Origin of the sequence: Curtobacterium flaccumfaciens, assembly GCF_004361695.1 — a bacterium.
Taxonomy (GTDB): Bacteria; Actinomycetota; Actinomycetes; order Actinomycetales; family Microbacteriaceae; genus Curtobacterium; species Curtobacterium flaccumfaciens_B.
Window position 1 is genome coordinate 56,749 of sequence record NZ_SNVW01000002.1, and the last position, 115,343, is coordinate 172,091.

The following is a 115,343-nucleotide window of genomic DNA, read 5'->3' on the forward strand; positions in this document are numbered from 1 at the left end:
CGCGCCCTGCAGCACGACGCCCGGGATGATCTGCGTCCGTGCCGGTGCAGCTCCGCCGGAGACGACGTCGAAGCCGCCAGGGGTGAGCGTGCGGACGATCGACTCCTGCATGTGCGCGACGATCTGGCCGCCGGACGACACGACGTGCACGACGGTCGAGCCCTGGTCGGACACGAAGCCCGACAGCGGCACGACCTTCTGCGTGTTCGGCGCGACGACGATGCCGGTGGTGCCGGGTGCGCTGACGGTGCCCGAGTCGTCGTAGATCGACAGGTCGACCGTGGCGTTGACGTCGGTCGGGTTCGACAGGGTCACGAGGCTGGTGCGCCCCGTCTCGGTCGAGCCGCCGACGAGCCACGTGGACTGGCTCGGGTCGTCGCACGACGCGGCCCCGATGCCGACGAGGTCGCCGCTGGAGACGCTCTGGTAGCTGCTGCCCGCGACCTGCGGCGTGGTGTCGCCGGCCGGGGCGGTGAGGAGGCGCGGGTCGCTGCCTCCGGTCGTCGACGCCCCGAGCGACGAACGCTCGACGGTCGACCCGGTGGTGGCGGTCGCGACCGTGGCGGAGCCGACGGTGCTCGCCTTGGTGGCGTCGTTGCCGGCGTCGTCGGACAGGCGGAGCGCGCTGCCGGCGCACACCCGCTCGGCGTCGGCCGGCACGGGGACGACCGTCTTGCCGGCGGGCCGGCCCGGGTCGGACTCGGTGCCGAACGCGTGCGCAGCGGTGACGGCGCCGGCGGCGACGACCACGGCGACCGCGGTGGCGGTGCCCCGGACGACCCAGCGGCGGACGGAGGCGGGGGTGGTGCTCATTCGTCGCGCTCCTCGTCGAAGGTGGTGGCGGGTTCCTCGGCCTCGATGACGTTCGAGGTGGCACGGCGACGGCGGGGCGCGGTCGGCACCGCGAGCAGGGCCGCGGCACCGAAGACCACGCCGAGCACGACGAGGTAGAGCACGTGCGTGGCCTGCGCCGCGGCCGACCCGGTGGAGGTCCGGTCGACGTCGCCCTCGAAGTGGAACAGCTGCCCGCTCGTCGTCTCGCCGATGCTCGTGAAGAGCGCGTTCTGCCCGATCGCTCCCGCCGCACGGTCGTGCACCTCCTGCGCCGCGGAACCGCTCGAGCCGCGGGAGGCGTCGGATGCGTCGGAGGCGTCCGAGACGTCGTCGAGGAGCACGAAGCTCACGCCGAGCTGCCGGAGGGCCGGCTCGGGGTCGTAGCCGCTGCGGCTCGCGAGGTTGCCGGCGAGGGTCGCGAGCTGCGCCCCCGAGCGGCTCAGTGTCAGCGCGGTGGAGTCGAGCGTCGACTGGTCGTCGAGCGTCGACCCCTGGCCGCGCTCGAGCGCCACCGCGAGCGAACCGTCGCTCTGCGGTTCGACCACGAGCGTGCCGACGTCGGGGTTGGCCTGCGCCTCGGCGTTGACGTACGCGCTGAGCACCCGGCCCGTGGTGGGCTGGATGACCGCGTTGCCGAGGTAGAAGGCGGCGAAGGCCGGGGCGACCGCGACGCCCGCCAGCACCGTCGCGACGAGGCCCGTGACCGGTGCGAGCCGGGGCAGCACGTCGATGCCGATGCACGCCGCCGCGACGATGGCGAGCCAGTAGACGGAGAGCCCGCTGCCCGGCCAGATGATCGTGGTGGTCGACCCGACGCCCGTGACGGTCACGTGGGTCGCCGCGAACGCGGTGGCGAAGCCGAGCAGGGCGACGACGAGCGATCCGCCCGCGACGGCCCAGCGGTGGCCGAGCATCGCCCCGATGGCCGCGGCGGCGATCGGGAGCGCGAGGACCGCCATGAGCACCGGCAGGATCGCGGTCAGCGTCGCCAGGCCCGCCGTCGTCGGGAGCCAGCCGCTCCAGTCGGGCACCGGCTGGCCGATGGCGAGCTGGAACGCGGACGGCGCGCGGGTGGTCGAGGGGACGCCGGGGTCGGCGAACACCGCGAGCACGTTCCCGCGTGTGACCTGGGCGATCACGAGGGGCAGGAACAGCACCGCGGCGGGCACCGGGATGAACACCCGGCGGTGCGCCCGGCGCCAGCCCACGACGAGCGAGACCACCCAGGCGACGAGGAGCACCGGCAGCAGCGACGGTGCCGAGGCGGCGACGACGGCGAACAGCAGCGAGGCGCCGGAGGCCCACGCCCAGGAGCGGTGCGCCTCGAGCACGGCGAGGAACAGCCACGGCAGGAGCACGTGCGCGATGACCGCGCCGAGGTGCCCGCTCGTGACGGCGCCGACGAGCGTCGGGGCGATCGTGTAGAGCGCCGCGCCGATCGCGGGCACCCAGGTCCGGGTCGTGACCTTGCGGATCGCGAACCACGAGCCGAGCGCGGCCACCGGGAACGCGACGAGCATCACCAGGACGACCGAGGTCGACGGCGACCAGAAGGTGACGGAGCCGAGGACGGCGACGACCGCGGCGAACGGGTCGGACGGCCCGGTGAACCCGGTACCGATCGAGTGCCAGCCGTAGCCGACGTTCTGCCAGAGCCGGGCGACGTCGGTGCTCAGTGGGAGCAGTCCCCCACCGGTGAGCGCCGGCGAACCGAGCAGCGGGTACAGGGTCACGACGCTGAGGACGGCCGCGGCCAGGACGACCCAGATCCCGCCGTCGCCGAGGAACGAGGCGCGGGCGATCGGGGCGTCCTCGACGCGCGCGAGTTCGACGTCGCGCGAGGTCGTCCGGTGTTCGTGCACCCGGCGCCAGCTGACGCGCAACGGTTCGACCGCCGCCCAGCCGAGCTGCTTCTTCCGGGCGAGGACCGTGCGGGCACGGCCGACCCCGCCGCCGAACGCGACCGCGAACGCCGCCGCGAGCTCGGCGCTGACGGCCGCCGGGTGCTTGGCGACAAGGTGCCCGACGGCACGCCCGATCGCGAACGGCACGAGGGTGAGCCAGTGGATCCAGAGCACCCCGACGGGCGCGTACGTCATCCGTCGGTGCAGCTGCGCCTGCCGGTGCATCCGCACGCGCCGCCCCTCGGAGACGCGCTTGCGGCCGAACTCCTCGATCGGGCCGGCCGTGGTCACGCGGGCCTCCGGGACGACCGCGACGCGGTGGCCGGCCAGGCGCACGCGGACGCAGAAGTCGAGCGCCGCGTCGACGTTCGGCAGCGCCGGGTCGAAGCCGCCGAGTTCGTTCCAGACCGACCGGCGGACGAGCATGCCGCCAGCGGCGACCGCGAGCACGTCGGTGTGCCGGTCGTGCTGGCCCTGGTCGAGTTCGTCCTGCACGAGGACGATGGACCGGCCGAAGCGGGTCATGCTCTCGCCGAACGCGCGGATCACCGACGGGTCGTCGACCGACACCAGCTTCGGCCCCGCGACGACGACCGACGGGGCGATCTCGACGGCGGAGAGCAGGTCGGCGAGGGCGGTCGGCGACGGGGCGTTGTCGTGCCCGAGCAACCAGAGCCACTCGTCGACGGGTTCGTCGCCGGCGCGCGGCGCTTCGCGCTCGCCGCGAGCGACGGCCTCGCCGAAGGGGCGACCGGCGGGCAGGCGGAGGAGTTCGGCGGATCCGCCGAACGACAGGTCGGCGGTCGAGCCGTCGGTCGACCCGACGTCGACGACGACCAGGTTCTCGGGGTGACGGGTCTGGGCGGCGAGGGCGTCCAGGGTCCGGTCGAGGTGGTCCGCCCCGTTGGCGGCGACGAGGATCGCGGTGACCCGGGGCTGAGCGGAACTGGGCTGCATGACGGGCGTCACTCTACGGTCTGGAGGCGCGGTGCCGGTCGCGCAGGTCGGCGCGCCGTGAAGCTGTGGGCGCGCTCACCGCACGGTGCGTGACGGACGGGAGGCGCGCCTCCAGGGCGACTACGCGCGCTTCCGCAGCTTGCGGCGTTCACGCTCGGACAGGCCACCCCAGATGCCGAAGCGCTCGTCGTTCTCGAGTGCGTACTCGAGGCACTGCGACCGGACCTCGCACGAGGTGCAGATCTTCTTGGCCTCGCGCGTCGAGCCGCCCTTCTCGGGGAAGAAGGCCTCGGGGTCGGTCTGCGCGCAGAGCGAGTCGACCTGCCAGGCGAGCGGGTTCTCCTCGTCGTCGGTCTCCGGACGGCGGACACCCGGGACGCCGAGCGCGACGGGGTCGACGTGCCAGTCCTCCGGTACTCCGGCGTGGAAGTCGGAACCGTTCACCCTGATCACCCCTGACGTCTCGATAACGGGACCACAACAATTGCTGTCGTGCCTGTAATTACAGCGGTGTCATTCGCGAGAGTCAAGTCGCGGATCATAGAAGGTGCTGCCGGTTCCGGCGTGTCATGTCCCCCGTACGGGCGTGTCGCGCCCGGTCTGTCCGGGCTTCGGGGGACAGCGGACGCGCGCGATCGCCGCGTCCGGGGGCTCAGCCGATGCGCCGGCGGGCCTCCCACGCGCTCGTGACCATCTCGTCGAGCGTGTGCCGCATCGCCCAGTCGAGGTCTCGCGCCGCGGCCTCGCCGGTGGCGACGATGCGCGCCGGATCGCCGGGGCGACGCGGTGCGACCTCCGGCTCGAAGGCGATGCCGGTGCCCGTCGCCATCGCGTCCATGATCTGCCGGACGCTCACGCCGTCGCCGCTGCCGAGGTTGTAGGCGCGCTCGAGGGTCTCCCCCGCCTCGAGCTTCTGCGCGGCCACGGCGTGCGAGCGCGCGAGGTCGGCGACGTGGATGTAGTCACGCACGCACGTGCCGTCCGGCGTGTCGTAGTCGTCGCCGTTGATCCGCGGGGTGCGGCCGGCGAGCAGCGCCTCGAACACGAGCGGGAAGAGGTTGTGCGGGCTGGCGTCGTACAGGTCCGGCTCCCCGGAGCCGACGACGTTGAAGTAGCGGAGCGACGTCGTGGTGAAGCCGGCGGCGACCTCCATGTCGCGGAGCAGCCACTCGCCGATGAGCTTCGACTCGCCGTACGGCGACTCGGGGGCCTTCGGGGTGTCCTCGACGACGGTCTCGACGTCCGGGGTGCCGTACACGGCGGCGCTCGACGAGAACACGGCCTTCGTCACACCGTTCTCCGCCATCGCGCGGAGGAGGGTCACCATGCCCGTGACGTTCTGCTCGTAGGTGTGGAGCGGACGCTCGACCGAGACCCCGGCGTACTTGAAGCCGGCGACGTGCACGACGCCGGTGACGTGGTGGTCGCGCAGGGTCCGCGCCACGAGGTCCCCGTCGAGGATCGAGCCCTCGACGAAGGGCACGTCCTCGGGCACGAACGCCCGGAACCCGCTGGACAGGTCGTCCAGCGCGACGGTGTCGATGCCCGCTGCACGCAGCGCTCGGACGACGTGGGACCCGATGTACCCGGCACCGCCGGTGACCAGCCAACTCATGCTGGCCACGCTAGCGGAACCGGATCGCCCCGCGCCTCGCCGCGGCGTGCGGCTTCACGCACCCGTCGCGATGAACACCGTCGACGTGACACCGTCGGTCGAGTCGGCCTCGACCGTGACGTCGCCCTCGTCCGGCGTGATGTAGCAGGACTCCCCCTGGCGGAGGAGCGTCGCGGAGGTCGCACCGACCAGGGTGACCACGCCGGCCGTGCAGATCGCGATGGACGGACCCGTCAGTGGGGCGACGCCGCCGGAGCCCAGGCCGACCGGACGCCCGTCGCCGGTGACGCGCAGCAGGGCGAAGCCGACCCCCTCCGGAGCGAACCGGTCGACGCCCGGGCCCGCGGCCTCGGGCTCGAGGACCGGTGCGGGGTAGGCGGTGAAGTCGAGGACGTGGAGGAGCTCCGCCACGTCGACGTGCTTCGGCGTGAGCCCGCCGCGGAGCACGTTGTCCGACGGCGCCATCAGCTCGATGCCGAGGCCGTCGAGGTACGCGTGGATGTTGCCGGCGGGCAGGTACATCGCCTCGCCCGCAGCCAGGGTGACGCGGTGCATGAGGAGGGAGACCACGACGCCCGGGTCGCCGGGGTAGGCCGCGGCGAGGTCCCGCGCGGTCGCGGTGTTCGGCGTCTGCGCGTCGTCGGGCAGTGCGGCGGCGAGGTCGCTCACGGCCTGCACGACCGCCAGGGCCGAGGCGTCGGCGGTCTCGAGCCAGCGCACCGTGTCCTCGAGTCCGTGCTGCAGGTGCACGTGCAGCGGCCCGAGGCGTCCGGTGCCGGCGTCGAGCAGGTCGACCTCGGCGATGGTCTCGTCGACCGGGCGGAAGCCGCTCAGCGCCTCGAACCGCTCGCTCAGCGCCACGACGAGCTCGGGCTTCGGGAACGGGTCCTTGTAGTTCCGCGCCGGGTCGTCGATCGGGATGCCGGCGGCTTCCTCACGCTCGAACCCCTCGCGCGCCTGCTCGGGCGTCGGGTGGGCCTGCAGCGACAGCGGGGCCGCGGCGGCGAGCACCTTGAGGAGGAACGGCAGCCCGGTCCGGTCGGCGCCGAGGGCGGTCTCCGGCTCGGCGGCGATCCAGTCGTGGAGCGTGTCGGCGCCGCCGACCATCGCGGGGTTCACGACGACGCTCGGGCTCCCCGGGTGCGCGCCGAGCCAGAGCTCGGCCTGCGGGGCTCCGGTGACGGTGCGGCCGAGGAGTTCGGGGATGGCGGTGACGGAACCCCAGGCGTAGTCGCGGGGCGTGTTCGTGATGCCGAGGAACATGCGCACGAGCCTATCGGCGCCACCGTAGACTCTCCGCGATGTCCAGCAGCACGGTGGAGATGCCCACACGACGGTCCCTCCGTACCTCGTCCCCGCGGTCGACCGACCCGACCAGGTGGGACATCCAGGGACTCCGCGCGTTCGCGGTGCTCGCCGTCGTGCTCTACCACCTGTGGCCGAACCGGCTGCCCGGCGGCTTCGTCGGCGTCGACGTCTTCTTCGTCATCTCCGGCTTCCTGATCACCGGGCACCTGCTCCGCGAGGTCGTGTCCACCGGCCGGATCGGGCTCGCCGGCTTCTGGTCACGGCGGGCGAAGCGCTTGCTGCCCGGTGCGTTCCTCACCATCCTCGCCACCGGCACCGCGGTCCTGCTCTGGGTGCCGAGCGCGCTCTGGGGGCAGTACGGCCGCGAGCTCATCGCCTCGACGGTCTACGTGCAGAACTGGCAGCTCGCGGCGGACGCGGTGGACTACCTCGCGCAGGGCAACCAGCCGTCGCCGTTCCAGCACTTCTGGTCGCTGTCGGTCGAGGAGCAGTTCTACATCGCACTGCCGCTGCTGCTGCTCGGTGCGCTCTGGCTCGGTCGCCGTGCCCGCCGCGGGCAGGTGTCACCGGTCACGGTGGCGCGGGTGCTGCTCGGCGCGGTCGTCGTGCTGTCGCTGGTGTGGAGCATCGTGCAGACGCAGACCTCCCCCGGCGTCGCCTACTTCTCCACCGCGACCCGCGCGTGGGAGTTCGCACTCGGTGGCCTCGCGGCGACGGTCCCGCTCACGGCGCCGCGCACCACGCCGGCTCGGACGGTGCGCGTCGTCGGTGCCTGGCTCGGCGCGGCCGCGCTCGTGGCGTCGCTGTTCCTCATCACGGCGTCGACGCCCTTCCCAGGGATCGCCGCGGCACTGCCCGTCGCCGGCGCGGGGCTCGTCGTGCTCCTCGGCGGCCACTCCGGCCTGCAGCGCATCGGTCGGTTCGCCCCGATCGGGTTCACCGGGCGGATCTCCTACGCCGTCTACCTCTGGCACTGGCCCGCCGTCGTCATCCTGCCGATCGCCCTGCGCCACGAGCTGAGGGCGAAGGACAAGGTCGCGATCCTGGTCGGCGCGTTCGTCATCGCCTCGATCACCACGCTGCTCATCGAGGAACCGCTCCGGTTCTCGGGCTGGGTGAAGGCCCTGCGCCCGCGCCGTGTCGCCCTCTACGGCGCGCTCGCCACGGTCCTCGTCGCCGCGCTCGGGGCCGCGTCGCTCACCGCGCTGCACGTGCAGCAGGTCCAGGCGGCACAGTTCGCCGACAACCTGCGCCGGGGCGACGTCGCGTGCTTCGGTGCCGCGGCCGACATCGCCGCCGCGAAGCCCTGCGTGAACCCGCGGCTCGCCGACGTCCGGGTGCCGGCGGCGTCGATCGCGGCGACGGACGACTCGAACCGGCCGGCGTGCTGGTCGAACGTGACGGACGACCTCAACATGTGCGAGCTCGGCCCGAAGACCGGGTACACGAAGCACCTCGTCGCGATCGGCGACTCGCACAACAACGTCTTCGTCGACGCCTACGAGAAGATCGCGAAGGAGCGGAACTGGCGCATCGACGTCGCCGGGCACGCCGGGTGCTACCTGACGACGGCGCAGCAGAGCGCGAACAGCCAACAGCTCCAGCAGATCTGCGACCAGTGGAAGCAGAAGGCGCTGCAGTACCTGCGGTCCCAGTCCGACCTCGACGGCCTCATCGTCACGCACTCGAACGGCAACACCCCGGTGATCGCCTCCGGCGGCCGCTCGGCCGCGGACACGGTCGTCGACGGCATGGTGGACGCCTGGAAGGTGGCCGCCGACGAGGGCATCCCGGTGATCGCGATCCGCGACAACCCGAACGCCCGTCGTGACGTCGTCGCGTGCGTCGGCCAGATGTCGGGACCGACCACGACCGCCTGCGACTCCGACCGGGCCGGGGCGCTCAAGGACTTCGACGGCAGCGCGCAGGCCGTCGCGCGGATGGACGGCCGAGCGCGGCTGATCGACTTCACCTCGGAGTACTGCACCGAGCAGACGTGCCCCGCCGTCATCGGTGGCGTGCTCGTCTACCGCGACCGCACACACCTGACGAACACCTTCGCGATGACCCTCGCGCCGCAGCTCGGCACCGGCATCGCCGACGCGTTGCGGGCCGTGTCCCGGTGACACCGGTCGACGTCCGCACGCCCGGTAGCCTGGCCTCGTGACGAACACCTGGCCGATCTCGCGCGGCACCGTACCCGAGCGCGAGGCGTTCGCCTTCGGTGCCACGATGCTGTTCGTGCTCTTCGCCGGAGACGCCGTCCCCAACTCGCTCACCTGGGTGGGCGCCGGGATCCTCTGGGCACTCGTCGCGGTGTGGGGCGTCACCGTCCTGGTCCGTGCTCGGCCGCCGATCACGCGCACACCGCGGTCGCTCTGGTTCTTCCTGGCCTGGTGCCTGGTGTCCGTCCTCTGGTCGCACTGGCCGCAGGCGACGATCCCGAGCATCGTGGTGCAGGTGATCTGCGCCGCGATGGCGTTCACGGTCGCGTCGACACTGACGTGGCGGCGCATCCTCGACGCGCTCAGCCTCGCGTTCCGCTGGGTCCTCATGCTGTCGCTCGTCTTCGAGGCCGTGGTCGCCGTGGTGGTCCGGCACCCGATCGTGCCGGTGTGGACCGACTACGGCGACCGGCACATCCCGGACGCCTTCTACTTCTCGCGCGCCGAGCTCTTCACGGGCGGTCGCATCCAGGGCCTCCCGGGCAACGCGAACCTGCTGGCCATGGTGGCCCTGCTCGCCGCGATCGCCGTGGCCGTGCAGTTCGCCGAGGGGCGGATCAGCCGGAACCGGACGATCGGCTGGCTCGTCGTGGCCGGGCTCGTCCTCGCCCTCACCCGGTCGTCGACCGTCCTCGTCGCGACCCTGGTCGTCGCGGTCGCGCTGGTCGTGGCGCTCTGGATCCGTCGGGTCCCGACCGAGCGGCGGACCCCGCGGTACCTGGTCGTCGTGGTCGGTGCGGTCGTCGCGGCCGTCGTGGCCTTCCTCGCCCGCGGCGCCGTGTCCGAGCTCCTCGGGAAGGGTGCCGACGCCACCGGCCGCGGCGTCATCTGGGAGCGCGTGACCGGGCTCATCGACCAGCACCCCGTCGTCGGCTGGGGCTGGATCGGCTACTGGTGGCCGTCCATCCCGACCCTGGCGGACCTCGCGCACCGGAAGGGCGTGACCTACCTGCAGGCGCACGACGCCTACCTCGACGTGTGGATGCAGACCGGGATCATCGGACTCCTGCTGTTCGCGCTCTACGTCGTCACCACCCTGAACCGCTCGTGGTCGTCGGCGACCCGGATCGGCTACGACGCGTCCCAGTCGCCGCGGCCGTTCGACCCGGTGTCGCTCCTGCCGTTGCTGGTGGTCGTCGCGCTGCTCGTGCAGTCCGTCGCCGAGTCACGCCTGCTCTACCAGGGGAACTGGGTGCTGTTCGCGCTCATCGCGATCAAGTCGCGGATCGTCCTGGTCGGCGACGAGCCGCTCTCGACCGGGGACGGACCGCGCACGCCGCCCGCACGCCGCGAGTTCCGCCAGCCATCCCGGCGCTGACCCCCAGCGCCAACCGTCCCGGCGCTGCCCCCAGCGCCCGCCGTCCCCCCGCTGCCCCCGGCGCCCGCCGTCCCCCCGCTGCCCCTCAGCGCCCGCCGCCCGCGGGCAGCAGCCGCGTGCACGGCACGTCGGCGCCCCACGGCGCGGTCCGCACGTCGGCCGACCGCGCCGGATCGCCCGCGCACGACGCGACCGCCCCCGGGATCTGCTCCGCCCAGACCGGCCCGTCGCTCCGCCGGGTCGGACCGGGCACGACGCCCGCAACCGCCACCACGACGACCAGCGCGACCACGCACCACCCGGTGGCGGCCCCGGTGAGGCGAACCGCGCCTCCAGGCCGGGTGCGACGTCGGACGGCGGACGCCCACCGGGAGGACCCGACGAGGACCCCTGCGGCGACCAGGACCGCCGCGAGCAGCAGGAGTCCCGACGCGGCCGCGTAGCGGAGCGGCCCGACGGCGGCGAGCGCCTCGACGGGGTGCGCCCACCCGCGTGCCGCTCCCCCGTTCGCGATGAGGGCCGCCCACCACGTCCCGAGCGAGGCGAGCCCGAGCGCGACCGTCATCGCGCGGGCGCGCCAGGAGCCGACGACGACGGCCGCCGCGACCACGAGCAGCACGAGCACCGCCGGTGCGACGACGACCGTCCAGCCTTGCGCGAGCACGGCTCGGACGACCGCGCCGACGTCCGGGTCCCAGATGCCGGCGAAGGGCTGCAGCAACCAGCCGGCGGCGACGTCGGAGACTGCGGGTGCGCCGGGTCGCGCCGTCCGCTCGGTCGTGAGCGCCGTGACCACCTGGGCGAGACCGCCGGCGACCGTGACGACCGTCACCGGCAGCGCGCGCGGCCACGCCCGAGCCCCGGAGGGGTCCCGCAGCGGCAGCCAGGCGAGGAGCAGGAGCGGCAGGAACGCCACGGTCTGCAGCTCGGTGAGCACCAGGAACACGGCGAGGAGCGCCACCGCCCCCGACGCCCACCAGGTCCGCGCGCGGTACGCGAACACCCACGGTGCGGCGGCGAGCACGAACCAGTGCAGGTTGGCGGCGTTCCCGCTGATCTCGTGCGGCGCGAGCGGCAGGAGCGCCGGCGACACGGCGAGGAGGGCGCGGACGGGCGCGATCGGCACGACGTCGCGGGCGAGCAGGTACACCGCCGCGCCGAGCACGCCGACGACCAGGCACGCTCCGCCGGACAGGACGAGCGCGTAGTCGGAGACGGGCAGTGCCCAGCCGACGTCGACGAGCAGCCGCGGCAGGAGGTGCAGGTACCCGGCGTACGGGTGCAGCAGCGAGTCGATGGGACCGAGGGCGATCCGCTCCCGGAGGAACAGTCCGCCGTCCTCTGCCCAGACCGTGCCGCGGGTCACGGGTCCGAGTCGCCACCAGGCGACGGCGGCGGTCGCGAGCCCGAGCAGGACCGCCACGCCGAGGCTGCCGAGCAGTCGACGGGTCGCGGGCGTCGGTCGTTCCATGGCGTGGCAACGCTAGCTGGTACATCGCGTATCGGTGATAGTCACGATCGGCGATTCCCCGGCTCCGAGGTGGGTGCGCCAAGATGGACGCGTGACGGACGGACGGCTGACGAAGCGCGCGCTGGCACGCCGCTACCTGTCCGCCTGGATCGGGTTCTCGGCGGGCGGGCGGTTCAGCCAGGCCCTCGCGACCGTGCTCGTCCTGTTCGCCTTCGGCCAGCCCGTGGTCCACGCACTCGTCGGACCCGCGGGCACCTGGGCCGTGCTCGTGACGCTCGTCGTCCTCGCCGGGCTGAGCCTGCTCGGGCAGCGCTACCGCATCGAGTGGCACGGCGTCCTCCCCCTCTCGCTGCTCGCGTTCGTCGGGTACTGCGCGCTGAGCGTCCTCTGGAGCGAGTACTCGTGGGTCGCGCTCCGCGGCCTCGTCGCCACGGTGTGCTTCGCCGGGCTCGGGCTCTACCTCGCGCTCGGCCGCGACCTCGTGCAGGTCATCCGGGCCTCCGGGGACGCCTTCCGCATCCTGCTCGTCACCGCGCTCGGCCTCGAGGTCCTGTCCGGCCTCGTCCTCGACGTCCCCATCCCGACGTTCGGGATCCAGGGCAACATCGCGTACGGCGGTCCGATCCAGGGCATCGGCGGCACCCGGAACTTCATGGGGTTCATCGCCGCGATGGCCCTCGTCACGTTCGTGGTCGAGTTCCTCACCCGGTCGGTGACGATGTGGCGCGCGATCGGGTCCACCGCCCTCGCCGTCATCGCCCTGATGCTCGTGCAGTCCCCCATCACCGGTCTGGCGATGATCGCCCTCGCCGTCACCGCGCTGGCGCTGTGGTCACTGCGACACGCGCGGCCGACCACCCGGCCGGTGGTCAACGGCGTGCTCGGTGGTGCGGTGCTCCTCATGCTCGTCGTCGGCGTCCTCGCCCGGCACCGGATCCTCGCCGAGATCGGCGCGGCCGGCGGGACGGCGACCCGGCTGGACCTCTGGTCGCAGCTCCGCGTGTTCATCGGCCAGTTCCCGATCCAGGGCTGGGGCTGGGTGGGCACCTGGCCGCACGAGGCCGTCGTGCCGTACGTCACGTTCGTCGACCCCGCCGGACACCGGTTCACCTCGGGGCTGAACGCGTTCATCGACGCGTGGCTGCAGATCGGGCTCGCGGGCACGATCCTGCTCGGGGTCACCGCGCTCCTGGCGTTCGCGCGGGCGTGGGTCACGGCGACGACGTTCCCCGGGGTCGCCTACGTGTGGCCGGCCGCGGTGTTGGTGCTGCTCGGCGTCACGAGCACGGCGGAGAGCTACCTGCTGCACGGTGCGGGGCTGATGGTGTTCGTCGCGGTGCTGGTGATCGCCGCGCGGCGGCGGTCGTGGCGGCGGCACCTGCCGCGGTCCTGACGGGCTGCCCCGAGGCGCGGTGCGGCTCCGGCGCGGTGCGGGTCCGGCACGCTGGCCCGGCGCGCGCGGGCCGACGGCCTGGAGGCGCGGTGCGGGTCCGGCGCGCTGGCCCGGGGCGCGCACGCCGACGGCCCGGAGGCACGGTGCGGGCCCGACACGCAGGCCCGGCGCGCGCGGGTCCGGCGCGCGACGGGTGCGGCCCGGCCGGGCGCGCACACGGCGATCAGCGCTGGTCGAGGAGCGTGCAGGGCACGAAGGCGTCCCACTTCGGCTGGCCCGGAGCAGCGCGCAGCGTCATCGTGCCGCCCGGATCGTCCGCGCACGCGGCCCGGTGCTGCTGCACCTGCGTGGACCACGCGGGCACCGTCGTCTGCTCGCGGCGGGACACGACGTCCGTGTTGAGGACGGCCGCGGTCACGACGAGCAGCACGAGCAGCCACCCGAGCGCCGGGAAGAGCACCCGGCCCCGCGCGATGAACACGTCGGCGGCGACCACGATCCCGGCGATGAGGAACGCCGACGCGGCGGCCGCGTACCGGTAGGCGCCGAGCCACTCCCAGTCCTTCGCGGTGAAACCGAGCCAGTTCGTGACGACGTCGTTGACGCCGAGCGCGGCGAACCACACCACCAGGGGTGCGAGCCCGAGCGCGGCCAGCACCCACCGTGCGCCACCGGACGCCCGCACGAACCCGAGCACGAGCACCGCGAACACCAGGACCGCCGGGAGTGCGACGACCCACCAGCCGTGGTCCTGGACGGCCAGGCCGACGGCGTGCACGTCGGCGTCCCAGCTGCCGGCGACGGGCTGCGCCGCGAACCCGGCGAGCAGGTCGACGACACCGCCGACGCGCCCCGCTGCCGCACCGGCGACGGGCGTCCGGGGGTCGAGCACGGTCGTCAGGAGCTGGGCGCCCGCACCGAGCACGCCCGCGACGATCGGCGGGACGGAACGGACGCTCCGGACGTGCCGGAAGAACAGCGGCAGGAACATCGCCGCCTGGATCTCGGTGAGGGTGATCACGAGGGCGATGACCGTGAGGACGGCCGAGGACCACCACGAGCGCGGCTTGTACAGGAACACCCACGGCGCGAGGAACAGCAGGAACCAGTGCAGGTTCGCGGTGTTCCCGGCGATCTCCACGGGGACGAGCGGCGTGAGCGCCGGCACGACCGCGAGGAGCGCGCGCAGGGGGACGCTCCGGACGACGTCACGCGCCAGGACGAACACCGCGGCACCGACGAGCCCGACGACGACGCAGGACATCGCGCTGACCGCGACCGCGTACGACTCGATCGGGAAGAACCGCACCGCCAGGCCCACGACGATGCGCGGGACGAGGTGCAGGTAGCCCTCGTAGGGGTGCAGCAGGGACCCCACGGCGCCGAGCTGGAGGCGCTCGTTGAGGAAGCGCCCGGAGTCCTCGGCCCAGGCGATGCCACGCGTCGTGGCCCCGAGGCGGTGCCAGAGGAGCGCGGTCGCCACGAGTGCCACGACGACGGCACCCACGGCGTTCGTCAGGAGGACCGCGCGGGAGGACCGGCGGACGTCGGGTCGCGTGGTCGTCACCGTCGGCCGCCCGTCACGAGCTGCCGAGCACGCCGGGCGAGGCCCCACTGCGTGACGCGGAGCATGGCCTCGGCGACGATGCCGCGGCTCATCTTCGAGACGCCGTGCTCGCGGTCGCGGAAGGTGATCGGGACCTCGACCACGGCGCCGCCGAGGTCGTGCACGCGGAGCGTCATGTCGATCTGGAAGCAGTAGCCCTTGGAGTCGATCGTGCCGAGGTCCATCCGCGCGATCGCGTCCGACCGGTAGACCCGGAAGCCGGCGGTGACGTCCCGGACGTCGAGGCCGAGCATGACCCGGGCGTAGGCGTTACCGCCGCGACTGAGTACCTCGCGGTGCCACGGCCAGTCGACGACGGAGCCGCCCGCGGTCCAGCGGGACCCGATGGCGAGCATCACGTCGTCGGCGCGGTCGGCCCCGACGACGGCGTCGATCATCGCCGGGAGGCGCTCGGCCGGGTGGGACCCGTCGGCGTCCATCTCGATCAGGAGGTCGTACCCGCGCTCCAGGCCCCAGCGGAACCCCGCGACGTACGCCGTGCCGAGACCGCCCTTGCCGTCGCGGCGGAGCAGGTGCACGCGCTCGTCGGCCGCGGCCATCGCCGCCACGATGTCCCCGGTGCCGTCCGGGCTGCCGTCGTCGACGACGAGCAGGTGGGCGTCCGGCAGGACGGTGTGCAGCCCCGCGGTGATCGGGACGATGTTCTCCGCCTCGTCGTACGTGGGGACGATGACGAGCACGCGCGGTGCAGGGTCGACGCTCATTGCCTTCTTCCGCCACCGGTGGTCGGACCGATGACGGTGGACAAGCCTAGGGGAACGTCCGGTGGTCGGGCTGCGCCTCGCCGCTGTCGGGCGCCGACGGGCGTGGGGACACCGGGTCGTCCGCGGGGGCGCGACGGTCGGCCACGTCCTCGCGGTCCACGGCCTCCTCACGTCCCGCGGCGTCCGCACGCTCGACCGCGTCGTCGCCCTCGTGCTCGCGCTGGTGCTCGTGCTCGTGCTCGTGCTCGTGCTCGTGGACGTCGTGGCGCTCCACGTCGCCCGCGAGCGGCGCCGCGGTGACGACGACCGGCGACCGGAGCGCCGCGAGGGTCATCGCGACGGCGACCGCGAGCAGGACCAGCGCGATGCCGACGACCAGGGCGAACCCCTCACGGCCGAGCGGGGTGACATGGGTCAGCGTCCGCACGCCGTTCCAGGTGACCGCGAAGTGGAACTCCTCGTAGTAGCCGCGGTAGGCGACCGACCAGCCGTACAGGGTCATCAGCGCCGACACGACGACGACCGTGCGCCCGAGCCGACGGCGGTCCTGCTCGACGCGCACGAACCGGCGCCAGGCGACGGCGCTGAGCACCGCGAGCGCCCCGACGAGCACGAAGTAGTAGCGCCCCTGGATCCCGCCGATGGTCGTCGTGCGGAGGTACGTCGACCAGTTGTTCTGCAGGCCGGCCACGAGCGCGATCAGGGGCAGGACGGCGAGGAGCCAGGCGTTCCGCCGCGATCCCCGACGGAACCCCCAGACGAGCACGACACCGATCGCGACGACGCTGAGCGTGGCGATGACGATGGGGCTCGACGGGTACTGCAGCAGCCCGTACTGGCCCCAGAACGAGTTGGTGACGCGGTTCCACTCGGTGTTCACGAACCCACCGAGGTCCGGACCCTGCCCGGGCGGGAACTCCTTCGTCTGGATCGACTGCGGGAGTCCGGCGGGCTGGAGGGTGTGGAAGACGAGCACGTTCCGCACCCACCACCACGAGGTCGCGACGATCGGCACGACGAGCACGACCGCACCACGCAGCCACCGGCTCCACCCGGAACCGGCGACGATCACCGCGATCACGGCGAACGGCACGAGCGGCAACGCGGTCGCCTTGAACGCGACCGCGGCCGAGGCGGCGAGCGCGAGGCCCACGAGGGTGGCGACGCCACGGTCGCCGGTCAGCACGCGGCACACGAGCCACACGACGACCGCGCCGAGGATGATCACCGGGGTGTCGTTCGTGGCCGAGGCGCCGATGAAGCCGACCTGCGGGATGAGCAGGAGCGAGGCGGCGGCCACCAGCGCGGTGCGGGGCGACCGCGTGAGACGGCGGACGGCAGCCCAGACGACGAGCGGCAGCGTGCCGAGGATCGCGACGTTCATGAGCCGCAGCGCGAAGAGGTCGACGTCCCAGCGGAGCTGCATGTAGCCGATGAGGTGCAGCACCCCGGCGGCCATGGCGTACCAGGTCGGCGGGTGCTGGGTCATCTGGTTCGTCGAACCGTTGCCCGGAGCGGCGGCGAGCAGTGCCTCGAGCGTCGGGCGGTCGGTCTGCAGGAAGCCCAAGCCCTCGGCCTGGGCGGCACGCGTGGCCGACAGGAGCCTGAGGTGTGCGGGGTCCGGCCAGCCGTGCCCCATCGCGAGCTGCACCGCCGCGTCCCAGTGCGCGATCTCGTCCGGCGAACCGAACATCGGCTGGAGCGAGGCCCACACGACCAGGACCGCGACGAACGCCAGGACGATCGCGGTGATGGTCAGGCGTTCCCGGCCGGACGAGCGTTCGGGGGCGCGGTCGTATCTGTGCACGGTGAGGAATCCTACGGTGAGACACCCTAGCGGACCGTGACCGACGCGCAGCCGAGCGTGGTGTTCGGCCCGCCGTTCGGGTCGATCCCGTAGGCGCAGACCCGGTGCGCGCCCTTCGCGGCCGCGATGGTCGCGCCGTAGCCGGCCTTCGCCCCGGCGACCGGGTACGCCTTCGCCACGTCGTCGCGTGCCTGGCCGGTCTTCAACGCGGTGCCCGCGGCGTCGACGTAGACGTGCACCGAGATCGGCGCGGCCTTCGTGTCGGGGTCGTACGCCCAGCCGCGCACGGCGACGCCGCCGGCGACCGCCGTGGCGGAGTCGAGCCGGCCGACGGGCGAGCTGCCCACCTGGACGGTCTGGCAGCCGAGCGTCGGGTTGCCCGAGCCCGCGCCGGTGTTGATCGCGTAGACGCACACCTGGTGCGGGCCGGGAGCGGCGGCGATCGTCGCCTTGTACCCGTGGGCGGCGCCGTACGCCGGGTAGACGCTGGCGATGTCGGGCCGCGAGACGTTGGCCGCGACGCGCCGGCCGACCCCGTCGACGTAGACGTCCACGTTGATCGGGGCCGCGGTGTCGCCGTCGATCGCCCAGCCCGTGACCGAGATGCCGCCCGCGACGGCCGTGACGGCGTCCACGCGACCGTCCGGCACCGAGGCCACGGCACGGACCGTGGTGCACGAGGCGAGGAGCTTGTCCCGCCCGTTGCCGACGTTCACGGCGGTGATGCAGACCTTGTGGGCACCGCTGGTGGCCGGGATGGTCGCCTCGTAGCCGTGTGCCGAGCCCGCCGCCGGGTACGCCTTGCCGACGTCCGTCCGCGCCTTGTCGGCCTTCAGCTGCGTGGTCTTGCCGTCGATGGCGACGTTGACCGCGAGGGCGGCCTTCGGCTGGTCGGGGTCGTAGGTCCAGCCGCGGACCTTGATCCCGCCGATGACCGCGCCGACCTGGTCCACGCGGCCGTCCGGAGAGGCCTTCGTGACCGTCACGTTCGTGCAGCCGATGCTCGTGTTCCGGGTGCCGTCCACGCTGATCGAGGCGGCGCACACCTTGTGCGTCCCGGGGCTCGCGGCGATGGTGAGGTCGAAGCCGTGCGCGTCGCCGTAGCCGGGGTACGCCTTGCCGACGTCCGTCCGGGTGGCGTTCGCGGTGTAGCCCGCTCCGGTCGAGTCGACGAAGACATGCACGCGGGTCGAGGCCGCGGTGGTCGGGTCGATCGCCCAGCCGCGCACGTGGACCGCGTCGCCGGCGTCCTGTGCCGAGTCGAGCTTGCCGATCGGCTTCGCGGACGCGGTCGGCGACCCGAACCAGTCGCTGTAGAGCCGCCAGAAGTTGCGGTTGCCGTAGGCAGAGCAGCCGTCACCGGTGCCGTAGAGGTTGTTCAGGGCCGCCTGGTTCGGCGTGTACGGCGTGTAGTAGTAGAGCGCGGCGGTCGCCTTGTTGGAGACGTAGACCGTCTTCGTGCCGCACGACGTCGGCACGTTGTACTGGATCTGCCGGTTGCCGCCCGGGGCGAACCACGTGAAGTAGTTGCTCGTGCCCGCCGGGTTGCCGTACCGCTTCCACTGCCACGACGCCCAGTAGACCTGGTTGCCCACACCGGAGTACGCCGGGTCGCAGCCGCCGTTGGCGGTGTCGGGGCAGGCGTAGCCCATCGCGCGGGCGAGGACGGCGGCCGACGGGTTGCGGGCGACGCCGCCGTTGATGAGCGTCTGCTCCTTCTGGAGCGTGACGATGATCACCTTCGGGCTGATGCTGCAGGCCGCCCCGACGCGCGCGATGATCTGCGCGGCGGTCAGCGACGAGCCGCCGGTGACCGCGCTGCACATTGCGTCCGCGCCGTGGCTGTTGAGCGAGTACCGCCCGACGTTGAGGCAGGACTTCGAGGAGCAGGTGCCGATCTGGGCGTTCAGGAACGACTGGATCTGCGCTTCGGTCATCGAGCGACCGTCGTAGAAGTTCGCGTCCGTGATGATGTTGCCGGCCTGGAACGACGACCCGCTGAGCGCCGACGCGCTGTCCTGGGACGCCGAGGGACCGGCGACCTGCAGGCCGACGAGGACACTCGCGACGGCGAGCACGCTCGTGGCGATGGCGAGGAACTTTTTCACGTCGGGGGGCCTTCCTGGGGGGCGTCGACGGGCGATGTGCACGCGCGATCACCCGGTTCCCGAGCGGCCCGATTCGGCTGATCCTGATCCCAGCCGAGTCACACGTGTCACATCAGGCTACCTCGATCACAGTGGTTACACAGCCCCCGGTCCTTCCCCCGAACGGGAGGCACGGTGCGGGAACGCGGTCGATCGCACCCCCGACAGGTGGCCGGGCCGCGCCGGGGGCGCCTGTGGTCGCGCTCAGTCTCCACCCGTCATCGACGACTCCACCGCGCGACGCGCGGCGGAGGGTACACCGTCTGCGCGCCGGGCGCGACGGGCGTGGCGGAGGACGGCAGGTGCCTCCCGGCCCAGTCGCGACCACTGCGCCCGCGTGAGCTGCGCGGACGACGGACGGAGGACGTCGACCACCGCGCGCACGACGGTCCGGACCACCACGCGCGCCGCGAAGCCGGCGGACGCGTTCCGCACCACGACCGCCAGCCGGTTCCGCATGCTCTGGTACCGCACCAGTGGCGAGTCGCTGCCGGAGCTCGCGGCGTGCCGGTGCACCACCACGGCATCCGGCGCGTGCCGGATCTCCCACCCCGCGAGCCGGAGCCGCCACGAGACGTCGAGGTCCTCGTAGTACATGAAGAGGGACGGGTCGAAGCCGCCGACCTCGGCCAGCGCCTCGCGGCGGAGGAACACGGCGCCGCCGGAGAACCCGAAGAGGGGCGACCGTTCCGGGGCGTCCTGCAGCGGCCGGAGCCAGTCGCGGTCGCGGCCGTTGCCGGAGCGGTCGACGACGACCCCCGTCCCGTTCACGAGCGTCCGGCCCTCCGGGTCGCGGCGCCAGCGTCGTCCGTCGGGTGCCACGAGGTCGTCCGCGGACGGCGAACCGGACGGTGCCGGCACGAAGCCGCCCTCGAGCACGACCGTCGCGGCGACCGCCGCGGTCCGGGGTCCCCCGGCGCGGAGGGCACCGAGCCCGCGGTCCAGGAACCCGTGGTCCGCGACGGCGTCGTTGTTGAGCAGGACGAGCACGTCGCCGGACGCCGCGGCGATCCCCTTCGTGACCCCGCCGGCGAACCCGGCGTTCGTCCGCTCGGCCACGAGCACCACCGACGGCAGGTCCGCGCGGTAGGCCGCGAGGGTGTCGTCGTCGGCCTCGTTCACCACGAGCACGACCTCGACCTCGGCGTCGACGCGCTGCGAGCGGACGGAGGCGACGGCACGACGGGTGAGCTCCGGCTGGTGCCAGTCGACGATGATGACAGAGACGTCCACGGCCCCAGTCTCCCAGGCCGCGCGGGGACCCGGGGCCCGCGGGACCGCCGGGTATAGTGGTGCCGCCCTCCGGCCCGGCGGTCCGAGGGCACCACCGCCAGCCGACGTATGGAGTCTGTTCCGTGTCCACTTTCGCGCCTCGCGTGTCCGTCGTCGTCATCAACTTCCGCGGGACGGATGACACGCTCGAGTGCATCGCCCGGCTCAGCGAGGTCGACTGGCCGGCGGACCGCCTCGAGATCGTGGTCGTCGAGAACGGCTCCGGCGACGACAGCGAGGCCCGACTCCGCGCGGCGCTCGGCGAGCAGGCGAACGTCCGCATCATCGTCTCCGCGGAGAACCTCGGCTTCACCGGCGGCAGCAACCTCGGTGCGCGCGAGGCGACCGGCGACGTGGTCGCGTTCCTCAACAACGACGCCAAGCCCGACGTCAACTGGGTGAAGGAGGGCGTCGCCGGCTTCGCCCCGAGTCCCCGCGTCGCCGCCGTGGCCAGCAAGGTCCTCGACTGGGAGGGCAAGACGATCGACTTCGTCGAGTCCGGGCTCAGCTGGTTCGGCATGGGCTACAAGAACCACATCGCCGAGCTCGACGACGGCCGCTTCGACGAGCCGCAGGATCTGCTCTTCGGCACGGGCTCCGCGCTCTTCGTCCGCCGCGACGTCTTCCTCGAGGTCGGCGGCTTCGATGAGGGCCTGTTCATGTTCTACGACGACGTGGACCTCGGCTGGCGCCTCAACCTGCTCGGCTACCGCGTCCGGTTCGCGCCGCGGTCGGTCGTCTACCACAAGCACCACGGCTCGATGAAGTCGTTCGGCGACCACCGCGAGATGTACCTGCTCGAGCGGAACGCCCTGCACCTGCTCTACAAGAACCTGTCCGACGAGAACCTCGGCACGTTCCTCCCCGCCGCCCTCGCGCTCCTCGCCCGCCGTGCGGTGGCGAAGAGCGGCCGCGACTCGAGCGAGTTCGACATCCGCCGCTTCACCGGCGCCCCCGACGAGTTCGACCCGACGACGCCGATGTCGAAGGAAGCGGTCGCCGGCCTCTACGCGCTCGACCAGTTCGTCGCCGACCTCCCCCGCCTGTCCGAGGACCGCCGCCGCATCCAGGGGCAGCGCGTGAAGACCGACAAGGAGGTCTTCCGGCTCTTCGGGGACGCCTTCAAGCCGCTGTTCGAGGACGGCTACTTCCTCGAGGGCTACCAGGCCATCATCGAGGCGTTCGACGTCGAACAGCCGATGCACCGCACCCGCGTGCTCGTCATCACCGGCGACGCGCTCGGCGAGAAGATGGCCGGCCCCGGCATGCGGGCGTGGAAGATCTCCGAGGCCCTCAGCGAGCACAACGACGTCCGCCTGGTCACCTGGAACGTCGCGAACCGCAAGACCGACCGCTTCGAGGTCTCCCGGGTGCCGCTCCAGCACGAGCGCACCATGAAGGACCACGAAGAGTGGGCCGACGTCATCTTCTTCCAGGGCTACGCGCTCCACCACTTCCAGACCCTGCAGCGCTCGAACAAGATCATGGTCGTCGACCTGTACGACCCGATGCACCTCGAGCAGCTCGAGCAGGCGCGCGACAACGGTGACGTCGGCTGGCGCAACCAGGTGACCTCGACGACCGAGGTGATCAACGCGCAGCTCGAGCGCGGCGACTTCTTCCTCTGCGCGTCGGAGCGCCAGCGGCTGTTCTGGCTCGGCCAGCTCGCCGGCGTCGGCCGGGTGAACCCGGACAACTACCTGGCGGACGACAACCTCAACAAGCTCATCGCCATCGCACCGTTCGGCATGGACTCCACCCCGCCGAAGCACGAGCGCAAGGCGATCCGCGGCGTCACGCCCGGCATCGGCGAGGACGACAAGGTCGTCATCTGGGGCGGCGGCATCTACAACTGGTTCGACACCCCGTCGCTCGTCCGCGCGGTCGCGAAGGTCGCCGAGACCCACGACGACATCCGCCTGTTCTTCCTCGGCGTCGCGCACCCGAACCCGGACGTGCCGGAGATGGCGATCGTGTCCGAGACCCGCCGCATCAGCGACCAGCTCGGGCTCACGAACAAGCATGTCTTCTTCAACGAGCAGTGGGTCGCGCTCGACGACCGCCAGAACTACCTGCTCGAGGCCGACGCCGGCGTGAGCACCCACTTCGCGCACATCGAGACGACGTTCTCGTTCCGCACCCGCATCCTCGACTACATGTGGGCGAACCTGCCCATCGTCACGACCGACGGCGACAGCTTCGGCGACCTCGTCGCGGCCGAGGGCATGGGCGTCGCGGTCAAGGAGCGCGACGTCGACGGCCTCGCCGCGGCGCTCGAGTCGATGCTCTACGACGAGCAGGCCGCACAGGCCGCCCGCGACGCCGTCAGCCGCGTCCGCGAGGACTTCACGTGGGAGCGCGCCCTCGCCCCGCTCGTCGACTTCTGCAAGGACCCGCACGTCGCCGCCGACCGTGCGCACGAGGTGGCCGTGCCGTCCGGCTCGGTCGCCGCCGGTGGCCGTGCCCGCGTCGCGCTGAGCCCGGCCCGGCAGCGCGAGCTCCGCTTCCACCAGATCGCGAACAGCCGCCACGGGCTCTCCCGCGACGTGCGGCTCGCCACCTGGTACCTGCGCGAGAACGGCGTGACCGGACTCCGCGACAAGGTGCAGAACCGGGTGCGCATCATGCGGGAGAGCAAGAACGGGCGCTGACGTCCGGCGGCCGCCCACGGCCGTCGATGTACAGTTGTCCGTCGCCCGAGTCGAACGTGAGGACCCCCTTTGAGCAACATCGTCAGCGAGCGGTTCGAGCGCCTCCGGCACGAACACATGGTCCCGGCAGGCCGCCCGGCCACGGCCGTGATCGGGTCCCTGCGCGAGATCTTCGCGCACCGGCAGCTGCTCGACCTCCTGATCCGTCGTGACCTGAAGTCGCGGTACAAGGACAGCGCGCTCGGGTTCGCCTGGACCCTGATCCGGCCGCTCGTCCAGCTGGCGATCTACTACTTCGTGCTCGGCGAGATCCTCGGCGCGTCCCGGAACATCCCGGAGTTCGCGATCTACGTGTTCTCCGGCCTGACCCTCTACGGCCTGTTCAGCGAGATCGTCGCCGCCGGTACCGCGTCGATCGTCGGGAACGCCGGGTTGATCAAGAAGATCTACCTGCCCCGCGAGATCTACCCGCTGGCCAGCGTCGGCGCCGCGCTGTTCAACTTCGGCGTGCAGCTCATCGTGCTGCTCGCGGCCGCGATCCTGCAGAGCGGCTTCGCCTGGGTCCGCCTCGACCTGCTCTACTTCTTCCCCGCGACGCTCGTGATCCTCATCTGGGCCACGGCCTTCGCACTGCTCCTCGCCGCCGCGAACGTGTACCTGCGCGACATGCAGTACCTCGTCGAGGTCCTCGTGCTGCTGCTGATGTGGGGCTCCCCCATCGTCTACAGCTGGCAGATGGTCGCGACGCGTGCGCCCGAGTGGTTGCTGAGCATCTACACGTCCAACCCGATCACCCTGGCGGTCCTCGGCATCCACCGCGCGTTCTGGACCGCTGGTGCCGACTCCGAGTACCCGTCGCACCTGCTGCTCCGTCTCGTCATCGCCGGCGTCGTGGGCCTCGTCGCGCTGCTGGTCTGCCAGCGGGTGTTCGCCAAGCTGCAGGGCAACTTCGCCCAGGAGATCTGATCCGATGAGCATCGACAACGACATCGCCCAGGAGACCCGGTCCCCGTTCACCGACGCACCCGCCGTCGTCACGGTGAAGAACGTCTCGAAGCGCTTCACGATCCGCAAGGACAACTCCCTCAAGGAGCGCATCGTCACCCTCGGCCGCGCCGGGCGTCGGCACAGCGAGGACTTCTGGGCCCTCAAGGACATCAGCCTCGACATCCCCGCCGGCACCACGATCGGGCTGCTCGGCCCGAACGGCTCCGGCAAGTCGACGCTGCTGAAGACCATCGGCGGCATCCTCGAGCCGACCACCGGGTCGGTCGAGCGACGCGGCCGCCTCGCCGCGCTCATCGAGCTCGGCGCCGGGTTCCACCCCGACCTGACCGGGCGCGAGAACGTCTACCTGAACGCCGCGATCCTCGGCCAGACGCAGGAGGAGACCGAGGCCCGCTTCGAGGACATCCTGCAGTTCTCCGGCATCGGCGACTTCATCGACACCCAGGTGAAGTTCTACTCATCCGGCATGTACGTCCGACTGGCGTTCGCGGTCGCGATCAACACCGACCCCGACGTGCTGCTCGTCGACGAGGTCCTCGCCGTGGGCGACGAGCAGTTCCAGAAGAAGTGCCTCGACAAGATCCGCGAGTTCCAGGCGCAGGGCCGCACCATCATCCTCGTGTCGCACTCCCTCGGCCAGGTGCAGGAACTCTGCGACTCCGCCGTCGTGCTGCACCACGGTGAGGTCAAGTTTCAGGGCTCCGCCCGCCTCGCCGTGAAGAACTTCCGCGAGATCCTCGAGGGCCGCCGCATCGCCGAGGCCGAGGCCGCGCACCCCGAAGAAGACGCCAACCCGGGGAAGGTCGAGCGCGTCGAGCTCGAGATCCCCGGCCGTGCGCCCGGTGCCGAGCACCACCACGGCGACGACCTGGTGATCCGTGCGACGTTCTCGCACAAGGACGTCCTGCCCGAGTGGCGCGCCGGCATCAAGATCGAGAACCACCTCGGCAACCCGGCGTACGGCGTCGACAGCCGCCAGCTGCAGACGCGGCACGACCCGCTCCGCGGCACGGCGACGGTCGAGTGGCACTTGACCGACCTGCGTCTCGGCGGCGGGCAGTACTTCGTCCACGTCTTCCTCGCGAAGCCCAACGGCGAGCACATCGTCATCGAGCGCGAGGCGGCGCGCTTCGTCGTCGTCGACGAGGACACCCAGTCCGGGATCGCCTGGACGAAGGCCACCGAACGCCAGGTCAAGGGCTGACGTGCGGGAACTCCCGGTGCTGATCGACGCCACGTCGGTCCCGCCGAACCGCGGCGGGGTGGCCCGGTACATCTCCGGGCTCCTCACCGGGCTCGCGGACCTCGACGTCCGCGTCGACGTCATCGCGAAGTCCGGCGACCTCGCCTGGCTCCGCGGTCTGGCACCGAGCCACCGGTACCACGCCGCGCCGGGCTGGACCGCGTCGCGTCCGCTGCGCCTGGTGTGGGAGCAGCTCGGCCTGCCGAGGGCCGTGCGGCGGTCGGGGGCGACCATCCTGCACAGCCCGCACTACACGTTCCCGGTGATCCGTGCCTCCCGGACCGTCGTCACCCTGCACGACGCGACGTTCTTCAGCGACCCGGCCGCGCACTCGCGGCTCAAGGTCCGCTTCTTCCGCACCTGGACCCGCCTCGCCCGCCGGTTCGCACGCGCGACGGTGGCGCCGAGCGCCGCGACGGCAGCCGAACTCGACCGCCTCGCCGGTCGTGCCCGCCGGGCGACGGTGGTCGCGCACCTCGGGGTCGACGCCGAGACGTTCCACGCGCCGACCGAGGCCGAGGTCGCGGCGTTCCGGACGACGCACCGGATCGCCGACGGCGAGGACTGGATCGCGTTCCTCGGCACCGTCGAGCCCCGCAAGCGCGTCCCGGCGCTCATCGCCGCGCACCGGGCGCTCACCGAACGCGCCGACGGCGCGACCCCGACCCTGCTCGTCGCCGGCGGCCTCGGCTGGGACGACGACGCCCGCCGCGCCCTCGAAGCTGCCGGCGACCGACCGGGAGCGCCCCTGCGGTACCTCGGCTACCTGCCGATCGAGGAACTCCGCGCGTTCCTCGGTGGCGCCCGCGTCGTCGCCTACCCGAGCATCGCCGAGGGCTTCGGACTGCCCGTGCTCGAGGCGATGGCGTCGCGAGCCGACGTCCTGACGACCGACCGACTCGCGATCCCGGAGATCGGCGGCGACACCGTGACGTACACCGAACCGGACGCGGGCCCGATCGCCGAGGCACTCGAGCGGCTCCTCGCCGACGACCCCGCCGCGCGGGCCGCACGCGCCGACCGCGTCGCGCGCGCCGGGGCCCGGGCCGACGGGTTCACCTGGGCTGCCTGCGCCCGCGCCCACCTCGGGGTGTTCGCATGAGCGCACGCGCCGCGATCGTCACCGTCTCGTACGACTCCGTCGACGTCCTGCCGCCGTTCCTCGCGTCGACCGCCGACGCCAGCGCGGACCCGGTCGAGGTCGTCGTCGCCGACAACCACTCCGCCCAGGAACCCGCGCTCCGGCGGATCACCGAGGAAGCCGGCGCACGCTTCCTCGAACTCGGCGAGAACCGCGGGTACGGCGCCGCCGCGAACCGGGCGGTCGCGACACTCGACCCCGACGTCCGGTGGGTGCTCGTGTCGAACCCCGACGTCGTGCTCGAGCCGCTCGCGCTCGACCGGATGATCGCCACGGCCGCGGCCGATCCCTCCATCGGAGCCGTCGGCCCGCGACTGCTCGAACCCACCGGCGAGGTCTACCCGTCCGCCCGCCTGGTGCCCTCACTCCGCACCGGCCTCGGCCACGCGGCGTTCGCGAACGTGTGGCCCGGCAACCCGTGGACGAAGCGGTACCGCCAGGACGGCGACCACTCCGGCCGTCGCGACGCCGGCTGGCTCTCCGGGGCGTGCGTGCTCCTCCGCCGCGACGTCTTCGACCGACTCGGCGGGTTCGACGAGGGCTACTTCATGTACTTCGAGGACGTCGACCTCGGCTGGCGGATCGGCAGGGCGGGCATGCGGAACGTGTACGAGCCCGCGGCCACCGCCACGCACATCGGCGGGACCGCGACGCAGGGGTCGTCCGAACGCATGCGCAAGGCCCACCACGAGAGTGCGTACCGGTTCCTGGCGCAGAAGTACTCGGCGTGGTGGTTGTGGCCACTGCGGGCCGTGCTCCGTGTCGCCCTCGCCGTGCGCGCCCGCGCGACCCACACCCGCTGAAGCGGTATCGTCGCTCGACCCGCCCCGTCCCCTCCCTCCCCCCGACCGGAAGTGCCCATGATCCTCGCCGTCACGCTGATGGTCCGCGACGAAGCCGACATCCTCCCCGCCTGGCTCGACTACCACGTCGCCCAGGGGTTCGACGTCTTCGTCATCACCGACAACGGCTCCGTGGACGGGACGACGGAGCTCCTGACCGCGTTCGCCGAGCGCGACGACGTCACGGTGGACCTGCGGCACGATCCGGTGCACCGGAAGCAGCAGGGCACCGTCGTGACGGGCATGGCACGCGACGCCGCCACCGTCCACCACGCGGACTGGGTCGTCAACGCCGACGCCGACGAGTTCGTCATCCCGGTGGACCGGTCCCTGACGGTGCGGCAGGTGTTCGAGCGGCTCGACCCCGCGATCGGCGCGTTCACCGTGCCGGTCGTCAACCTCACCGGGCGCCTCGCGAAGTCGGGCGGCGGCGTCGAACGCCTGCACTGGCGCGACGAGCGATCCCTCGACGAGCTCCGCGCCGCCGGCCTCGTCGCACCGCCCACCACGAACGCGGTGCACGTCGGCACGCCCGACGTCACGGTCGTGCAGGGCAACCACCAGGTCAGCGTCGCGAACGGCGCGCCCGTGCCCGACGAGCTGCGGCTCGAGGTCCTGCACCTGCCGTGGCGGTCCTGGAAGCAGTACGAGCACCGGGTCGACGTGAGCGGTCGGGCGTACGAGGCGAACCCCGACCTCACCCCGAGCCCGCGGCACCACGGCATGCGCGACTACCGGCGCCTGCACGAGGGCGTCCTGCAGTCGACGTTCGCGCTCCGCTTCGTCACCGACCCGGAAGCCGCCGACGGTCCCTTCAGCCGCGACGACGGCGTGGCGGAGGTCCTGCGCCGCGCCGCGTCGACCGCGGTCGGCACCGGTTCGGACCCGCTCGTGCCGGTCGCCGAGCTCACCCGCCTGCAGACCCTGGGTCGCGCGATCGTCCGACGCGACCTGCGGATCGAGGAGCTCGAGGACGAGGTCCGGGCCGCCGACGAGACGGCGAACACGCTCCGGTCGGCGGTGCAGTTCGAGCGCGAGCGTGCCGAGGCGGCGATCCGCGAGACGGCCGACCGCGACGCCGAGCTCGCCGCGATGCACGCCCGACGGGTCGTCCGGATCGCGGACGCGGTCGGGGACGTCGCCCGCCGGATCCGCAGCCGGTAGCGCGGAAGCGGGCCGTCAGCGCACCCGCTCCCGCCGCACCGCGTCGAGCAGCACCCGCGCACGCGCCACGAACGCGTGCTCGGCCCCGATGCGCGCGCCCCGGGCGGCACGCTCCGCCGCAGTGGTCGCGTCGCCGGCCCGCAGCGCCTCGCGGAGCTCGTCCACCGACGCGTACGTCCGCACGGCCCCGTGGAACAACTCGTCGACACCGGGAACGGGATCGGTGACGACGAGCGCCCCGGACGCCGCGGCGTCGAACAACCGGTTGGACAGGAAGCCGTCCCGCGCCATGTCGTCCCAGTGGTCGTTGAGGACGACCCGCGCGCTGCGGTACAGCGCCGGCAGCCGGTCGTTCGGCACGAACACGCCGCGGTGCACCCCGTCCGGGAGGAGTCCCTCCCAGCCCTCGCCCCAGACGGCCAGGTCCGCTCCGGCCTCGACCGCGTCGCGCACCACCGGTCGGAACACCTCGCGCGTCTTCCCGACGAACGCCGTGTCCAGGTCCGGGTACTGCGGGTCGGGGTCCCCGGGGTGGAAGCGCGCCGGGTCGGTGGCCTGCAGGAGCGGTGCCGTCGCGAGGCCGGTCGCCTCGGTCGTCCGGGCCGCCCAGACCGGACCGGCGGCGAACCGCAGGTCGTACCGGGCGAGTTCCGCGGGGGTGACCAAGTCGGGGTGCGAGATCACCCAGAGCACGTTCGTCGCGGAGGGGTGCACGGGGGTGTCGTCGAGTCCGCGGAGGGTCAGCGCGACGTCGTCGAGGTGCTCCGACGACGGCCGAACGTGGGACTCGCGGTGGTCCACCACGACCTCTTGTCCGAGCGATCGGAGCGCGTCGGCGAGGTCGCGTGCGAAGAACGTGTCGCCCCAGTCGTCCCCTCGGGGCCCCGGGTGCGCGGCGATCCGGATCGACCAGCGGAGCCGCTCGCCGCGGTCGACGAGTGAGAGGCGCTCGCGACCGCGTTCGGCGCGCACGATCGGTTCGCGCAGGGCGACGGGCGCTCCGACGGCGTCCGCCGACGGCTCCCCCGGCACGAGGCCGAGTCGCCCGAGCGCGTCCGCCGCGGTGTCGTCGGCACGGTCGCGCCACACGAGCAGCGCGTCGGCCGCATCGGTGTCGTAGCGGCGCTCTCGCAGCGTGGCGGAACGGTAGACACGGCCGAGGGGCACGACGACGCAGTCGCCCCCGGCGCGGTCTGCGGAGTCCCGGGTCAGTCGCGCGACGGCCGTCCGCGTGTCGACGGTCCGGACCGGCACCGCCAGGTCCGCGGTGCGGACCGCGAAGCAGGGTTCGTCACCCGCGAAGACGGCGACGCCGTCGAGGGCCTCCGCGTCCTCCGAGGGGTGGCCGCGCAGCAGCGACGCGACGGGTGCCGTCCCCTGCGGCAGCACCGCGCCGGCGCTCGCGACCACGTCGTCGGCGGTCCGGACGACGGCCAGGGTGACCCGGGCCTCCTGGCTGAGCGCAGCCACCAGCCGGCCGTACCCGTCGACCGGCACCGCGATCGAGGCGTCCTGCACGACGACCGTCGCGCTCGTCAGGAGCGGCCGTGCCGCGGCGACCGCGCCACCCCAGGTGGCCGCGACCGTCGCGCGTGCGGCGACGTGGTCGTCACCGTCCACGACCGGCGGGTAGACGCTCGTCGGACCGGCGTGCACGTCGTACGGGCTCACCACGACGGACGACGCGCCGGCCCTGCGCGCCGCGGTGACGGCGGGCAGGTGCGCGCCGTCACGGTACGCGGACTCCGCGACGGTGACGACGACGTCGAAGCCGTCGTCACCGGGTCGCGGTGCCTCGGTCACGAGTGACGTGTCGACCGGGAGGCGCGGCTCGGCCCCGGTGGACGGGTCCGGTTCCGGCATGGCCGGCTCGGGTGCCCCCGGTCGTCCCAGCAACCGGCGCAGCCCTGCCCGGGCCATCGTCAGCCGCGCAGCAGGTTCTGCAGGTAGACGCCGTAGCCGCCCTTGACGAGCGGTGCGGCGAGGTCGGCGAGCTGTGCGTCGTCGATCCAGCCGTTGCGCCAGGCGATCTCCTCGATGCAGCCGATCTTGAAGCCCTGTCGGTCCTCGATGACCTTCACGTACTCGGACGCCTGCATCATCGACTCGAACGTGCCGGTGTCGAGCCAGGCGGTGCCGCGGTCGAGGACCTGCACGCCGAGCTCCCCCGCCTCGAGGTAGCGCTCGTTGACCGTCGAGATCTCGAGCTCCCCGCGGGCGCTCGGCTCGATGGTCTTCGCGATCTCGATGACCTTGTTGTCGTAGAAGTACAGGCCGGGGACGGCGTAGTTCGACTTCGGCTCGGCCGGCTTCTCCTCGATGGAGACCGCGGTGAAGGCGTCGTCGAACTCGACGACGCCGTACGCCTTCGGGTCGGCCACGTGGTACGCGAAGATCGTGGCGCCGTCGACCTCGGTGTTCTTGCGGAGGTTCGTGCCGAGGCCCGTGCCGTGGAAGATGTTGTCGCCGAGGACGAGCGCGACGCTGTCGTCCCCGATGAAGTCCTCACCGATGACGAAGGCCTGCGCGAGTCCGTCCGGGGACGGCTGCACGGCGTACTGGATGTCCATGCCGAGCGACGAGCCGTCGCCGAGCAGGGCGCGGAACTGGTCGTTGTACTCCGGCGTCGTGATGACCAGGACCTCTTGGATGCCGGCCATCATGAGCGTCGACAGCGGGTAGTAGACCATCGGCTTGTCGTAGATCGGCATGAGCTGCTTGCTGATGCCCTTGGTGATCGGCCACAGGCGCGTGCCGGAACCGCCGGCGAGGATGATGCCCTTCATCGGGACTCCTTAGTTCTTGGTCCGGAGGGACTCGGTGTAGGCGACGCACTCCTCGTACGTCGGCAGCAGCCCCTGCGCCGCCGCTTCCTCGAGGGTGGGGGCGCTGGTGTCCTTCTCGGAGAGGACCGGCTCGCCGAGCCCGTCCGGCAGCGTCAGCCCGACGGTCGGGTCGAGGATGGTGATCCCCTTCTCGCGCTGGGGGTCGTAGTGGGCGCTGACGAGGTAGTTCACGGTCGACCGGTCCTCGAGCGCGACGATCGCGTGGCCCAGGCCCTCGGACAGGTAGACGGCCTTGCGGTCCACGTCGTCGATGCGGACCGAGTCCCACTGGCCGAACGTCGGCGATCCGACGCGGATGTCGACGATGTAGTCGATGAACGCGCCGCGGACCGCGGTCACGTACTTCGCCTGGCTCGGCGCGACGAGGGCGTAGTGGATGCCCCGGGCGACACCGGCCGACGAGATCGACATGTTCACCTGCCGCAGGTCGAGCGGGTGACCGACGGTCTCCTCGAGGACGTCGGCCCGGTACGCCTCGAGGAATGCTCCTCGTGCGTCGCCGTGCTGGACGGGCGTGAACTCCCACGCGCCGGGGATCTTCAGTTCGCGGATCTGCACCGGGGCAGCCTAGCAAGCCGCCGACGCGGGGACCCGGTCAGACGCCGAGCGCGCGTCGCCAGGGGCCGTCGGCGGTGACGACACGCTCGGCACGGACGTGGGCCCTGGCCCGCGCGACGCGGTCGTCGCCCTCGGCGAAGGCCGTCAGGAGCGCCCGCCGCCAGGCCGCCGGGTCGTCCCCGACGAGCAGTCCGCCGTACGCGTCGGTGCCGCGGTAGGACGGCCGGTCCGATCCGACGAACGGCAGCCCGAGCATCGAGTACTCGAGGAACTTGAGGTCGCTCTTCGCGTCGTTGAAGCGGTCGTCCGTGAGCGGTGCCACGCCCGCCGACCACCGGCTCGTCCGGGAACGGAGGAACGCCACGAAGTCCGGGTAGTGCGTGCCGCCCTCGGGGAGCGGCAGTCGGTCGTACCAGGCGTCGTCGTCCCCGGTGACGCCGACGACCTCGAGGCGGACCGGTTGCCCGTCGGCGTCGACGAACCCGTCGAAGACGGGCCGGAGGAGGTCGAGGTCCCCGCCGTGCGTGGCGGACCCCATGTAGAGGACCCGTCGCGACACCGCCGGGCGGGGGCGGGTCGTCCCGTCGTCCCACATCCCCGGCTGCACGGCGTTCGGCACCACGACCGACTCGACGCCCACGGCGGCGAGGACCGCGCGCAGGGTCTCCGTCGACGTGACGACGGCGTCCGCACCGCGGACGAGACGGTCGACCGAGGCGAGCCGCTCCGGGTCGTACTCCGCCCGCGCGAGCCGGCCCCGCGCCTCCTGGCTGAAGAAGTCGTCGTCCACCTCCGCGACGATCCGCGTGCCCTCCCGCGCGGCGCGGTCGAAGGCCGCGTCCAGCGCGGCGACCGGGAACGCGTCCCGCTGGACCAGCAGGACGTCGAGGTGCGCGGTGTCGGACCCGTCCGCCCATCGGACCGGGTCGACCTGCGCGACGCGAGCGGCACCGGAGGCCGCGAGCGCCGACATCCGGCCGGTCACCCGGATGTGCGCCGATGCGGGGTGGACACCGCCCGCTCCGTGCACCACGAACCCGACCAGGGGCGGCGCGGACACGGGGTCGGCGTCGGTGGGGACGGGGTCGGCGTCGGGCGAGGGCGCGGACCGGAGACCACGGACCAGGCGGGCGACGGACGAGCGGAAGGCAGGCACCGCACCATGGTGGCACGGCGTGGTCCCGGTCCGATCGCCGTCCGGCTCTGCGTAGAATGTGTCAGTTCCGCCCCCGATGCGGACCGTCCGGGCGACCTAGGATCGTCACGACCTGCGAGTCGGAACCCGCCGACCGATGACACACAGGGACCAACCACTCCGTGAAACTGTTCGTTCAGATCCCCTGCCTCAACGAGGAAGGGACCCTCGCCAGCGTCATCGACTCGATCCCGCGTGAGATCGACGGCATCGACGAGATCGAGATCCTGGTCATCAACGACGGGAGCACCGACCGCACCGTCGAGGTCGCGAAGGAGCACGGCGTCAAGCACTTCGTGCACCACACGACGAACATGGGTCTCGCCCGCTCGTTCCGTGACGGCGTCGACTACGCGCTCCTGCACGGGGCGGACATCGTCGTGAACACCGACGGCGACAACCAGTACCCGCAGGCGCAGATCGCCGAGCTCGTCCAGCCGATCCTCCGCCGCGAAGCGGAGATCGTCATCGGCGACCGGCAGACCCGGACGATCGAGCACTTCTCCGGTTTCAAGAAGACCATGCAGCGCTTCGGCTCGTGGGTCGCCTCGCGCGCCGCGGGGCTGGACCTGCCGGACGCGGCGAGCGGCTTCCGGGCGTACTCGAAGTACTCGCTCATCCGACTCAACATCGTGACGCGCTTCAGCTACTGCATGGAGACGATCGTGCAGGCCGGGTACAAGCGGCTGGCGATCGCGAGCGTGCCGATCACGACGAACCCGAAGACCCGGGAGTCCCGGCTGTTCAGCAACATCTGGCAGCACATGTTCCAGTCCGGGTCGGCGATCGCCCGCGTGTACCTGATGTACCGCCCGATGGCACTGTTCCTCTGGGTGGCGGCGGTCCTCGGGGCGCTCGGCCTCTGGCCGCTCGTCCGCTACCTCGTGCTCATCGCGATGCACACCGGCGGCAACCACCTGCAGTCGATCATCCTCGGGGTGGTCCTCCTCATCACCGCGGTGTTGTCCATCGTGATCGGCGTCGTCGCCGACCTCACACGCCTGAACCGGACCCTGACGGAAGAGCAGCTCGACCTGCAGAAGCTCCAGCGGTATGGCGACTGAGGTCGCGCACGACCATCGGTCGACCGCTCCGGGAGCACGCACCAGCGCCCCGGACGCGGGAGCCCGTCGGATCCGTCGGCCGGAGCTCCTCGTCGTCCTCGCGGTGACGGCGGGCTTCGCCATCGTCCTCTTCCTCTGGGCCGCGGTCGTGCCGGCGTTCCAGGCCCCCGACGAGAAGGCGCACTTCGACGCCGCCGTCCACGTCGCGATCGGTGACGGCTGGCCGGACCCCGGGCACCTGCACGTGCTCGAGGCGGTGGACCGTGCGGCCGGCGCGAAGGACCCGTCCTCGTCCCCGACCATGGGAGAGCTGCTCGACCAGACCGGTGCCGGGCAGACCGACACGGTCGACCAGATGACGCAGCACCCGCCGACGTACTACGTGGTCGCGGCCAGCGTGCTGCACCTCGTGCACTTCGAGTCGCTGCAGCCTTCCGAGGCACTGTTCGCGGTGCGCCTGCTCGGCGCGCTCTTCGTCCTGCCGCTGCCGCTGCTCGCCTGGGCGACCGTGCGACGCGTGACCCGGTCGCCCCGGGCCGCGGTGACCGGGGCCTTCGCCGTGCTGGCGGTGCCGCAGCTCGCGTCCATCGGCGCCTCGGCCTCGAACGACGCCCCCGTGATGCTCTTCGCCGCCACGACCGTCTGGCTCGCCGCCCGCGTCCTGACCGGGGACCGGCGGCTCCGCACCACGATCGCGCTCGCGGTGTCCCTCGGGATCGCCATCACCTGGAAGGGCACGGCGCTCCCGCTCATCCCGTTCGCCGGTGTCGCCCTCTTCCTGGGCGCTCCCGGCCCGGCCCGCCTCGGGTCGCGGATCGTCCGCACGCTCTGGCCCCTCGCGCTCGCGGCCGTCATCGGCGCGTGGTGGTGGCTCCGCAACCTGGTCGTCTTCCACACGCTGCAGCCGAACGGCTTCGAGTCGCTGCGGCCCCCGAAGCCGTTCCCGGCCGGCACCGGACCGGACCCGGTGACCTTCGCGGACGTCTCGTGGTCGACCATCGCCCGCACCTTCTGGGGCAGCTTCGGCGGCCGGGCGCAGTGGATCATCTCCCCCGTCGTGTTCGAGACGGCCACGGTGCTCGCCCTCGGCGCGATCCTGGTGTGGGCGTTCCGTCGCGCCCCCGGACTCCGCGTCGCGATCACGCTCGCGGTCCTGCCGGCGACGATCCTCGTGCTGCAGACGTCGAACTCGTGGGGCAGCTACCTGTCGACCACGTTCGTCGGAGCGACCCAGGGGCGCTACTACTTCCCCGCGATCGTGGCGTTCATCGCCCTGAGCGCCATCGCCTGGCGCCGCGCGTTCGGGACGCCGACCGGCCGACGGCGGGCTTCGCTCGTGGTGTCCGCACTCGGCGCCGCGCTGGCGCTCTACGGGGTGCTGTTCGTGTACGCCTCCTTCGCCGAGCACTCGCGCGTCCGGGTCACACCACGGGGCCTCGACGTCCTCGACGCCTCGTCCCCGGTCGCGGTGCCGCTCGTCGTCGTGTGCTGGCTCCTCGCGCTGGTCGTGCTCGCCGCCGCGGTGGTCACCAGCGTCCGTGTGCCGTCCGCGACCACCCCGACCGAGACGGAGGAGCTGGCATGACCCGCTGGTCCGCCCACCGCCGAGACGTCGTCCCGGTGATCGTGCTCACCCTGCTGTTCGGCGTCCTGCTCACCACCTGGGCCTACGTGACCCCGGCGCTGCACGGACCGGACGAGCTCGCGAACGTCGACGCCGCGATCCAGCTGGCGATGGGCCGGTCCTGGCCCGCCGCCGGTGACCTGCACTACCTGCAGGGCCTCCTCGCCCAGAACGTCCCGCAGCAGCTCGTCCCCGTGACGGGCCGTGGGTCCTTCGCGGACGTGGTCGGCGACGGCTCGGTCAACACGCTCGTCAACCCGATGTCGCAGCACCCGCCGACGTACTTCCTCGCGCAGGCGGTCGTCGCCCACGTGCTCGACTTCACGACCCGGCGCTGGGACATCGTCGTGCTGGGGATGCGGCTCGTCGACGTGCTCGTGATGCTGCCCCTGCCCGCCCTCGTGTGGGCGACCGTCCGCCGGGTGACCCGGTCGCCGCGCACCGCCCTCGCCGCGACCGTCGCGCTGTTCGCCGTCCCGCAGATCGCGCAGCTCGGGTCGTCCGTGTCGGTCTGGGTCCCCGTGATCACGGCGGGTGCGACCGCGACGTGGCTCGGCGTCCGCATCCTCACCGGCGACCGCTCGTGGTGGACGGTCCTCGCCCTCGGCGGGACGCTCGCGATCGCGACCGCGGTCATGGCGGGCGGCTTCATGCTCGTGCCCTTCGCGATCGTCGTCGTCCTGGCCGGGCGCACGGTCTCTGCACACACGACGGCAGGGCTCACGACGTCCGGGCACACGACGGCCGGGCACACGGCTGCCGGGCTCGCGGCGTCCGGCAACGCGACGTCCGGGCACGCCGTCGACGGCATCGGCCGACGCGTCCTCCGCGCCGTCGTCGTGGTGGCCGTCCCTGCCGTGACCACCGGCTGGTGGTACCTCCGGCAGTTCGTCCGCACCGGCACCCCGCAGCCCGACGCCTTCCCGGCGGTGACCCAGCCGTGGCCGCGCTACGAGTCCCCCGCACCGACGCAGTTCGCCGGCGCCTTCTGGGACGGTCTGTCGAACTCGTTCTGGGGCAGGCTCGGCCGCTACGAGTGGCCGCTCTCCCCGATCATCGTCGACGTCTTCACCGTGGTCGCACTGACCGTGGTCGTCTGGGCGGCGACCCGGCGCGTGGCGGCACGGCGCACCATGCTTCTCGTGGCGGTGCTGCCGGCCACGGCGCTCGTCGTGGTGCTCGTCCGCGACTGGGCGACCTACGCCGGCCACCTCGGGGTCACCGTGAACCAGGGGCGCTTCCTGTTCCCCTCGATCGCCGCCCTGCTCCTGCTGCAGGCGCTCGCCTGGGCGACGCTCGTCGTGTCGCCCGTCGCACGCGTCCGGCTCGCGCGCACCGCGCTGGTGGTGGCGCCGCTCATGGTCGTCGCCTCGCTCGGGCTGCTCTACAGCGGTGCGTTCCAGAACACGGTGTTCGGTGTCCTGCGCAGCGGTGTCGGCGCGCTGTCGACGTCCGTCGCGTACGGCCTGAAGGGCGTCGCCGTGCTCCTCGTCCTGCTCGCGGTGGTCGGCGTCGTGGCGTTCGTGCTGCTGTGGCGCGCGTTCGCCGCCCCGGCTCCGGAACCCGCCGACGCCACCGCCGCCCCGGCCCCGGAACCCGCCGACGCCACCGCTGCGACGGCGCCGGGAGGGCCCGACGAGGGCGACCCGCTAAACTCACCGCCGACCGTTGAACCGACACAAAGGAACATTCCGTGAAGATCCTCGTCACCGGAGGGGCCGGCTTCATCGGCTCGAACTTCGTCCGGCGCACCCTGCAGGACGCCTACCCCGGCCTCGAGGGGGCGGACGTCGTCGTCTACGACGCGCTGACCTACTCGGGCAACCTCGAGAACCTCGCTCCGGTGGCGGACTCGCCGCGGTACACGTTCGTCAAGGGCGACATCACCGACGCCGCGAAGCTCGACGAGGTCGTCCCCGGCATCGACGCGATCGTCCACTTCGCCGCCGAGTCGCACGTCGACCGCTCGGTCCGCGACTCCGGTGTCTTCGTCGAGACGAACGTCGTGGGCACCCAGCGTCTGCTCGACGCCGCGCTCCGCCACGGCACCCCGCGCTTCGTGCACGTCTCCACCGACGAGGTCTACGGCTCGATCAGCGAGGGCTCGTGGGACGAGGACCGCCCGCTCGAGCCGAACTCGCCGTACTCGGCGTCGAAGGCCGGCAGCGACCTGCTCGCGCGCAGCTACCACCGCACGCACGGGCTGAACCTCTCGATCACGCGCTGCTCGAACAACTACGGGCCGTACCACTTCCCCGAGAAGGTCATCCCGCTGTTCGTCACGAACCTCATCGACGACAAGCACGTCCCGCTCTACGGCGAGGGCAACAACATCCGCGACTGGCTGCACGTCGACGACCACACCCGCGGCATCGCCCTGGTGCTCACCAAGGGCCGCGCGGGCGAGATCTACAACATCGGTGGCGGCACCGAACTCACGAACAAGGAGCTCACCGAGCTCCTCCTCGAGGCGACCGGCAAGGACTGGTCGTACGTCGACCGCGTGCAGGACCGTCTCGGCCACGACCTCCGCTACTCGGTCGACATCTCGAAGATCCAAGCCGAGCTCGGCTACGAGCCGCAGGTGCCCTTCGAGCAGGGTCTCGCCGACGTCGTGCAGTGGTACCGCGACAACCGCGCGTGGTGGGAGCCGCTCAAGGAACGCGCCGCACTGTGACCCGCTTCCTCGTCACCGGCGCCGCCGGCATGCTCGGCCAGGACCTCCAGCAGGCCCTGGCCGGCCGTGAGGTCACCGCACTCGGTCGAGCCGACCTCGACATCACCGACGCCGCGGCGGTCGCCGCCGCGGTCGAGGGCCACGACGTCGTGATCAACAGCGCCGCTTACACCAAGGTCGACGACGCCGAATCGCACGAGGACGACGCCGCCGCGGTGAACGCCCGCGGCCCCGAGGTCCTCGCGACGGCGACGGCAGCAGTCGGCGCGAAGCTCGTGCACGTGTCCACCGACTACGTGTTCGACGGCACCGGCACCACGCCGTACGCCGAGGACGCCCCGCTCGCCCCGATCGGCGCCTACGGTCGCACGAAGGCCGCGGGCGAGCAGGCCATCCGCCGGATCGCTCCGGACTCGTCGTACATCGTGCGCGGTGCGTGGCTCTACGGCGCACACGGGCCGAACTTCGCGAAGACGATGATCCGCCTCGCCGGCTCGCACGACACGGTGAGCGTCGTCACCGACCAGATCGGTCAGCCGACCTGGACCGGGGACCTCGCCCGCCAGATCGTCGCGCTCGTCGACGCCGACGCACCCGCTGGCACCTACCACGGGACGAACGGCGGCCAGGGGTCCTGGTTCGACTTCACGAAGGCGATCTTCGCCGAGGTCGGCCTCGACCCCGAGCGGGTCCTGCCGACCGACAGCTCGGCCTTCGTGCGGCCCGCGCCGCGGCCCGCGTACAGCGTGCTCGGCCACGACGGGTGGTCGCGTGCCGGCCTCGCACCGATGCGGGACTGGCGCGAAGCGCTCACCGCCGCGGTGGCCGCGGGCGTCCTCGACGCCTGATCAGAACGGTTCGGACTGGAGGCCCGGATCACGTCCGCAACACGCGGAACGTGATCCGGGCCTCCAGTCCTTCTCCGTCAGTTCCGGTCTTCCTGTCGGTTCCGGACCGGCTGTCGGTTCCGGACCGGCTGTCGGTTCCGGTCTGGCCGTCGGTCCCGGTTTCCTCGCTTGTCCGGGTCAGCGCGCGCCGGCGCGGAGCCGGTCGTCGAGCGGCGCGACCGCCGCTGCGGGACGGAACCGCTCGGCCGCCTGCGCGGCGGCCGTCCGGCGTTCGGCGAGCAGCGCGCGGTCCGCGGCCAGCGCCCGCACCGCCGCCGCGAGGGCCGCGGCGTCCCCGGCCGGCACCGCGGTGACCGCGTCACCGAAGGTCCGGCGCTGGGGCGCGGTGTCGCTCGTGACGACCGCGAGCCCGGCGGCGGCGCACTGGTAGACCTTGTTCGGCACGACCTTGAGCGCCTTCGGCGTCGTGCCCATGATGCCGATCCCGACGTCGTGGGACGCGACCAGCGCGGGGAGCTCCGCAGCGTCGACCCACGGGATCCACTCCGTCGGCGCTCCGCCCTCGGCCGCGGCGCGCGACGCGTCGAGGTCCTGCCCCGACCCCACCATCGTCACCGTGACGGACCCGTCGGACGGCAGCAGCCCGATCGCCGCACCGATCGTCTCGGCACCCTGCAGCGGGGTGAACAGGCCGTAGAACACCACGCGGAGCGGTCCGTCCGTGTCGATGCTGCCCGAGGCCGCCGCGTCGTACCACGACTCCTGCGCACCGACCGGCACCACGACCGCCTTCGACCGGAGCCGCTCCGGCACGAGGTCGCGGTGCTCCTCGGTGTCGACGACGACCACGTCGGCGATCCGGAGCGCCGACGCGTCGAGGAATCGGAGCAGCCGCTGCTTCAGGCCGGCGTCACCGACCCCGCGGTCCTGCGCCGTCGTGGCCGCGAAGACGAGGTGGTCGAGCGCGATCGTGGTCCGGGGGAAGAGGGCCCGGGCGAGCCACACGTCGAAGTGCCCCATGTACCCGACGAGCACGGCGTCGGGACGACCGGAGCGTCGGGCGCGCAGGGCCTTGCCGACCAGGCGCGACCAGCTGCTCGCGAGGCGACCGGCCATCTGCAGCGCACCGGAACGGGCACCGAGCATCGCGACCCGGTCGCGGGTGGACAGCCCGAGCGGGACGTTCGCCTCGGCTACCTGGTGGCCCCGTTCCCGGAGCCCGTCGGCGAGCACACGCACCCGGGGGTGATCCGAGGCCTGGTATGTTCCGAAGGTCAGGATCCGCACGTGTGTCGCCTCTTCTCGGTTCGATGTGCGCGCCGTCTCGGTCCTGACGCACCCGATCAACCCTAGGTGAGAATGACCGACGTCCCCCAGCCCGCAAAGCGCTCCCGAGCCAAGTCCGTCGTCCGCGTGGTGGCCCTCGTCGTCGCCCTCGCACTCTGCGTGGCGTTCCTCGTCCCCCGGGCCGGCGACATCGCCGACGCCTTCAGCCGGCAGAACCCGTGGACGCTCGTCGCGGCGCTCGTCGTCGGCGCGGCGGCGACCTACGTGACGTTCCTGTCCTGGCGCGCGCTGATGGCCGGCGCCGGGCACCACATCCCGCTCGCCGCGGCCCAGCGGGTGTTCTTCCTGTCGCAGATCGGCAAGTACATCCCCGGGTCGGTGTGGCCGATCGTGGCCCAGGCCGACCTCGGCCGCGAGCACAAGGTGCCGCCGGCGCGCAGCGTGGCCGTCGGCATGCTGACGCTCCTCGTCAGCTGCGGCGCCGGCGTGTGCGTGGCCGCCGTCACGATCCCGTTCGTGCAGCCGGACGCGTTCGCCCGCTACTGGTTCGTCGTCCTCCTCGTCCCGATCGTGCTCGCCGCGCTGCACCCGGCGGTGCTCCGGTTCGGTCTCCGGCTGGCGTCCAAGGTCACCCGGCGCGACCTCGGCACGATCGACATCCGCCTCGGAGCGGTCGTCCGTGCGTTCGGCTGGGCGGCGCTCGCGTGGCTCGTGTTCGGGCTGCACATCACCCTCGTCCTCGTCCCGCTCGGCCACGTCGACCTGCGGGTCGTGGTGCTCACCATCGGGGCGTACGCGCTCGCCTGGCTCGTCGGGTTCCTCGTCTTCTTCCTGCCGGCCGGTCTCGGCGGGCGCGAGGCCGTGCTGACGGCGATGCTCACCGCGGGCGTCCCGCTCGGCGCCTCGGCCGCGGTCAGCGTCGCCGTGATGTCGCGCGTGCTGCTCACCGTCGTCGACCTGCTGTTCGCCCTCGGTGCCGTCCTCGGCGAGCGTCGACACCGCCGCGCTCGGGCCGCCGCCGGAGCCGCGTCGCCGGTGCACGCCGACCCCGGAGCGGCTGCGGAGTAGTCGTCGCCGGCGTCGAGGAGTCGTCGTCGGCGGCGCTGGGGGGCCGTCGTCGGCGTCGCTCGGGGCCGTCGTCGGCGTCGCTCGGGAGCCGTCGTCGGCGTCGAGGAGTCGCCCGGCGCGCGCTGGTATGGTCGTGCGACGTCCGCAACACCGAGGAGCTCCACGAGATGACCACACTCCGCGTGATCGTCGACCAGGTGATCGCCCCCGTCCCGGGTGGCATCGGCCGGTACGCCGAAGAACTCACGCGGGAGCTCATCGCCACCGCTCCGGCGGGCTGCGACGTCGTCGGCCTGGTGTCCGCCGCTCCCCGCGACCAGACCGACCACCTCCGGAAACTGCTCCCCGGACTCGCCGACCTCGAACGGCTGGCGCTCCCCCGCCGCGAACTCGCACTCGCCTGGCAGGGCGGCTTCGCCCGCGGTGCCTCGCAGGGCATGGTGCACGCTCCGAGCGTCCTCGCGCCGCTCGTGAAGCACGACCGCTCGCTCGAGCCCGGCCGACAGACCGTGGTCACCGTCCACGACACCGTGCCGTGGACCCACCCCGAGACGCTCACCCCGCGCGGCGTGCAGTTCCACCGGGCGATGGTGAAGCGCGCGTACAAGTACGCGGACGCCGTCGTCGTGCCGACCCACGCGGTCGCCGGTGAACTGAACGGCGTGCACCCGTTCGGCGACCGGCTCCGGGTGATCGGCGGCGCACCGAGCGGGCGACTGCGGGTGCCCGTCGACGCCGACCTCCGCGCGGAACGCCTCGGGCTGCCGCCGCGGTACGTGCTCGCCGTGGGCACGCTCGAGCCGCGGAAGGGCCTCGCCCACCTCATCGCCGCGATGGCGCACCCCGACGCACCGCAGGAGCTCCCACTCGTCATCGCCGGACCCGACGGCTGGGGCGACGTCGACGTGCACAGCGAAGCGGAGCGGGTCGGGCTCGCGCCGGAACGACTCAAGGTCCTCGGTCGCGTCGAGGACGCCGACCTCGCCGTGGCCTACGATCGCGCGACCGCGTTCGTCTTCCCGAGCCTCGCCGAGGGCTTCGGTCTGCCCGTGATCGAGGCGATGAGCCTGGGCACGCCGGTGATCCACTCCGACGACGCCGCGGTGTGCGAGGTCGCTTCGGACGCCGGCGTGGTCGTCGCCCGCAACCCGCGGGAGTCCTACGCGGAACGACTCGCCCAGGCCGTGTACCAGGTGGCGAACGACCGCCGTCTCGCCGCCCAGCTGGCGATCGCCGGCCCCGACCGCGCCCGGATGTTCACCTGGCGGGACTCCGCGTCCGAGACCTGGCAGCTGCACGCGGACCTCTGATCCGAACTCGACGGCGTCCAGACCTCGACGGTGCGCCGACCTCGGGGGCACCGACCTCGGTGTCGCCGATCACGGGGACACCGACCTCGGTGTCGCCGATCACGGGGACACCGACCTCGGTGTCGCCGATCACGGGGTCACGGACGTCGGCGTCGCCGATCACGGATCCGTGACGATCGGTCGAGCCCACCGTGTCCTCCGTCGTCGGCGCGCGTCCCGCTGCCAAGATCGGGGCATGACGCGTCGACACCCGCTCACCATCCTGACCGTTCCGCTGGCGCTCGGCGTCGCGACGGCCACCCTGCTGACCGGCTGCTCGGGCGGCGACACCCCGGACCGCACACCGTCCGCCACCAGCACCTCGAGCGCCTCGTCGACCCCGACCGCGACCCGGACGGCCGACCCGCTGCCGACGCCGGAGCCGACGACCGCCCCGACGGACGACCAGACCGGCTCCGCCGACGACGGCACCGGCCCGGGCACCGGCAACGGCAGCGGCGCCGACGCCCCGGCGAACGTCGACTTCACGAAGATCGCCAAGCAGGGCGTGGCTGCCGCGGGTGGTGGCACCGTGATCTCGCTCGCCGGCTCGGGCGACTCGTGGACCGTCGTCGTCGCTGGCCCCGACGGGTCGCTCACGCAGTCGGTCGTGTCGGCGACGCTCGACCGGGTGACGTCCGGCCCGTTCCCCAAGGACTCCGACGCGGGCACGAAGGCCGCGAACGTCGCGCGAGCGGCAGCGCTCAAGGTGGACGCGACCGCGGCGGCCTCGCGAGCTGCGACCGCAGCCGGGGGCACCGTCACCGGCATCGTGCTGGGTGGGAGCGGTTCGGCACCGACGTGGTCCGTGTCCGTGTCGGTCGGCGGGGCTGCCAAGACCGTCACCGTGAACGGGGTCAGCGGCGCGACGAGCTGACGCTCGACTCAGAGCGCGTCGCGGAGTCGCGCAGCCTTCTCCTCGACGATCCGCTCGAGGTCCTCGGCGTGCTGCTGCAGCCGCGCGGAGACCGCCGCGTCCGTCGACCCGATGATCCGTGCCGCGAGGAGTCCGGCGTTCGCGGCCCCGTTGATCGCCATCGTCGCGACGGGGATGCCGGCCGGCATCTGCACGATGGAGAGCAGCGAGTCGAGCCCGTCCAGGCGCGCGAGCTGTACGGGCACGCCGATCACGGGGAGCGTCGTCATCGATGCGACCATCCCGGGCAGGTGCGCCGCTCCCCCGGCACCGGCGATCACGACCCGGATGCCGCGTGCCGCTGCACCGCGCGCGAAACGGGTCATCTTGTCCGGGGTCCGGTGCGCTGACACGACGTCCGCCTCGAAGGCGATGCCGAGTTCCGTCAGGGTGTCCGCGGCGGCCCGCATGGTCGGCCAGTCCGAGTCGGAGCCCATGATGATCGAGACGAGCGGCTGGGCGGGGGCTGCGGTGTCGGTCACGGCACGAGCCTACTGGAGGCACCGACGGCCCCACGGGGACGCGTCAGCGCACGGGGACGCGTCAGCGCACGGGGACGCGTCAGCGCACGGGGACGCGTCAGCGCACGGCGACGGTCGTGCAGCCCAGTGCCCGGTCGCCACCAGCCCCGATGCCGAGCGCGGTGAGGCACACCGAACGCTTCCCGCTCGCGGCGGCCACCGTGACCTCGTACCCGTGGTTCTTCCCGACCCCGTGCACCCGGTCGACGTCCGGCCGTGCGACGCTCGCGGGCCACGACCCGACGGTCTTGCCGTCCACCGTCATCCGCACGGTCACCGGCTTCGTGGTGTCGTCACGGTCGAACGCCCACCCGCGGACGCTGAGGCGCCGCTTCGCGGTCGAGGTCGCCGAGTCCCGCTTCGCCACCGGCGCCACCGACGGTGCGCGGGGTGCGGTTGCGGGTGCGGCCTGCGCGGCCGGGGTGCCGAGACGGGCGTTCGCGACGAGGCCCTGCGCAGCCGCCGACCACCACTTGCCGGCAGCCGGGCCGCCGTTGCAGAGTCCGTCGCTCGCGCCGGGCGTCTTCACCCAGAGCAGTGCGTCGAGCGCGGTGCCGTCGGACACGACGCGCGGCGTCGTCCCGAGTCCCGCACCCGGACCGTTGCACCAGGTCCCGCGCCAGCCCTGCCCGTTCCGTGAGGTGTCGATGACGTAGTGCGAGCCGCCGGTGAGCGCGGAGACCTTCTCGGCGTAGGCCTGCTCCTGCGCGGTCGGGTAGTAGTTCGCGACGTTCGTGAAGAACCCGCGTGCCTGCTGCACGCCGGCACTCTGCAACCGCGACGCCATGACCACCGGCTGGACCCAGTTCGAGTTCCCGGCGTCGAGGTAGGCGGGGACGCCCGCCGCGGTGAGGGCGGCGACCTCGCGGGAGAGGATCCGGAAGCGCTGCTGCCCGAGCGACGCGTCGCACGCGCTGTTGCTCAGCATCGCGAGCGAGTCCGGTTCGACGACGACCGCGGCGCGGTGTCCGGCGAGGCGGGACACGACCTGGTCCACCCACGCGGTGTAGGTGGCCTCGTCGAAGCCGCCCGCGGAGTGCCCGCCGCAGTCACGGTCGGGGATCGCGTACGTGACGAAGACCGCGGTCGTGCCGGCCCGGTCGGCCGCCGTGACCGCCGTGTCGATCGTCCGTGTGAGGGTCGCACCCTGCGTCCAGTCGCCGAGCCAGGTCGCGACGGGGTACTGGGCGATGACCTTCGCCGCGGCAGCGCCGGCGGGATCGGTCGTGGCGAGCGCGGAGACCTGCTTCGCCGCCTCGCTCGTGTCCGACCGGTACGGCCCCTTCCCGTACAGCGTCGCGGACGAGGCCGCCCGCATCGACGCGGCCGTGGTCGCCGCCGACGCGGCGACCGGCGTCAGCGCCCCCGCGGCGAACGCGACGAGCGCGCTGAGCGCTCCGGACACGGCGAGCACACGGACGCGGCGCATGACGGACTCCTGTGGATTGGTCGACCCCTGACCGCTCCATGGGAGCACGCGCCCCGGGCACCCGTACACACGCCAGATCGGGTGCCACCCGACCGGGTGTCCGCTGTTCTGCGGACCGCTTCAGGCCCGTTCGGACCGGCCTCAGTCGTCGAAGTGCGCAGCCGCCGAACGCGCGCGGTACGTCACGTCGTCGACGTCGTCACCGATCACGGTCACGTGCCCGATCTTCCGCCCCGGCCGCGGCGCCTTGCCGTAGAAGTGGTACTTCGCCTCGGGGAAGGCCTCGAGCGCTGCCGGGTACCGCGCGGCGAGGTCGCCGTCGGCCGGACCACCGAGCACGTTGATCATCACGGCGGACGGCGCGTGCATGCCGGTCGCGCCGAGCGGCAGGTCGAGGACGGCGCGGAGGTGCTGTTCGAACTGGCTCGTCGTCGCGCCGTCGATCGACCAGTGCCCCGTGTTGTGCGGACGCATGGCCAGCTCGTTGATGAGGATCCGCTCGTCGTCGGTCTGGAAGAGCTCGACCGCGAGCACGCCCGTGACGCCGAGCTCGGTCGCGATCCGGACGGCGATGTCCTCGGCCAGGTCGGCGAGTCGTCCGGCGCTGTCCCGCGCCGGGGCGAACACCTCGGCGCAGACACCGTCGCGCTGCACGGTCTCGACGATCGGCCAGGCGACGACCTCGCCCGAGGGCCGACGGGCGACGGACTGCGCGAGCTCACGGGTGAACGGCACGAGCTCTTCGACGAGCAGGGCCTGCCCACCGCCGGCCTCGGCGACCGCGATGAACCAGTCGGAGACGTCCGCCGGGTCGGTGACGACGCGGACGCCCTTGCCGTCGTACCCGCCGCGCGCGGTCTTCACGACGGCACGGCCGCCGTGGTCGTCGAGGAACGCCTGCAGCTCGTCGGGATCCTGCACGGCGGCCCAGTCCGGCACCGGCAGGCCGAGCTCGGACAGGCGCTGACGCATGGTGATCTTGTCCTGCGCGACGGCGAGCGCATCGGGCCCGGGACGCACCGCGACGCCGGCGTCCACGAGGGCGCGGAGGACGTCCTGCGGGACGTGTTCGTGGTCGAAGGTGACGACGTCGACGTCGCGCGCGAAGGCGAGGACGGTGTCGAGGTCGTGGTAGTCCCCTTCGGCGGTGGCGGCGATCGCTGCGGACATGCCCGGCCCCTCGGCGAGCACCCGGATGTCGATCCCGAGCTCCACCGCGGCGGGCACCATCATCCGTGCCAGCTGTCCTCCACCGATGACCCCGACGCGCAACGCCATGCTGTGTGTTCCTTCCGTCGTTCTCACCGTGCCGGGAGAGCGCCCTGTCTACAATCGCTACTCGGGTCGCACCGTCCGTGCGACCGCTCGAGACGTGCACTGCACGACCAGCGACAACTCTACGGACCCTGGAGAACCCGTGCGGCGACTGATAGCCCAACTGGCACGCTTCGGCGTGGTCGGTGCCGTCGGCTTCGTCGTCGACACCGCGATCTTCAACGTGCTGCGCGCGACCGTCCTGAACCCGGACGACGTCCACTCCGGCCCGTTCTGGGCGAAGGTGGTCTCGACCGTGGCCGCGATCTTCGTCAACTGGATGGGGAACCGGTACTGGACCTTCCGTGACCAGCGCCGCTCCGTGGCGGCGCGCGAGGGCGTGGAGTTCGTCATCGTCTCCCTCGGCGGCATGGTCATCTCGCTCGGCTGCCTCGCCGTCTCCCACTACGTGCTCGGGTTCACCTCGGCACTCGCGGACAACGTCTCCGGCAACGTGATCGGGCTCCTGCTCGGCACCGCGTTCCGCTTCTGGCTCTACAAGGTGTGGGTGTACCACCCCGAGCGCACGGACCGGCCGACGAACGAGGCCGAGCCGACCGGCACCGACGGGGAACGGGTCTCCTCCGGGGTGTGACCCGCTCGGCTCAGCGGTGCGGCCCGCTCGGCGGCGCTGGCCCCCTTCGGCGCCGTCGTCGTCGCCGAACGACGACGGCGCCGACGCCGTGCCGGAGCACGTCGTCGGCGCCGTCGGGGAACGCCGGTCGCCGGGTGGCTAGCGGCCCATGCCGCGGAGGCGGAAGCCGGCAGCGGTCCACGCGTCGCGGTCGAGGCAGTTCCGGCCGTCGATGACGACCGCGCTGGACACGAGGGACGCGGCGTGCACCGGGTCGAGCTCGCGGAACGCGTTCCACTCGGTGAGCACGAGCACCAGGTCGGCGCCGCGGAGCGCGTCGTCGGCGGTCTCGACGTAGTCCAGCTCGGGGTGGATCCGACGCGCGGTGACGATCGCCTCGGGGTCGTAGGCGGCGACCGATGCGCCGAGGTCGTGCAGTCGCGCCGCGATGTCGAGCGCGGGCGAGTCGCGGACGTCGTCCGAGTTCGGCTTGAAGGCCAGGCCGAGCACGGCGACGCGCTTGCCCTGGACGGCTCCGTCGAGGAGCTCCTGCGCGAGCTCGACGACGTACGCGCGACGACGCAGGTTGGTGGCGTCGACGTCGGCGAGGAACGCCAGCGACTCCCCCACCCCGAGCTCGTTCGCCCGCGCCTGGAACGCGCGGATGTCCTTCGGCAGGCAGCCGCCGCCGAAGCCGAGGCCCGCGTTGAGGAACTTCCGGCCGATGCGGGCGTCGTGGCCGATGGCGTCGGCGAGCGCCGTGACGTCGGCGCCGGTGACCTCGGCGATCTCGGCCATCGAGTTGATGAACGAGATCTTCGTCGCGAGGAACGCGTTCGCGCTGATCTTGACGAGCTCGGCCGTGGGGAGGTTCACGACGAGTCGGGGCGTGCCGCTGGCGAGTGCCTCGGCGTAGACCTCGTCGAGGGTGTCCACGGCGCGCTGGCCGGTCTCGCCGTCCGGGACGCCGTACACGAAGCGGTCCGGGGAGATCGTGTCCTGCACCGCGAAGCCCTCGCGGAGGAACTCCGGGTTCCAGACGAGCGACGCGCCGGGCACGGCGGCCTCGACCTCGGCGGCGAGCCGAGCGGCGGTCCCCACCGGCACCGTCGACTTGCCGACGACGAACTCGCCCGCGGACAGGTGCGGGGTGAGCGCGGCGACGGCGGCGTCGACGTAGGTGAGGTCCGCGGCGCCGGTCGGGCCCTGCGGGGTGCCGACGGCGAGGAAGTGCACGCGCGCGCCGGCGACCTCGGCCATGTCGGTCGTGAACCGGATGCGTCCGGACGCGAGCGCCTCGGACAGGATCTCGGGGAGACCCGGCTCGAAGAACGGGGCCTCGCCCGCCGCGAGCCGCTCGATCTTGACCGGGTCCACGTCGACGGCGACGACGTCGTGCCCGAGCTTGGCCATGGATGCGGCGTGCACGGCACCGAGGTACCCGCAGCCGATGACAGAGATTCGCACGGGAAGACGCTACCGGGTTCTCGTCGGACTTCCACCGAGTGTGCTGGGAGCGAGCCCGCGGGGAGCGAGTGCGCTGGGCCGACGCGCCGGAGCGGGACACGGGGTCAGGGTCGGACGTCGCCCCACTGCGGCCGCTCGGCGCCGCCGACGATCTCGTCCCAGTCGGGCTCCCGGTGTCGGCGGCGCGCTTCGTGCGCCTCGACCATGTCGTGCAGGACCGCCACGACGAGGTCGGCGTACGGCACGTCCGCCAGCACCATCGCGGGTTCGTCGCCCGGGAACACGAGGACGTCCCCGGAGCGGAACACACCCTGCAGCCCCCGGCGCCGGACCGTCACGTCGTAGCCCCGGGAGTGCAGGAGCTCCCGCCGGGTCCGGGTGCCGAGCCCGTGCACGACGACGAGGCGCCTCGTGGTCACCACGTACCGCTCGGACATCCACCGGAACAGCGGCAGTGCGCCGCCGAGGAACAGCAGGAGCAGCACGAGCCCGGCGACGACGGCGTTGAGCCACGCCAGCTCGGCACGGAAGACACCGAAACCGAACCCGCCGGCGAGCGTGACGAGCACCACGAAGACCGCGGGCCGCACGAGCCGACGCGCGTGCGGCCGCAGGCGTGCGACGACGCGTTCGGGCGGCGGCTCGTCGGTCATGCCGTCATGCATACCGCAGGTGGGTGACGTCCCCCACGGCGACGCCCCTGCGGACGCCCTGTCGATCCCGGATCGTGATGCGGCCCTCGTCGTCGATGCCGGTGGCGTCGGCCTCCAGGTGGGTGCCGTCCGGCAGCTCGATCCGGACGCGCTGCCCGATCGTGCCGCAGGCCGACCGGACGTGGGACCGGACCGTCCCGGCGGCCGGACCGCCCGTGACCAGCGCGGCCACTGCCTCCAGGACGGCGCGGTGAAAGGCGACCAGCACTCGGTCGGCGAGCACGTCGGCGGACCCCGTCGCACCGGCGACGGCCAGGGAGGTCGACGTGGGTGTCGGGAGCCGGTCCGCGGGGATCGTGAGGTTCACGCCGGCGCCGACCACGACGCTGCCGTCGGCGGCGACCTGGCAGAGGATGCCGCACACCTTCCGGCCGCCGATCTGCACGTCGTTCGGCCACTTCACCGCGACGTCGGCGCCGAGCTGTTCGTCGCCGGGCAGGACCGCGGCGACCGCGTCGCGCATCGCCGCGCCGGCGACCAACGGGAGCCAGCCGCGGTCGCGCTCGTCGAGGTCCGCGCGGACGAGGAGGCTCACGGCGAGGGTCTCACCGGCCGGGGCCGTCCACGAGCGGTCCAGACGGCCGCGCCCCGCGGTCTGGTCCAGCGTGACCAGCACGCTGCCGTGCGGCTGCTCCGGCGCGGCCTGGAGCAGGTCCGCGTTCGTCGAGCCCGTCGTCGCCGGGGCGGTGAACACGGCGCCGGCCGCGGCGACGGCCGCTCGGCTCGTCGGGAACGGCGGCGACGCAGGTGTGGACATGCACGCAAATGTACGGGCAGGAACCGTGGGGGTCCTCCAACCAGCCGCGTCGTCACCGCCGGTAGGGTGAGCGGGTGACTTCAGGAGACACCCCCGATCTCTCGACGACGGCCGGTCGGCTCGCCGACCTCCGCGAGCGGTACCACGAAGCAGTGACCGCCGCGGGCGAGGCCGCGATCGCCAAGCAGCACGCCAAGGGCAAGGGCACGGCGCGCGAACGGATCGAGCAGCTGCTCGACGAGAACTCCTTCGTGGAGTTCGACGAGTTCGTCCGCCACCGCACCACCGCGTTCGGCATGGACGCCAAGCGGCCGTACGGCGACGCGGTCGTCACCGGCGTCGGCACCATCCACGGCCGGAACGTCGCCGTGTACGCGCAGGACTTCACCGTCTTCGGTGGCTCCCTCGGCGAGGTCGCCGGCGAGAAGATCATCAAGGTGATGCAGCACGCGATCAAGACCGGCGTGCCGATCATCGGCATCCTCGACTCGGGCGGCGCCCGCATCCAGGAAGGCGTCGTCGCCCTCGGCAAGTACGGCGAGATCTTCCGCCTCAACACGCAGGCGTCCGGGGTCATCCCGCAGCTCTCCATCGTGATGGGTCCGGCGGCCGGCGGTGCCGTGTACTCCCCCGCCCTCACCGACTTCGTGATCATGGTCGACAAGACCAGTCACATGTTCGTCACCGGCCCCGACGTCATCAAGACTGTCACCGGCGAGGACGTCGGCTTCGAGGAGCTCGGTGGCGCACAGACGCACAACGCCGTCTCCGGCGTCGCGCACTACCTCGCCGAGGACGAGTCCGACGCCCTCGACTACGCCCGGTCGCTCATCGGCTTCCTGCCGGACAACAACCTGTCCGACCCGCCCGCGTACGACGTCGCCCCGGAGCTCGAGACCACCGACGCCGACCACGAGCTCGACGTCGTCATCCCGGACTCGGCCAACCAGCCGTACGACGTCACGACGATCATCGAGCACCTCGTCGACGACGGCGAGTTCCTCGAGGTCCAGCCGCTCTTCGCGCCGAACATCCTGATCGGCTTCGGCCGGGTCGAGGGCCGCACGGTCGGCATCATCGCGAACCAGCCGCAGGCCATGGCCGGCACGCTCAACATCGACGCCGGCGAGAAGGCAGCCCGCTTCGTGCGGTTCTGCGACGCGTTCGGCATCCCGATCCTCACCCTCGTGGACGTCCCCGGCTACCTGCCCGGCACCGACCAGGAGTGGACCGGGGTCATCCGCCGCGGCGCGAAGCTCCTCTACGCGTACGCCGAGGCCACCGTGCCGCTCGTCACCGTCATCACGCGCAAGGCCTACGGCGGCGCGTACATCGTGATGGGCTCGAAGCAGCTCGGCGCCGACATCAACCTCGCGTGGCCGACCGCCGAGATCGCCGTGATGGGTGGTCAGGGCGCCGTCAACATCCTGTACCGCGCCGAGATCAAGCGTGCCGAGGAATCCGGCGAGGACGTCGCCGCCGTGCGTGCGAAGCTCGCGAACGAGTACACCTACAACGTGGCGTCGCCGTACCTGGCGGCCGAGCGCGGTGAGCTCGACGGGATCATCCAGCCGCACGCCACGCGCGTCTCGGTGATCAAGGCGCTCCGTGCCCTGCGCGGCAAGCGTGCATCGCTGCCGCCGAAGAAGCACGGGAACATCCCGCTGTGATCGAGGTGCGCTGATGGGCCGCCACGCCGCCGCCGTCCCCGCCGAGGAACCCGTGTCGGTCGGGGCGGACGTCCGCGTCGTCTCCGGCGACCCGACGCCCGAGGAACTCGCCGCCGTCATCGCCGTCCTGCAGCGGCAGGCGGACGAGGCCGCGTCGCTCGGCCGGCCCGAGGTCACGGTGTCGCCGCGGACCGGGTGGGACGTGTCGGCCCGTGGGCTGCGCCGGCCGCTCGAGCACGGCGCGGGGGCCTGGGCGCGGTCGCTGCGCTGAGTTCGGCGCGGTCCGCCGAGCGCACGGTCCGTTTTTCGCACGGTCCGTCTTGCGCACGACCGCGCGTCGGCGTCGCCCGGGGCTTGCGCTCCCCCGCCAGGACGGGCGACCATGTACCCCTGGGTATCGAGTCGTCTGCAGCGTTGCAGGGTGCACTTCCCGGTCGGTCTCCCCTCAGACGGGGGACATCTGCGGTCGACGGGGTCTGAAATCGCACGATTTGTCCCCCATAATGACGACTGACAGACCAGTTGGCGGCAGGCATAGTAGTTGTTGTTCGGTGTCCTTCAACGAAGAACATCGCAGGCGGTGGCCGACTAGGGTACGAAGCCACCACCAGCTACGAGTCAGGGCGATATTCGGGTTGTCGCTCAGACTCGGGTCGTGAACGGGCCGGTCGGATTCCGACCGGCCCGTTCCCCGTTTCCGGGCGTGTGCGTTGCCGTGCCGCCGGGTCGGTCGTTGTCGTCGTTGTCGTCGTCGTCGTCGAAACATGTACACGCGTGTTGCGACCCTGCACCAGTCGATCGACGCGTGGTTCGTCGTCTCATGCGCACACAACGAGTGCGTGTGCATGTTCCGACGCCGCACCAGTCGATCGACGCGTGGTTCGTCGCACGATGCGCACGCACCGACCGGCGCGGCCAACGGCACGGCGACACCAGCGACCACCGACCGGCACGGCGACCGGCGCCACCGACCGGCACGGCGACACCAGCGACCACCGACCGGCTCGCCAGCGCAGGCGCCAGCGACCGGCAGCCCCGCAGCCCCGCCGCGCCAGCCGCTACGCGGACACGTGCCGCGGGATCTCCAGCCACACGACCACGGAGTCGTCCTCGTCGCCGTCGTCGTCGTCCGCCCCAGCCCCGAGCGCGGCGGACTCGCTCGCCGCCAGGTCGAGCCGGAGCCCCACGACGGTGACCGCCGAGTCGGACCCCTCGGACACGGTGCGGACGATGACGTTGTCGGCCTCACGGGCCTGGCGCAGCGCGTCGGCGATCCGGGCGTGCACCCGGCGCAGGTCGTCGATCTCGAGGTCGTCGAGCCCACCGTCGTCGTGGAGCTGGACCGTGGCGCCGCGGCGACGAAGGCGCATGACTTCCTCGCGGACGTCCTCGGAGAGCAGGGACCGGCCACGGATCTCGTCGCGGATGGCCTGCTCGAGGTGCAGGCACTCGTCACGCTCGGCGTCGTCGAGGTCGCCCCCGGTGTCGATGATCCGCTGCAGCATCGGCAGCGCCATCCGCGTCGTCTGGCTGAGGCGGAACTGCCGCTCGAACACGTGGGCGTCCTGCGCCGCCTGCCAGTCCGCCGTCTCCTGCTCGGCACGGACGAAGTCGCGGGTGACCCGGGTCGCCCGGTTCATGGCGAAGGCGAACCCGGTGGCGATGGCGACCCAGGACACACTGCCGAGCACCCCGAGGGACCCCAGCGCGCCGAGTCCGGCCCACGCGACGGTGTGGACCGCGAGGAACCCGACGCCGATCCACGCGAACGGCCCGCGCCCGCGGACGACGAGCACCACCATCAGCGTGCCGACGGCGGCGATCCACCACGTGTTGTACGAGGGGCCGGAGCGGAGCTCGACCACCGGTGACGCGACGACCGGCATGACGACCGCGGTCGCGAGTGCGAAGCACGTCGCCCAGATCGGGAGCGTCCGGCCGGACACGAAGAGCGCGACGCCCGTCGCGGCGGCGTAGAGGACCATGCACGCGACCACGGGGCCGACCTCGAGGACACGCGGCAGCGTGGTGACGGCGAGGAGCAGGTGGTAGACGGAGAACAGCGCCGCGAGACCGATCGCGACGCCCGCAGGGATGGAGACCTTCACCGTGCCGCCCCCGATCGGGGTGCCCAGTCGAGCCGGACACGGGTGCCCGCGCCGGGAGCGGTGTCGACCTCGGCGTGCCCCTCGACGGCCACCACGCGTTCGACGATCGACCGGCGGACACCGAGGCGTTCGGCCGGGATCGCGTCGAGCGCGAAGCCGGCGCCGTCGTCACCGATCTCGATGCGGGCTCCGGCACCGTGCTGCTCGACGACGATCCAGCGGTCGACCTCGGCACCTCCGGCGTGCTGCACGCTGTTGACGGCCGCCTGCAGCGCCGCGGAGGCGAGTGCGTCGGCGACGGTGGCGGGGACGCGGACACTGCCGGCGCGTTCGCCCTGCACGCGGACCGGGGCGGCCAGTGCGCCCACGGCGTCGGCGATCCGGGCGCGGAGGTCTGCGAGGGACACCGGTGGCGCCCCGGCCGGGTCGTCGGAGGCGGCTGCCTCGAGGTGGTCGATGGCGTTCCGTGCCATCCGCGCCGCGAGCATCTCCGCGTCACGGGTCTCGGCCCGGGCGGCGGACAACAGCGTGGTGAGGACGCTGTCGTGCACGATCGCGTCGACCTGGACGCGCTCGACCTCGGTCGCGTGCTCCCGGATCGCGTGCGAGTACCGGCGGACGGCGGTGGCCTGCGCGGCGTCGACCGCCGTGGCCGCGCGGCGCAGCACGACGGCGATGACGAGCACCGCACCGCTGAGGATCGCCGTGTACACGCCGTCGAGGAGCGCTCGGAGGCCGGCGTCGCCACCGACGGGGGTGAGCCGGATGACGACGTACACGGTGGGGACGAGCGCGGTGTAGACCGTCGCCCGCCACGGCGCGAAGCCCATCGCGGCGGCGGTCGAGCCGACCGTGCAGAGCCACCACGGCCAGGGCACCTGGTCCGTCGGGATCGGCTCGCGCACCGTCAGCGGCCACGTCACCAGCGCGACGAGGAAGAGCAGCGCGCAGAGGATCTGCGCGAGCTGGGCGACCCGACGGATGAACACCGAGGCGCCGACGAACAGGAACGACGCCGCGAGCCCGCACGCCACGACCGGACCCCAGACGGGGTCGAGGTACGGCAACTGGTTGAGCACGGCCGGCACCGTGGTGGCGCCGAAGCCGAGCGCCGCGACGGCGAGCAGGATCGCGAACGCCCGCTCGACCGACGCCTGCGTGATCGTGGCCCGGACGCTGCGCGACGGGTCCGCACCGAACGGCGCGTCGTCACTCCCCGGGGAGCCGACGCTCGACGCGGCGCCCGCCCGGGCGGCCGGACGGGCCGCCCGGGTGGCGCGCGCCGGTCCGGACGTGGGTGCCGCGTCAGCCGCAGCCATGGTGCTCAGCGACCGTCGCCGTCGGGGTCGATCCCCGAGTCGAGCCCGGGCAGGATGCCGTCCTCGACCGCACGGCGGAGGAGGTCGACCTTCGTCGGAGCCGGACGACCGACCTCGACGTACTTCACGCGGATGCGGTCGAGGTACTCGCGCGCCGTCGAGTACCCGATGCCGAGCTGCTGCGCGGCGAGCTTGAGCGGCAGGCCCGAGGCGTAGAGGTGGAGGATCTCGCGCTCGCGCCGTCCGAGCTGCGCCTTCGCGAAGTCGCGGTCGGCGTCGATCGCACTCGCCCACTCGAGGTTGTTGAGCACGTCGCCGCGTGCGACCGTCGCGACGGCCGCCATCACGGTCTTCGTCGCCGAGGACTTCGGGATCACACCCGCAGCCCCGGCGGCCAGTGCCTCGCGGACGTTCGCGACGCGGTCGGCGATGGAGTGCACCAGGACCGCGGAACCGGTGCCCTGAACACCCTTCACGTTCGCGGTCACGGTGGAGCCGTCGCCGAGCGACAGGTCGAGGACGACGACGTCGACCTCACGCCCGTCGAGGTGCTCGATGTACTCGGGCACGCTCGCGGCGGTGAGGACCACCTCGAACCCCTCGTTCTGGCACGCTGCCTGGATCCCGAGTCGCACGGACTCGTGGTCGTCGACGATCGCGACACGGACGGGCTTGATCGCCAGTCCGGTCGTTCCGGTGGTGGTCGTGTCTGTTGCCACGGTGGCCTCTCTCGTCGATGCGCACCCCCGGCCCCTGAAACCGGGGAGCCATCACCGACCAAGGATACCCAGGTCGGACTCAGGCAGCGGCGCGATCCGATCGCGACACGGCGAAGCGTGTTGCAGGACGCGACAAGCGGCCCGACACGGACCGCGCGCGGGCCGACCCCGACAAGCGACGAGCGACCCGACGAGCGCACCGCGCCCGGGCCGACCCGCGACGACCGTCAGCCGACCGGCACCAGGCGCGCCACGGCCTCCAGGTGGTGGGTGTGCGGGAAGAGGTCGAACGCGCGGAGTGCCTCCAGGCGGTACCCGAGGTCCGCGAACGTCGCGACGTCGCGGGCCAACGCCACCGGGTCGCAGGCCACGTAGACGACCTGGGCGGGCTGGAGCGCCGCGATCTGCACGACGACCTCGCGGCCGGCGCCGGAACGGGGCGGGTCGAGCACGATCGTGCCGGCACGGTACCGCTGCCGCTCGCTCGGCGAGAGCGCGGCGACGGTGCGCTGGAGCCACCGGTCGACGCGGCCGGTCTCGGCGCGGGCGCCGATCCACTCGACGAGGTTCTCCTGCGCGTGCTCGGTGGCACGGGGCGCGCTCTCGACACTCGTGAGCCGGGCCTTCGGACCGACGAGGTCGCCGAGCGCGGCGGCGAGCAGGCCGACGCCGCCGTAGAGGTCGAGGTGCTGCCCCTCGGGGTCGAGCCGATCCCGGTCGACCAGGTCCTGCACGGCCGCGGTCAGGACGACCGGGGCCGCCCGGTGCACCTGCCAGAAGCCGTTGTCGTCGACCTGGAACGTGCGCTCCCCGACGACCTCGGTGACGACCGTGGGCTTCTGCTCGTCGATGACCAGCCGTGCTCCCTCGGAACCGCTCGGCGCGAGGACGTCGACGACCGAGGCGCCCGGCATCGCACCGCGGCCGAGGGGCGCGCTGTCCTGCACCACCCGGGTCGCGAGCGGCAGGGACGCGACCGGCACGACGGTGTGCGAGCGGGAGGCGAAGGGCCCCGCGGTGCCGTCCTCGTCGACGTGCAGGCGGACGCGGGTGCGCCAGCCGGTGCCGTTCGCCTCGTCGTCGCCGGGCGCGGCCTCGACGACGACGTCGGCTCCGAGCAGCGCGGCGAGGTCGGTGCGGGCGAAGCGCGCGAACGAGTCCACCAGGACGTCGTGCTTCAGCGTGCGCTGGTGCGCGAGGGCGATGTGCCCGAACTCGGCTCCGCCGGCGCGGTCGGCCGGGTCGCGGTCGAGTGCGGCTTCCGGCCAGACATGGTCCACGCGGTGCTCGCTCGGCGTGACGACCGACACGGTGTCGGCGCGCCAGAACGACTTCTTGCGGTCCTCCGTCACCCGGGCAACGACGCGTTCGCCGGGGATCGCGTCCGACACGAACACCACGCGCCCGTCGTGCCGTGCCACCGAGATGCCGCCGTGGGCGATCCCGGTGACGTCGAGTTCGAGCAGCGTTCCGACCGATTCACCCATGGTGAGATGTTCCCATGCGTCTGTACCTCGCGAGTACCTCTCCCGCCCGCCGAGCCCTCCTCGCCCAGACCGGGATCGAACCGGTGCTCGTCGCGCCCGGGGTCGACGAGGACGCCGCCGTCGCCGCGACCGCGTCGGCACTCGGCCGTGCGCTGACCGGTCCGGAGCTGGTCGCACTGCTCGCGGAGGCGAAGGCCGCCGCCGTCGCGGACGCCACCACTCCGGTCGACGGCTTCGTGTTCGGCGGCGACTCCGCCTTCGAGGTCGACGGCGTCCTGTACGGCAAGCCCCACGACCCCGACGTCGCGCGCGAGCGCTGGCGGCAGATGCTCGCCGCGGGCGGCGGCACGCTGTGGAGCGGACACTGCGTCATCGACCGGCGCGTGCCGTCGTCCGTCCCCACGGTGCCGTCGTCCGCACCCACGGGCGGGCCTGGAGGCGCGGGGCGGGCCGGCACCGTGCCTCCCGTCCGCACCGTGGACGCGTCGGGCGGCGGGCCGCTCGGCCTGGCCGGGTCCTTCGGCGACGTCGCGCCCGGTGGGTCCGGGCTCGTCGCCTCCGGCGACCGCGTCGTCGCGGTCGACAGCGCGGTGCTCACCTTCGCCGACGACATGTCGTCCGAGGAGATCGACGCGTACGTCGCGACGGGCGAGCCGCTCGAGGTCGCTGGCGCCTTCACCATCGACGGACGGGCCGCCGCGTACATCACCCGGATCGACGGGGCGCCGTCGGCCGTGGTGGGATTGTCGCTGCCGGTGCTCCGCTCGATGCTGCTGCGGGGCTTCGGCATCGCGTGGCACGACCTCTGGGCACTGTAGACATCCACACTTGTTCGGGGTGGTTCTTTGTGGACGCCAGTCAATTCACACCTCCGCCGCACGAATACGCTGATGTCTCATGCCCCGTATCAGCAAGGTCCTCATCGCGAACCGCGGCGAGATCGCCGTCCGCATCATCCGCGCGGCCCGCGACGCAGGCAAGGCTTCGGTGGCGGTCTACGCCGACCAGGACCGCGACGCCCTCCACGCCCGCCTCGCTGACGAGGCCTACGCACTGAACGGCACCACGAGCGCCGACACCTACCTCGTCATCGACAAGATCATCTCGGTCGCCCGACGGTCCGGCGCCGACGCCGTGCACCCCGGGTACGGGTTCCTCGCCGAGAACGCCGACTTCGCCCGCGCCGTCATCGACGCCGGGCTGACGTGGATCGGCCCGTCGCCGTCGTCCATCGAACAGCTCGGCGACAAGGTCTCCGCGCGCCACGTGGCCGAGAAGGTCGGCGCGCCGCTCGCCCCGGGCACCATCGAACCCGTGCAGGACGTGTCCGAGGTCTTCGACTTCGTCGACCAGGTCGGCCTGCCCGTCGCGATCAAGGCGGCGTTCGGCGGCGGCGGTCGTGGGCTCAAGGTCGTCCGCGACCGTGCCTCGGTCGAGGAGCTCTTCGAGTCCGCCACGCGCGAGGCCATCGCGGCGTTCGGTCGGGGCGAGTGCTTCGTCGAGAAGTACCTCGACAAGCCCCGCCACGTCGAGACGCAGTGCCTCGCCGACGAGCACGGCAACGTCGTCGTCGTCTCGACCCGCGACTGCTCGCTCCAGCGGCGGCACCAGAAGCTCGTCGAGGAAGCCCCGGCGCCGTACCTGACCGATGCCCAGACGGAGCGCCTGTACGAGTCGTCCAAGGCCATCCTCCGCGAGGTCGGCTACGTCGGTGCCGGCACCTGCGAGTTCCTCATCGGCGCCGACGGCACCGTGTCGTTCCTCGAGGTGAACACCCGCCTGCAGGTCGAGCACTGCGTCTCGGAAGAGGTCACCGGCATCGACCTCGTGCGCGAGCAGTTCCGCATCGCCGAGGGTGGCGTGCTCGACTACGCCGACCCCGTCGCCCGCGGCCACTCGTTCGAGTTCCGCATCAACGGCGAGGACCCGGGCCGCAACTTCTTCCCGGCGCCCGGCCCCGTGCACGCGTTCAACGCGCCGTCCGGCCCCGGCGTCCGCGTCGACTCCGGCGTGGTCTCCGGCGACGTCGTCTCCGGCTCGTTCGACTCCATGCTCGCGAAGCTCATCGTCACGGGCGCCACTCGCGCCGAGGCCCTGGAGCGTTCGCGTCGCGCACTCGCCGAGTTCGAGGTCACCGGGCTGCCGACCGTGCTGCCCTTCCACCGTGCCGTCGTGTCGGACCCGGCGTTCGCGACGCCGGACGACTCGCCGTTCAGCATCTACACGCAGTGGATCGAGACCGACTTCGTCAACGAGATCCCGGCGTGGAGCGGCTCCCCCGAGTCGCTGCCCGAGCCCGGCGCCCGCGAGTCGGTCGTCGTCGAGGTCCAGGGCAAGCGCATCGAGGTCACGATGCCGTCGATCGTCGGCGGCGGCGCTGCCGGTGCCACCGGTCGTCGTCCGGCCGGCCCGTCCGCTCCCCCGAAGCGCCGGACCTCCGGCGTGCGTGGCGGCCTCGCGTCGTCCGGCTCGGTCACGTCGCCGATGCAGGCCACCGTGGTGAAGCTCGCGGTCGCCGAGGGTGACACCGTGGTGAAGGGCGACCTGCTCGTCGTCCTCGAGGCCATGAAGATGGAACAGCCCGTGCAGGCCCCGCGCGACGGCGTCGTCACCGGGCTGAACGCCCCCGTCGGCCAGACGATCTCGTCCGGCCACGTGCTGCTCGAGCTCGCGTAGGCGCGCGGCGCCGCGCGCCGCGCGCGGCGCTCCGGCCGCGCCGCCGCCTGCCGTCTCGCACAACCAAAGTCACCCCGAGCCCGCTCTTCGCGCGGCTCGGGGTGACTTTCGTTGTGCGGCGTGCAGCCCGCCTCGACGACCGCGTCCATCAGCGGAGCCGTGTGAACGCCCGCGGCTCGGTCGGGACGCCGATGCTGTGCAACACCTCGCGGAGCGCCGCCGCGTCGTTCGCCTCCCGCCAGCCGAACCGTCCGAAAGAGCGAACCTCCGGATGCCTCCGAAGCCGGTCTTCGCGGCGTTTCTCAGCCACGAGCACGTCGGCAGCCGTCGCTCCCGCAGCCCTCAGAGCGGGGTCCGTGTACTTCGCACGGCCGTCGAACTCGAGCACCGCGCCGTGCTCGGGGAACCAGAAGTCCACGCGACCGACGAGCCCCGCGGCGTCTCGGAACTCCTGTTGCAGGACGGGTCGTGGCGCGCCTTGTTCGTCGAGGGCCACCCTGCCGACCGATTCACCTGGCGACCCGCTCGCAGGGTCTGCGAGGTCGATCGCGGTCACGGCTCGATGTCGTCCGTGGACCGCGTTCCGCCGTTCGAGTTCGTCCTCGAGGTCGCGGCGTGCGGGGCCGAGCTGCAACACGACGTCGAGCGCCGGGACCGAGATCCGCAGGTCGTACGAGATCGCGAGGTCGACGGCGGTCGTGACGAGGTCCGTGAGCGGTCGGCCGTTCGCCACCATCGAGGCGGTGCGCAGCGTGCGCCCCACCCCCGGACGCTTCCGGACGTGGGCCAGTCCCTGCGACGTCGTGCGCCGCGGGTCGATGACCTCGACGACGTCGGGGAACTCTCCGGACCAGGGCAGGCCGTGCAGCGCCGCTGCGGACGCGTGCGAGACGACGAGTCGCTCGGCGAGGCGATCGTGGACGGCTTTCACGCGTGCGATGTGTCGCTCCCCCGGCGTCGCTCGCCGCCATTCGTCGGCGTCGACGAACCGTCCAGGGGTCAGTCGGATGAGTGTGCCGGCGTCGGCCCGACGGCGGAGCGAACGCCCACGGCGTCCGCTCGTGTCCGACGCGCCACCGGTGATGATCGACAGTCGTGCCATCCCCGGAGCTTCCCGTACTGCACCGCACGGCACGCAGGTGCCGCGTCGATCTGTGGACGGCCGGACTCGACGCGCCCGCTGTGGAGGACCGGCGATCGGCGCCCCGCACAACCAAAGTCACCCCGAGCCGCGTGATTGCGCGGTTCGGGGTGACTTTGGTTGTGCGAACGGCGGCAGGCGCGGTACCCGCCGCGCCGCGCGGCGCTACGACACCAGGGGGCGGACCGCGGCGGCCAGGGCGTCGACGAGCGCCTGCGCCTCGGCGGGGGTGGACGCCACCGTGTCGATGTAGACCTTCACCTTGGGCTCCGTCCCGCTCGGGCGGACGATCACCCGCGCGTCACCGGTGAGGTCGTAGCGCAGGATGTCCGAGGGCGGGAAGCCCTCCACCCCGTCGAGGTAGTCCGTCGTCACGGTGACGTCGAGGCCACCGAGCGAGGCCGGCGGCGAGGACCGCAGCGACGCCATGATCTCGCCGATGCGGGAGAGGTCGTCCACGCGGGTCGCGACCTGCCCGGAGGCGAACGCCCCGAACTCCGCGGCGAAGGCCTCGAGGTGGTCGGCGATCGTAGAACCGGCGGCCGCCAGCTCGTCGGCGAGGGACAGCAGGTCGAGCGCCGCCGAGATGCCGTCCTTGTCGCGGACGACCGTCGGGTCGACGAGGTAGCCGAGCGCCTCTTCGTAGCCGAAGAGCAGGTCCGGCACGCGTGACACCCACTTGAAGCCGGTCAGGGTGTCCCGGTACGCCAGACCGTGCCGGGCGGCGACGCGGGACAGCGCCGGCGACGACACGATCGACGCGGCGAGGGTGCCGGTGACGCCGGCCGCGGCGGCGCGGGCGGCCGCACGCCACCCGAGCAGCCAGCCGACCTCGTTGCCGGAGAGCCGGCAGAACGTCGGCGACTCGGACCCGGACCCGGACCTGTCAGGGATCGCCAGCGCCAGACGGTCGGCGTCGGGGTCGTTCGCGATGACGAGGTCAGCGCCGACCGCGACGCCGCGGGCGATCGCCAGGTCCATCGCGCCGGGCTCTTCGGGGTTCGGGAAGGCGACCGTCGGGAACGCCCCGTCCGGCTCGATCTGCTCCGGCACCACCGCCGGCTCCGCGAAGCCGGCAGCGGCGAACACCGCGCGCGCGGTCTCCCACCCGACGCCGTGCATGGCCGTGTAGACGACCTTCGGCTGGTCGGTCGGTGCGAGCACGGGTGCCGACACAGTCGCGGCCGTGGCGGCCACGTAGGCGTCGACGAGGGCGGACGTGGCGACGGTGTGGTCGGTCGCGCGAGGGAGGTCGGTGATCGACCCGGCGGCGACGGCGTCGATGGCGCTCGCGATGAGGCCGTCGACCGGCGGCACGATCTGCGAGCCCTCGTCGTCACCCCCGAGGTACACCTTGTAGCCGTTGTCCCGCGGCGGGTTGTGGCTGGCGGTCACCATGACACCGGCGCCGACACCGAGGTGCCGCACGGCGAACGCGAGCACGGGCGTGGGGAGCGCCGAGGGCAGCAGGGTGACGTCGAGCCCGAGGCCGCGCATGACCTCGGCGGAGTCGCGGGCGAACACGTCGGAGTTCACGCGGCCGTCGTAGCCGATGACCACGCTGCGCTGCCGACCCGTGTCGATGAGGAAGCGGGCGAGTCCGGCTGCCGCCTGCGTGACGACGACTCGGTTCATCCGGAGCGGGCCGTACCCGAGCTCGGCACGGAGGCCGGCGGTGCCGAACGCCAGTCGACCGGCGAACCGGGCCGCGAGTGCCTGGACGGCAGGACCGGAGCCGTCGACCGCCGCGGCGATCGCGGACTCGAGCTCGCCCCGGGTGACGGGATCGGGGTCCTGCGCAGCCCAGGCCCGTGCGGTGTCGAGCAGGCCGGGGAGATCGATCTTCACGAGGCGGCCGGACCGAGGGCGGTCACCACGCGGGCCAGCAGGTCCGCGATCACCGGCTCGGCCTGCTTGCCGGCCTCGAGCACCTCGGCGTGCGACAGCGGCGTCTTCTGGATCCCCGCGGCGAGGTTCGTGATGAGCGAGAAGCCGAGGATCTCCATGCCGGCCTGGCGGGCGGCGATGGCCTCGAGCGCGGTCGACATGCCGACGATGTGGCCGCCGATGGTCTTCGCCATCTGCACCTCGGCCGGGGTCTCGTAGTGCGGACCGCGGAACTGCGTGTAGACGCCCTCGTCGAGGGACGGGTCGACGGACTTCGCGACCGAGCGCAGCCGCGCCGAGTACAGGTCGGTCAGGTCGACGAACGTCGCGCCCTCGAGCGGGCTGTCCGCGGTCAGGTTGATGTGGTCGCTGATGAGGACCGGGGTGCCCGGCGTCCAGTGCTCCTTGATGCCACCGGCACCGTTCGTGAGGACCATGATCGACGCACCGGTCGCCGCGGCCGTCCGGACGCTGTGCACCACGCGTCGGACGCCGTGGCCCTCGTAGTAGTGCGTGCGGGCGCCGATGACGAGCGCGTGGCGACCGTCGGCGAGGCGGATCGAGCGGACGGTGCCGGAGTGCCCGGGGACGGCCGAGGCGCTGAAGCCGGGGACCTCCGACGCGGGGATCTCGGACACGGTCTCGCCGATGAGGTCCGCGGCCTTGCCCCAGCCGGAACCGAGGGTGAGGGCGATGTCGTGGCGCTCGATCCCGGACTTCGCGGCGATGACGGCTGCGGCGTCGCGCGCGACCTCGAACGGGTCGGCAGCGGGGTCGTTCAGCGGGTTCTCGGTGCTCATGCCCCAACTCTAAAGGGCGCTCAGTGCTCCCCGAGCGCCCGGTCCACCGCGGCCGTGATCTCGCCCTGGTCGAAGTGGTTCCGGATCACGATGACCTCGGCGTAGGTGTCCCCGATGGCCTCGACGAACTCCTGGCTGGTGAGGATCACGTTGGCGTCGTCGGACACCTTCCGCACCGATGCGACGTCGGCGGCGATGACGGAGGCGGTCAGTCCGAGGGCGGCGAGCGCCTTCTCGGCGTTCACCTTGAGGATCGCGCTGGCGCCGATCCCGGCGCCGCAGATGGTCACGATCTTCACGAGGACACCCGATCGGTCGTCATGCGGAGACCCCCATGATCGCGCGGACCTCGTCCGCCGTCGTCGCTTCCGCCAGCCGTCCGGTGACGGTGGCGTCGTTGAACAGGTTCGCGATCTCGCCGATCGACTCGAGGTGCGTGCCGACCCCGGCCACCGCGAGCCCGAGCACGACGCGCACCGGGTCGTTGTGCGGGTGCCCGAACACGACGGGCGACGCGAGCGTCACGACGGACAGCCCGTCACGGAGCACGGTGGGCCCCGGCCGTGCGTGCGCGAAGGCCAGCCCGGGCGAGATGACGATGTACGGCCCGTGCTCGTCCACCAGGTCGATCATGGCCTCGGTGTAGGGGTCGGTCGACGCCCCCGAGGCGACGAGGGCGCCGCCGGCCAGCCGGAGCGCCTCGCGCCACGAGGACGCGGTCGCCCCGAGCACGACGGCGTCGTCCGGCAGTGGCGGCAGTGGCATGCGTTCAGGCCTCCTGGTGTCCGGCCGTGATCGTCGCGATGATCTCCTCGCGGTCCTCGAGCGGCAGGAAGGAGCCGAGGGCCGCGTTGATCTGGAACGCCGCGAGGTCGTCGAGGTCGTACCCGAAGGTGCCGGCCAGCAGCGCGAGCTCGCGGGACAGCGTGGTGTCGCTCATCAGGCGGTTGTCGGTGTTCACCGTGACGCGGAACCCGAGCTGGTAGAGCACGTCGATCGGGTGGTCGGCGAGGTCGTCGCCCCACGCCGCGATCGCACCGGTCTGCAGGTTCGACGACGGCGCGACCTCGAGCGGGATCTCGCGGTCGCGCACCCACGCGGCGACCTCGCCGAGGGACGCCAGGGTCGAGCCGTCGCCGGCGTCGGAGAGCGTGATGTCCTCGAAGATCCGGACGCCGTGGCCGAGGCGCAGTGCACGACCGTCGACGAGGGCCGATCGGATCGAGGCGAGCCCGTCGGCCTCGCCCGCGTGCACGGTGACCGGGAACAGCTCGGACGCCAGGTAGTCGAACGCGGCGCGGTGGTTCGAGGCGGGGAACCCGGCCTCGGCGCCGGCGATGTCGAAGCCCACGACGCCACGGTCGCGGTGCCGCACGGCGAGCTCGGCGATCTCGAGGGACCGGTCGGCGTGGCGCATGGCGGTGACGAGCTGTCCGACGCGGATCCGGCCGTCGGCGGCGTCGACCGCTTCCTCGATGCCGGCCTGCACGGCCTCGACCGTCTCGTCGAGGGTCAGGCCACCCTGCAGGTGCTGCTCGGGTGCCCAGCGGACCTCGCCGTAGACGACGCCGTCGGCGACGAGGTCCTCGACGAACTCGCGGGCGATGCGCGTGAGCTGCGGGGCCGTCTGCATCACCGACGTGGTGACGTCGAACGTCTTGAGGTACTCGACGAGCGAACCGGAGTTCGACTGGTCGGCGAACCACTGCCCGAGTTCGGCCGGGTCGGTGGTCGGCAGTTCCACGCCCGACGCAGCAGCGAGGTCGATGATCGTCGCCGGTCGCAGACCACCGTCGAGGTGGTCGTGCAGCGAGACCTTCGGCAGGTCGTTGATGACCGCCCCGGCGTCGGGCAGGCGGTAGGTCGGGGCGTCGGCGCTCATGCCCTCAAACCTACCGGAGCCGTCAACCGATGCGCTCCCGCACGATCGGCCCGCGTTCCGGCGCGGTGTCGCCGATCGACCAGGCACCGTCGAGGGACTCCAGCGCACGGTCGAAGCGGTCGGGCTCGTCGGTGTGGAGGGTCCAGAGTGGCTGCCCTTCGGTCACGGTGTCGCCCGGCTTGACGTGCAGTTCGATGCCGGCTCCGGCCTGCACCGGGTCCTGCGCGCGGGCACGACCGGCGCCGAGGCGCCAGGCCGAGACACCGAACGGCAGGGCGTCCTGCTGGACGAGCACGCCGGACGACGGCGCCGTGACGACGTGCTGCTCGCGGGCGACCGGCAGCGCGGCGGAGGGGTCCCCACCCTGCGCGGCGATCATCCGCCGCCAGGTGTCCATCGCGCGACCGTCGGCCAGTGCCGCGGCCGGGTCGGCGTCCGGCAGCCCCGCCAGCGTGAGCATCTCGGACGCGAGCGCCACGGTCAGCGACACGACATCGGCCGGACCGCCGCCCTCGAGCACCTCGACGGACTCCCGCACCTCGAGCGCGTTGCCGATCGTCAGCCCGAGCGGGACCTCCATGTCGGTGAGCAGCGCCGAGGTCGCGACGCCGGCGTCGTTCCCGAGGTCCACCATCGTCTGCGCGAGCTCGCGCGACGCCTCGTACGTCGGCATGAACGCCCCCGAGCCGAACTTCACGTCGAGCACGAGCGCACCGGTGCCCTCGGCGATCTTCTTCGACATGATGCTCGAGGCGATGAGCGGGATGCACTCGACGGTGCCGGTGATGTCCCGCAGCGCGTAGAGCTTCTTGTCCGCCGGGGCGAGACCCGAACCGGCGGCGCAGATGACCGCGCCGACGTCGGACAGGATCTCGAGGAGACGCGAGTTCGACAGCGCCGCCTGCCACCCCGGGATCGACTCGAGCTTGTCGAGCGTCCCCCCGGTGTGGCCGAGGCCGCGCCCGGACAGCTGCGGCACGGCGACGCCGAACGACGCCACGAGGGGCGCGAGCGGCAGGGTGATCTTGTCTCCCACGCCGCCGGTGGAGTGCTTGTCGACGGTGGTCTTGCCGAGCGAGCCGAACGACATCCGCTCCCCCGACGCGATCATCGCGAGCGTGAGGTCCTTGATCTCGCGCCGCTCCATCCCGTTGAGGAAGATCGCCATCGCCATCGCCGCCATCTGCGGGTCCTCGACGTACCCGCGCGTGTACGCGTCGACGAGCCAGTCCACCTCGGCGGTGCTCAGCGCGCCGCCGGAGCGCTTCGTGCGGATGAGGTCGACGGTGTCGAAGGGCTCGACGGCCATGGGATCAGTGCTCCTGCTGGTAGGTGGCGAGGGTGCGCGGCCCGAACGCGTCGGGGAGGACCTCGTCGATGGTGCGGATGCCGGAAACGGTCTCGAGGAGCATGCCCTCGGTCGAGTGCTCGAACAGCAGCTGGCGGCAGCGTCCGCACGGCATCAGGGTCGCCCCGTCGCCGTCGACGCACGTGAACGCGACGAGCTTGCCGCCGCCGGTCATGTGCAGCTGCGACACGAGCGAGCACTCCGCGCAGAGCGTGACGCCGTACGACGCGTTCTCGACGTTGCAGCCGGACACGATCCGGCCGTCGTCGGTGAGCGCCGCGGCGCCCACCGGGAACGACGAGTACGGCGCGTAGGCATGGCGCATCGCGGCCGTCGCTGCGGTCCGCAGGGCGGTCCAGTCCACGTCGGACTGGAGGCGCGGGGCGGCGTCCGCCCCGGCGGTGGCGGTGACCGCCTGGTCACCCTGGGCGTTCGTGTGGGTCATGTGCCGCGCCTCCAGGCCGGTCGCTCGGGACTAACTCTTGATGTAGGGCTTGCCGGACGCGGCCGGGCCGCGCGACTGACCGACCAGGCCGGCCACCGCGAAGATCGTCACCACGTAGGGCAGCATCAGCAGGAATTCGCTCGGCACGGGCGAGTTGATCGCCCCGAGCGTGTTCTGCAGGTTCGACGCGAAGCCGAACAGCAGCGCCGCGAGCGTCGCGCGGATCGGGTCCCAGCGCCCGAAGATGACCGCGGCGAGCGCGATGTAGCCCGCGCCGGCCGTCATGTCCTTCGTGAACGGACCGACCGCGTCGAGGGTGAAGTACGCGCCACCGAGACCGGCGATCGCACCCGCGAGCGAGACGTTCCAGAACCGCGTGCTGGTGACGTTGATGCCCACCGTGTCGGCGGCCTGCGGGTGCTCGCCGACCGCGCGGAGGCGGAGGCCCCAGCGGGTCTTGAACAGCGCGAAGGTGACGACCGCGACGGCGATGTACGCCAGGTAGACGACCACGGTCTGCTCGAAGAAGATCGGGCCGATCACCGGGATCTGGTGGAGCAGCGGGATCTCGATCTTCGGGAACCGGATGCCGACGTTGAGCGACTCCTCGTTCGGCGAGAGCACCTGCGAGTACAGGAAGCCGGTGAGGCCCGAGATGAACGCGTTGATGACGACACCCACGATGACCTGGTCGACGAGGTACTTGATGCTGAACGCCGCGAGGACGAACGACACCAGCACACCGGCGACGAGCGCACCGACGAGGCCGACCCACGGCGAACCGGAGATCGACGCGATGAGCGCCGAGGTGAACGCGCCGGCGAGGAACTGGCCCTCGATCGCGATGTTCACGACACCCACGCGCTCCGAGATGACGCCGCCGAGGGCACCGAACACGAGCGGGACGCTCAGGCCGAGCGCACCGACGAGGAGCCCAGGCAGCGGGATCGTCGCGCCGGCGGCCGCCCACGTCAGGAAGCCGATGACGAACACGATCGCGAAGACCGACGTCACCCAGAGCGGGACGCTGCGCGAGGCACGGACCTCGACGAAGGCGTACACCGTGGCGATCGCGAGCAGGAGCACCACGACGATGCCCGTGGCCACGGCGGGCAGCGGGACGTCCGGCAGGGCGAAGAAGTCGCCGGGGTTCGCCAGGCGGAACGTCGTCGTGCCGGCGCGCTGCAGCAGGATGAAGAAGACCACGGCGAGCACGGTGAAGACCGCGTAGCCGATCGGCAGCTTCCAGCTGCGGGTGGTCTCGACCGGGCGGTCTGACAGGGGCGACGCGGGGGCCGCGGTGGGGCTGAGGGTGCTCACGCGGCGACCGCCTTCTTGCTGTTCTTCGTGCTGACGCGTCGACGCGCGCCCGGCTGCGGGATCCGGAAGATCGCGCGGACGAGCGGCGGGGCCGCGATGAAGAGGACGATGAGGGCCTGGATGACGCCGACGATGTCGATCGGGATCCCGTTGGCGGCCTGCATGGCGTAGCCGCCGTTCTTCAGGACGCCGAACAGGATCGCGGCCCAGAACACGCCCCACGGCTTCGACCGGCCGAGCAGCGCGACGGTGATGGCGTCGAAGCCGATGCCGGCGTCGATGTTCGAGGTGAAGCCCGAGGTGACCGCGCCCTGCACCTGGTACGCACCCGCGATGCCGACCAGGGCACCGGAGATCACCAGGACCCAGATCGTCAGGGTGGGGACGCTCATGCCGGCGACGCGAGCGGCGCGGGGGTTCTCACCGATGGTGCGGAACCGGAACCCGAGGGAGGACTTGTTGACGAGCCACCACACGACGACGACCGCGATGAGCGCGACGACGAACCCGAGGTCGACGCCGTACCGCGGGCCGAACAGCGCCGGTAGCACCGCGCTGTCCTTCGTGGCGGGCGAGATCGGGTTCGTGCTGCCCGGGGCCTGCAGGAGACCCGGGGTGCGCAGCAGGTAGCTCACCAGGTACAGCGCGACGTAGTTGAGCATGATCGTGAGGACGACCTCGTTGGCACCGGTCCGGGCCTTGAGCACGCCGACGATCCCGGCCCACACCGCACCGCCGACGATGCCGGCGATGATCGTGAGCGGGATGTGGAGGGCCGCCGGGCCGTCGAACGAGAACCCGACCCATCCGGCCGCCGCGGCGCCCATCAGGATCTGTCCCTGGCCGCCGATGTTGAACAGGCCGGCGCGGAACGACAGGGCGATGCCGAGGCCCGCTGCGATGAGCGGCACGGCGTAGTCGATCGAGCGGGTGAGCGGGACGATCGCCTGCTGGAAGGACGAGGCACCGAAGTTGATCACGGAGCCCTGGAACAGCGAGGCGTACGAGCCGCCGACGGCGGTGCCGATCGCGCGGAACGTGTCGCCGGGACGGGCGAAGAAGTACCCGGCGGCGGAGCGGACGTTCTCGTCGGTGATCGCGATGAGGATGCCGCACGCGACGAGGGCGAGGACGACGGCGAGGACCGTGACGAGGGCCGAGCCGTTGAGGATGCCCTGCATCGCGGCCTGCCAGCGGTCGCCGCCGTTGCGACGCTCGGTGTCGGCGGCGGAGTCCGTCATGAGGTGGGGCGTCGACTCGACGTCCTGCAGGCGGTCGTCGGTGGGCGCCTCGGTCGGCGCGGGCGTGCCCGGCTGCGTGTTCTCTGGCGTGGTGCTCACGCTGCCAGCTCCGTTCCTGCTTCGGTCGGTGCTGTGAGTTCGCCGGCCATCATGCGACCTGCTCCGTTCCTTCGGGGAGTTCCCCGGCCATCATGAGGCCGAGGACGTCTCGCGGGGTGTCCGCGGGGACGATGCCGACGATCCCGCCGCGGTACATCACGGCGATCCGGTCGGCGAGCGCCGCGACCTCGTCGAGCTCCGTGGAGACGACGATGACGGGGACGCCGGTGTCGCGGGTGGCGACGATGCGCTTGTGCACGAACTCGATCGACCCGACGTCGATGCCGCGCGTGGGCTGTGCCGCGACGAACAGGCGGAGGTCACGGCTGAGTTCGCGGGCGAGGACGATCTTCTGCTGGTTGCCGCCGGACAGCCGACCGGCGGCCGTGGTCCGGCCGGGCGTGCGGATGTCGAACTCGGCGATCTTCTCGTCGGCGAACGCGTCGCGCTCGGCGGCGCGGATGGTGCCGGCGCGGACGAACTCGGCGTGGTCGGCCCGGTCGAGCATGAGGTTCTCGGCGATCGTGAACTCGCCGACCAGCCCGTCCTCCTTCCGGTCCTCCGGCACGAAGCCGACGCCGGCGTCGAGGATCTGCTTGACGCTGCGGCCGGTGAGCTCGCGCCCGTCGAGCGTGACCCGCCCGGCGTGCACCGGCTCGAGGCCGAGGATCGCCTCGGTGAGCTCGGTCTGCCCGTTGCCCTGCACGCCGGCGATCGCGAGGACCTCGCCGCGGCGGACGGTGAACGACACGTCGTCGACGAGCACGATGCCGTTCGGGTCGGTCACGGTCAGGTTCTCGACGACCAGGGCGTCCTCGCCACCGGTCGACGGCTCCTTGTCGACGACGAGCGAGACGGCGCGGCCGACCATGAGGGCGGCGAGCTCGTTGTTCGTCGCGGTCGGCGATGCCTCGCCGACGACCTTGCCGAGGCGGATAACCGTGATGCGGTCGGCGACCTCGCGGACCTCGCGGAGCTTGTGCGTGATGAAGACGATCGCGGTGCCGGCTTCGCGGAGCTGGCGCATGATGCCCATCAGCTCGTCGGTCTCCTGCGGGGTGAGGACGGCCGTCGGCTCGTCGAACACCAGCACGGAGGCGTCGCGGGACAGCGCCTTGATGATCTCGACGCGCTGCTGCACGCCGACGGGCAGGTCCTCGACCTTGGCGTCGGGGTCGACGTCGAACCCGAACCGCTCGGAGATCTCACGGACGCGCGTGCGGGCGCCGGCGAGGTCGAGACGGCCGCCGAACGTGGTCTGCTCCTGCCCGAGCATGACGTTCTCGGCAACGGTGAACACGGGCACGAGCATGAAGTGCTGGTGCACCATGCCGATGCCGGCGCGCATGGCGTCACCGGGGCCGTCGAAGTCCTGCACGACGTCGTCGAGGAGGATCTCGCCCTCGTCCGCCTGGTACAGGCCGTAGAGGACGTTCATCAGGGTCGACTTGCCGGCGCCGTTCTCGCCGAGGAGGCAGTGGACCTCACCGGGCTCGACGGTGAGCGAGATGTGGTCGTTGGCGACGAGGGGGCCGAACCGCTTCGTGATGCCGCGGAGTTCGAGCTTCATGTTCGGGAGTCTATTTCTGTGATCGGCGCACGGAAACGCGGGCGAGGGAAGTCCCCCCGCCCGCGCTTGCCGGACTACTTGACGGTCGCCTTGGTCTCGACCTTGATGGAGCCGTCGATGATGCCCGACTTGATCGTGTCGAGCTCCTTCTCGAGGCCCTTGTCGACCTTGTCGGCGTAGTCGTGGAACGGCGCGATGCCGACGCCGTCGTTCTTGAGCGTGCCGACGTACGGCTCGTTCGAGTACTTCTTGTCGGCGGCCTGCTCGACGACGTCCTTGACGGCGGGGCGCATGCCCTTCTCGACGGACGTGAACGCGATGTCCTTGTAGCGGGGGTCGGCCTCGTAGAGGTCGCTGTCCGCACCGATCAGGACGGAACCGTTGTTCGCGTCCTTGATCGCCTCGGCGGCCGACTGGTAGATCGGGCCACCGACGGGGAGGATGACGTCGGCGTCCTGGTCGATGAGGGTCTGCGCGACCGCCTTCGCCTGGGTGCCGGCCTCGAAGCCGCCCGTGAAGGAGCCCTTCTGGCTCGCGACGTCCCAGCCGACGACCTTGACGTCCTTCGACTTCTGCTCGTTGTAGTACTTCACGCCGTCCGCGAAGCCGTCCATGAAGATGGTGACGGTCGGGATCTGCATGCCGCCGAAGGTGCCGACGACGCCGGACTTCGAGTACGACGCGGCCGCGTAGCCGGCGAGGAACGCCGCCTGCGAGGTGTCGAACGTGATCGGCTTGACGTTGTCGGCCTTGATCGAGTTGTCGTCGATGATGGCGAAGTCGGTGTCGGGGTTCGCCGCGGCCTGCTTCTTCGTGGCGTCGGCGAGGTTGAAGCCGACGGTGACGATGAGGTTGCAGTTCTGGTTGACGAGCTGCTCGATGTTCGAGTCGTAGACGGTGGCGTCCTTGGACTCGGCGGACTTGTAGGTCGCGCCGAGGTCGCTCGCCGCGTCCTTCATGCCCTCGAACCCGAGCTGGTTGAACGACTTGTCGTCGAAGCCACCGGCGTCGGAGACCATGCAGGGGCGGAAGCTGGTCTTGTTGGCCGAGGCGTTGTCGGACGGGGCGGCCGAGCAGCCGGCGAGGACGGCGACGGTGCCGGCGAGCGCGAGGGAGCTCAGCAGGACCTGACGGGTACGAGATGTCACGGGTGGGTTCCTCCGGGGAGCGTGCCCGGACCACGTGCGTTCCGGGCGATCGTGGCGACAGTACACGACCGCCCGGCCGGTACAGGACGCTCCTGGAGGGGTCCGTGGATCAGTTACGGGATCGCGACCGCGCCGAAACGCGCTCGTAACGCGGAGACACGCGGAGCCACGCGTTCGGCCCCAGTTCGGGGGCGATCCCGCACAATTCGTGGTGGAGCGCTACAGCACGTCCCCGCGACCGCTGATCTTCAGTGCATCCACCACACTCTTCACCCGTTGGGCGTTCGCGCTGGTGGTGACGAGCAGGGCGTCGGGGGTGTCCACGACGACGATGTCCTCGACGCCGATGAGCGAGATGAGCCGCTGGCTGTGCGCGACGACGATGCCGCTCGACGAGTCGGCCAGGATGCGGGCGCCGTCGCCGAGCACGGCGAGGTTGTTCGCCCGGCCGCCGGACTGCAGCTTCGCCAGGGACGCGAAGTCGCCGACGTCGTCCCAGTCGAAGTCGCCGGGGATGACGGCCATCCGCCCGGCCGCCGCGGCGGGCTCGGCCACGGTGTAGTCGATCGCGATCTTCTCGAGCCCGGGCCAGACGGCGTCGACCACGGCGCCGCGCGCCGAGGTGTCCCAGGCGTCGGCCAGTTCCTCGAGCCCGGCGAGCAGCGCGGGCTTCGTCCGGCCGATCTCGGCGAGGAGCACGTCGGCGCGGGCGATGAACATGCCGGCGTTCCAGAGGTAGGTGCCCTGCTCGACGTAGGAGCGGGCGGTGTCGAGGTCGGGCTTCTCGACGAAGGAACGGACGGCGTGCGCGGTCGGGGCGCCCTCGATGCCGATGGTCTCGCCGTGCGCGTGGATGTACCCGAAGCCGATGGCCGGCTCGGTCGGCGTGATGCCGATCGTCGTGACGTAGCCGGCACGCGCGGCGGCGACCGCTTCGCGCACCGAGCGGCGGAAGCCCCGGGCGTCGCCGATGACGTGGTCGGCCGCGAACGACCCGATCACGACGTCCGGCTCGCGGCGCACGAGGATGGCCGCGGCGAGGCCGATGGCCGCCGTGGAGTCCTTCGGCTCGCTCTCGAGCACGATGTTGTGGTCCGCGACGCCGGGCAGCTGCGACTCGACGGCGATCCGGTGGGCCCGGCCGGTGACGACCATGATCCGCTGGTCGCCGGCGAGCGGCGCCAGGCGGTCCCACGTCTGCCGGAGCAGCGAGGTGCCGGATCCGGTCAGGTCGTGCAGGAACTTGGGCGCGTCCGCCCGCGACAACGGCCACAGCCGCGATCCGATGCCCCCGGCGGGGATGATCGCGTAGAAGTCTTCGAGCTCGTCTGCCACGTGGCCACCGTACCGGTGCCACCGGGCACGACCTGAGTGCTTCCCGCACGGTTTCCGCACGGGCGCGGTGCGGGAGTCCGCACGCGCCGACCGCCGCCGGTGCGCCGGGCCCGCACCGTGCCTCCCGTCCGCCTGTTCACCACCTGCGCGCTCGACGTTCACGTCGACGGCCCCGTGCCGTCACGACCGGCGCGCAGCATGAGCCGTGCCATGAACGCACGCAGCGTGGAGCGCGGCACGTCCCAACGGACCGTCGCCGTCGTGACCGAGAGCTTCCTGCCCACCCTCAACGGCGTGACCACCAGCGTCCTGGCGGTCCTCGACCACCTGGAACGCCGTGGCCACCGCGCGGTCGTCATCGCGCCGGACACCCCGGGGCTCGCCCGGTTCCGCTCGCGCACCGAGGTCGAGCAGTACCGCTCCTTCGACGTCCACCGCATCCCCGCGGTCGCCTACCGCCAGTTCCCGGTCGCGCTCCCCCACCCGGTGCTCGACACGATCCTCGCCGCCTCCGGCGCCGACGTGCTCCACGCCGCCAGTCCGTTCCTGCTGGGTGGGCGCGCGATCACGGCAGCCGGGAGGCTCGGCATCCCCTCCGTCGCCGTCTTCCAGACCGACGTGGCCGGGTTCGCCCGCCGCAACGGCCTGACCGCGACCGTCCCGTTGGTCCGCAGGATCCTCGGTCGGATCCACGCCGGAGCGTCGCTCACCCTCGCACCGTCGAGCGCGACGGCGTCGATGCTCGCGGAGGACGGGGTCCCGCGGGTCGCGCGCTGGGGCCGCGGCGTCGACACCGAGCTCTTCCACCCGGCACGGCGTGCGTCGGCGCACGTCCGCGCGCTCCGCCGCCGCATCGCCCCCGGTGGCGAGACGATCGTCGGCTACGTGGGCCGGCTGGCACCGGAGAAGGAGGTCGAGCGGCTCGCGGAGCTCGGCGGCATCCCGGGCATCCGGATCGTGGTCGCAGGAGGCGGTCCCTCCAGGCCCCTGCTCGAACGCCGGTTGCGCCACCTGGACGTGACCTTCACCGGTCCGCTGCGCGGTGACGCGCTGGCGGACGCCTACGCCGCGCTGGACCTGTTCGTCCACACCGGCCCCGCGGAGACCTTCGGGCAGACGCTGCAGGAGGCGCACGCGAGCGGCCTGCCGGTGATCGCGCCGGCCTCCGGCGGCCCGCTGGACCTCGTCGCACCGGGGCTCGACGGCGAGCTCTACGACCCGGACGTGCCGCAGGCGCTCCGCCGGGCCGTCCTGCACCTGCACCAGGACCGCGCACTCGCCGACCGGATGGGGTCCGCCGGGCGGCTCCGGGTGGAGGGCACCACGTGGGAGGCGGTCGGCGACCAGCTCCTCGCGCACCACGACACGGCGCGCGCGATCGGCGCGCCGCCCGCCACGACGCGGGGTGCCCGGGCGGACTGGCACGAGAAGGTCAGCGCGCGCGCATAGGATGGACGTGTTCCACACGAACACGAACGGCAAGGGCTCGCCGATCGGGCGAGCCCGTCCTATGGAAGGACGAGCTCATGGCTGAGCCCACCGGCGGCGGTACGGCAACCGCCGTCCCCGACGTCACGATTGAGGCACCTCGTGCCTCTCGGAAGCTCGAGGGCACGCTCTACCGCGGATCGACGGGCATGTGGTCGTGGGTCCTCCACCGCATCACCGGTGTCGCGATCTACTTCTTCCTGCTCGTGCACATCCTCGACACCGCGCTCGTGCGGCTCTCCCCCGAGGCGTACAACGCGGTCATCGGCACGTACAAGACGCCGATCATGAACCTCGGTGAGATCGCCCTCGTGATGGCCATCGTCTTCCACGCGTTCAACGGCCTCCGGATCATCCTCATCGACTTCTGGTCGAAGGGCCCGAAGTACCAGCGCGCCATGTTCTGGATCGTGATCGTCCTCTGGGCGATCGCCATCGCCGGCTTCCTGCCGCGCCAGCTCATGAACCTCGTCGCGGACTTCAACTAAGGGGCGCCCGGATGACCACGCAGACCATCGAGCCCCCGCGCTCCGCAGCCGCAGCCCGCCGCACCACCAACTGGGAGAAGTGGGGCTGGATCTACATGCGCGGATCGGGCGTCCTGCTCGTCGTGCTGATCTTCGGCCACCTCTTCGTCAACATGGTGGCGGGCGAGGGCGTGAAGCAGATCGACTTCGCGTTCGTCGCCGGCAAGTGGGCCTCCCCGTTCTGGCAGGTGTGGGACTCCCTCATGCTCGTCCTCGCCCTGATCCACGGGTCGAACGGCATGCGGACCATCGTCAACGACTACGTGTCGAAGCCCGGTGTCCGGAAGACGCTGCTCGTCGCGATCCTCATCGCGTGCGTCGTCCTGATCGTCCTGGGCCTCCTCGTGTGCTGGACGTTCGACCCGTGCCCGGCCGGCGCCGCCGCTGCCGACCTGCCGTCGTTCTGCCCCGCGCAGTAGCGCCGACGCCGCACAGCAGCGCGCGGGCCGCCGAGCCCGCACCGACCGACTCGCCCGCCGACGACACCCCTGCCGGCGCGGCCACCTCCCCGGAAAGGCCCCAGTGACCGAGACCACCGTTCACCACCACCAGTTCGACATCGTCATCATCGGCGCGGGCGGTGCCGGCATGCGTGCCGCCATCGAGGCCGGTCCGAAGGCGAAGACGGCCGTCATCTCGAAGCTGTACCCGACCCGGTCGCACACGGGTGCGGCGCAGGGCGGGATGGCCGCCGCGCTCGCGAACGTCGAAGAGGACTCGTGGGAGTGGCACACCTTCGACACGATCAAGGGCGGCGACTACCTGGTCGACCAGGACGCCGCCGAGATCCTGGCGAAGGAGGCGATCGACGCGGTCATCGACCTCGAGAACATGGGCCTGCCGTTCAACCGCACGCCCGAGGGCAAGATCGACCAGCGGCGCTTCGGCGGACACACGCGTGACCACGGCAAGGCCCCGGTCCGCCGCGCCTGCTACGCCGCGGACCGCACCGGCCACATGATCCTGCAGACCCTGTTCCAGAACTGCGTGAAGCTCGGCGTCGAGTTCTACAACGAGTTCTACGCGCTCGACCTCATCATGGTCGACGTCGTCGGCGAGGACGGCGTCGCCCGCAAGCAGCCGGCCGGCGTCGTCGCGTTCGAGCTCGCGACGGGTGAACTGCACGTCTTCCACGCGAAGGCGATGATCTTCGCCACCGGCGGCTTCGGCAAGATGTACAAGACGACCTCGAACGCGCACACCCTCACCGGTGACGGCGTCGGCATCGTCTGGCGCACCGGCCTGCCGCTCGAGGACATGGAGTTCTTCCAGTTCCACCCGACCGGGCTCGCCGGGCTCGGCATCCTGCTCACCGAGGGTGCGCGCGGCGAGGGCGCGATCCTCCGCAACGCCTCTGGTGAGCGCTTCATGGAGCGCTACGCCCCCACCATCAAGGACCTCGCACCGCGGGACATCGTCGCCCGGTGCATGGTGCAGGAAGTCGCCGAAGGGCGCGGCGCCGGGCCGAACAAGGACTACGTGCTGCTGGACTGCACGCACCTCGGCGCCGAGGTGCTCGAGACGAAGCTGCCGGACATCACCGAGTTCGCCCGCACCTACCTCGGCGTCGACCCGGTCGTCGAGCCGGTGCCCGTGATGCCGACCGCGCACTACGCGATGGGCGGCATCCCGACGAACACCGACGCGCAGGTGCTGTACGACAACACCACCGTCGTCCCCGGCCTCTACGCCGCCGGCGAGTGCGCCTGTGTGTCCGTGCACGGCTCGAACCGCCTCGGCACGAACTCGCTGCTCGACATCAACGTGTTCGGCAAGCGCTCCGGCAACAACGCCGCCGAGTGGGTCAAGACCGCCGAGTTCCTGCCCCTGCCGGAGGACCCGGCCGCCGGCGTCCGCAGCATGCTCGAGCAGCTCCGCGCCTCGACCGGCACCGAGCGCGTCTCCGCCCTGCGCAAGGAGCTGCAGGACGAGATGGACAAGAACGCGCAGGTGTTCCGCACCGACGAGTCCCTGGCCCGCGTCACCGAGACGATCCACACGCTCCGGAACCGCTTCATGCAGGTCTCGGTGCAGGACAAGGGCAAGCGCTTCAACACCGACCTGCTCGAGGCCGTCGAGCTCGGGTTCCTGCTCGACCTCGCCGAGGTCGTCGTCTACTCGGCCCGGAACCGCAAGGAGTCCCGCGGCGGGCACATGCGCGACGACTTCCCGAAGCGCGACGACGAGAACTACATGCAGCACACCATGGCGTACCTGACGGGCGATCCGCACTCGTCACTCGCCGACGACCACATCACCCTCGACTGGAAGCCAGTCGTCGTGACGCGGTACGAGCCGATGGAGAGGAAGTACTGAGATGACCGACACCCTGGTCTCCGACGCACCCCGCACCGACACCGTGCAGGACGCTCCTCCCGGATCGTTCCCGGTGACGGTGATCGTCCGGCGCTTCGACCCGGACGTCGACGACGAGCCGCGCTGGCAGGACTTCGACGTCATGATGCTGCCGACCGACCGCATCCTCGACGCCCTGCACAAGATCAAGTGGGAGCAGGACGGGTCCCTGACCTTCCGTCGCTCCTGCGCGCACGGCGTGTGCGGCTCGGACGCGATGCGCATCAACGGGCGCAACCGTCTGGCGTGCAAGACCCTGATCAAGGACCTCGACGTCTCCAAGCCGATCTACGTCGAGGCGATCAAGGGCCTGCCGCTCGAGAAGGACCTCATCGTCGACATGGAGCCCTTCTTCAAGTCCTTCCGCGAGGTCCAGCCGTTCCTGCAGGCCAGCTCCGTGCCGGAGAAGGGCAAGGAGCGCATCCAGTCGGTCGCCGACCGTGCCCGCTTCGACGACACCACGAAGTGCATCCTCTGCGCTGCGTGCACCTCGTCGTGCCCGGTGTTCTGGACCGACGGCCAGTACTTCGGCCCCGCGGCGATCGTCAACGCGCACCGCTTCATCTTCGACTCGCGCGACGACGCGGCGAACGTGCGCCTCGACATCCTCAACGACAAGGAGGGCGTGTGGCGCTGCCGCACGACCTTCAACTGCACCGACGCCTGCCCGCGAGGCATCCAGGTCACGAAGGCCATCTCGGAGGTCAAGCAGGCCCTGATGCGGGGTCGCGCGTGACGTCCGGTCGGAGCCGTTCCTCGGCGTCGTCCAAGGCTCGCCCGAGACACCACCGATAGGCTCCGGTCCATGACGTTCGCGGACACCCGCCCCATCCTCGACCAGCTCGGCTACACGATCCGCTACGTGCAGCTCCCCGGTGAGACCCTGCACGAGCCGCCGGTGGAAGGCGCGCTCCGCATCGTCCCCGCGGACACCGACGGCTCGGGTGACTTCGCGCTCGAGGTGGTCGACTACGGCACCGCCCGACGCCTCGCGACGGCACGTGGTGAGGCGGACGCGGTCGAGATGCTGCGACGCTTCCTGAACCGTCCGTTCCCGGCGCCGCGGGACATCCCGCGGCACGAGCTCGACGGGCTCCGCGACCGTGCGGCCTCGACGTACCCGCAGCTCGCGCAGCAGGTCGGCCAGGCGGGCGAGCAGGGGCTCACCATCCAGATCCCGGCGGGGGTCCCCGTGGACCGCATCGGTGGTCCGGACGGCTACCTCCTCCACCCGCTCGACACCCCGGCACCGAGCCGGTCGCTGCCGCCGCACGTCGCCGCGGCGCCGGAGACCCACCGGTACCTCGTCGAGCGACCGTTCCTGGTGACGGTCCGGTTCGTGCAGCCCTGGTTCGACCAGCCCGGAGGCGCACTCCGATTCCAGACGGCGGATCCGTCCGTCACGGTGCGGGACCTCGTCGTCGACGGCTCGCTCTCCCGCCTCCGGGTGGTCTGACTCCCCCGACGAGAACGGCCCTGCCACGCTGACGCGAGGCAGGGCCGTTCTCGTGCGTGGCGGACTAGCTCTGGTCCGGGCGGTCGTACTGCGCCCCGGCCGGGTTCGGCGGGAGGCAGCCGAAGACGATCCCCGCCACACCGGCGACGAACGACACCAGCCACAGCGCGCCGGGCAGGTTCGCATCGTGCAGGCGACGCCATCCGAGTGCGATGTTCGGGACGAGCGTGGCGAGCCACCACAGGCCGTAGAACCCGAGCAGTGCGAGCGCGAGCGCCGGTGAACCGCCGCTCGTGTACTCGTTGCCGTACTCGTCGACGCGCGTCGACGTCGCCGCGAACGCGATGATCGCCGCCACGTAGCCGCCGAAGAGGACGATCGTCACGATGGCGTTCGCGAGGAACCAGTACCAGTACTCACTCCGGCTCGCGCGGCCGTCGAAGCGGGCGTACTTCTTGAAGAAGCGGGTGAAGGCGTCGAGGAAGCCGATGCCGTACCAGGGCGCCCAGAGCGGCGGTGCGCCGTCCGGGCCGACCGGGATCGGCTGCGGGACCTGCGGGTACGGCTGTCCGTAGGGCTGCTGCGCGTACGGCTGCTGCCCGTACTGGTTCGGCTGGCCGTACTGCGGCTGCTGACCGTACTGGTTCGGCTGACCGTACTGGTTCGGCTGGCCGTACTGCGGCTGCTGACCGTAGGGGTTGGGCTGCTGGCCGTACTGGTCCGGCTGCCCGTACTGCGGCTGCTGACCGGAGGGGTTCTGCTGCTGCCCGTCCTGCGGCTGCTGCTGGCCGTACGGGTTCTGCTGTTCGTACGGGTTCTGCTGTCCGTGCGGGTTCTGCTGGCCGCCCTGCGGCTGCTGACCGTACGGGTTCGGCTGCTGGCCGTCCTGCGGCTGCTGACCGTACGGGTTCGGCTGCTGCCCGTCCTGCTGCTGGTCGGACGGCTGCTGGCCCTGCGGGTCCTGGTCGCCGCCGGCCGGCGGTCCCCACTGCGGTGTGTCGTTGCTCATCGGACTCCTTCGGGTCGGTCGAAGCGGGCGCCGGCGGGGTTCGGCGAGAGGCAGGCGAAGACGACCATGACGGGCCAGAAGACCAGGCTCACCAGGCTCAACGCCCCGGGCAGGTTGACGTCGTGCATCCGTCGCCAGACGAGCGCCAGGTTCGGGACGATGGTCGCGAGCCACCACAACCCGAACAGCCCCAGCAGGACGAAGGCGAACGGTGACGGTGCACCGCTGACCTGGCTCGAGAAGCCGTTGTCGTCGACCACCGTCGTCGTGGGGCTGGTCGCGAAGAGCACGACGAAGAAGCTCCCGTAGAGCACGATCGTCACGATGGCGTTCGCCAGCACCCAGTACCAGTACTCGCTCCGGCTCGCGCGACCGTCGAACCGCGCGTACTTCTTGAAGAACCGGGTGACGGCGTCGACGAACCCGATGCCGTACCACGGTGCCCAGAGCGGCGGCTTGCCGTCCGGGCCGACCGGGACCTGCTGGCCGTACTGCGGGAACGGCTGACCGTACTGCTGCTGCTGCTCGTCGGTCGGCGGCGCCCAGTGGGGCATGCCGTCGCTCATCGAGCGCCCGAGGGCTGGTCGAAGCGCGCACCCTCGGGGTTCGAGGGCAGGAGGCCGAAGACGATCCCGACGATGCCGACGAAGAACGCGATGATCCAGAGCGGGCCGGCGAGGTTCGCGTCGTGCAGACGACGCCACCCGAGCGCGAGGCTCGGCACGAGGATCGCGAGCCCCCAGAGGATCGAGATGATCGCGACGATCCAGTACAGCGCGCTGAACCCGCCCGACATCTGACCCGTGTACGAGTCCACCCGGAGGTCGGAGGTCGCTGCGCCGATCGCCGCGAAGACGCCGAGCACGATGGCGATGATCACGTTGGCGAGGTACCACCACCAGAACTCGCTGCGGCTCGCGCGGCCACTGAACGTGGCGTACTTCTTGAAGAAGCGGGAGACAGCCGTGCCGAACGACGCACCGTAGTACGGCGCCCAGAGCGGCGGCTCACCGCCGGGTCCGGTCGGTGCGGGCTGCTGCTGGCCGTACGGGTTGGGCGGGTACTGGTCACTCACGGGGTCCCCCTTGTGTGTGTCGGCTGATGTGTCGGATCAGATTCAACCAGAACGACGACACCCCCGTCAGCGTGTGACGGGGGTGTGCGGGTCGTGCGGACCGGGGTCAGCCGCGATCGGGGCGGTCGAACTGCTGGCCCTCGGGATGCGTGGTGAGCAGCCCGACGATGAGCGAGAACAGGATGCCGATCGGCGGGATGATGAAGAACAGCGCGAAGAGCCCGGACAGGTTCACGTCGTGCAGGCGTCGGACGGTCAGGGCGATGAAGCCGATGAAGGTCGCGAGCGCCCAGAGTCGGACGACACCGTCGTCGCCGTTGTCGATGAACGGCAGGACGTTGAACACCGACCCGACGATGCCGGCCGCGATGTTGCCGAGCACGTACCAGAGCGCCCAGAACCAGTACTCGCTCCGGCTCGCGCGTCCGTCGAACCGGACGTACTTCTTCCAGAAGCGCAGGAACGCCTGGGGGAACGGGATGCCGTACCAGGGCGCCCAGAGCGGCGGCTGCCCCTGCTGCTGACCGTTCGGAGTCGGGCGACCGTACGGGTTCTGCGCGCCGTACGGCTGCTGTCCGTACTGCTGCTGCCCGCCGTACTGCTGCTGTCCGTACGGCGGCTGGCCCCCGGAGGGCTGCTGTCCGGACGGGTTCTGCGCGTACGGGTCTCGTCCGTACGGGTTCTGGTCGCTCACTGGTTCGTTCCTTCCGGCGGCCGCGCGCTCGTGCACGCTGTCGATGTCCACAGAGTCAAGCACGACCGACGGCGTCCACGCGTCCTCCGAGCGGACGACACCACCCCTAGGGGACCAGCGCGAGCTTGCCGCCCGGGTGCTGCGACTCGAGCACCTCGGCGGCAGCCTTCGCCTCGGCCAGCGGGAACGTGCGCGCCACCGGGACCTCGAGCTGGCCGGCCCCGGCGAGGTCGATCAGCCGCTGCCGGACCGAGTCCCGGAACGCCTTGCTCTCGGGCTGCGCGCCGCCCACGGCCGCGAAGCCGTCGCGAGCGGCCCGCCCCGGCGCGGCGATCGTCACGATGCGGCGCCGATCCGCGACCAACGCGAGCGAGACGTCGACGGCCTCGTCGGTCCCCACGCAGTCCAGTGCCACGTCGACACCGGACGGTGCGAGGTCACGGATGCGCGCCTCCAGGCCGTCGCCGTACGCGACCCACTCGCCACCGAAGCGTCGGACGGTGTCGGCGTTCCGTTCCGACGCGGTGCCGATGATCCGCGCGCCCAGCGGGCGGAGCAGCTGCAGGAGGCTGACGCCCACTGCGCCGGAGGCGCCGTGGACCACGATCGTGTCGCGGCCCTCCGCGCGGGTGACCCGGATCATGTCGGCGGCGGTCGAGCCCGCGAGGAGGAGGTTGGCCGCGGCCGGGAAGTCGAGCGACGCGGGCTTGGCGAACACGTCGGACGCGGGGACGGTGAGACGTTCCGCCCAGCCGCCGGAGACGCGGAAGGCGAGGACCTCGTCGCCGACGGCTCCCCCGCCGGACGCGATCTCGGTGTCGGTGCCGACGGCGCTGAGGACCCCGGCGACCTCGTAGCCGATCGGGATCGGCAGGTCGGACGGATCGCCCTGCCGGGTGTGCTTCGTGTCGGCGGGGTTGACGCCGGCGGCGCGGACGTCGATCGTGACCTCGCCGTGGCCGGGCGCGGGGACCTCGGTGTCGACGTACTCGAGGACTTCGCTGCCGCCGAACCGCGGGGCCACCCAGTGCTTCGTCATGCGTGCGACGGTACGCCGGTAGCCTGCCGGCGTGACGAGCCACGATCGACCGACCGGCCTCGCGCTGACCTTCCGGCACGACGGCACGCTCCTCCTCGAACTCCTGCAGGGCTGGTACGACGCGTTCGACAGCAGCGTCACGCACGTTGACGACCCGGACCGGATCCGGGGTGTGCTGCGCTGGTGGATCGCGACGAAGCCCTCGCCCCCGCAGCGCCGGTCGACCTTCCCCGCGTGGCAGGAGTTCGGGTCCGGTCCCGCGCGCCGGATCACGATCACGACAGAGCCGAGCGATGCGGCGAGGAAGCTCACGTTCGGAAGCGACTCGGCTTCGAGCGGCTTCGAGCGGACCCTGGCGACGGGGCCCACGGATCCGACGTCACGGGCGTCGCAGTCGTTCATCGGCGATGTCACGCTCGGGTCCCGTCGTTTCTTCCGCACGGAACAGCAGCGTGCCGAGAAGCGGCTCGCCGGGGGGCAGTACCTCGCGATCCTCGAGGGGTACCTCGAGGAGATGCGGTCGCACGTCGACGTCCGCGACCAGCACGACGCCTACCACGACGTCCGTGCCGGCATCGGCGCGATCCTCGACGACGAGCACTACCTCGCGCTGTCGCCGGATCCCCGTGCCCGATCGCTCTACTCCGAGCTCCTCGCGGAGCAGAGCAGCCTGTACCAGTGGCACATGGACCTTGCGAAGGGCGGGCACGAATGGGCTCGGGAGCGGCGCTGACCCAGCCGGGATCGGGCGTCGGCCTCAGCGCTGTCCCTGCAGCCGCTTCCGCAACTCCTGGTACCGGACGAACCCGTCGACGCGGCTGAGGAAGTCCTCGATCGCAGCGTCTCGATCGCCGTACTCGCGGATCGATTGCTCGGTTCCACGCTCGTCGGTGGTCGAGACTCGCCATCCGTTCTCGGTCTCGTAGATGCACGCGACGTTGACGTCGTTCGACGGCCGGCGCATCCAACAGACGGGGATTCCTGCGGGAATGAGCATGCCGTCCTCCACCTGCCTGTCCACGTCGGAGCGCGAGAGGTCGTCGCTCATGATGCCTTCGACGATGCTTCTGCAAAAGCTCCTCGAGAGTCCTCTTGCAGAGCGCACTGCTCGATCTCATCGACGGGGACGCGCGCCACCGTCGCGAATGCGACTGCGCGCGCGACGAACCCGGGAGCGCCGAACCAGGCACGGTGGAGTGTCCCGCCGAGTTCCCAGTCCAGGACCGTCTGGCCGTAGGTCATCGCCAGCGTGAACCCAGCGGGCAGCTCCTCCGCGCGGCCCAGCAGCCAGTGCCCGCGGCTCAGCCCTGCCTGCGCAGTGGAGTCCCGCAGAGTGGCCGCGAGCTGGATCAGTCCGTTCAGGACTGGACGCTCCCGACGCGCTGCCCCGGAGCAGGCGAATCGACGATCTCAACCACTTCGGCAAGGGAATGCTGACGTACCCAGGCGAGTCGGTCGGCCAGCGACCAGCCGAGGTCAGAGAGGGCTCGTACGACGTGTTCATGCCCGTCGATGCGCCGACGAAGCTCTCGCTCCGAGTCGTCCTCGAGAACCTTGACACCATCGGGCGTGCTTGCCCTGCCGTCGAACCACAGAGCATCGTTCCGCGCAGCTCCTTCGCGCACCAGCACGTACCGCTCGGCATCTTCGAGCCGGTTGAACCACACGAGGGGCCAGGCGCTTCCACGGTCACGAGTCGCGAACGAGGCACTGGTACTCAAGGCTCACTCCGATGAGCTTCGGCTGGTCGGATCGGGAGATCCAGAACTCACGGCAGTACTTGCACCCCTGGTCATGAGACGGGATCGTGCGTGACATCAAGCGTCTTCTCGCAGCTCACTCGCGGCGCCCTAGACCACCGAACCGAGTGGCATCGGGATGCCCCCTCCACGACGAATTCTCGTGTCTCCTTGTTGAAGAACTCTCCACCCACCTCAACTGCAGGGTGCCCACCAGGGACGAAGTGCTCCCACCCGCCAGCGTCGGCGAACGGCGGGAGATGAGCCGCGCGATTCTCGACCGGGACGACGACACCGAAGACATCGCCGCCAGTCTGCCATGCCTTCATCGCGGATGGAGCCATCTGTGACAGGGTCTTGTAGTCGTGCGTGGTCTCCTCGAAATCACGGTGAACCGCCTCGGGAGCCGACTCCACTGCGACCCAGGACTCACCGGGCGGCGCACTGCGCCCCTTCCCGATCAGTTGCACTACCGCTTGGCTGGGAGCGACATCCGCGACCGACTGTGGTCCATTCATTCCGGCCAGATCACTCAGGTGGAGCCGGACGCCGGGTCCACCTGCACGCTCTTTGCGATCGCTTGGTTGTTCTTCAGCGCTTCGAATTCAGCGGACGATGCCGCTCGCGACCAGTTCCTTCAGGTCACGGAGCAGCATGATGAACATCTCGAGCGCGCCGGACTCGTCCTGGTAGTCCCGCGGACCGATCTCGACCGCCCGCTCGTCCGTCGACACCACCCGGTAGCCGCCACCGACCTCGTATATCGCCACCACGTCCGGCTTCCCGATGGGCTGCTGGAACCACACCGCGCGCTCGAGGCCATCGGCAGCGATGATTTCCTTGGCAGTTGCCCGATCCATGTTCTCCTCCCGATCGGTTGCACTACTGCTCGGCTGAGAGCGACAACCACGACCTGTGGTCCTTCCTCCAGGCCAGATCGCTGCCGGTGTCATCGACCACATGCACTTCGCCGCTGCACCCTCGGAGAACTGAGGTTGCACGGTCGTCGGTGGCCGAGACTCGCCGAGGGGACACACGGCTTCATGATCGACCACGAACGCTGAGAACGACCGCTCCTGCCGATGCGCCCCCCTACTCCGGAAGATCCCCGTGGGGTCGACCTCGGTCATCCACTCGACGTGCTCGAGGCAACGGAGCGCCCGCCGCTAGCCTGAGACCGTGGCATTCGCATCCCTCCGCGCCGACCTCGACCGATCCGGGTTCACCTCCCAGTTCGTCGCGCTCCCCGGTGACGTCCCCGACCGTCCGCCGCTCGAAGGCGCACTCCGCGTCGAACCGTCGAGTGCCGGATTCGATCTGCTATCCGTGGACTACGGACAGGCGCGGGTCATCAGCCGCGCAGACGACGAGGACGGGGTGTCCGATCTCGTTCGTGCGTACCTCCGCAGGCCCATCCCGGAACCACGGTCCATCCGCGCGGGGGAGTTCGCGGAGCTGCGCCGATCGTCGGAGGGGTACCTGCCTGAGCTCGCCGACCGCATCCGTTCGTCGGGCGGCCAGGTGCTCATCGAGTTCCCGCCCGCGATCCCGGTCGACCGGGTCGGTGGACCGGACGGTTGGCTCCTGAACCCGTTCGGCGCGTCGTTCGAGTCGAGGTCACTCCCGCCCAACGCCTTGTCGCTCCCGTCGAGCGTGCACCCGTACGTCACCGATGGCATCGTGCTCGTGCATGCGCAGATCACACTTCCGTGGTTCGGGCAGCCCGGCGGAGCAATCCGGTTCTCGATCGCCGACGACACCGTGACGATCCGGGATCTGCTCGTCAGCGGTCAGCTCCGCAGGATCACCGTCAGCGACTGATCCGACAGCAGCATCGGCGACCGCCGCGCGACCATCAGCCACAACCGTTCGGGTTTGCCTCCGAAGGTCTTCTCATGCGGGCAGCGCCGCCTCCGAGAATGCTCGCCGAGAGTTCACCTCGAGCGCACACCGCTCGATGTCGGCCACGGGGACCCGCGCGACCGTTGCGAACTGCACTACCGGGGCGATGAACCGCCCGGCTCCGAACCACGCTCGGTGAGGCGTCCCGCAGGCCGTCCATTTCAGGAGGTTCCGCTCGCTCTCCACACTCAGCGACATCCCGTCGGGGAGTTCCTCGGGGCGGTCGAGGAGCCAGTGCGCCCGCTCGAGGCCAGCCCGGGAGCGAAGGGCACCAGCCGCTGAAGCGGCGATCCGCCGCGCGGCGTCCTCCCCTGCTTCGAACACCACCCCGGTCCAGTCACCGGATCCCCGGTCGCCTCTCCACGCGTGAACTGCTCCGTCTCGAACGACGTAGCGCTCCAGAGTCTCCTGATCGCCGAACTCGACGAGCCTCGGCTCCGTCACGACCCGATCCTGTCCGGCGCGGCGCAGGAGGTCTTCGAGGAGTTCGAGGCACGGGATCGTGATGCGCTCGTCGGTCACGACAGGATGCCGAGATCGCGGAGGTCCGCAGCCGAGCGGAAACTCATGGGAGGACCGGGGTCGACGAACCTGACCTGAAGCCCTCCACCCGGATGCCCGAATGCCGGAGCGATCTCGCTCACCTCGATCTTCAGACCCTGCCCCTCGAAAGTTGCAGCATCGAAGTCGTACGTCCGGTACGCATCGCTGAGGTTGGACGGTGGAAGGGCGCGCTGTTCGAACGAGGTCCCCGGGAACGAGAAGAAGTTGCCGGACTCCTTGCCGAGCCGGTCGAGTTGCGAACCGTACTGATCGACGAACCCGTACGGATCCACCCAGTCGACGCGGTGTCCGGCGACGGCACCGGCGTTGCCGGGGTACTCGGGCGCGTACGACTGCCAGTCGTCGTTCCAGTCGATGTACCGGTCTTCCCAGTCGTCCCTCGTGAGGTAGTTGCCGTCGGCGTCCTTGCCGTACAGACCGTTCGGATTGCCCCAGTCGTCGACGAGGGCCCGCACGTCGTCGCTCATCCCCGGGCCCGTGTACGTCGGGTCGTCGGGAGCTCGGTACTTCTCCCCGAGGTCGTCGAGGTGGAGGTGCGGCTGGCCGTAGTCGGGCCGCTCGGCACCGCCCCGGACCGACTCGTCACGCTCCCACCCAGGACCACTGCGGTCGTCGGAGAACACCGGGTCCGTCGAGCGGTCGTAGTGGTGCGGCGGCGGAGTACCGGGCGCGTCGTGCCCGTCGCCGTCCGGCCGACCACCGCCGTGATCGGCGTCCGTGCCGTGGCCCGAGCCGCCGTGCCCTGTTGAGTCCCCACCGTGCCCGGCCGAGTCGCCCCCGTGCCCGGCCCCGCCGTGCGACCCCGACGTGGAACCGCCGTCCCCCGTCGCGGTCTCGCCGTGCTCCCCGCGCCCACCGGCCCCGACGAGCGCCGGCTCCCGCTCCGGCGCGTGCACCGTCGCGTCGCCGCCGTCCGCGTGCGCGTTGGCGTTCGCGTCGCTCCCCGCCCGCACGTCCGTGTCCGCCTCGGACCGCACCGGCGGAGCGTCGACGCCGCTGTCGCCGTGCCGTCCGTGCAGGAAGTCACCGAGCCCCGTCTGGAAGTCCGCGAGGCGTCCGGAGAACCCGTGCGCCGCGTCGCCGATGCCGGTCTTGATGATCCCCTTGAGGTCGCCGAGCTTGGGCAGCACCGCCGTCAGGCCCTTCGACGCCCACGCACCGGCGTCGACGAGGTCGAGGTACTTCCCCGCCTTGCCGACGGCTCCGGCGACCTCGCCGACCTTGCCGGCCGCGCCGACCTTGCCCGCCTCGCCGGCGACCGGGATGACGAGCGAACCGATCCCCCAGAGCGCCTGCCCGAAGGCGCGACCCGGGTCCTTGCCCCACTCGTCCCAGCCGACGGTCGCCTTGAGGAGCTCGGTCCACGACTCGCGCTGCAGCTCGGGGTTCTTCTGCATGGTCTTCGTGTCGAAGCCGGTGAGGGCGAGGATGCCGCTCCACGATGCCCCGGCGGTCTCCCAGTGGAAGCCGGTGCCGTCGACGCCGATGAGGGTGCCGAGCCCCTTCACGGTGCCCCAGATGCCGTCGACGACCACGCCCTTGACCATGTTCGGCAGGAAGTCGACCGTCTTCTCGGAGCATGACTCCTTCCGGTCCGAAGCTGCTCCCCAGGGCAGCTTCGTGCCGGCGGGCAGCTCCTTGTACCCGTAGCCGAGACCGTCGTCCTTGCCGTCGGCGCTGATCGCGTGCAACGGGGCCAGACCGGACAGTCCGCGGATGGTGTTCGCGCAGGTCCGTTCCGCCGCCTGGTACGCGACGACCTGCGCGGCGACGCCGTTGATGATCGCGTTGTTCTCGTCGGTGAGGGTCTCGTCCTGGTCCCAGGACTCGACGGTCGCCGAGTTGCCGTACTGGGTCGTCATCGTCCCCGGCGTGAAGGCGGCGACGTCACGGTGCAGCTGGTTGCCGCGGGTCACGTAGGACTTGAGCTTCTCGATGATCGGCGTGACCTCGGTCACGAAGTCGTCGAGCGCCTTCGCCGCGGTGTCCAGGTTGTCGCCGAACGAGGTGCCGTGCGGGCCGATGGGCGTCATCACCGCGTACAGCTGTTCGTCCGCCGGCCCGGAGTACACCCCGGAGATGGGCTGCCACGCCGTGACGATGTCCGCCGTGCCGTCCCGCACCGCGCTGGCGACCGTCCGGAGCTCCTTGGCCCCGGAGGTGATGCCGGTGAGGTCGACGTCGGTGTACGGGATCTCCCCGACCGTGACGAGTCCGCTCATCGCTTCGATTCCCCCGTTGTGTTCAGTTCCCCGGCGCGCCGTCGAACGCGGCGAAGTTCCCGCTCGTCGCGGCGTCGATCGCGTTGGCCTGCGTCGTCGACGCCATCTCGGCATCGCCGTCGTCGATCGCCCGCGTCGCTCCGGCGGCACCGAGCAACGAAGCCTGGATCCGGTTCTGGATGCCGGTCAGGGTGGGCTGCTGGTGCTCGAAGAACCCCGCGAGCGCCTCGCCGATCACCTGCGACTGCGCCGCGGTGGCCGCGGCCTCGACGGTCGCGGCCACGCCCGGCTTGCTGCCGTCAGCCGACCCGCCGAGCGCGTCCGTCAGCGCCGTCGCCTTGGTCGCGACGGCGGTGAGGACGTTCTCGACACCGGCGGGGTCGACGCTCCATCCGTTGACGGCCACGTCAGCCGATGTTGCCGACTGCCGACTTCGCCTTGCTGATCGCCGACTGCGCCGACTCGTCGTTCGACTGCAGCGAGGCGCGCAGCGTGGCGATGATCTGCTTGACCTCGCCGGCGACGGTGTTCCACCGCTGCTCTTTGGCGTGGTACTCGTCGGAGACGCCGTCGGCCTGGTAGTCGGCCATCGCGGCCTTCACGTCCGAGTCACGCTGGGCGATCAGCGACTCGAGCTGCGCCGCCACGGCGTTGAAGTTGTCCTGCGCGTTCTGCGACGCCGCGACGTCGTAGTCGCGACGATCTGCCTGGTTGCCACCGCTCATGGTGTGTTCTCCCTCTCCCCGAAGATCCGTCAGGCGCGGCCGCTGAAGCGGGCCGCGTCGAAGTTCGAGCTGCCCTCGAGCGAGCTCGTGGACTGCGCCATGTCCTGGTCGCCTTCCTGGAACGAACGGTCCATGCCCGAGATGCCCTGCAGCACGCTCGCGAGCGCCCCGTTCAGCTCGTTGGCGATGGTGTCCGTCTCGGCCTTGAAGCGGTCGAAGGCCTGGCGGCCGGCACCGTTGAAGCGGCCCTGCAGCGGCTCGGCCGAGTCGGCGAGCTTGCGCACGAGCGTGCCCAGGTCACCGGAAGCGCCGGACGTCTGCTTGGTCAGGTTGGTGAGGACCTGTGCCCCCATTGCGAACTTCATCGCTCATCCTCTCTGTCTTTCCCCCCACCCCTCAACGGGTGACAGCGAACGTCAGCAGCCTAGACCACCACCACGACACGCGTCACGCTCCGCTTCTGACATGATCGGACGTGCCGATGGGAGGTGAGGCATGTCGTCGATCGTGGTCGAGACCGTGGTCCCCGTGATGACCTGTGGTCGCTGCGGGGTCGCGTCGACGCAGGGGCAGCGCTTCTGCACGGACTGCGGCGCGCTCCTCGGACGCACCGTGGCGTCCGCCGAGTACGACGCCCTGCAGGGCGTCGCCGCCGCCGGCGCGGGTGCCGTCCTCCTCGCACGGCTCGTCGACGTCCTCGTCTGCCTCCTCGGTGGCGCGGCCGGTGCCGCCCTCCTCTTCCTCGCGCACGGCGCGGTCCCCTCGTCGGACCCCGTGGGCACGGCCGTCGCCGGAGCCGTCGCGGGGCTCGTCGTGACGGTCGCGATCGTGGTGATCCGTGCCTCCAGGACCGGTCGCGGACCCGGCGGTCTGCTCCTCGGCACCCGCGTCGTCGACACGGACGACGCGCTGCCCGCCGGACCGGTCCGGCAGATCGCGCGACTCGGCGGCCGTCCGCACCGTCGCGCGAACGGGACCGGCCCCTGGGCCGCGGCCACCGGCAGCCTGACGGCCTCGCTCCGGAACGGCCGCGAACCGCTCGACCCCGCGGTCCCCGCGCTCGGCACCGCCTTCGGTGCGGCCGCGTCGGCGGGCGTCCGTCCCGGGTCTGCTCCCCTGCCTGGAGGCGCGGTGCAGGCCGGTCTCGACGCCACCCGTCGTGCGGGGTTCGGCCCCACCAACGCGGCCGCCCAGCAGACCGGTCACGGCTTCGCCGAGGTGCCCGCGCCGACCCCGCCGGTCGCGGACGAGTCGGTGCCGGTCGACGCGGTCGTCCTCCGGTTCGACTCCGGTGCGTTGCACTGGTTCCGCGGCACCTGCGTGATCGGCCGGAACCCCGAGGCCGAGCCGGGCGTCGCAACGGTCGCGGTGCCCGACCTGTCACGCACGCTGTCGAAGACCCACGTCGCCCTGGTGCAGGCCGCCGGGGTCGTCGTGCTGCGCGACCTCGGCTCGACGAACGGCACCTCGGTGATCCGTCCGGACGCCTCCTTCGAGGACCTCGTCGCGGGTGTCGACCTCGCGGTCCCCGCCGGCTCCACGGTCCGGATCGGCGACCACGCGTTCGTCGTCGACCGGGTCGGAGCGACGACGTGAGCCCGTTCCGCCGCAGCCGCACGGACGACGCCCGTCCCGCTGCGACGCACCCGCTCGTCGACTCGGCGGGCGACGGCAGCATCCGGTACGAGAGCCGCGCCCGGACCGTGCGGCTCGGTCGCGCCCAGGCGGACCTGCTGGCGACGGCCGTGGCCGAGGGCGCCCGACCGATCCTCGTCACCGACGGACACTCGGTGGTGACCGAGGCCTTCCGGCAGGCGCTGGTCGAGAGCGGCGGCTCGTGGGTGGTCCGCGGCGACGACGGCCTCCGGAACGGCCTCGACGGACGACGGCTCGACGCGTTCACGGACGCCGTGCACGCCGGACCGCCCACGTCGGTGCAGGACGTCGCGGTCGGGTTCCTCCGCCCGTGGACGCCCACCGCTGACCAGCTCGTCGTCTCCGTGTCGGTCCGGCACCGCGCCGCCGACGAGACCGTCCTGGGTGCCACGACGGAGCTCCTCGCGACGGAGCTCGCCGGCGCGGCCCCGACGGGCTGGGGCACCCACGAGCCCGCCGACCGGGCGTGGGACCGCCGCACGCTCACCGAGGCCGCACGGGCGCGGATGCCCGACCCGACGCGGTTCCTCGCCGTCGGTTCCGCGGCGGCACCGCTCGCCGTGACCGTCACGGCGCAGCGCACCGGGGACGGCGTCGAGGAACTCACCACCGGCCTGCTGTCGGTCGGCGCCCTCGGGGACGCGGTCTCCGAGATGCGGGTCGCCGCCGTCCCGCAGGTGCTCGGCCGTCTCGCCACGACCCAGCTGCCGCTCTTCGCCCTGGTGCTCCGGCGCCCGGGCCGCGCCGACCTCGCGCAGGCACCTCGACTGGCCGCACCGCCGCTCCCCGTCGCGATGCTCATCGGCGCCCCCGCGGTCCGGCAGCTCGACCTCGACGTCGAGGGCATGCGCGACCGCTTCGGCGCCGTCGTCGCCGGACGCCCGCGGATCCCGGCGCTCGTGCTGCCGTTCGGCCGGCACGGTGACCGAGGCCCGGTCGAGGAACTCGCCGCGGTGATCGACCACATCGGGCGTGACCGCGTGGCCGACGCGGTCGGCATGGACGACCGGACGAGGGAGCAGGTGCAGCGTGCCGCGGAACAGTGACTCGATCCTGCTGGAGAGCGTCTCGACGCACCGCCGTCGGCTCCGGCAGGCGTTCGTGCTCGGGCGCCTCGCCGACCGCCGGCTGGTGAACGACAACGTCAAGCGGTTCATCGGCAGCGTGGTGCTCGCGGCGGTCGTCGGGGTCGGGTGCCTCGGGTACTCGTTCGTGACGAACGCCCTGGCGCAGCAGGCCGCCCAGCAGCAGGCGCAGCAGACACCGCTGTCGACGCTGTCGCCGACGCCGACGTCGCGGCCCCAGACGACACAGACGCAGACGACGCAGACACAGACACAGCACGACGGGCAGCAGACGCTGCCGCCGGAACCGCAGCAGGAGACCAAGTGACCGACTTCACCCGCGTGACCGTCGTCGGGGCCGGCCGCCGCGCCGACGTCGTCGTGGCCTCCGACGAGCCGTTCGCCGGACTGCTGCCGCGACTGGTCGACATCCTCGACGAGCCGATCGCGGACAGTGCCCACCCGGTCGCCCTCGTGCGGGTCACCGGCGAAGAGGTCTCCCTCGCCGCGGACGCCGCGTCGCAGGAGATCGCCGACGGCGAGGTCCTGCACCTCGTCCGCCGCGCCGACGCCCCGCCGCCGCCGGAGGTCTCCGACGTCACCGACGCGGTCGCCGACTCGCTCGGCCGTCGCTCGGACGGCTGGGGCACCGCCGCACGGCAGTCCGTCGCCGCCGCGGCCGTCGGGGCCACCGCCTCGGTCGTCGGCACGCTCGTTGTCGCCGCGTTCACGGTCGCCTCGGTGCGGGCCGCGTTCGACGGCGGGACCGTCTCCCCCGCGCTCCTGCCGTCCGTGCTCGTCGGCAGCGGCGTGGTCCTGGCGATCGCGGCCCTCGTCGCCGGCCGCGCCGGAGCACGGTGGACCGGCATCGCCCTCACCGCCGCGGCGACCGGGCTCGCCCTGCCGATCGGGCTGGCGGTCGGGCCGGTGGTCGGCCGCGAGGGCGACCAGCCCGCGATGGTCGCCGGACTCGTGCTCGTGTGGGCGTGGATCGCGCTCGGCCTGGGACTCGGCGTCGGACAGCGGACCCGGACGATCGGCGTCGCGGCCGTCGTCGGCGTCGTGCTGCCCCTGCTCGGCATGGTCACGTGGACGACCCCGGCACCGCAGGCCGCCGGGTGGGGCGTGGTCGGGATCGCCGCGATCGTCGTCTGCGGCCTCCTGCCGTCAGTCGCGATGTCGTCCGCCGGGCTCACCGGACTCGACGACCGGGTGAGCGGCGGTGACCCCGTCGCCCGCGACCGCGTGGTCACGGCGCTCGACGACGCCTACCGGGCGCTCGACTGGACGACCGCCGCGGTGGCCGCGCCGATCGCCCTCGCCGGCGCGGCACTCCTCTCCGACGGCGACCCGTGGGCCGTCGGGCTCGGCACCGCCGTCGTCGTCGTGGCCGCGCTCCGCACCCGGGCGTTCCCGCTGACCCTGCAGGGCGTGCTGCTCTGGAGCGCCGTCGTCGTCGCCGCGGTGCTCGGGCTGCTCGGGCACGCCGCGACGGCGCCGTTCCAGGTCCTCGGCGCGCTGGCCGCACTCGGCGTGCTCGGCGCCCTGCTCGCCGGCGTCCGGCCGGCCGCGCACCAGCGGGCTCGACTCCGGTCGCTCGGCAACGTGCTCGAGACCGTCTCCGTCGTCGTGGCACTGCCGCTCCTGCTCGGCACGTTCGGCCTGTTCGCCGCACTGCTGGAGACGTTCTGACCATGCGACTCCTCGACGACGTCGTCCCAGCGCTCGGGCGGGCGTTCTTCGGCAGCGTGGCCGGTGGCGCACGCGAGCTCGACGACGCGCACCGGGCGATCCGGCAGGGCGTGCCGACCAGCCGGCGCATCGCGTTCGCCTCGCTCCGGGGCGGCACCGGGTGCTCCGCGACCGCGGCCGCCGTGGCCACCGTGCTCGCACGCCGACGCTCCGGCCGGGTGCTGGGCGTGGACGGCGCAGCCGGGCTGCGCTCGTTCGCCGTGCACGCCGGCGCGGACCGGACGGAACCGACGCCGCGGTCCGAGCGCCGTGACGCGGCGAGGACGTCCTGGGACGCGACCGACGGGTTGGCGGTGACCCCGTCGGGACTGCACGTGCTCCGGATCGGCGACCCGCGCCTCCCGAGCCGACAGGCCGCACCCGCCGAGTGGACGGACGCGGTCGACCCGATCGCCCGCTTCTTCGACGTCGTCGTCGGGGACTGGGGCTCCCGCAGTCCGTTCGTCGACCTCGGCGCCGTCGCGGCCGACGCGCACGTCGTCGCCCTCGTCACCGGCCCGGACCGCGCTGCGATCGAGGAGGGCGTGGCCCACGCCGACGCCGTCCGCCGGCACGCCCCCGACACCCGCGTCGTGGTCGTCCCCGTCGACACCACCGGCGCGGGGCTCCGCGCCGCCCGGACCGCCGCCGCGTGGCCCGGCCACGCGGTGCACCCGGTCCCCGGCGACCCGAGCGTCACCGGTGGCGGCGACCGCCCCACCGCGTCGCGGATCGCCCTCATCCAGCTCACCGCGGCGCTCGTCGAGGCCGCCGTCGGCCGCCGTCCCGCCGACCGCACCGTCCCGGAGGTGACCCGGTGAACCGCATCGTGCACCGACCCGCTCGGGTCTCCACGCCGCTCGTCCGCCCCGACGCGGAGCAGCTCGCCCCGCCGCCGCAGCTGCCGGAGGGACCGAGCGGCGGGATCCCGCTGCAGTCGCTCCTACCGGTCGTCGGCGCGATCTCGTCCGTCGTGATGATGGTGGTGCTGCGCGGCAACAACCCGGTGCTCATGGTCGTCGCCGCCCTGGTCTTCGTGGTCGCCCTCGTCGGCGGCCTCGGCATGGCGTTCACGCAGCGCGGCAACGCCGTCCGGAACCGCCGGACCCAGCGCGAGCGCTACCTCGACTACCTCGAGGAGCTCCGCGGCGACCTGCGCACCCGCACGACCGCCGTCCGCGAACGCGCCGAGCACGTCGACCCCTCCCCCGACACGCTCCCCCGACTCGTCGGCGACCCGGCCCGGCTGTGGGAGCGGCGACGCACGCACGGCGACTTCCTGCGGGTCCGCGTCGGCTCGGGCGACGTCGGCTGGCTCGACCTCGCCGTCCCGCCGGACCAGAACCCGGTGCAGCCGCTCGACCCGCTCATGCTCGCCGAGCTCGAGCAGGTCGCCGAGCACTACGGCACCGTGCACGCCATGCCGATCGCGATCCGCCTCGACGACGCCGGAGACGTCTCCGTCGTCGGCGACCGTCAGGCCGTGCTCGACGTCGCGCGTGCCCTCGTGGCGCAGCTCGCGGCGCTGCACGCCCCGGAGGACCTGCACCTCGCCGCCGCGTTCCCCGCCGAACGCGCCGCCGACTGGGACTGGTTCGACCTGCTGCCGCACGCCCGGATGGACCGCACCTTCGACGGACCGCTGCGCGCACGCCGGGTCGCCGAGGACGTCCCGACCCTGGCGCGCACGCTCGCCGGCGAGCTCGGCGAACGCGCCCGGACCGCCGCGATGTACCGACGGTCCGGGGACTCGGCGAAGCGCAGCGACCTGCCGCGCCTGGTCGTCTTCGCGGACGAGCACGGCACGGTGGCGGTGCCGCTCGCGCTGCCCGAGGGCGAGACCCGTCCGGAGGACCTCCGGATCACGGTGGTGCACCTCGTCGCCGACCGGCTGCACGAGCCGTCGGACGTGCGGGTGCGGGTGACGGCCCGGTCGGACGCTGCCGGCACCGGAGCCGGCTCGGGCTCGGGCTCGGGCTCGGGCTCGGGCTCCACGCTGCTCGAGATCGTCGACGCCCGTGACGTCGAAGAGGGCGAGCCGGCCCCCGTGCAGGCCGCCGTCTGCGACCCCGTGGCCCCGACCCTCGTCACCGCCGTCGCCCGTGCGCTCGCCCCGCTCCGCCTCTCCGCCGACGCCGAGGAACGCGCGGAGTCGTCGGCCGCCATCGGCGTCACCGACCTGCTCGGCGTCGACGACGTCACGGCCATCGACCCGGACCGGACCTGGCGGCCGCGTGCCCCGCGGGACTTCCTGCGCGTCCCCATCGGCGTCGACGACTTCGGTGCCCCGCTGCTGCTCGACCTCAAGGAGTCGGCGCAGCTCGGCATGGGGCCGCACGGCATCTGCATCGGCGCGACCGGCTCCGGCAAGAGCGAGATGCTCCGCACGCTCGTGCTCGGGCTGGCGGTCTCGCACCCGCCCGAGGACCTCGCGATGATCCTCGTCGACTACAAGGGCGGTGCCGCGTTCGCGCCGTTCGCCCGCCTGCCGCACGTCGCCGGGCTCATCGACAACCTCGCCGACGACCCGCAGCTCACCCGGCGTGCCCGAGCATCGATCGCTGGCGAGGTCCGGCGCCGCCAGGAGATGCTCCGCGACGCCGGGGCGGCGCCGTCGATCACGCACTACCGCGAGCTCCGCACCCAGCGCCCCGACCTGCCGCCGATGCCGCACCTCGTGCTCGTCATCGACGAGTTCGGTGAGCTGCTCACCGCGGAACCGGAGTTCGTCGACCTGCTCCTCATGATCGGCCGCATCGGCCGGTCCATCGGCGTGCACCTGCTCCTGTCGAGCCAGCGCATCGAGGCGGGCAAGCTCCGCGGCCTCGACACGTACCTGTCGTACCGGCTCGGCCTCCGCACGTTCTCCGAAGCAGAGAGCCAGGTCGTGCTCGACACCGGCGACGCGTTCCACCTGCCGGCGGTCCCCGGGTACGGCTACCTCAAGGTCGACACGAGCGTGTACACCCGCTTCCGGTCCGGCTACGTGTCCGGCCCGGTCGAGGACGCCACCCCCGCGGCGGCCGCGGTGACCTCGTCCGCCGACACGGCCCCCGAGCCGTTCGAGCTCCCCGTCTACAACACGCTGGCATCCGAGGACGACGAGCCGGGCGAGGCGACGCTCGACTCGCCCGACGTCGGGCGGAGCGTCGTCGACGAGGCCGTGGAGCGCCTCGGCCGCGGCGACCGCGCCACGACACCGGTGTGGTTGCCGCCGCTCCCCACCCGGCTGGCGCTCGGTGCCGTCCTCGACCCGAACGCCGCGACGGACCCCGTCGGGATCACGGTGCCGATCGGGCTGCTCGACGACCCGGCCCGCCAGCGCCAACGGCCGTGGATGCTCGACCTCACGCAGGGTGGCGGGCACGTCGCGGTCATCGGCGCCCCGGGCTCCGGCCGGACGACGTTCCTCCGCACCGTCGCCGCCTCGATCGCACTCACGACCACGCCCCGGCAGGTCAGCGTCTACGGCATGGACCTGGCGGGCGGCGGCCTCGGTCGCATCGAGGGCTTCCCGCACGTCGGCGGCGTCGCGACCCGAGCGGACCGGAACCGCCTGCTCCGCCTCGTCGAGGAGCTGCAGGCGATGATCCGGCTGCGCGAGCGGGTGTTCCGCGACCACGGCATCGACTCCCTCGCGATGCTCCGCGCCCGGCACGCCGCGGGCCGGGTGCCCGAACTGGGATCGGCGGACGTGGTGCTGCTCGTCGACGGCTTCGGCGTCATGCGCACCGAGTTCGAGGAGCTCGAGGACGCCTTCGGTGACCTGCTCCAGCGCGGCGGCAGCTTCGGCATCCACGTCGTCGTCGGGCTCACCCGCTGGAACGAGCTGCGGCTCGCGAACCAGCCGCTCATCGGACAGCGGTTCGAGCTGCGGCTCAACGACCCGGCCGACTCGACGATCGCCCGCGCCGCCGCCGCGACCCTGAAGTCCGGCGAGCCGGGCCGTGTGCTCACCGGCGACGAACTGTTCGGACAGGTCGCACTGCCGGTGCTCGACGACGTGGACGACGGCGCGGTCGGCGACGAGCTCGCCGCCCTCGCCCAACGGGTCGCGGACAGCTGGGGCGGTCCGGCGGCCGCGCCGATCCGTCTGCTGCCGGAGTCGTTCGACCCCGCCGAGCTGCCGGACCCGCTCGCGACACCGACCACCGTGCCGTTCGCGCTCCGTCAGGACACGATGGACTTCGTCGCGTTCGACCCCGCCGTCGACCAGCACCTCCTGGTGTTCGGCGACACGGCCAGCGGCAAGACCGCGCTCCTCCGCGGCCTCGCGGCGGGCTTCATGGAACGGTCGACGCCGGACGAGCTCGTCCTCGCCTTCATGGACGTCCGCGGTGGCGCCGCCGCGGGCACGCCGGACGACTTCCTCGGTGGTCACGCGGCGAACGGGCGTGACGCCCGGGGGCTCGCGGCGGCGATCGCGGCGGAGCTCGAGCAGCGCGCCGCCGGCACCTCCACGAGGCCGCGTCCCCGCATCGTCGTCCTCGTGGACGACTACGACATCGTGGCCTCGGCCGGCACCGACCCGCTCGCGCCGCTCATGCCGTACCTGCCCTCGGCGCGGGACCTCGGCCTGCACGTCGTGCTGACGCGTCCGGTGGCCGGTGCCGCCCGCGCGATGTACGACACCGTGATCCAGTCGATCCGCGACTCCGGCGCCACCGGGCTCGTGCTGAGCGGCGAACGGTCCGAGGGGCAGGTGTTCCCGAAGGTCTACGCGGAGCAGTTCCCGCCGGGCCGCGGGCGGCTGGTGCGACGCGGTACGGCCCCGCGCATCGTGCAGGTCGCTCACTTCCCCGCCGCGACGACCGTCGCCCCAGCGCAGGCCGACCCCGCCGGTCAGACGACCGTGCTCGACCCGAAGGGAGCCGTCGATGCCCCGTGAGGTGATCATCCTGTCCGCGGAGTCCCCGTCGTCGCTCGCCCTGATCGAGGCCGGCGCCGACATCGCTCCCGACCTGCGGGCCCGGACGCTCGAACGCGTCGTGACCGAGTTCGTCGACGACCGCGGGGCCGCCGTCCTGAGCGTCCAGATGCCCGAACGCATCGAGAACCCGGCCGAGATCGCGCGACTCGCCCCCTGGGCCACGCTGGAGGCGCCGGTCTGGTGGACGGAGGCCTGGGTGCCCTGGGGGCCGGCGGGCGAGGTCGGCGTCGCGATCGTCCGGGCCTTCGCCGCGGCCGTCGACGCCCAGCTGATCGTGGAGGACGGCACGTGAGCACCCTGCCCCCGAACTCCGCCCCGCTACCGAACTCCGCCCTGCCCCCGACCTCGGCCCCGCTCCCGCCGATGCCCGGCTCACGCCGTGCATCCCTGCAGCGCGCCCGGACCGTGCTCGTCACCGGTGTCGCCGGCGGCACCGGGACCACGACCGTCGCAGCGCTCCTCGCCGACGCGGTCGGCGGACGCCTGAGCGTCGTCGTCCAGGCGACGGACCACTCCGGCGGCGAGCTCGCCGCCCGGCTCCCGACGCTGCAGCCGGCGACCTCGCGGGTGACCGTGCACGACGCGGGCGCCCACGTCGGCCCCGCCGCGGTGCTCGCAGCGACGCCGGAGAACTGCCTGGTGGTCGTCGGTCGAGCCAGCGGGGACGGGGTCGCGGACGTCCGATCGGCCCTCGCGTCCATCGCCGACGCCCCCGACCCGACACTGCTGGCACGCTCGGTGGTGGTGCTCGTGGACCGGGCCGCGGGACCGACCCCGGTCGAGACGCGCCCCGTCCGCGACACGGGCGTCGCCGGGGTGTTCGTGCTCCGCGCCGACCGCGCGCTCGGCCGTCCGGGCCGCATCGACGTCGCCGCCCTCGGCCGGCCCACGATCACGACGGTGTCGGACCTGCTGACTGCCCTCGGCTGGTAGCGGCCGGGCACCGGCGGCGGGCTGCCCGCGCGCTACGCTCGTGACGATGTCCTCCCCGCTCCCGAACGAGACCGGCGCGCCCGAGTCCGTCGCCCACGAAGCCGCGACACCCGTCGTCCGTCGGTCGCACGCATCGGTCGTGGTCAACCCGTCCAAGGTCGACCTCGTGGCCCTCCGGACCGCCGTCGAGACCGAGGAACGCGCCACCGGCCGGGCACCCACGCAGTGGTTCGAGACCGCCGCGGCCGACGACGGTCGCGCCGCAGCCGCCGCCGCGCTCGCATCGGGCGCGGACGTCGTACTGGTGGTCGGCGGGGACGGCACGCTCCGGGTGGCTGCCGAGGTCCTGCACGGCACGGGCACACCCCTCGCCCTCCTGCCCACCGGCACCGGCAACCTCTACGCCCGGAACCTCGGCCTGCCCCTGCACGACGTCGGCCGTTCCGTGACCGCGGCGTTCCACGGGCACGACCGGCTCGTCGACGTCGCGTTCTCCGCGCTCACCTCCGCCGCCGGCGAGACGACGGAGCACGCGTCCCCGTGATGGCCGGGATCGGTCTCGACGCGGCGATGGCGGCGGACACGAACGCGAGGTTGAAGAAGCGGTTCGGCTGGCTCGCCTACTCCGACCCGATCGCCCGGTCCGTGGTCGGCAACCGCCGGATCGACCTGCGGTACCGACTCGACGAGGGGCCGGAGCACGGCATGCGCGCCCACACCGTCATCGTCGGCAACTGCGGCACGCTGACGGCGGGCGTGCTCCTCCTGCCCGCGGCCGAGCCGGACGACGGACTGCTCGACGCCGTGGCGTTCCGGCCGCAGGGGGCGTTCGGGTGGACGAAGGTCGGCTACGGCCTCTCGCTCAACCGGTTCTTCCACCGCACGGGGTTCGGTCGGCTGCTCGCACGGTTCCTGCCGCGGTCACGGACGCTCGGGTACACCTCGGCGCACCAGCTCGACCTCGCGCTCGACGAACCGGAGCAGATCCAGCTCGACGGCGACCCGTTCGGCACGGTCGTCGCGGCACGGCTCCGCGTGGAGCACCAGGCCCTGACGCTGCGCGTCGCCTGACCGGGGTCGTCACCTGACCGGCCGGCGTCGCCCGACCGGACCCGCGGTGCCCAGCCCGACCCGCGTTCCGTGAACGCACCGAACGACGGACGGGAGGCGCGGTGCCAGCTGGCACCGCGCCTCCCGTCAGTCGAGTGGGAACGTCGCTAGGCGCGCGCGGAACGCACCCGGTCCACGAACGCGGCGTGCAGCGGGTGCTGCTCGTCGAGCCCGGTGATCGTCGTCGCGACGTCCGCGTCGGTATGGTCCGACCGCAGCAGCGCCTGCAACTCGACGCTCTGCTCGTCGTCGGCGACGTCGAAACGGAGCGCCGCACCCATCGCGTCCAGCAGCGCCGTCGGCTCCGTGCCGTCCTCGGCGAGGGCGGCGGCGGGCGAGACGAAGCGCTCGTCGCGGGAGAGCTTCCGGAGCGGCTGGCGACCGACGCGGGTCACGGTGTCGGGCAGGTGCGGGTTCTCGAACCGGCCGATGATCGCCTGCACGTACGCGCGGTGGACCTCGGGGTCGAGCTCGTGCCGGCGGACGAGCAGGTCACTCGTCTCGGCGAGCACGGACTCGAGCTCGGACCGGACCGCGGGGATCGCGATCGCGTCGGAGATCTTGTCCGCCCCCGCGAGGAAGCCGTGGTAGGCGACCGTGGCGTGCCCGGTGTTGACCGTGAAGAGCTTGCGCTCGATCGAGGCAGCGAGGCCGTCGACGTAGTGCGCGCCCGGGATCTCCGGCTCGTTGCCGCCGAACGGCGTGCGGTCGATGGCCCACTCGAAGTAGGTCTCCACCGTCACGTCGAGGCCGCCGTCGGCGGGCTGCGCCGGCACGATGCGGTCCACCGCGGTGTTCGCGAAGACGGCCTTCGCGAGCGCGCGGTCGCGGGACTCGGTCGGCAGGGCGTCGACGATGAACTCGCGGAGCCGGTCGGTCGCGTTGATGGCGTTCTCGCACGCCATCACCGTGAGCGGCGCGGCGTCGGCGTCGCGGGCGACGAGCGCACGCGCGATGACCGGGGCGATGAACTTGAGGACCGTCGGGCCGACCGCGCAGGTGACGATCTCTGCCGCAGCGACCTCGGCGATCACGCCGGCTTCGTCCTGGGCGCTGTTCACCGCACGGAAGTCCGTGACCACGTGGTCCGTCGCACCGGCACCGACCTCGTGCACGGTGTACGAATCGGCGGCCGCGAGGGCGTCGATGAGCGGCGCGGCGACGTCGGCGAAGACGACCTCGTACCCGGCCTCGTGCAGGAGCAGCCCGACGAACCCGCGACCGATGTTGCCGGCGCCGAAGTGGACGGCGGTGCGGGTGCTCACTCGTTGACCTCGCCGAGGATCGACAGGATCGCCGCGGTGTCCGGGGCGTCGGTGAGCTTCTGGACCTCGTCCTCGTCGGAGAACACGATCGCGATCTTCGACAGGATGTCGAGGTGCTCATTGTTCACGCCGGCGATGCCGACGACGAAGCGCACCGGGTTGCCGTCCCAGTCGATCGGGGTCGCGTAGCGGATGAACGACAGCGCGGACGACTTGATGGCGTCCTTCGCGTCGTTCGTGCCGTGCGGGATGGCGAGGAAGTTCCCCATGTACGTCGAGACGCTCTTCTCGCGCTCGAGCATCGCCGGGTAGTAGTCCGCCGTGACCGCGCCTGCAGCCTCGAGGATCTCAGCCGCCTCCTTCATCGCCTCCGACTTGGTCGGGGCGGTGTCCTCGGTGTGGATCCGGATCTGGCTCTCCTGCAGGACGGGCATCGGGGTTCTCCTTGGTGTTCGAGGACGTGGTGGAGGGGACGGGTCTGTACCCGTCCCCTCCGATACTGCACTTCGTTACTGGTTGTGGCGTTACTGGTTCTTGAGCTGCTCGACGACCTGGTCGTACTGCGGCGCGTTCATGAAGTTGCCGACCGAGACGTGCTGCGCGTTCGGGTTCTTCTGCTTCGCGCGGTCCGTCAGTTCCTCCTGCGTGATGATCAGGTCCTCGTCACCGGTGAGGTTCGCGATCGCCTTGTTGGAGACCGTGACCCCCTCGATGCCGGCCTTCTTGATCTTGTTGCGGAGGACGCTGGCGCCCATCGCGCTCGAGCCCATCCCGGCGTCGCAGGCGAACACGAGGTTCTGGACCTTCGTTGCGGTCGCCGTGGTGCCGGCCGCTGCCGCCTCGTCCGAGTTGGCCGCGGCGTTGCTGCCGAAGAGCCCGGCGGTCGCGGCGTTGGCGTCACGGCCCTTGTTGGCCTGCATCTTGTCGAACGCCGCAGTCATGTCACCGCCACCGGTCGCCAGGTCGCGCTTGCGGCTGGCGAGGAGGAAGAACGAGGCGACCGCGAACGTCACGGCTGCGGAGAGGATCACCGACAGGATGACGCCGACGTAGCTGTCCCGGGAGGTGTTGAAGAGCACCGCCAGGATCGACCCCGGAGACGCCGGAGCGGTCAGACCGGAGTTGAAGATGACGTTCGTGAGGACACCGGTGCCACCGCCGAGGATCACGGCGAGGAACAGGACCGGCTTCTGCAGCACGTACGGGAAGTAGATCTCGTGGATGCCGCCGAAGAACTGGATGATGATCGCGCCGGGAGCGGTCGAGCGGGCGATGCCGACACCGAAGAAGGTGAAGGCGAGGAGGATGCCGAGGCCGGGGCCGGGGTTCGCCTCGAGGAGGAACAGGATCGACTTGCCCGACTCCTTGACCTGCTGCGCGCCGAGCTGGTCGAGGACGCCGTGGTTGATGGCGTTGTTGAGGAAGAACACCTTCGCCGGCTCGATGAAGATGCTCGCGAGCGGCAGGAGCGAGTGGTTGATCAGGAACTCGACGGCGGAGCCGAGCGCGAGCGCGATCCCGGTGAAGAGCTTCGACAGCCAGAAGAACCCGACGAGGAACAGCCCGAACCCGAGGATGCCAGCCGCGTAGTTGTTCACGAGCATCTCGAAGCCCGGCTTGATCTTGCCGTCCCAGAGCCGGTCGATCTGCTTGATGATGTAGGCGCCGAGCGGGCCGCAGATCATCGCGCCGAGGATCATCGTCGTGTCGGAACCGAGGATGACACCCATCGAGAAGATCGAACCGACGACCGCACCGCGGATGTCGTAGACCATCCGGCCACCCTGGATCGCGATCGCGAGCGGGATGAGGTAGGTCAGGATCGGGCCGACGACACCGACGACGCTGCCGTCCTTCGAGCCGCCGAGTGCCTCCACCGGGGTCCAGCCGGTGGGGATGAAGAACGCGGTGATGATGCCCCACGCGATGAAGATCGCGATGTTGGGCATGACCATGCCGGAGAGGAACGTGCCGAACTTCTGGACACGGACGCGCCCCTGCCCCCGTGCGGGGGCTCCCGGCGATGCAACGGACGACGTTGTCATGTGCGGTGACTTTCTGTGAGGTGCTGCTGCTGTGTGAGGGGTGGTGCTGGGTCGGGTGGTGCTGTGGGGCGGCTCAGGCGGCGTGGACCGCGGCCGCGGCGGACTTCGCGGCCGCCGCCGTGCTCGCGGCGAGTGCTGCCGTCGCCATCTCGCGGGCCTGTTCGAGCGTGTGGTTGCCGAGTTCGGCGCGCACGTCGGCGAGGGCCGCGGGGGTCATCGAGAGGGTGGTGGCGCCGAGGCCGACGAGGACGACGGCGAGCAGCGGGTCGGCTGCGGCCTCACCGCAGATGCCGACGGGCTTGCCGGCCGCCGCACCGGCGGTGCCGAGCTGCGCGACGAGGCGCAGGACGGCGGGGTGCCACGGGTCCTGGTACGAGGCGACGGTGCCGAGCATGCGGTCGGCGGCCATCGTGTACTGGGTGAGGTCGTTCGTACCGATCGACACGAAGTCGGCGGAGGTGAACACCTGGTCGGCCATCAGCGCGAGCGAGGGGACCTCGGCCATCACGCCGGCGGTGCGGATGCCGAGCTCGCGGGCGAGGTCGACGAAGTACTCGGTCTCCTCGGCGTCGGCGACCATCGGGGCCATCACCCAGAGGTCGGCCTCGGTCTCGGCGTCGGCCTGTGCGAGCGCGGTGAGCTGGTCGCGGAGTACCTCGGGGTGGTTCCGCAGCGCCCGGAGGCCGCGGCGCCCGAGGGCCGGGTTCTCCTCGTCCTTGTCAGTGAGGAACGGCAGCGGCTTGTCGGCGCCGGCGTCGAGCACGCGGACGACGACCTTCTTGCCGGGGAACGCCTCGAGGAGCTGCCGGTAGGACTCCTGCTGCTCCGCGACGGTCGGTGCCTTCGGCGAGTCGAGGAAGAGGAACTCGGTGCGGAAGAGCCCCACGCCCTCCGCACCGAGAGCAACGGCGCCCGCGGCGTCGGCGGGGCTGCCGAGGTTCGCGAGCAGGGGCACGGTGTGGCCGTCGGCGAGGGCGCCGGCGGTGAGCGGGGCGGCGGCCGCGGCGAGGCGGTCGGCGATGCGCTGCTCGACGTCGGCGACCAGCTCGGCGGAGGGCTCGGTCACGACGGTGCCGGCGACGGCGTCGACCACGACGGCCTGTCCGTCGGCGAGGTCGTCCGCGCCGGTGACGCCGACGATGGCCGTGATGCCCTTCGCTCGGGCGAGGATCGCGGTGTGCGAGGTCGGGCCGCCGTCACGGGTGACGAGCGCGAGGACCTTGTCGAGGTCGAGGAGCGCGGTGTCGGCCGGTGCGAGGTCGCGGGCGACGAGCACGAACGGGGTGTTCGACTCGGGGACGCCGGGGGCGGCCACGCCGCGGAGCTTCGCGACGATGCGCTGGGCGACGTCGTCGAGGTCGGCGGCACGCTCCCCCATGTAGCCGCCCATGCCGACGAGCAGGTCGCGGAACTGCGCGAACGCCTCGTGCACGGCACGTTCGGCGTTGGTGCCGCCGTCGATGCGGGCGTGCACGTCGTCGAGGAGCGTCGGGTCCTGCGCCATGAGCGCCTGCGCCTCGAGCACGGCCTGGGCGTCGCCGCCGGCAAGCTGTCCGCGCTTGTTGAGGTCGTCGGCCACCGCGGCGATCGCGGCGGCGACGGCCTGCTTCGCGTCGTCCGCCGAACCCTCGAGCGGCGTGGTCGACGGTTCGCCGAGCGGGTCCGCCATCCGGAGCACGGGGCCGTGGGCGACGCCACGGCCGACGCCGGTTCCGAGCAGTTCGGACATTCGAGACTCCTTCATCTCACACGCACGTGCGGTGGGGTGGTTCGTTCGGTGCGCGCGACGCGGAGACGGGACCCCGCCGGTGCGGCTGTGCAGCACACTACCCCGATCCGCGTTGACAAACAAACACATCCGGGGATAAAAATACAGAAACAGATGCCCGTTTGCGTCTGGCGGCTGATCACTTCGGAACAGAAACGCCAGCAGCGTGTCCGAGCATGTCCGTTCCGTTCCGACTCCATCGCTCCCAGACCGCGAGGCCCCCGATGTACGCACCAGAGCGCCACCAGCGCATCGTCGAACGGGCCCGCGAACAGGGCCGGGTCGACGTGAAGGACCTCGCCGAGCTCCTCGAGGTCACACCGGAGACCATCCGCCGCGACCTCACCAGCCTCGAGCGGCGCGGCCTCGTCCGTCGCGCCCACGGCGGCGCGATCCCGGTCGAGCGGATCACCCTGCACCCGGGTGTCGGCGACCGCGGCGGCATCAACCAGTCCGAGAAGATGGTCATCGCCGAGGCTGCCCTCGACGAGCTGCCCGAGAACGGCTCGGTGATGATCGACGCCGGCACCTCGACGATCTGCCTCGCCGAGATGCTCCCCACCGACCGCGGGCTCACCGTCGTCACGCACTCGCTGCCCGTGGCGATGGCCGTCGCGAACCGGGCCGGCATCGACCTGCACCTGCTCGGCGGCAACATCCGGAGCGACTCGCTCGCCGGCGTCGGCACCTGGACCCACCAGCTCATCGGCATGGTGAGCGTCGACGTCGCCTTCATCAGCATCAACGGCATCACCCCGGAGCGCGGTCTGACGACGCACAACATGGCCGAGGCCGCCGTGAAGAGCGCCATGATCAAGTCCGCCCGACGGAGCATCCTGCTCGCCGACCACACCAAGTTCGGTCGCGAGGAGTTCGGCCGCGTCGCGCCCCTCGCCGCGATCGACACGATCATCACCGACCCGGGCGTCAACGCCGACCTGGTGCGCGAGGTCGAGGCCGCCGGCACCGAGGTGTTCTGGCCCGGCCGCGACTGACGCCCCACCCCGCACACCTCACCGGACCCACCCACCGGACGCTCGCTACCATGAGCGCCACCACCCATCGACTAGGAGTTCATCGATGTCCGAAGCCACCCGCACCGTCACCGTCGCCAGCGCGTCCGGCCTGCACGCGCGCCCCGCCTCCCTGTTCGTCCAGACCGTGACGGCGTCGGGCCACCAGGTCACGATCGCGAAGGGCGACAAGTCCGGCAACGCGGGCAGCATCCTCGCCCTGCTCGGGCTCGGCATCGAGAACGGCGACGAGGTCACCCTCACGGTCTCCGGCGACGACGCCGAGACGACCGCGGACAGCCTGGTCGAGTTCCTCAAGACGGACCACGACGCGGCCTGACCGCGCGCGTCGCGCCCTGGGCGCGACCACCTTCTGACTGGAGGCCCGTGGCTGCGCAGCCACGGGCCTCCAGTGCGTCTCCCGGCCACGTCCAGGGCTGTCGGCGGCCGCCGATAGGGTGATCTGCATGACACGCCTGCGCCTCGCATCCGTCAACGTGAACGGCATCCGTGCCGCGTTCCGGAAGGGCATGGGCGACTGGCTCGCCACCCGCGACGTCGACGTGCTCGCCCTGCAAGAGGTCCGCGCGTCGAGCGACGACCTCGCCGGACTGCTCGGCGACGAGTGGGACATCGTGCACGACCCGGCGACCGCCAAGGGCCGGGCCGGCGTGGCCATCGCCTCGCGGCACTCGGCCCAGATCCACCGCGTCGCGCTGGGCGCCGACGACTTCGACTCCGCCGGGCGCTGGCTCGAGGCCGACTACGAGATCGGCGGCACCACCGTGACCGTCGTCTCGACGTACGTGCACTCGGGCGAGGTCGACACCCCGAAGCAGGACGAGAAGTGGAAGTTCCTCGACGCGATGACCGAGCGTCTGCCCGCCCTCCGCGCGCACAACCCGCTCGCCGTCGTGGTCGGTGACCTCAACGTCGGGCACGACCAGCGCGACATCAAGAACTGGAAGGGCAACGTCAAGCGCGCCGGCTTCCTGCCGCGCGAGCGTGCCTACTTCTCGCGCTTCTTCGGCGCGGACGGCGAGCAGGTCGAGGGCGCCGACGGTTCGACCGGTCCCGGCCTCGGCTGGGTCGACGTCGGTCGCGCACAGGCCGGCGACGTCGACGGCCCCTACACGTGGTGGTCGTGGCGCGGTCAGGCGTTCGACAACGACACCGGCTGGCGCATCGACTACCAGATGGCGACGCCCGAGCTCGCCGCCACGGTGACGTCGTACACGGTCGACCGCGCCGCGGCGTACGACCAGCGATGGTCCGACCACGCCCCCGTGGTCGTCGACTACGAACTCTGATCTCCTCTCCGCCTCACTTCACGCACCGGAGCACCACCATGACCAAGACCCGCATCTTCTCGGGCATCCAGCCGTCCGCCGGCTCACTCCACCTCGGCAACTACGTCGGGGCGCTCATGCAGTGGCGCGACCTGCAGGACGACTTCGACGCCATCTACTGCGTCGTCGACATGCACGCGATCACGTCGCCGCAGGACCCGGCCGAGCTCCGCGCGAGCACGCGGGCGACGGCCGCGCAGTACATCGCCTCGGGCATCGACCCGACGAAGTCGACGCTGTTCGTGCAGTCCCACGTGCCCGCCCACGCGGAGCTCGCCTGGGTGCTGAACACCCTCACCGGGTTCGGTGAGGCCAGCCGGATGACCCAGTTCAAGGACAAGTCCGCACGCCAGGGCGCCGAGGCCGCCTCGGTCGGGCTCTTCACCTACCCGGTCCTGATGGCCGCGGACATCCTGCTGTACGACACGAAGGTCGTGCCGGTCGGCGACGACCAGCGGCAGCACGTCGAGCTCACCCGCGACCTCGCCGGCCGGTTCAACTCCCGGTTCGGTGACACGTTCGTCGTGCCGGAGGCACGGATCGGCACCGAGACGGCCCGCATCTACGACCTGCAGGACCCGGCCAGCAAGATGAGCAAGTCGGCGGCGTCCGACAACGGCCTCATCCGGCTGCTCGACGACCCGAAGCGCACGGCGAAGAAGATCAAGTCCGCCGTGACCGACGCCGAGCGCGAGATCCGGTCCGACCGCCAGACCAAGCCCGGCGTGACGAACCTGCTCGCGATCCTGTCGGCGTTCAGTCGCACGCCGGTCGCCGAGCTCGAGGCCTCGTTCGCGGGCAAGGGCTACGGCGACCTGAAGGGCGCCGTCGCGGACGCCGTCGTCGCCGAGCTCGAGCCGGTGCGTGCTCGTACGCTCGAACTCCTCGACGACCCGGCCGAGCTCGACCGCCTGCTCGCGGTCGGTGCCGAGCGGGCCGAGTCGATCGCGAACGAGACCCTCGCCCGGGTGTACGACCGCATCGGCTTCGTCCCGCGGTCGCGCGCCTGAGCATGCTCCCCGTCACGCTGTCGTCCGCCCGTGTGCACCTCGACGTGCCCACCCGGGCGGACGCCGCGGCCATCACCGAGGCCTGCCAGGACCCGGACATCGTGCGCTGGACGACCATCCCGACCCCGTACACCGCCCGCGACGCCACCACCTTCGTGGACGCCCTGGTCGGCCCCGGCTGGGCGTCCGACCGCGAGTACACCTGGGCGATCCGTCGCACCGGGTCGACGTGGCTCGAGGGGGTCATCGGGTACCGGACGGCGCACCGCGACCTCGGCTTCTGGCTCGCCCCCTCGGCGCGCGGGACGGGGCTCATGCACGACGCGGTCGGGCTGGTGCTCGACTGGGCCTTCGCGCAGGGCGCTCCCGACGTCTACTGGGAGTGCTACGCGGGCAACACCGCGTCCGCCTCGGTCGCACGTGCCGCGGGCTTCTCGTACACCGGCTCCGGCCCCGCGCTCATCCCCGGCCGCGGTGGCGCACCGACGACCGCGTGGAAGGGCCTCCGCCGCGCGGACGGCACGCCGGCGTCCGACCGGCCGTGGCCGCCCGAGACGTTCGGTGACACGTCATCCGCTGACCGCCGGTAGTCTCGGTCCGTGACCCGCTCCACCGATCCGTCGCCGACGTCCGCCTCCGCGGCCGAGGTCCGCGCGATGCGCCGCGGGCTCGAACTCGCCGCACTCGGGCCGGCCGTGGGCGACCACGCGCGGGTCGGGGCGGTCATCCTCTCCCCCGACGGCGACGTCCTCGCCGAGGGCTGGCACAAGGGCGCCGGCACGCCCCACGCCGAGGTCGACGCCATGGCGAAGGTCGCGCCGGAGCAGCTCCGTGGCGCCACCGCCGTCGTCACCCTCGAACCCTGCAACCACACCGGACGCACCGGTCCCTGCGCCGTCGCCCTGCTCGAGGCCGGCGTCGGCCGCGTCGTGTACGCGATCGACGACCCGGGCGCGACCGTGCACGGCGGTGGCGACCGTCTCCGTGCCGGGGGCGTCGACGTCGTCGCGGGCGTGCTCGCCGACGAGGCCGAGGCCTTCCTCGAGCGCTGGCTCCTCTCGGTCCGGCTCGGGCGTCCGTGGGTCACGGTGAAGTGGGCCTCCAGCCTCGACGGCCGCGCCGCTGCGGCCGACGGCACGAGCCAGTGGATCACCGGCGCCGCGGCCCGGCAGCACGTCCACGAGCAGCGTGCCGCACACGACGCGATCCTGGTCGGCACCGGCACCGTCCTCGCCGACGACCCGAGCCTCACCGCGCGGGGCGACGCCGGCGAGCTCCTCGCCGACCAGCCCCTCCCGGTGGTCCTCGGCGACCGCCCGGTCCCGGACGACGCCGCCGTCCGCCGCCACCCCCGCGGGCTGCTGACGCTCCCCGGCCACGACCTCGGCGCCGCGCTCGGTGCCCTCCGTGGGCACGGCGTGCACTCGGTGTTCGTCGAGGGCGGCCCGACCGTCGCCTCGGCACTCATCGCCGCCGGACTCGTCGACGAGTACCTCGTGTACCTCGCCCCCGTGCTGCTCGGCGGCCCCCGTGTGGCCCTCGGCGACGTCGGTGTGGGAAGCATCGGCGACCGTCGGAGGTTGGACGTACTATCGACAACCAGCCTCGGCCCCGACCTGCTGGTCCGAGCACGACCCCACCGCGCGGCGACGCCCGCGGCGGACGAGCCCCGGAACGCGGGGCCCCAGGACGACCGGAGCACCTCATGACCGACGCACTCACCTCCCCCACCCCCGGGAGCCCGGTCCAGTTCGAGGTCTCCACGAACGTCCCGACGACGCACGGCACGTTCGAGATGCGCGCCTACCGCGACCTCGTCACGAGCGCCGAGCACGTCGCGATCATCGCGAACGGTCCCGACGGCGCCGCGCCCCGCGACGGCGCGCTCGTCCGCGTGCACTCCGAGTGCCTGACCGGCGAGGCCTTCGGCTCGCTGAAGTGCGAGTGCGGCCCCCAGCTCGACGCGGCGCTCGACACGATCGCGGCCGAGGGCGGCGTGGTGGTCTACCTCCGCGGGCACGAGGGCCGCGGCATCGGTCTCATCAACAAGCTCAAGGCGTACCGCTTGCAAGAGGACGGCCTCGACACCCTCGACGCCAACCTCGCGCTCGGGCTGCCCGCCGACTCCCGCGCCTACGGGGGCGCCGCCGGCATCCTCGCCGACCTCGGTCTCACGCGCGTCCGGCTGCTCTCGAACAACCCCGAGAAGCGTCGGCAGCTCGAGGAGCACGGCATCACGGTCGAGGGGCTCGTGCCGCTCGTCGTCGGCATCTCCGCGCAGAACGCCGGGTACCTCGACACGAAGCGCGACCGGATGGGGCACCAGCTTCCGGCGCACCTCGAGGCGGGTTCCCCCACGCGGGGCTGATCGCTCCGCAGCTCTCTGGGCTGACCCTCTGGGCTGATTCGCAGGTTCACGACATCTGTCGTACCATGTTGTCCTCCGTCACAAGCGGTACACCACCCAGTTCCGAACGCACCCGATCGATGCACGCGCCACCCTGCGCGAACCGATCGGTGTCCGCCGTCCGGATCACCGCTGTGCTCCCCTCGAGCGCGCCCCACGGAGTCTCCTCACCCCATGTCCGCCGCACCGGCACCCGCAGCCCCGAAGACCGCTGGCAATCCGCGCTCCCGCGTCGTGATCGCCAGCCTCGTCGGCACGTCCATCGAGTTCTACGACTTCTACGTCTACGCCACCGCCGCGGTCCTCGTCTTCCCGACGCTGTTCTTCCCGAACGAGGACCCCACCGCATCGCAGCTGTCGTCGTTCGTCACGTTCGCCCTCGCGTTCTTCGCACGTCCGGTCGGATCGATCATCTTCGGCCACTTCGGTGACCGCGTCGGCCGCAAGGCGACCCTCGTGGCGTCGCTGCTCGTCATGGGGACCGCGACCTTCCTCATCGGGTGCCTGCCGACGTTCTCCTCGATCGGCATCTGGGCCCCCGTCCTCCTCGCGGTGATGCGCTTCGCCCAGGGTGTCGGCCTCGGTGGCGAATGGTCGGGCGCGGCCCTCCTCGCGACCGAGAACGCCCCGAAGGGCAAGCGCGGCGTGTTCGGTTCGATGCCGCAGCTCGGCGCCCCGATCGGCTTCCTCCTCGCGAACGGCCTGTTCATCGCGATCAACGCCGCGATGCCCGCCGGCGCCGACGGCACCCCGAACCCGGAGTTCCAGGCGTGGGGCTGGCGCATCCCGTTCCTGCTCTCCGCCGTGCTCGTCATCGTCGGCCTCTACGTGCGCTTCAAGCTCGTCGAGTCCACGGTGTTCCGCGGTGTCCAGGAGTCCGGCACGGTCGCCAAGGTCCCGCTCGGCCGCGTGTTCCGCACCTCGTGGAAGGCCGTCATCGTCGGCACCTTCGGCATGGTCGCCACGTACGTCCTCTTCTACTTCATGACGACGTTCACGCTGTCGTACGGCACGACCGGCACCGAGGCGGGCCCCCTCGTCCCGAAGATCGGCCTCGGCTACACCCGCGGCGAGTTCCTCACGCTGCTCATGATCGGCGTCGTGTTCTTCGGCATCTTCACGCCCGTCGCCGGCATGCTGGCGGACAAGTTCGGCCGTCGTCGCACGCTCATCCCGACCACCATCGGCATCGCGTTGTTCGGTCTGACGTTCCAGATCTGGTTCGCGGCCTCGA

Annotated in this window: 103 protein-coding genes and 1 pseudogene (2 of these 104 only partly in view); 48 read left to right on the plus strand and 56 right to left on the minus strand. The window is 72.0% G+C overall.

The window, feature by feature from the left end; translation table 11 throughout:
• From EDF64_RS03000 to manA, 5 genes are all read right to left on the minus strand, one after another.
• On the minus strand, positions 1-813 hold the 5' portion of the coding sequence (locus tag EDF64_RS03000; RefSeq protein WP_133518627.1) for a DUF5719 family protein. 591 nt of this gene lie to the left of the window's left edge; 813 of the gene's 1,404 nt are visible here — the first part of the coding sequence; the start codon lies at positions 811-813; its stop codon lies beyond the left edge, outside the window.
• The gene (locus tag EDF64_RS03005) at positions 810-3,695 is read right to left on the minus strand and encodes a glycosyltransferase family 2 protein (RefSeq protein ID WP_133518628.1); all 2,886 of its coding nucleotides are present in this window, start codon (positions 3,693-3,695) and stop codon (positions 810-812) included. The genes EDF64_RS03000 and EDF64_RS03005 overlap by 4 nt, the downstream gene beginning before the upstream one ends.
• Before the next feature lie 120 nt (positions 3,696-3,815).
• Positions 3,816-4,148 (minus strand): WhiB family transcriptional regulator, encoded by a 333-nt coding sequence (locus EDF64_RS03010; protein WP_083402735.1) that lies wholly within the window; start codon positions 4,146-4,148, stop codon positions 3,816-3,818.
• A 199-nt stretch (positions 4,149-4,347) separates the two neighbouring features.
• Positions 4,348-5,310, minus strand: coding sequence for a UDP-glucose 4-epimerase GalE (galE, locus tag EDF64_RS03015; RefSeq protein ID WP_133518629.1), 963 nt, complete (start codon positions 5,308-5,310; stop codon positions 4,348-4,350).
• Between the two features lie 54 nt (positions 5,311-5,364).
• Positions 5,365-6,573 (minus strand): mannose-6-phosphate isomerase, class I, encoded by a 1,209-nt coding sequence (manA, locus tag EDF64_RS03020; protein ID WP_133518630.1) that lies wholly within the window; start codon positions 6,571-6,573, stop codon positions 5,365-5,367.
• Positions 6,574-6,611: 38 nt separating this feature from the next.
• On the opposite strand from manA, the gene EDF64_RS03025 reads away from it, so the two are divergent.
• Together EDF64_RS03025 and EDF64_RS03030 are read left to right on the plus strand one after the other, a co-directional pair.
• Positions 6,612-8,744 (plus strand): acyltransferase family protein, encoded by a 2,133-nt coding sequence (locus tag EDF64_RS03025; RefSeq protein ID WP_133518631.1) that lies wholly within the window; start codon positions 6,612-6,614, stop codon positions 8,742-8,744.
• A gap of 37 nt (positions 8,745-8,781) precedes the next feature.
• On the plus strand, positions 8,782-10,161 hold the full coding sequence (locus EDF64_RS03030) for an O-antigen ligase family protein (protein ID WP_133518632.1): 1,380 nt from the start codon (positions 8,782-8,784) through the stop codon (positions 10,159-10,161).
• An 85-nt stretch (positions 10,162-10,246) separates the two neighbouring features.
• Here the strand turns inward: EDF64_RS03030 and EDF64_RS03035 are convergent, their stop codons facing one another.
• The gene (locus tag EDF64_RS03035) at positions 10,247-11,632 is read right to left on the minus strand and encodes a hypothetical protein (RefSeq protein ID WP_133518633.1); all 1,386 of its coding nucleotides are present in this window, start codon (positions 11,630-11,632) and stop codon (positions 10,247-10,249) included.
• Between the two features lie 91 nt (positions 11,633-11,723).
• On the opposite strand from EDF64_RS03035, the gene EDF64_RS03040 reads away from it, so the two are divergent.
• A complete protein-coding gene (locus EDF64_RS03040) occupies positions 11,724-13,025 on the plus strand; it encodes an O-antigen ligase family protein (RefSeq protein ID WP_133518634.1) in 1,302 nt (433 codons plus the stop codon).
• A 223-nt stretch (positions 13,026-13,248) separates the two neighbouring features.
• Here the strand turns inward: EDF64_RS03040 and EDF64_RS03045 are convergent, their stop codons facing one another.
• The 5 genes from EDF64_RS03045 to EDF64_RS03065 all read right to left on the minus strand — a co-directional run bounded on the left by EDF64_RS03045 (position 13,249) and on the right by EDF64_RS03065 (position 20,543).
• Complete coding sequence (locus tag EDF64_RS03045) at positions 13,249-14,592, minus strand: hypothetical protein (protein ID WP_133518635.1); 1,344 nt, start codon at positions 14,590-14,592, stop codon at positions 13,249-13,251.
• Positions 14,589-15,356: a polyprenol monophosphomannose synthase gene (locus tag EDF64_RS03050; RefSeq protein WP_133518636.1), complete on the minus strand. Its 768-nt coding sequence runs from the start codon at positions 15,354-15,356 to the stop codon at positions 14,589-14,591. Before EDF64_RS03050 ends, EDF64_RS03045 begins: the two co-directional genes overlap by 4 nt.
• 46 nt (positions 15,357-15,402) lie before the next feature.
• Positions 15,403-17,163, minus strand: a complete 1,761-nt coding sequence (locus EDF64_RS03055) for a DUF2142 domain-containing protein (protein ID WP_133518637.1) — start codon at positions 17,161-17,163, stop codon at positions 15,403-15,405.
• Between the two features lie 26 nt (positions 17,164-17,189).
• On the minus strand, positions 17,190-19,271 hold the full coding sequence (locus EDF64_RS03060; RefSeq protein ID WP_133518638.1) for a hypothetical protein: 2,082 nt from the start codon (positions 19,269-19,271) through the stop codon (positions 17,190-17,192).
• A 243-nt stretch (positions 19,272-19,514) separates the two neighbouring features.
• Entirely contained in the window at positions 19,515-20,543 is a 1,029-nt protein-coding gene (locus tag EDF64_RS03065; RefSeq protein WP_133518639.1) for a glycosyltransferase, read from the minus strand.
• A gap of 143 nt (positions 20,544-20,686) precedes the next feature.
• Here EDF64_RS03065 and EDF64_RS03070 point away from each other — a divergent pair, with 143 nt between their 5' ends.
• From EDF64_RS03070 to EDF64_RS03095, 6 genes are all read left to right on the plus strand, one after another.
• Positions 20,687-23,233, plus strand: coding sequence for a glycosyltransferase (locus EDF64_RS03070; protein ID WP_133518640.1), 2,547 nt, complete (start codon positions 20,687-20,689; stop codon positions 23,231-23,233).
• Positions 23,234-23,350: 117 nt separating this feature from the next.
• Complete coding sequence (locus EDF64_RS03075) at positions 23,351-24,199, plus strand: ABC transporter permease (RefSeq protein WP_133518923.1); 849 nt, start codon at positions 23,351-23,353, stop codon at positions 24,197-24,199.
• 4 nt (positions 24,200-24,203) lie between these two features.
• A complete protein-coding gene (locus EDF64_RS03080) occupies positions 24,204-25,445 on the plus strand; it encodes an ABC transporter ATP-binding protein (RefSeq protein ID WP_133518641.1) in 1,242 nt (413 codons plus the stop codon).
• 1 nt (position 25,446) lies between these two features.
• Positions 25,447-26,586, plus strand: a complete 1,140-nt coding sequence (locus EDF64_RS03085) for a glycosyltransferase family 4 protein (RefSeq protein ID WP_208108816.1) — start codon at positions 25,447-25,449, stop codon at positions 26,584-26,586.
• A complete protein-coding gene (locus EDF64_RS03090) occupies positions 26,583-27,428 on the plus strand; it encodes a glycosyltransferase family 2 protein (protein WP_133518642.1) in 846 nt (281 codons plus the stop codon). Before EDF64_RS03085 ends, EDF64_RS03090 begins: the two co-directional genes overlap by 4 nt.
• Positions 27,429-27,485: 57 nt before the next feature.
• The gene (locus tag EDF64_RS03095) at positions 27,486-28,631 is read left to right on the plus strand and encodes a glycosyltransferase family 2 protein (RefSeq protein WP_133518643.1); all 1,146 of its coding nucleotides are present in this window, start codon (positions 27,486-27,488) and stop codon (positions 28,629-28,631) included.
• Positions 28,632-28,646: 15 nt separating this feature from the next.
• On the opposite strand, the gene EDF64_RS03100 is transcribed toward EDF64_RS03095, so the two are convergent.
• The 4 genes from EDF64_RS03100 to EDF64_RS03115 are packed head-to-tail and all read right to left on the minus strand — an operon-like array spanning position 28,647 to position 33,191.
• Entirely contained in the window at positions 28,647-30,494 is a 1,848-nt protein-coding gene (locus EDF64_RS03100; protein WP_243736227.1) for a glycosyltransferase, read from the minus strand.
• 59 nt (positions 30,495-30,553) lie between these two features.
• On the minus strand, positions 30,554-31,417 hold the full coding sequence (gene rfbA, locus EDF64_RS03105; RefSeq protein ID WP_133518644.1) for a glucose-1-phosphate thymidylyltransferase RfbA: 864 nt from the start codon (positions 31,415-31,417) through the stop codon (positions 30,554-30,556).
• 9 nt (positions 31,418-31,426) lie between these two features.
• Complete coding sequence (locus EDF64_RS03110; protein ID WP_133518645.1) at positions 31,427-32,035, minus strand: dTDP-4-dehydrorhamnose 3,5-epimerase family protein; 609 nt, start codon at positions 32,033-32,035, stop codon at positions 31,427-31,429.
• A gap of 37 nt (positions 32,036-32,072) precedes the next feature.
• Positions 32,073-33,191 carry a hypothetical protein gene (locus tag EDF64_RS03115; protein WP_133518646.1) on the minus strand — a complete coding sequence of 373 codons (1,119 nt, stop codon included), beginning with the start codon at positions 33,189-33,191 and terminating at the stop codon, positions 32,073-32,075.
• A 161-nt stretch (positions 33,192-33,352) separates the two neighbouring features.
• Here EDF64_RS03115 and EDF64_RS03120 point away from each other — a divergent pair, with 161 nt between their 5' ends.
• Genes EDF64_RS03120 through rfbD form a run of 5 tightly spaced genes read left to right on the plus strand, consistent with a single transcriptional unit; the run spans position 33,353 to position 39,443 of the window.
• Entirely contained in the window at positions 33,353-34,294 is a 942-nt protein-coding gene (locus EDF64_RS03120; protein ID WP_133518647.1) for a glycosyltransferase family 2 protein, read from the plus strand.
• Positions 34,284-35,879 carry a glycosyltransferase family 39 protein gene (locus EDF64_RS03125; RefSeq protein WP_133518648.1) on the plus strand — a complete coding sequence of 532 codons (1,596 nt, stop codon included), beginning with the start codon at positions 34,284-34,286 and terminating at the stop codon, positions 35,877-35,879. Before EDF64_RS03120 ends, EDF64_RS03125 begins: the two co-directional genes overlap by 11 nt.
• Positions 35,876-37,615, plus strand: coding sequence for a hypothetical protein (locus EDF64_RS03130; RefSeq protein ID WP_133518649.1), 1,740 nt, complete (start codon positions 35,876-35,878; stop codon positions 37,613-37,615). Before EDF64_RS03125 ends, EDF64_RS03130 begins: the two co-directional genes overlap by 4 nt.
• Positions 37,612-38,595, plus strand: coding sequence for a dTDP-glucose 4,6-dehydratase (gene rfbB, locus EDF64_RS03135; RefSeq protein WP_133518650.1), 984 nt, complete (start codon positions 37,612-37,614; stop codon positions 38,593-38,595). The genes EDF64_RS03130 and rfbB overlap by 4 nt, the downstream gene beginning before the upstream one ends.
• Positions 38,592-39,443: a dTDP-4-dehydrorhamnose reductase gene (gene rfbD, locus EDF64_RS03140; protein WP_133518651.1), complete on the plus strand. Its 852-nt coding sequence runs from the start codon at positions 38,592-38,594 to the stop codon at positions 39,441-39,443. Before rfbB ends, rfbD begins: the two co-directional genes overlap by 4 nt.
• Before the next feature lie 177 nt (positions 39,444-39,620).
• On the opposite strand, the gene EDF64_RS03145 is transcribed toward rfbD, so the two are convergent.
• Positions 39,621-40,730, minus strand: a complete 1,110-nt coding sequence (locus tag EDF64_RS03145) for a glycosyltransferase (protein ID WP_243736228.1) — start codon at positions 40,728-40,730, stop codon at positions 39,621-39,623.
• Between the two features lie 72 nt (positions 40,731-40,802).
• Here EDF64_RS03145 and EDF64_RS03150 point away from each other — a divergent pair, with 72 nt between their 5' ends.
• From EDF64_RS03150 to EDF64_RS03160, 3 genes are all read left to right on the plus strand, one after another.
• The gene (locus EDF64_RS03150; protein ID WP_133518652.1) at positions 40,803-41,798 is read left to right on the plus strand and encodes a lysylphosphatidylglycerol synthase domain-containing protein; all 996 of its coding nucleotides are present in this window, start codon (positions 40,803-40,805) and stop codon (positions 41,796-41,798) included.
• A 167-nt stretch (positions 41,799-41,965) separates the two neighbouring features.
• Complete coding sequence (locus tag EDF64_RS03155; RefSeq protein ID WP_133518653.1) at positions 41,966-43,108, plus strand: glycosyltransferase family 4 protein; 1,143 nt, start codon at positions 41,966-41,968, stop codon at positions 43,106-43,108.
• A 235-nt stretch (positions 43,109-43,343) separates the two neighbouring features.
• Positions 43,344-44,024 carry a hypothetical protein gene (locus EDF64_RS03160; RefSeq protein ID WP_133518654.1) on the plus strand — a complete coding sequence of 227 codons (681 nt, stop codon included), beginning with the start codon at positions 43,344-43,346 and terminating at the stop codon, positions 44,022-44,024.
• An 8-nt stretch (positions 44,025-44,032) separates the two neighbouring features.
• Here EDF64_RS03160 and purE read toward each other — a convergent pair whose 3' ends face one another.
• From purE to EDF64_RS03175, 3 genes are all read right to left on the minus strand, one after another.
• A complete protein-coding gene (purE, locus tag EDF64_RS03165; protein ID WP_133518927.1) occupies positions 44,033-44,500 on the minus strand; it encodes a 5-(carboxyamino)imidazole ribonucleotide mutase in 468 nt (155 codons plus the stop codon).
• 142 nt (positions 44,501-44,642) lie between these two features.
• Entirely contained in the window at positions 44,643-46,013 is a 1,371-nt protein-coding gene (locus EDF64_RS03170) for a glycoside hydrolase family 6 protein (protein WP_133518655.1), read from the minus strand.
• 141 nt (positions 46,014-46,154) lie between these two features.
• Positions 46,155-47,291, minus strand: a complete 1,137-nt coding sequence (locus tag EDF64_RS03175) for a 5-(carboxyamino)imidazole ribonucleotide synthase (RefSeq protein ID WP_133518656.1) — start codon at positions 47,289-47,291, stop codon at positions 46,155-46,157.
• Positions 47,292-47,430: 139 nt separating this feature from the next.
• Here EDF64_RS03175 and EDF64_RS03180 point away from each other — a divergent pair, with 139 nt between their 5' ends.
• On the plus strand, positions 47,431-47,922 hold the full coding sequence (locus EDF64_RS03180; protein WP_133518657.1) for a GtrA family protein: 492 nt from the start codon (positions 47,431-47,433) through the stop codon (positions 47,920-47,922).
• Positions 47,923-48,060: 138 nt separating this feature from the next.
• Here EDF64_RS03180 and EDF64_RS03185 read toward each other — a convergent pair whose 3' ends face one another.
• The 3 genes from EDF64_RS03185 to EDF64_RS03195 form a co-directional block, all read right to left on the minus strand.
• Positions 48,061-49,368: a UDP-glucose dehydrogenase family protein gene (locus EDF64_RS03185; RefSeq protein ID WP_133518658.1), complete on the minus strand. Its 1,308-nt coding sequence runs from the start codon at positions 49,366-49,368 to the stop codon at positions 48,061-48,063.
• A gap of 104 nt (positions 49,369-49,472) precedes the next feature.
• The gene (locus EDF64_RS03190; protein ID WP_166645584.1) at positions 49,473-50,021 is read right to left on the minus strand and encodes a PH domain-containing protein; all 549 of its coding nucleotides are present in this window, start codon (positions 50,019-50,021) and stop codon (positions 49,473-49,475) included.
• Positions 50,022-50,025: 4 nt separating this feature from the next.
• Positions 50,026-50,838 (minus strand): biotin--[acetyl-CoA-carboxylase] ligase, encoded by an 813-nt coding sequence (locus tag EDF64_RS03195; RefSeq protein WP_133518660.1) that lies wholly within the window; start codon positions 50,836-50,838, stop codon positions 50,026-50,028.
• A gap of 74 nt (positions 50,839-50,912) precedes the next feature.
• On the opposite strand from EDF64_RS03195, the gene EDF64_RS03200 reads away from it, so the two are divergent.
• Together EDF64_RS03200 and EDF64_RS03205 are read left to right on the plus strand one after the other, a co-directional pair.
• The gene (locus tag EDF64_RS03200) at positions 50,913-52,508 is read left to right on the plus strand and encodes an acyl-CoA carboxylase subunit beta (RefSeq protein WP_071290596.1); all 1,596 of its coding nucleotides are present in this window, start codon (positions 50,913-50,915) and stop codon (positions 52,506-52,508) included.
• 13 nt (positions 52,509-52,521) lie between these two features.
• The gene (locus tag EDF64_RS03205) at positions 52,522-52,779 is read left to right on the plus strand and encodes an acyl-CoA carboxylase subunit epsilon (RefSeq protein WP_133518661.1); all 258 of its coding nucleotides are present in this window, start codon (positions 52,522-52,524) and stop codon (positions 52,777-52,779) included.
• A 787-nt stretch (positions 52,780-53,566) separates the two neighbouring features.
• Here EDF64_RS03205 and EDF64_RS03210 read toward each other — a convergent pair.
• The 4 genes from EDF64_RS03210 to EDF64_RS03225 all read right to left on the minus strand — a co-directional run bounded on the left by EDF64_RS03210 (position 53,567) and on the right by EDF64_RS03225 (position 58,141).
• Positions 53,567-54,616: a hypothetical protein gene (locus tag EDF64_RS03210; RefSeq protein WP_133518662.1), complete on the minus strand. Its 1,050-nt coding sequence runs from the start codon at positions 54,614-54,616 to the stop codon at positions 53,567-53,569.
• Entirely contained in the window at positions 54,613-55,935 is a 1,323-nt protein-coding gene (locus tag EDF64_RS03215; RefSeq protein ID WP_133518663.1) for a sensor histidine kinase, read from the minus strand. The genes EDF64_RS03210 and EDF64_RS03215 overlap by 4 nt, the downstream gene beginning before the upstream one ends.
• Positions 55,936-55,940: 5 nt before the next feature.
• The gene (locus EDF64_RS03220; RefSeq protein ID WP_133518664.1) at positions 55,941-56,654 is read right to left on the minus strand and encodes a response regulator transcription factor; all 714 of its coding nucleotides are present in this window, start codon (positions 56,652-56,654) and stop codon (positions 55,941-55,943) included.
• Between the two features lie 227 nt (positions 56,655-56,881).
• Positions 56,882-58,141, minus strand: a complete 1,260-nt coding sequence (locus tag EDF64_RS03225) for a class I SAM-dependent RNA methyltransferase (RefSeq protein ID WP_133518665.1) — start codon at positions 58,139-58,141, stop codon at positions 56,882-56,884.
• A 14-nt stretch (positions 58,142-58,155) separates the two neighbouring features.
• Here EDF64_RS03225 and EDF64_RS03230 point away from each other — a divergent pair, with 14 nt between their 5' ends.
• Complete coding sequence (locus EDF64_RS03230) at positions 58,156-58,959, plus strand: Maf family protein (RefSeq protein WP_133518666.1); 804 nt, start codon at positions 58,156-58,158, stop codon at positions 58,957-58,959.
• Between the two features lie 79 nt (positions 58,960-59,038).
• Positions 59,039-60,817 carry a biotin carboxylase N-terminal domain-containing protein gene (locus tag EDF64_RS03235; RefSeq protein WP_133518667.1) on the plus strand — a complete coding sequence of 593 codons (1,779 nt, stop codon included), beginning with the start codon at positions 59,039-59,041 and terminating at the stop codon, positions 60,815-60,817.
• A 148-nt stretch (positions 60,818-60,965) separates the two neighbouring features.
• Here the strand turns inward: EDF64_RS03235 and EDF64_RS03240 are convergent, their stop codons facing one another.
• The 13 genes from EDF64_RS03240 to EDF64_RS03300 all read right to left on the minus strand — a co-directional run bounded on the left by EDF64_RS03240 (position 60,966) and on the right by EDF64_RS03300 (position 75,033).
• Positions 60,966-61,919: a hypothetical protein gene (locus tag EDF64_RS03240; RefSeq protein ID WP_133518668.1), complete on the minus strand. Its 954-nt coding sequence runs from the start codon at positions 61,917-61,919 to the stop codon at positions 60,966-60,968.
• Positions 61,920-62,123: 204 nt separating this feature from the next.
• A complete protein-coding gene (locus EDF64_RS03245) occupies positions 62,124-63,806 on the minus strand; it encodes a phospho-sugar mutase (protein ID WP_133518669.1) in 1,683 nt (560 codons plus the stop codon).
• Entirely contained in the window at positions 63,803-64,645 is an 843-nt protein-coding gene (locus EDF64_RS03250; protein ID WP_133518670.1) for a purine-nucleoside phosphorylase, read from the minus strand. Before EDF64_RS03250 ends, EDF64_RS03245 begins: the two co-directional genes overlap by 4 nt.
• Before the next feature lie 20 nt (positions 64,646-64,665).
• On the minus strand, positions 64,666-64,944 hold the full coding sequence (locus tag EDF64_RS03255) for a PTS sugar transporter subunit IIB (RefSeq protein WP_133518671.1): 279 nt from the start codon (positions 64,942-64,944) through the stop codon (positions 64,666-64,668).
• Between the two features lie 19 nt (positions 64,945-64,963).
• Positions 64,964-65,410: a PTS sugar transporter subunit IIA gene (locus tag EDF64_RS03260; RefSeq protein WP_133518672.1), complete on the minus strand. Its 447-nt coding sequence runs from the start codon at positions 65,408-65,410 to the stop codon at positions 64,964-64,966.
• Positions 65,411-65,414: 4 nt separating this feature from the next.
• Positions 65,415-66,527 (minus strand): adenosine deaminase, encoded by a 1,113-nt coding sequence (locus EDF64_RS03265; RefSeq protein WP_133518673.1) that lies wholly within the window; start codon positions 66,525-66,527, stop codon positions 65,415-65,417.
• 22 nt (positions 66,528-66,549) lie between these two features.
• Positions 66,550-67,836 carry a thymidine phosphorylase gene (locus EDF64_RS03270; RefSeq protein ID WP_133518674.1) on the minus strand — a complete coding sequence of 429 codons (1,287 nt, stop codon included), beginning with the start codon at positions 67,834-67,836 and terminating at the stop codon, positions 66,550-66,552.
• 4 nt (positions 67,837-67,840) lie between these two features.
• Positions 67,841-68,320, minus strand: a complete 480-nt coding sequence (locus EDF64_RS03275; protein ID WP_133518675.1) for a cytidine deaminase — start codon at positions 68,318-68,320, stop codon at positions 67,841-67,843.
• 30 nt (positions 68,321-68,350) lie between these two features.
• The gene (locus tag EDF64_RS03280; RefSeq protein ID WP_133518676.1) at positions 68,351-69,640 is read right to left on the minus strand and encodes an ABC transporter permease; all 1,290 of its coding nucleotides are present in this window, start codon (positions 69,638-69,640) and stop codon (positions 68,351-68,353) included.
• Positions 69,637-70,980: an ABC transporter permease gene (locus tag EDF64_RS03285; RefSeq protein WP_208108818.1), complete on the minus strand. Its 1,344-nt coding sequence runs from the start codon at positions 70,978-70,980 to the stop codon at positions 69,637-69,639. The genes EDF64_RS03280 and EDF64_RS03285 overlap by 4 nt, the downstream gene beginning before the upstream one ends.
• A gap of 49 nt (positions 70,981-71,029) precedes the next feature.
• On the minus strand, positions 71,030-72,550 hold the full coding sequence (locus EDF64_RS03290; protein ID WP_133518677.1) for an ABC transporter ATP-binding protein: 1,521 nt from the start codon (positions 72,548-72,550) through the stop codon (positions 71,030-71,032).
• 74 nt (positions 72,551-72,624) lie between these two features.
• Complete coding sequence (locus EDF64_RS03295; RefSeq protein ID WP_133518678.1) at positions 72,625-73,698, minus strand: BMP family lipoprotein; 1,074 nt, start codon at positions 73,696-73,698, stop codon at positions 72,625-72,627.
• Between the two features lie 219 nt (positions 73,699-73,917).
• Positions 73,918-75,033, minus strand: a complete 1,116-nt coding sequence (locus EDF64_RS03300) for a mannose-1-phosphate guanylyltransferase (RefSeq protein ID WP_133518679.1) — start codon at positions 75,031-75,033, stop codon at positions 73,918-73,920.
• 210 nt (positions 75,034-75,243) lie between these two features.
• Here EDF64_RS03300 and EDF64_RS03305 point away from each other — a divergent pair, with 210 nt between their 5' ends.
• The 6 genes from EDF64_RS03305 to EDF64_RS03330 all read left to right on the plus strand — a co-directional run bounded on the left by EDF64_RS03305 (position 75,244) and on the right by EDF64_RS03330 (position 80,859).
• On the plus strand, positions 75,244-76,482 hold the full coding sequence (locus tag EDF64_RS03305) for a glycosyltransferase family 4 protein (protein ID WP_243736229.1): 1,239 nt from the start codon (positions 75,244-75,246) through the stop codon (positions 76,480-76,482).
• Between the two features lie 77 nt (positions 76,483-76,559).
• Positions 76,560-77,009 carry a succinate dehydrogenase, cytochrome b556 subunit gene (gene sdhC / locus EDF64_RS03310; protein WP_083402528.1) on the plus strand — a complete coding sequence of 150 codons (450 nt, stop codon included), beginning with the start codon at positions 76,560-76,562 and terminating at the stop codon, positions 77,007-77,009.
• An 11-nt stretch (positions 77,010-77,020) separates the two neighbouring features.
• Positions 77,021-77,467, plus strand: coding sequence for a succinate dehydrogenase, hydrophobic membrane anchor protein (gene sdhD, locus EDF64_RS03315; protein WP_133518681.1), 447 nt, complete (start codon positions 77,021-77,023; stop codon positions 77,465-77,467).
• A gap of 103 nt (positions 77,468-77,570) precedes the next feature.
• Positions 77,571-79,364: a succinate dehydrogenase flavoprotein subunit gene (gene sdhA, locus EDF64_RS03320; RefSeq protein ID WP_133518682.1), complete on the plus strand. Its 1,794-nt coding sequence runs from the start codon at positions 77,571-77,573 to the stop codon at positions 79,362-79,364.
• A gap of 1 nt (position 79,365) precedes the next feature.
• Positions 79,366-80,139: a succinate dehydrogenase iron-sulfur subunit gene (locus EDF64_RS03325; protein WP_133518683.1), complete on the plus strand. Its 774-nt coding sequence runs from the start codon at positions 79,366-79,368 to the stop codon at positions 80,137-80,139.
• Positions 80,140-80,208: 69 nt separating this feature from the next.
• Positions 80,209-80,859 carry a TNT domain-containing protein gene (locus tag EDF64_RS03330; RefSeq protein ID WP_133518684.1) on the plus strand — a complete coding sequence of 217 codons (651 nt, stop codon included), beginning with the start codon at positions 80,209-80,211 and terminating at the stop codon, positions 80,857-80,859.
• A gap of 64 nt (positions 80,860-80,923) precedes the next feature.
• Here the strand turns inward: EDF64_RS03330 and EDF64_RS03335 are convergent, their stop codons facing one another.
• From EDF64_RS03335 to EDF64_RS03355, 5 genes are all read right to left on the minus strand, one after another.
• Positions 80,924-81,868: a DUF805 domain-containing protein gene (locus tag EDF64_RS03335; protein WP_133518685.1), complete on the minus strand. Its 945-nt coding sequence runs from the start codon at positions 81,866-81,868 to the stop codon at positions 80,924-80,926.
• The gene (locus tag EDF64_RS03340) at positions 81,865-82,422 is read right to left on the minus strand and encodes a DUF805 domain-containing protein (protein WP_133518686.1); all 558 of its coding nucleotides are present in this window, start codon (positions 82,420-82,422) and stop codon (positions 81,865-81,867) included. The genes EDF64_RS03335 and EDF64_RS03340 overlap by 4 nt, the downstream gene beginning before the upstream one ends.
• Before the next feature lie 8 nt (positions 82,423-82,430).
• Positions 82,431-82,943 carry a DUF805 domain-containing protein gene (locus tag EDF64_RS03345; RefSeq protein ID WP_133518687.1) on the minus strand — a complete coding sequence of 171 codons (513 nt, stop codon included), beginning with the start codon at positions 82,941-82,943 and terminating at the stop codon, positions 82,431-82,433.
• Between the two features lie 106 nt (positions 82,944-83,049).
• On the minus strand, positions 83,050-83,637 hold the full coding sequence (locus tag EDF64_RS18395) for a DUF805 domain-containing protein (RefSeq protein ID WP_208108819.1): 588 nt from the start codon (positions 83,635-83,637) through the stop codon (positions 83,050-83,052).
• 106 nt (positions 83,638-83,743) lie between these two features.
• Positions 83,744-84,676, minus strand: coding sequence for an NADP-dependent oxidoreductase (locus EDF64_RS03355; RefSeq protein WP_133518688.1), 933 nt, complete (start codon positions 84,674-84,676; stop codon positions 83,744-83,746).
• A 31-nt stretch (positions 84,677-84,707) separates the two neighbouring features.
• On the opposite strand from EDF64_RS03355, the gene EDF64_RS03360 reads away from it, so the two are divergent.
• Positions 84,708-85,409 (plus strand): hypothetical protein, encoded by a 702-nt coding sequence (locus EDF64_RS03360; RefSeq protein ID WP_133518689.1) that lies wholly within the window; start codon positions 84,708-84,710, stop codon positions 85,407-85,409.
• 24 nt (positions 85,410-85,433) lie between these two features.
• Here the strand turns inward: EDF64_RS03360 and EDF64_RS03365 are convergent, their stop codons facing one another.
• From EDF64_RS03365 to EDF64_RS03375, 3 genes are all read right to left on the minus strand, one after another.
• Positions 85,434-85,724 carry a hypothetical protein gene (locus tag EDF64_RS03365; RefSeq protein ID WP_133518690.1) on the minus strand — a complete coding sequence of 97 codons (291 nt, stop codon included), beginning with the start codon at positions 85,722-85,724 and terminating at the stop codon, positions 85,434-85,436.
• 310 nt (positions 85,725-86,034) lie between these two features.
• A complete protein-coding gene (locus EDF64_RS03370) occupies positions 86,035-86,397 on the minus strand; it encodes a hypothetical protein (protein WP_133518691.1) in 363 nt (120 codons plus the stop codon).
• Positions 86,398-87,020: 623 nt separating this feature from the next.
• A complete protein-coding gene (locus EDF64_RS03375) occupies positions 87,021-87,275 on the minus strand; it encodes a hypothetical protein (RefSeq protein WP_133518692.1) in 255 nt (84 codons plus the stop codon).
• 319 nt (positions 87,276-87,594) lie between these two features.
• Between EDF64_RS03375 and EDF64_RS03380 the strand changes: the two genes are divergently transcribed.
• Positions 87,595-88,236 carry a TNT domain-containing protein gene (locus tag EDF64_RS03380; RefSeq protein WP_133518693.1) on the plus strand — a complete coding sequence of 214 codons (642 nt, stop codon included), beginning with the start codon at positions 87,595-87,597 and terminating at the stop codon, positions 88,234-88,236.
• A gap of 72 nt (positions 88,237-88,308) precedes the next feature.
• Here EDF64_RS03380 and EDF64_RS03385 read toward each other — a convergent pair whose 3' ends face one another.
• The 5 genes from EDF64_RS03385 to EDF64_RS03405 are packed head-to-tail and all read right to left on the minus strand — an operon-like array spanning position 88,309 to position 92,193.
• On the minus strand, positions 88,309-88,839 hold the full coding sequence (locus EDF64_RS03385; RefSeq protein WP_133518694.1) for a hypothetical protein: 531 nt from the start codon (positions 88,837-88,839) through the stop codon (positions 88,309-88,311).
• Entirely contained in the window at positions 88,836-91,103 is a 2,268-nt protein-coding gene (locus tag EDF64_RS03390) for a TNT domain-containing protein (RefSeq protein ID WP_133518695.1), read from the minus strand. The genes EDF64_RS03385 and EDF64_RS03390 overlap by 4 nt, the downstream gene beginning before the upstream one ends.
• Before the next feature lie 22 nt (positions 91,104-91,125).
• A complete protein-coding gene (locus EDF64_RS03395; RefSeq protein ID WP_133518696.1) occupies positions 91,126-91,509 on the minus strand; it encodes a DUF6507 family protein in 384 nt (127 codons plus the stop codon).
• 1 nt (position 91,510) lies between these two features.
• A complete protein-coding gene (locus EDF64_RS03400; RefSeq protein ID WP_027466434.1) occupies positions 91,511-91,828 on the minus strand; it encodes a pore-forming ESAT-6 family protein in 318 nt (105 codons plus the stop codon).
• Between the two features lie 29 nt (positions 91,829-91,857).
• Positions 91,858-92,193, minus strand: a complete 336-nt coding sequence (locus EDF64_RS03405) for a WXG100 family type VII secretion target (protein ID WP_027466433.1) — start codon at positions 92,191-92,193, stop codon at positions 91,858-91,860.
• A gap of 130 nt (positions 92,194-92,323) precedes the next feature.
• Here EDF64_RS03405 and EDF64_RS03410 point away from each other — a divergent pair, with 130 nt between their 5' ends.
• From EDF64_RS03410 to EDF64_RS18485, 10 genes are read left to right on the plus strand one after another with little or no spacing between them, the layout of a single operon-like run.
• Positions 92,324-93,424, plus strand: coding sequence for an FHA domain-containing protein (locus tag EDF64_RS03410; RefSeq protein WP_133518697.1), 1,101 nt, complete (start codon positions 92,324-92,326; stop codon positions 93,422-93,424).
• Positions 93,421-94,530, plus strand: a complete 1,110-nt coding sequence (locus EDF64_RS03415; RefSeq protein WP_133518698.1) for a DUF6177 family protein — start codon at positions 93,421-93,423, stop codon at positions 94,528-94,530. The genes EDF64_RS03410 and EDF64_RS03415 overlap by 4 nt, the downstream gene beginning before the upstream one ends.
• Positions 94,514-94,876, plus strand: coding sequence for a hypothetical protein (locus tag EDF64_RS18400; RefSeq protein ID WP_208108820.1), 363 nt, complete (start codon positions 94,514-94,516; stop codon positions 94,874-94,876). The genes EDF64_RS03415 and EDF64_RS18400 overlap by 17 nt, the downstream gene beginning before the upstream one ends.
• Entirely contained in the window at positions 94,873-96,240 is a 1,368-nt protein-coding gene (locus EDF64_RS03425) for an EsaB/YukD family protein (protein WP_166645585.1), read from the plus strand. The genes EDF64_RS18400 and EDF64_RS03425 overlap by 4 nt, the downstream gene beginning before the upstream one ends.
• Before the next feature lie 2 nt (positions 96,241-96,242).
• Positions 96,243-97,100, plus strand: a complete 858-nt coding sequence (locus EDF64_RS03430) for a hypothetical protein (RefSeq protein WP_133518700.1) — start codon at positions 96,243-96,245, stop codon at positions 97,098-97,100.
• Positions 97,097-101,167, plus strand: coding sequence for a type VII secretion protein EccCa (eccCa, locus tag EDF64_RS03435; protein ID WP_133518701.1), 4,071 nt, complete (start codon positions 97,097-97,099; stop codon positions 101,165-101,167). The genes EDF64_RS03430 and eccCa overlap by 4 nt, the downstream gene beginning before the upstream one ends.
• Positions 101,157-101,501, plus strand: coding sequence for a hypothetical protein (locus EDF64_RS03440; RefSeq protein WP_133518702.1), 345 nt, complete (start codon positions 101,157-101,159; stop codon positions 101,499-101,501). Before eccCa ends, EDF64_RS03440 begins: the two co-directional genes overlap by 11 nt.
• Positions 101,498-102,142 (plus strand): hypothetical protein, encoded by a 645-nt coding sequence (locus EDF64_RS03445; RefSeq protein ID WP_133518703.1) that lies wholly within the window; start codon positions 101,498-101,500, stop codon positions 102,140-102,142. The genes EDF64_RS03440 and EDF64_RS03445 overlap by 4 nt, the downstream gene beginning before the upstream one ends.
• Positions 102,143-102,188: 46 nt before the next feature.
• A complete protein-coding gene (locus EDF64_RS18480) occupies positions 102,189-102,686 on the plus strand; it encodes a diacylglycerol/lipid kinase family protein (RefSeq protein ID WP_243736230.1) in 498 nt (165 codons plus the stop codon).
• On the plus strand, positions 102,686-103,213 hold the full coding sequence (locus EDF64_RS18485) for a diacylglycerol/lipid kinase family protein (RefSeq protein WP_243736231.1): 528 nt from the start codon (positions 102,686-102,688) through the stop codon (positions 103,211-103,213). Before EDF64_RS18480 ends, EDF64_RS18485 begins: the two co-directional genes overlap by 1 nt.
• 146 nt (positions 103,214-103,359) lie before the next feature.
• Here EDF64_RS18485 and EDF64_RS03455 read toward each other — a convergent pair whose 3' ends face one another.
• The 4 genes from EDF64_RS03455 to ptsP form a co-directional block, all read right to left on the minus strand.
• Positions 103,360-104,517, minus strand: a complete 1,158-nt coding sequence (locus tag EDF64_RS03455) for a mannitol-1-phosphate 5-dehydrogenase (RefSeq protein ID WP_133518704.1) — start codon at positions 104,515-104,517, stop codon at positions 103,360-103,362.
• Positions 104,514-104,951: a PTS sugar transporter subunit IIA gene (locus tag EDF64_RS18490; RefSeq protein ID WP_022907882.1), complete on the minus strand. Its 438-nt coding sequence runs from the start codon at positions 104,949-104,951 to the stop codon at positions 104,514-104,516. The genes EDF64_RS03455 and EDF64_RS18490 overlap by 4 nt, the downstream gene beginning before the upstream one ends.
• 90 nt (positions 104,952-105,041) lie before the next feature.
• Positions 105,042-106,562 (minus strand): PTS mannitol transporter subunit IICB, encoded by a 1,521-nt coding sequence (locus EDF64_RS03460; RefSeq protein ID WP_243736232.1) that lies wholly within the window; start codon positions 106,560-106,562, stop codon positions 105,042-105,044.
• Positions 106,563-106,635: 73 nt separating this feature from the next.
• The gene (gene ptsP / locus EDF64_RS03465; RefSeq protein WP_133518705.1) at positions 106,636-108,291 is read right to left on the minus strand and encodes a phosphoenolpyruvate--protein phosphotransferase; all 1,656 of its coding nucleotides are present in this window, start codon (positions 108,289-108,291) and stop codon (positions 106,636-106,638) included.
• 263 nt (positions 108,292-108,554) lie between these two features.
• On the opposite strand from ptsP, the gene EDF64_RS03470 reads away from it, so the two are divergent.
• The 8 genes and pseudogenes from EDF64_RS03470 to EDF64_RS03505 all read left to right on the plus strand — a co-directional run.
• Entirely contained in the window at positions 108,555-109,325 is a 771-nt protein-coding gene (locus EDF64_RS03470; RefSeq protein ID WP_071290640.1) for a DeoR/GlpR family DNA-binding transcription regulator, read from the plus strand.
• An 85-nt stretch (positions 109,326-109,410) separates the two neighbouring features.
• On the plus strand, positions 109,411-109,683 hold the full coding sequence (locus EDF64_RS03475) for an HPr family phosphocarrier protein (protein ID WP_022905912.1): 273 nt from the start codon (positions 109,411-109,413) through the stop codon (positions 109,681-109,683).
• Between the two features lie 127 nt (positions 109,684-109,810).
• A complete protein-coding gene (locus EDF64_RS03480; protein WP_133518706.1) occupies positions 109,811-110,653 on the plus strand; it encodes an exodeoxyribonuclease III in 843 nt (280 codons plus the stop codon).
• A gap of 38 nt (positions 110,654-110,691) precedes the next feature.
• Positions 110,692-111,702, plus strand: a complete 1,011-nt coding sequence (gene trpS, locus EDF64_RS03485) for a tryptophan--tRNA ligase (RefSeq protein ID WP_133518707.1) — start codon at positions 110,692-110,694, stop codon at positions 111,700-111,702.
• Positions 111,703-111,704: 2 nt separating this feature from the next.
• The gene (locus EDF64_RS03490) at positions 111,705-112,292 is read left to right on the plus strand and encodes a GNAT family N-acetyltransferase (protein ID WP_133518708.1); all 588 of its coding nucleotides are present in this window, start codon (positions 111,705-111,707) and stop codon (positions 112,290-112,292) included.
• Between the two features lie 66 nt (positions 112,293-112,358).
• Entirely contained in the window at positions 112,359-113,411 is a 1,053-nt protein-coding gene (ribD, locus tag EDF64_RS03495) for a bifunctional diaminohydroxyphosphoribosylaminopyrimidine deaminase/5-amino-6-(5-phosphoribosylamino)uracil reductase RibD (protein ID WP_243736252.1), read from the plus strand.
• Positions 113,412-113,440: 29 nt separating this feature from the next.
• Positions 113,441-114,070 (plus strand): annotated as a pseudogene (ribA, locus tag EDF64_RS03500) (GTP cyclohydrolase II); the annotation flags it as partial.
• A gap of 213 nt (positions 114,071-114,283) precedes the next feature.
• On the plus strand, positions 114,284-115,343 hold the 5' portion of the coding sequence (locus EDF64_RS03505) for an MFS transporter (protein ID WP_133518710.1). The gene runs 353 nt beyond the window's last position; 1,060 of the gene's 1,413 nt are visible here — the first part of the coding sequence; the start codon lies at positions 114,284-114,286; the stop codon falls past the right edge of the window.

Coding starts and splice junctions, on each gene's coding strand:
- EDF64_RS03005 (WP_133518628.1), bottom strand. CDS start 3,695: ATGCAGCCCAGTTCCGCTCAGCCCCGGGTCACCGCGATCCTCGTCGCC.
- galE (WP_133518629.1), bottom strand. CDS start 5,310: ATGAGTTGGCTGGTCACCGGCGGTGCCGGGTACATCGGGTCCCACGTC.
- manA (WP_133518630.1), bottom strand. CDS start 6,573: ATGTTCCTCGGCATCACGAACACGCCCCGCGACTACGCCTGGGGTTCC.
- EDF64_RS03025 (WP_133518631.1), top strand. CDS start 6,612: ATGTCCAGCAGCACGGTGGAGATGCCCACACGACGGTCCCTCCGTACC.
- EDF64_RS03035 (WP_133518633.1), bottom strand. CDS start 11,632: ATGGAACGACCGACGCCCGCGACCCGTCGACTGCTCGGCAGCCTCGGC.
- EDF64_RS03050 (WP_133518636.1), bottom strand. CDS start 15,356: ATGAGCGTCGACCCTGCACCGCGCGTGCTCGTCATCGTCCCCACGTAC.
- EDF64_RS03075 (WP_133518923.1), top strand. CDS start 23,351: ATGGTCCCGGCAGGCCGCCCGGCCACGGCCGTGATCGGGTCCCTGCGC.
- EDF64_RS03080 (WP_133518641.1), top strand. CDS start 24,204: ATGAGCATCGACAACGACATCGCCCAGGAGACCCGGTCCCCGTTCACC.
- EDF64_RS03090 (WP_133518642.1), top strand. CDS start 26,583: ATGAGCGCACGCGCCGCGATCGTCACCGTCTCGTACGACTCCGTCGAC.
- EDF64_RS03095 (WP_133518643.1), top strand. CDS start 27,486: ATGATCCTCGCCGTCACGCTGATGGTCCGCGACGAAGCCGACATCCTC.
- EDF64_RS03100 (WP_243736227.1), bottom strand. CDS start 30,494: ATGCCGGAACCGGACCCGTCCACCGGGGCCGAGCCGCGCCTCCCGGTC.
- rfbA (WP_133518644.1), bottom strand. CDS start 31,417: ATGAAGGGCATCATCCTCGCCGGCGGTTCCGGCACGCGCCTGTGGCCG.
- EDF64_RS03125 (WP_133518648.1), top strand. CDS start 34,284: ATGGCGACTGAGGTCGCGCACGACCATCGGTCGACCGCTCCGGGAGCA.
- EDF64_RS03130 (WP_133518649.1), top strand. CDS start 35,876: ATGACCCGCTGGTCCGCCCACCGCCGAGACGTCGTCCCGGTGATCGTG.
- EDF64_RS03150 (WP_133518652.1), top strand. CDS start 40,803: ATGACCGACGTCCCCCAGCCCGCAAAGCGCTCCCGAGCCAAGTCCGTC.
- EDF64_RS03155 (WP_133518653.1), top strand. CDS start 41,966: ATGACCACACTCCGCGTGATCGTCGACCAGGTGATCGCCCCCGTCCCG.
- EDF64_RS03160 (WP_133518654.1), top strand. CDS start 43,344: ATGACGCGTCGACACCCGCTCACCATCCTGACCGTTCCGCTGGCGCTC.
- purE (WP_133518927.1), bottom strand. CDS start 44,500: ATGGGCTCCGACTCGGACTGGCCGACCATGCGGGCCGCCGCGGACACC.
- EDF64_RS03170 (WP_133518655.1), bottom strand. CDS start 46,013: ATGCGCCGCGTCCGTGTGCTCGCCGTGTCCGGAGCGCTCAGCGCGCTC.
- EDF64_RS03175 (WP_133518656.1), bottom strand. CDS start 47,291: ATGGCGTTGCGCGTCGGGGTCATCGGTGGAGGACAGCTGGCACGGATG.
- EDF64_RS03190 (WP_166645584.1), bottom strand. CDS start 50,021: ATGACCGACGAGCCGCCGCCCGAACGCGTCGTCGCACGCCTGCGGCCG.
- EDF64_RS03195 (WP_133518660.1), bottom strand. CDS start 50,838: ATGTCCACACCTGCGTCGCCGCCGTTCCCGACGAGCCGAGCGGCCGTC.
- EDF64_RS03205 (WP_133518661.1), top strand. CDS start 52,522: ATGGGCCGCCACGCCGCCGCCGTCCCCGCCGAGGAACCCGTGTCGGTC.
- EDF64_RS03215 (WP_133518663.1), bottom strand. CDS start 55,935: ATGGCTGCGGCTGACGCGGCACCCACGTCCGGACCGGCGCGCGCCACC.
- EDF64_RS03225 (WP_133518665.1), bottom strand. CDS start 58,141: ATGGGTGAATCGGTCGGAACGCTGCTCGAACTCGACGTCACCGGGATC.
- EDF64_RS03230 (WP_133518666.1), top strand. CDS start 58,156: ATGCGTCTGTACCTCGCGAGTACCTCTCCCGCCCGCCGAGCCCTCCTC.
- EDF64_RS03235 (WP_133518667.1), top strand. CDS start 59,039: ATGCCCCGTATCAGCAAGGTCCTCATCGCGAACCGCGGCGAGATCGCC.
- EDF64_RS03240 (WP_133518668.1), bottom strand. CDS start 61,919: ATGGCACGACTGTCGATCATCACCGGTGGCGCGTCGGACACGAGCGGA.
- EDF64_RS03250 (WP_133518670.1), bottom strand. CDS start 64,645: ATGAGCACCGAGAACCCGCTGAACGACCCCGCTGCCGACCCGTTCGAG.
- EDF64_RS03260 (WP_133518672.1), bottom strand. CDS start 65,410: ATGCCACTGCCGCCACTGCCGGACGACGCCGTCGTGCTCGGGGCGACC.
- EDF64_RS03265 (WP_133518673.1), bottom strand. CDS start 66,527: ATGAGCGCCGACGCCCCGACCTACCGCCTGCCCGACGCCGGGGCGGTC.
- EDF64_RS03270 (WP_133518674.1), bottom strand. CDS start 67,836: ATGGCCGTCGAGCCCTTCGACACCGTCGACCTCATCCGCACGAAGCGC.
- EDF64_RS03275 (WP_133518675.1), bottom strand. CDS start 68,320: ATGACCCACACGAACGCCCAGGGTGACCAGGCGGTCACCGCCACCGCC.
- EDF64_RS03290 (WP_133518677.1), bottom strand. CDS start 72,550: ATGAAGCTCGAACTCCGCGGCATCACGAAGCGGTTCGGCCCCCTCGTC.
- EDF64_RS03305 (WP_243736229.1), top strand. CDS start 75,244: ATGAACGCACGCAGCGTGGAGCGCGGCACGTCCCAACGGACCGTCGCC.
- sdhC (WP_083402528.1), top strand. CDS start 76,560: ATGGCTGAGCCCACCGGCGGCGGTACGGCAACCGCCGTCCCCGACGTC.
- sdhD (WP_133518681.1), top strand. CDS start 77,021: ATGACCACGCAGACCATCGAGCCCCCGCGCTCCGCAGCCGCAGCCCGC.
- EDF64_RS03325 (WP_133518683.1), top strand. CDS start 79,366: ATGACCGACACCCTGGTCTCCGACGCACCCCGCACCGACACCGTGCAG.
- EDF64_RS03330 (WP_133518684.1), top strand. CDS start 80,209: ATGACGTTCGCGGACACCCGCCCCATCCTCGACCAGCTCGGCTACACG.
- EDF64_RS03335 (WP_133518685.1), bottom strand. CDS start 81,868: ATGAGCAACGACACACCGCAGTGGGGACCGCCGGCCGGCGGCGACCAG.
- EDF64_RS03340 (WP_133518686.1), bottom strand. CDS start 82,422: ATGCCCCACTGGGCGCCGCCGACCGACGAGCAGCAGCAGCAGTACGGT.
- EDF64_RS03355 (WP_133518688.1), bottom strand. CDS start 84,676: ATGACGAAGCACTGGGTGGCCCCGCGGTTCGGCGGCAGCGAAGTCCTC.
- EDF64_RS03365 (WP_133518690.1), bottom strand. CDS start 85,724: ATGAGCGACGACCTCTCGCGCTCCGACGTGGACAGGCAGGTGGAGGAC.
- EDF64_RS03375 (WP_133518692.1), bottom strand. CDS start 87,275: ATGGATCGGGCAACTGCCAAGGAAATCATCGCTGCCGATGGCCTCGAG.
- EDF64_RS03390 (WP_133518695.1), bottom strand. CDS start 91,103: ATGAGCGGACTCGTCACGGTCGGGGAGATCCCGTACACCGACGTCGAC.
- EDF64_RS03400 (WP_027466434.1), bottom strand. CDS start 91,828: ATGAGCGGTGGCAACCAGGCAGATCGTCGCGACTACGACGTCGCGGCG.
- EDF64_RS03405 (WP_027466433.1), bottom strand. CDS start 92,193: ATGAAGTTCGCAATGGGGGCACAGGTCCTCACCAACCTGACCAAGCAG.
- EDF64_RS03410 (WP_133518697.1), top strand. CDS start 92,324: ATGTCGTCGATCGTGGTCGAGACCGTGGTCCCCGTGATGACCTGTGGT.
- EDF64_RS03430 (WP_133518700.1), top strand. CDS start 96,243: ATGCGACTCCTCGACGACGTCGTCCCAGCGCTCGGGCGGGCGTTCTTC.
- EDF64_RS03440 (WP_133518702.1), top strand. CDS start 101,157: ATGCCCCGTGAGGTGATCATCCTGTCCGCGGAGTCCCCGTCGTCGCTC.
- EDF64_RS18480 (WP_243736230.1), top strand. CDS start 102,189: ATGTCCTCCCCGCTCCCGAACGAGACCGGCGCGCCCGAGTCCGTCGCC.
- EDF64_RS18485 (WP_243736231.1), top strand. CDS start 102,686: ATGGCCGGGATCGGTCTCGACGCGGCGATGGCGGCGGACACGAACGCG.
- EDF64_RS18490 (WP_022907882.1), bottom strand. CDS start 104,951: ATGCCCGTCCTGCAGGAGAGCCAGATCCGGATCCACACCGAGGACACC.
- EDF64_RS03460 (WP_243736232.1), bottom strand. CDS start 106,562: ATGACAACGTCGTCCGTTGCATCGCCGGGAGCCCCCGCACGGGGGCAG.
- ptsP (WP_133518705.1), bottom strand. CDS start 108,291: ATGTCCGAACTGCTCGGAACCGGCGTCGGCCGTGGCGTCGCCCACGGC.
- EDF64_RS03470 (WP_071290640.1), top strand. CDS start 108,555: ATGTACGCACCAGAGCGCCACCAGCGCATCGTCGAACGGGCCCGCGAA.
- EDF64_RS03475 (WP_022905912.1), top strand. CDS start 109,411: ATGTCCGAAGCCACCCGCACCGTCACCGTCGCCAGCGCGTCCGGCCTG.
- EDF64_RS03480 (WP_133518706.1), top strand. CDS start 109,811: ATGACACGCCTGCGCCTCGCATCCGTCAACGTGAACGGCATCCGTGCC.
- trpS (WP_133518707.1), top strand. CDS start 110,692: ATGACCAAGACCCGCATCTTCTCGGGCATCCAGCCGTCCGCCGGCTCA.
- EDF64_RS03490 (WP_133518708.1), top strand. CDS start 111,705: ATGCTCCCCGTCACGCTGTCGTCCGCCCGTGTGCACCTCGACGTGCCC.
- ribD (WP_243736252.1), top strand. CDS start 112,359: ATGCGCCGCGGGCTCGAACTCGCCGCACTCGGGCCGGCCGTGGGCGAC.